Origin of the sequence: Rapidithrix thailandica, assembly GCF_039710355.1 — a bacterium.
GTDB lineage: Bacteria > Bacteroidota > Bacteroidia > Cytophagales > Flammeovirgaceae > Rapidithrix > Rapidithrix thailandica.
In genome coordinates, this window is sequence record NZ_JBDKWZ010000010.1 from 173,015 (window position 1) to 264,353 (window position 91,339).

Genomic DNA, 91,339 nt, shown 5'->3' on the forward strand with positions numbered 1-91,339 from the left:
GGAAAGAGGCTACTTACCAGTATTTAACCGATATTTTGAGAGAAGTGGCAGAGTTGTTCCCTTCTTCCTGGATTCATTTAGGAGGAGATGAGGTGCATTTTGGAAACAAACAATGGGCTTCAGACGTCCGTGTTCAGGCTTTGATGGAAAGAGAGGGGTACACGAGTTTGAGAGAAGTGGAGTTTTATTTTATTAACCGTATGGCTGACTCAGTGAAACAATTGGGGAAAAAAGTGATTGGCTGGGATGAGGTGATTGAGGCAAACCTGCCTACTCAAAATACCTTGGTGATGTGGTGGAGACATAACCTACCGGCACAGCTGGACCGGGCAATTCACCACAACTATCAGGTAGTTCTTTGCCCGAGAATCCCTTTGTATTTTGACTTTGTTCAACACGATTCTCATCAATACGGGAGGCGTTGGAACGGCTTTAGTGAATTGTCAGGAGCTTATGGTTATCCGGACAATACCCATCAACTGAACGATAAACAAATGGAGCAAGTGGTGGGTATACAGGCAAATGTGTGGTCGGAGCGGATTGCCGATCCGAAACGGTTGGATTTTATGACCTTCCCACGGATCTGTGCGGTGGCGGAGGCCGCCTGGACACCGGCTTCCCAAAAAAATTATGAAAGTTTTATTCTCCGCCTCAAAACCATGTTGCCACAGATGGACCAAGATAATGTGTATTATTTTAATCCCTTTGATATTAACGCTCATCCGGAGCCCAAAGGAGTAGAAAAAGCAAAGTAGAATACACAAGAAGGCCGTAGCAACTTGAGAGTACTTGCTACGGCCCTTTAGAATTTATTGGAGGGTTTTATAATCGAACCCTGTATTGAAGGGTAAAGTTCCTGGGTGCTTCCATTTTCGCAAAACGGATGACGTATTCATCGTTGAACAGGTTCCGGACGATAAGTGTAAACTTTCCGAGTTTTTTAAGATCTACTCCCGTTCGCAAGTGAAAAGTATGATTTCCCCTTGCATTTTCTTCACGGTATTCTTTTGCCCCCGGAATGGCTCCGATAATTGCATCATCCACCTTATCCACAAAACCGTAATATCGATAGTCAAGCCCTATAGAAAGGAACTTGTAAGAGGCGGTAATGTCTGCTTTGGCCAAACTTCTATGATGGTATTTTAACAACGGGGAGTGCACTTCTTCCGAATCATTGAACATACTTTTGAAAAACCTGCCGGTGTAAGTGCCTAGGTTTTTTAGCTCTTCATCCGAATTCAAATCAACGGGATAATTATAAGAATAACCGAGTGAAAGGCGTAAGGGAATCATTCCGACTTGTCCTTTGCCCAATACGGAAGCTTCAAATCCTCCGATACGGGCCCGGGTCACATTTCCGGTTTTAAAGCCGATATATTTGATAAGGTCTTCCGTAGGTACGGAGTCGAGCGTGTCCGGTGGATGGTAACCAAATTGAAATTCGATCATATCATGGTAATCAGTCAAAAAGAGGGCAAAATCCAAATAAGCATCCCACTGGTCGATTTGCACTTGTCGTTTGATCCCCAGTTCTGCATTCCATCCGTATTCGGGTTTTAGTTCGGGGTTAGGAAAAATAGGCACCAACTCTTTGGATTTGTCTACAAACATTTCTGCCAAGCTGGGCATCCGGAATCCTTGACTGAAAGAAGCCCGTAGGTGAGTGGCTGTGGCCAGTTGATAATTGATTCCTCCACGAAATACGGGGATAGTTTTTGAATCTTTTTGGGCAATTTTATAATGTTCAATGCGCATTCCGGCACTTGCATTTAAGCGTTGGCCGGAGTAATCCAATTGTCCGAAAAGACCTAGAGTGTTTCCGTGATTGTTGCCAAAACCATCGGGATCGTCTACCTGAAAATATTGAAAACTGGCGCCTGTAACCAGTGTAAAGGGTTCGGAAAGGCGGGTTTGAAATTGATAGTTTGTATTGAAAAAATCCGATTGTAGGTTATTGGTAAAGTTGAGAAACTCCACATGATACCACCGGGTTTTCAATTCATGTTCATCTCCTTTGGGAGTCAATACACTCAGGAAAGGGTCTATGTGGTATTGCCTTTGGTCAATACGGACCAATCCATTTTCCTGTTGAGGGTTGTTGCCGATAAAAGGGATATAAGCCCCTTCGTCTTTGTTTTCCCAAAAGATAAATTCCGCTTCTTCACTTTCCATAATACTTCCGTGAAAGCCCCAGGTAAGTCCATGTTTTTGTTTGGGACGGAGCCTGAATTTGGCGGATACTTTTTTTAGGGATTGATCCACATTTCTTAAATAGCCGGATGCTTTCATATAGTTTCCACCCACTACCAAATCCGCCCTTTTGAAAGGTTGTTTGTGGCTTATCAGTAGTCCCGCCTGATAAGGGGGTCGGTCCCACCAGGCTATTTCTTTGCGTTTGGGCTTACTATAGGCAGTATAAAAAGTAAGCAATTTGGTTTCAGGTTTTTTATCCGGCCAGCTAGTCCGTAAATGAATCACCCCATTCAAAGCACTGGAACCGTATAAGGTAGAGGCAGCTCCTTTGAGTACTTCAACTTTATCGGCAAACTCAATTGGTAAAAAATTCCAGGGGATGCTATTTCGGTCGCCAGTGAGTAGAGGTTGTCCGTCTACCACCATTTGCACCCGGCTGCCGATTCCATAAGAATAGTTACTTCCGCCCCGTATCGCTACTTGTCCGTCTACTACTTCTGTTCCCGGTAGTTTGTCAAGGGCATCTGTCAGCGTAATCGCATTAACGTCTTTGATCAGTTGTTCACTAAGTAAATCCACAGAAACCACTTCCTCCATAATTCTTTTGAGATAGCGGCTGGCCGTAATATTGACCGATTCCAATTGATACGTTTTCGGAGATAAGGCAACTTTTAAGGTATCGGAAGGGGCGTTAGGCACAATGCTTTTGGGTAAGTAATTCAAGTGTTGAAAAGTAAGAGGCGAATTGTCTTTATCCTCCAAATGAATTTGAAAAAAGCCCTGGGCATCGGTAACGGTGAGTAAGGAGTTATTTGAATGAATACTTACATCCGGGATGCCTGTTTGTGTTTGTTGGTTGATCACAGTGCCTTGGACCGTGAGGTTTTGTGCCATGGTGTGTGAAAAAAGCCCTGTGAGGCTGTTGAGTAGAAAAATCAGTTTAAAAAACTTCATTAGAATACAGAGGTTGAGTAGACAAGTTGTGATTTACCCGGAATCGCTAAATGGCCATCAAATTTTTGAACATGTTTAAAATTCGTTGTGGAGCGCTTCCTGGGAGGTACTCCTTTGGTGATAAAAAATTCTCAGTTTAGTCGAGCCCTTATAAAAAGAACTGTAGATCACAGTTGTAACTTGTGCAGGAATAATTAATTATAGAAGTAATCCAGGGTGTATTCGTTTTTTGTTGGTTTGAAAATGAGTCTTTTATTAAGGGTTCATCTCTTTTTTGAATGATTGAAGTGGTTTACACGTATCGTTTTTGACCGAAGATGGAATCAAAATCGGCTCATCAAGGCATTTTTTGAAAAGAATAGCCAACGCTATTGTTGAAAAAAGGAATACAGAGGAGGCGTTTTTAGAAAAAAGAAAAAGGTTAATTCACTTCATTGATAACTAGCTCTCTGTAATAAAGGTAAGTGAAGTTATGAAAAGATTACACAATAGACCGAATGGAAATAGTCAAAACATCCGGAAGAAAGAAGGTTGCTCAAATTAAGGATTGGATTTTTTTACGTTGAGAGAAGAAAGTTTACGAAAAAACACTAAAAAAATAACCTGTCTCTAATGACTTAAAATTATACAATTTACTATTTGTTTTATTTTATTACATTCCGGGAAATATTTTATGTTACCTTGATTTTATTTATTTTTTATTGAATTATTTTGATAGAAATGGATTCTAACTTTCTGTAAAGCAATTTTTTTGTAGCAATATTTTTTTAACTCGTTCAAAAGTGAAAGAACAAGGGCTGTTTTATCACTAAGATGAAAATGCGAAAAAATGCATAATAAGTATGGATTTCTAACATCGGGATAATTTATACAAGATAGTATTCACATAAGTTCTGCGTTTTACCCTCAAAGAAGATAAAATACATTTTTTAATCAATATTTGACTCTTGCTATGAAAAGGAAAATCGCGTTATCCTCTGTTGCTATCTTAACTTTTTGCCTCTTATTTGCTACTAGCTGTAAGCCACCAAGGTACCGTGCTTGGTACAAAGGGCAGAAGTCAAAATATGCAATGTTAGATCGTCATGTAGATTGCCCGGATTTTAATACCAAAAGGAAAAGAAAATAAGTTATCAGGATAAAATTCTTTCAACCAGTTATTAGGGACATACTGCTATCTGCAAAAGGTAGCAGTTTTTTTATGTCCTGTGCGAAAGTATTAGCTTGGGAATTCTAGGAGTTGCCCGCTCTTAGCACAATTCTTTATATCTTTAAGCCTCAAAAACAGAGTAACCATTATAGGTCGGTAAAAGGAAATCCCTGTGATCAAGGCAAAAATTAACATTGCCTAAACCTTGATATTGACCGGTACAGCACAAACAACAATACTTTTTTTAGGTTTAACCTTTCCTGATTGACGAATGAAAAAACTGATAGTAGCGATTGACGGCCATTCTGGCTGTGGAAAAAGTACAACAGCCAAGCTGTTGGCCGAGCAGCTAAATTATATGTATATTGACTCGGGAGCAATGTACCGGGCCGTCACTTTATATTTTTTGCGTCAAGGAATTGCCCCGGACGATGTCTTTCAAGTGAAACAATCATTAGAACAAATAGATATAACCTTTGAAGTAAATCCTGAAAGTGGAAAATCCGAAATCGTATTGAACGGAGAAAAAATTGAGGCGCAGATCCGTACCATGGAAGTGTCGGGCAAGGTGAGTGAAGTCAGTGCAATTCCTGTGGTCAGACGCTTTTTGGTAGAGCAACAACAGAAGTTGGGAGAAAACAAGGGCATCGTGATGGATGGAAGAGATATTGGCACGGTGGTATTTCCGGAAGCAGAAGTGAAAGTGTTTATGACGGCTGATATTATGCAAAGGGCTATGCGAAGACAAAAAGAGCTGGTCAAAAAAGGACAAAAAGTGGATTTAAGCTCTATTATTGACAACCTGAGTAGTCGTGATTTTCAGGATTCCAATAGGGATGATAGCCCTTTGAGAAAGGCGGATGATGCCGTGGTATTGGATACTTCCAACATCACCATTGCCCAACAAACGGAACGTATTCTGGAAGTGGTGCAACAAAAACTTACCAAGGAGGCTTGAAAAATACGAGAGGTTAGGGTACAAATACCCAATTAATTACCAACTTTGTATTCCATATTATTCACTTTTACTGGATCAACACGATGGAAGTAGTCATAGACGGGAAATCAGGGTATTGCTTTGGGGTGGAGTTTGCCATTCAAATGGCAGAAGAAGAGATGAATGACTCCGGACAATTGTATTGTTTGGGAGATATCGTTCATAACCGGATGGAAGTAGAACGCCTGAATGCCAAAGGCTTGCAAATTATTGACCGGGAGCAATTAGCATCCTTGAAAGATTGTAAAGTTCTGATACGGGCTCATGGCGAACCGCCGGAAACGTACCGGACTGCAATTGAAAATAATATTGAGCTGATTGACGCTTCATGTCCTGTCGTATTAAAATTACAAAACCGGGTGAAACATGCCCATGACCGTATGCAGTCCAACGAAGGGCAAATGGTTATCTACGGAAAACAAGGACACGCGGAGGTAATAGGCCTGAATGGACAAACCCAAAACTCGGCCATCATTGTCACTACAGTGGATGACTTGGAGAAAGTGGATTTTTCCAAACCGGTGACGCTTTTTAGCCAAACAACCAAAAGCACCAAGGGGTTTTACGAGTTAAAAGAGGAGATTGAACGCAGGCTGGACCAAGTGAACGGTGAAGGAGCTCATAAGGAAATGTTTAATGCCAATGACAGCATTTGCCGGCAAGTTTCTAACAGAGAGCCTCAAATGAATAAATTCTCTTTGGAGAACGATGTGATTATTTTCGTGAGTGGCAAGAAAAGTTCCAATGGAAGGTCCTTGTATAATGTGTGCTTACGAAATAACGAACGAAGCTATTTTGTGGAAAACGAAGAGGAAATCAACCCTGCTTGGTTTAAACCGGCCGATAAAGTGGGAATTTGCGGAGCTACTTCTACTCCCATGTGGTTGATGGAGCAAGTGGCTGATTTTATCCGTAAGTTGGAATCCGAATTAGTGAAATAGAAAATAACTACAGGTATAAGTAAAAAAGGCGTGAATCTTCATTCACGCCTTTTTTACTTTATTTTGACAAACGAAGAACGAAGTGATTGCCTAAATCTCGTCACTAGGATTGTGTGTTTGGGCTTTTTTAATCAGTTTTCCGATTTCTTGGTCGATCATCCATAAGCCATGTTCTGAATTCTCACCAATCAGGTCAAAGATTTCTAAGATGCGTCTTGCCAATTCTTCTTCTTCTCTTTGTTCTTCTACAAACCATTGTAGAAATTGGAAAGTCCCGTAATCTTTTTTCTGCATGCAGAAATCTACAATTTTATTAATGGAGCGGGTGACAGCCACTTCATGTTCCAAGAGTAATTCAAATACTTCGCGTACAGCGGCAAATTCTGTTTTGATGTTGCCGATCTCAGGAGCTAAAGCATGTCCGCCGGATTCATTCACATAGCGGAAAATTTTCATCATGTGCATACGCTCCTCTTCTGAGTGGTGATATAGAAATTCGGCAGCATTGACAAACCCCTCTTTTTCACACCAAGACCCGGCTGCTAAATAAAATTGGGAAGACTCGCCTTCCATTCGTATTTGTTTGTTCAGTTGCTCTTCTACTTCCGCGGTTAATGAAGTTTTCAGCCTTTTTAGAGTTTTCATAATCTTTTTGAATTCTTAAATGAGTGTGCAATTGATCTTGTAACAAAACTACAATTATTGTTGCGGTTTTGTTCAGGCGAAGCTTAATTTGAAATTATACTAAATTAGCGTAAGGGGTTCTATAAGGGCTGTTTTAAGTGAAAAAAGCCTCCAAGTACTAAGGCTGGTAAAACAGCACTTGAAGGCCAACGGATTTCAACCGTATTGTTACCTTAATCTCTTTCGAAGGGCTTCTCTGTGGGGGTGACTGATAACTCTTTGTTTTGTCTTACCTTTGCGAAGCAAAACGAATACATATGGATTACCTTCAGTCAATTGTAGATATAGCCATTATCAGTGCAAGGTTGCACGTCAGAAAGTTCGTCTTATCCCCCGGGTCGCGATGTGCTCCGCTAACCTTGAGCATAGTACGGCATCCGGATCTTACCACCTATGTCATTCCGGATGAGCGCTCTGCCGCTTATGTAGCGTTGGGAATGAGCCAACAGACGAGGGAAACGATAGGTTTGGTTTGTACTTCCGGTACCGCTGCCCTCAATTATGCTCCCGCAGTGGCCGAGGCTTTCTATCAACAAGTGCCTCTGTTAATCTTGACGGCAGACCGTCCGCCTGAGTGGATTGACCAACAAGACGGACAGGCCATTCGGCAGCAAGGTATTTATGGTAATCATCTAAAGGGCAGTTACCAATTGCCCGTATCTACAGAGCATAAGGATGCGGCCTGGCATGTACAACGAATGCTTTCGGAAGCCATTCAACTCGCTCAATCCTATCCACAAGGGCCGGTACAGGTAAATGTACCCATTCGGGAGCCGTTTTACCCACAGCCGGATGAGCGGTTTCATTTTGATCATAAATGTAAAGTCATAGAAGAGCAGAAGGGAGAATGCCGGCTTTCGGAAACTACTTGGCAAGAGTTGATTGAGAAAATCAGACAAACGCCTAGAGTTTTGTTGGTGCCAGGGCAGCAACTACCTTCCCCGGCTCTACTGGAGAGTCTGAACCACCTTCCTTTTCCTATTGTATCGGATATCATCTCCAACCATCACGGACTAAAGAATGCCGTGTATCACCAAGATGCCTTCTTAATCAGTCAGGAGGAACTCAAGCAGAGCTTGCAACCTGATTTGCTGATTACGTATGGAAACTCGGTGATTTCAAAAAATTTGAAACTCTTTTTACGAAAGTACCAAGCTAAAGAGCATTGGCATATTCAGGAGGCTGGAGCCGTAGCGGATACCTACCAAAGCCTTACCAAGGTGATCCGTACCTCTCCGGAGTATTTTATGGCCGGTTTAGCGGGAAGGTTAGAAGAAGAACGTCAATATAAAGCGTACCGGGAACAGTGGCTGAAAACGGACCGGGAAGTGGCCGAAACGCACAAGCGTTTGGCACAAGAGCATACATTTCATGAATTGGCAGTGGTTCAACAACTCTTGGAGGCCTTGGACGGGCCGGTGCATTTGCACCTGGCCAATAGTATGGTTGTTCGGTATGCCAACTTTGTCAATTTAAGAGGGAAAGAACATGTAAAGGTATTTGCAAACCGCGGAACGAGTGGTATTGATGGAAGTAGTAGCACTGCCGTAGGGCATGCCTTGGCAAATCCCGGTGTCACTAATATCTTGGTGACAGGAGATATGGCCTTTTTCTATGACCGGAATGCCTTCTGGCATCAGTACCCTCTTCCTAATGTTAAGGTGTTTCTCATGAATAACCAAGGAGGCGTGATTTTCCGGATGATCGATGGACCGGCTAGGCAGCCTGAGTTGGAGGAGTATTTTGAAACCAAACAAACCTTAGAAGCCCGGCATTTGGCAGAAGAGCATGAGTTTACGTATTATCAAGCCGGAAATCAGCTGGAGTTTCAAAAGCAATTACAGGAATTTTTGCAAAATCAAACGGCTCCTTCCATTTTTGAAGTCAAAACAGATAAAATAAAAAGCAAAGAAGCTTTTGTCTCATATAAGAAGCATATTGCTTCCATGGGTGAAACAGAAGCTTAGAGTAGTCACAGGGTTTATTTTTCGAGTGTAGCTTTAAACATTAATTTATTTTTATACATATTAAAATTCAAACAAATGGCAAGTCAATATAAATGGGAAACCATTAAAGAGTTTGAAGATATCAGATTTGAATATTGTGAGGGAGTAGGTAAAATCACGATCAACCGTCCTCGCTATCGAAATGCATTTACTCCTCAAACCGTACAGGAGATGATCGAAGCGATGGATCACTGCCGCTACGATGAGAATATCGGAGTGGTGATTCTGACAGGAGAGGGAGACAAAGCATTTTGTAGTGGAGGAGATCAAAACGTAAAAGGAGTAGGAGGATATGTGGGAAAAGACGGGGTGCCTCGCTTAAACGTGTTGGATTTACAAAAGAAAATCCGCTCATTGCCGAAGCCTGTAGTGGCCATGGTGAACGGATTTGCTATTGGAGGAGGACATGTGTTACACGTAGTATGTGACTTGTCCATTGCTTCGGAAAATGCGATTTTCGGGCAAACCGGACCCAAAGTGGGAAGCTTTGACGGTGGTTTCGGATCTTCGTATTTAGCCCGTCATGTGGGTCAGAAAAAAGCACGTGAAATCTGGTTCTTATGCAAGCAATACTCTGCGCAGGAAGCCTGCGAGATGGGAATGGTCAATAAAGTAGTGCCTTTCGAAGAGCTGGAAAACGAAACCATGGAATGGTGTAAAATCATGTTGGAGAGAAGTCCGTTGGCCTTGCGTATGGTGAAAGCCGGATTGAATGCGGAGCTGGATGGACAAGCAGGGATCCAGGAGTTAGCAGGGAACGCTACCTTGCTATACTACTTTACCGAAGAGGCACAAGAAGGGAAAAAAGCATTCTTGGAAAAGCGTAAACCGGATTTTTCAAAATATCCTAAATTCCCATAATCCGTACCTAATCCGGAAAATACAATCAAAAGGTTTGTTGGCTGAGGAAAAGTCAATAAACCTTTTTTGTTGAGAAAATACCTACCCTCCTGTGTTTTTATCCTTTTGAGGCGGCCTGAGTCCGGACTGCGATTCTTTCCAGTCCCTGATAACTGATGACTATACTACTTTGCAAAGAGCGCTTGAAATGTTAGCTTTGCCTAAATTGTGTAAAATTACATGTGTGCTGACTTTTCAAGGCTTGAAAAGTCAGCTTACCAGTTCAACCCAATTGTAAAATTATTACAGATGATTAAGATTAAATTGCCAGACGGTGCTGTCAAAGAGTACCAAGCCGGTGTATCTGGTTTGGACATAGCCCGGGACATTAGTGAAGGCCTGGCTCGCAATGTATTGGGAGCAAAGGTAAATGGGGAAGTATGGGATGCTACGCGTCCGATCACCACGGATGCAGATGTCACCTTGTTGACGTGGACGGATGAGGAAGGCAAGTCTACGTTCTGGCATTCTTCTGCTCACTTAATGGCAGAAGCCCTGGAAGCTTTGTATCCGGGAATCAAATTGGGAATCGGTCCTCCGATTGAAACCGGTTTTTACTACGATATCGATTTTGGCGAGCATACGATCTCATCGGATGACTTTGAGAAAATAGAGGCTAAGATGTTGGAACTGGCCCGCCAAAAGAACGAATATATCCGTAAGGAAATCGCCAAAAGCGATGCCATCGAATATTTTGAGGAAAAGGGAGACGAGTACAAATTGGACCTGATCGATGGCTTGAATGATGGGGAAATTACCTTTTACGAACAAGGTGACTTTGTCGATTTATGTCGCGGACCACACATTCCTCATACAGGCTTTATCAAAGCAGTGAAGTTGATGAACGTAGCCGGAGCCTATTGGAGAGGAGATGAGAAAAACAAAATGTTGACGCGGATTTACGGAGTCACTTTCCCGAAAGCCAAGGAGCTGAAGGAGTATCTCCATTTGCTGGAAGAGGCCAAAAAACGCGACCATCGTAAAGTCGGTAAAGAGCTAGAATTGTTTACTTTTTCTGAAAAAGTAGGACAAGGTTTGCCGCTTTGGTTGCCAAAGGGTACCGTATTGCGCGAGCGCTTGGAGCAATTCTTACGAAAAGCCCAGGTAAAAGCCGGTTACCAACCGGTGGTAACGCCTCATATCGGTGGAAAACAGTTGTACGTGACTTCGGGGCACTATGAAAAATATGGTTCGGATTCATTTCAACCGATCAAAACACCTCACGAAGACGAAGAGTTTTTGTTAAAACCCATGAACTGTCCGCATCACTGTGAAATCTATGCCTCAAGGCCACGCTCGTACAAAGAGCTGCCGGTGCGTTTTGCCGAATTCGGAACGGTTTACCGTTACGAACAGAGTGGTGAATTGCATGGTTTGACTCGTGTAAGAGGTTTTACACAAGATGATGCGCATATTTTCTGCCGCCCTGACCAAGTAAAAGAAGAGTTTGTCAAAGTGATTGACTTGGTGATGTATGTGTTCGAATCATTGGGATTTGATGATTATACGGCACAAGTTTCATTGCGAGACCCTGAAAACAAACAGAAGTATATAGGAGATGATGAATTGTGGGAAAGAGCAGAACGGGAAATCCAAGAAGCGGCCGCGGAAAAGGAACTGAAGACCGTGGTTGAATACGGAGAAGCGGCTTTCTATGGTCCTAAGCTGGATTTTATGGTGAAGGATGCTTTGGGTAGAAAATGGCAATTGGGAACCATTCAGGTGGACTATCAGCTTCCTCAGCGTTTTGAGTTGGAGTACATTGGAGCCGATAACCAAAGACACCGCCCGGTAATGATCCACCGTGCACCTTTCGGCTCTTTGGAGCGCTTTGTGGCGATTCTGATAGAGAATACCGGAGGAAACTTCCCCTTGTGGTTGGCTCCTGAGCAATTTGCCATTTTACCGATTTCAGAGAAATACCATGCTTTTGCCGATGAATTGGCCGGCAAGTTGGAAGTCAATGATATCCGGGGTAGTGTAGATCACCGGGATGAGAAAATTGGCCGGAAAATCCGGGATGCGGAAGTTCAGAAAGTACCTTACATGTTAATCGTAGGAGAAAAAGAGCAAGAAACCCAATCGGTGTCGGTGCGGAAGAAAGGCGAAGGCGATTTGGGAAGCATGCCGGTAGAAGAGTTTATTACCCACTTTAAAGAGCAAGTGAAAGCGTATGTATAACAAACTAAAAAAAGAGCCTTCCGGGGCTCTTTTTTTGTGCCGTGGTATTTTATATTGAAATGCATTCAATAAATATTCTTATTTTTTGTTTATAAATAAGAATATTTTTTTGTGTTACGGGTCTTTACCCAAATTTTTTCAAGATCAAATTGCCGTTCGATCAGCAACGTATCAACGCTTATTGTTTCTGGAGATGTAATTGCTGCTTTATGGAAGATTGGAGAGACAGGACAATGGAAAATCTATAGGATTTAAGCCATAACAAACTGTATAGAAAGCAGAAAGGCTGCCGGAAGCACAAACCTTATGGATAAGGGAAAAGTTAAATTTTTCCATGACATTACCAATGGGAAAAAACAACGTATCACTGATACGGCAATTGTATCGAATGCATTTCTAACCGATTAGTTTATTTTCAAAACACCATGGAAGTAAAAGGCTCTGTCGTAAAATCTATTTACAACTTTGTAGAAACCCAATTCCCTACTCAACACAAAGTGTGGCTCAATGCATTGCCAAGTACCTCTGCAGACATTTACAACGATGCGATTTTGGCTACCCAATGGTACCCTATCGAGGAGGCAGTCATCCGACCTACCGAATTATTATGTCAAATGTTTTATCAAGGCAGCCCTCGAGGGGCATGGGAAGCCGGGATGTACAGTGCTCAGGAAGCCCTCACCGGGGTATATAAGGTATTTGTCATGATCAGTACACCGGCTTTTTTAATGAATAGAGCCGAAAAAATCCTTTCTTCGTTTTATGCGCCTTCCAAAGTGGAAGTAGTAGAAAGTACGGCTCATACCATGTCCATTCATTTGACCGAGTGGCCTTATCACAATGAGTTGTTAGAGTACAGAATTGGCGGGTGGATGGAAAAAGCTTTGGAAATTTGTGGTTGCCGGAAGTTGAATGTCAATATCAGCAAATCACTGGTCAAAGGTGATGAGGTTACGGAATTTTCCCTGTCTTGGGAAAGTTAGTTTTTATCTGAACAGGCTTGTCAAAGGAGGGGAAAACCCCTTGTAAGTAGTGTGTTTACAAGGGATTTTTCTATACTACAAGTTGAGCAATGCCTGAATAAAATCCATGTTCTTTTCTTTGTTTTTGATAATATACAGTGGGATTTTATTGTCGTATTCTAATAACTTTTCTGCCGTACTGCCCAATAGCCAGGAGGCCAGCTTGGTCCTTCCTTTGGAACCGACTATGATGGCATCCACATTTTCCTGTTTGGCCACTTCATAAATAATTTCGGCCGGGTTGTGTTCTTTATCCAAGGAGTAGATGCAGCGGGGCTTTTGGGGAGAGTGGATGATTTTCAAAAAATCTTCGTAGTCTTCTTTTACATTCTTCAGCATAATTTCGGCAAACTCTTCATAACTTTTGCCTAGCTTACTATATCCTGTAGGTACCTCATATACATGGTGGCAAATTACTTCTCCTTCCTCTCCGGCTCTTACTAGGGCGGCTTCCATCGCCATTTGGCAGTTGTCGGAAAAGTCGACCGGAACCAAGAAGCGTTGACCATTCATCGGAAAGCGTTCGGGAATAAACCCTACGGAACAATGGGCTAGTTTTGCCAGCTTTTTGGAAAGGATACCGGTACCGGTCAACTGTTTTTTCCTTCCGAAAATTGCCAGGTCTATATCTTTTTGATCAATCCACTCCAACACTGTGGTGGTAGGATCTCCTTGCTGCACTTCATAACATAATTCCGTATTCTCACCTATATTCATCAGGTCCTTCACCTTTTGCTGCATATGTTGGAGAATTTCCTCGTTTTGCGGAGATGTTTCCAGGTCGGGGAATTGTTCTGCTACTCCTTTGGGAATTTGCGTCTTTTTGGCAACATGAATAAAGCAAATATATTCTACAGAATCATATTGAGAAGCCATAGAGGCATACTGGAGCAACACATCGTCCATGGGGGTCAAATCCATGGCAATCAGGAGTCTTTTAAAGGGATACATATTTTTAATGGTTGTTCTACTGCTAGATGATATAGGGAAAAGTTAATAGCCAATCCTCTTTTCTCAAAATAAACTTGTAAAATTCTTTTATGAAGGGGGAAGCTGTCAAGCCTTTCTCAGTTTGTCTGAAAGGTTTGAAAAACTCACCCCTTACTGTACTTTCGTCAGCCGAAATGCTTCTCCCACCATCCTTTTCCAGGATAATATCCCTGGAAAAGAAAGGCGGTTTCTTGAAAAAAATACCTATTTAATAGGTAAATAAATGATTTCCTTCAGTAAATTTCCCCCTCGTTAGGAGGAGATAAGTTTATTTTTAATATTTGACATTAAGACCCTTAGTACTATTGATTCACAGTGTTGATACCATAGAGGTAAGTAAATAACAAATTTATCAGTGGCTACATTTCTACTGTAAAAGAATATTGACATTGCTTCTTCTTTTTAACAATGTGAGTTGTGGATTAGATTTAACGTAGCAGTAAAGCACACGAATGACTACAGAAAACCCAAATAATGACTCTGAATTGTGGAATGCCTTTAAAAACGGACAGGAAGATGCCTACCTGAAAATATACGACTTGCATTATAAATACTTGTTTACTTACGGCTTTCGCTTATCCTCAAACAAAATGCTCACTGATGATTGTATTCAGGAGTTGTTTTTAGAGTTGTGGACCAACCGGAGCACGGTGAGTGATGTAAAGCGTATCCGGCCTTATCTTTTGACCTATTTGAAACGCAAGATTTTTTCGGAGTTAAAAAGAAGTCCGGAGTATGAGATAAAAGAGTTTGACCAACACCTGGTGGAAAAGTCTTTTGAAACCTCCCTGATCGCACAAGAAAATGAACAAATTATCAGCCAACAGTTGGAAAAAGCCATTTCCCAACTTACCAATCGACAGCGGGAAATACTACACCTCAAATATTTTCAGGAATTGAGTTACGAAGAGATTTCCGAGGTGGCTTCTATCAAGGTCAGCCGGGTGTACAACCTGATGTATGAGGCGATCAAAGCCTTGCGCAAGCAGTTAACCTCGGTGGTCGTTTGGTTAAGCCTTGTGTCAAGCGTTTGTGATTCTTTACGTTTGTAGCTGTGTATTACAAATTCTTGCAAAGTATCCTTTCCGGTCTCTTTCTTAAAAGTAAGGGGATTTCAATGTACATGCTTTCAACGCTTTTAGAATATGAAAAGAAAGACTTTTATATTGTAAGATTGCTGGCTATCAATAAGTTAATTTGAGATGAGATTTTTTTTGAAAAAAAACAGAAAAAAATCCGTGAAAAACAACTTCGGTTTGCCACTACTTTACAAAACAGATACAAATCATAGAGTCAAGATAAATGATGGATTTTGCGGATTATCAAATTGAAGATTATGTAATGGATGATTCATTCCAAGCCTATTGTTTGGGGCAGGATCCGCAGCACGTAGCTTTTTGGGAGAAGTGGATTGCCGAACATCCCTCCAAACAAAGAGAGGTGGAGGAAGCCAAAGCTTTGGTAAAAGAGATTTTGGTCTATGAAAGAGCAACTACCCTGGAAGGAAATTATTTATCCGTTCGAAATCAATTACAAGCTTATATAAAAGCACCTTCAAAAAAAACAACTTTTGTTCATCCTATCAAACAACCCGTCTGGTGGCAAAGTTGGGCAGCAGCTATTTTACTGGTGGTGGTGGCAAGTGCTATTTTTTTCTGGAATCAGAGTCAAAGAAACGATGTGGCCGAAGTGACTCCACCGCTAGAATACATCATTAAGGAGACGCCGACCGGTCAGCGCTCTACGATAAGTTTGAGTGACGGTACCGTGATCAAGCTGAATTCGGAAAGCCGCTTGCGTATTCCCAAAAACTATTCGGCCGATCAGCGGAAGGTGTATTTGGAAGGAGAAGCCTTTTTTGAAGTGGCCAAGGATTCTTTGCATCCTTTCCGCATTCTCAGTGGGAAAGTAGAAACCAAAGTGTTAGGAACCTCTTTTAATATCCGGGCCTATCCGGAAGCATCCCAGATTCAAGTGGCCGTTGTGACGGGGAAAGTGCAAGTGTCAACTACCAAAGATGCCAGTCAGGAAGCTTTGATGTTGACTCCTAATGAAATGGGAGTGTTTAACAAAGGAGACCATTTACTGTCGAAGACCGGATTTGACAGTCGCAAAATGATCTCCTGGAAAGATGATATTATATACTTCTACAAAGACGATTTATCGGAGGTGGTTACCAAGCTGGAGCGTTGGTATGGGGTGGATATAGAAGTGCATAACAACGCAAATACCAGGAATTTATTCAAAGGCAGTTTTCAAGATGAATCGCTGGAAAATGTGTTGATGGGCTTGAGTGAAATTGTCCCTTTCGACTATCAATTCCAGGAAGGAAAAGTCTTTATAAAGTTGCGGTAAAAGCAACAAATTATAGTTACAGCTAATGCATTTCAACCTGACAAACATTCGCAAGTTAACTAAACTAGTAGTTATGAAAAAAGGAAATAAAGCAAGATAACAAACAAAAAAACCGGCTACATACAGAAGGTGTAACCGGCAGCTTTTTCTAACTCCCCAACTTTACGCTGGTCGCCAAACTTACGTGGAAAGTTGAGTGGAGCCTCAATTCACATTTCTGATAAAAATCAAACATTTACCAAAAACATCTTAAAGATATGAATTTGAAGTTACTAACCCAAATCTGGAAGATGACAAAACTCTTATTTTATGGGATAGTGGTGCAGAGCTTCCTGTGTGGAATGCTGATGGCAGAGGTGGGCAAATCCCAGAGTATCAAAGAGGTAACGCTTTCGGTAAACCTGAAGGATGCCACTTTAGAAGAGACTTTTGCTAAGTTGGAACGCAAAACCGGATTCAGGTTTTTGTACGACCCAACACAACTTAGTGAGCAGCAGCGAATCAACACGCAAGTCAACCGTACTTCTTTGGCCGATTTGTTAATTTCTATAGCCCAGGATGCCAACCTTAGTTTTAAACGGATCAACCAAACCATCGTAGTGCGTGATCAGTCTTCGGCACAAAAGGAAGATTTGTTGCAGGAGGAACTCCGTTTGGAAAAGGAAATCAAAGGTAAAGTAACGTCTACGGAAGATGGAGAAGGATTGCCAGGGGTAACCATTGTGGTAAAAGGAACGACCATTGGTACCACTACCGATTTTGAGGGGAACTATATCATTAAGGCTCCTGATAATGCGGAAACATTGGTATTTTCTTCTATCGGGTATCAAACCAAAGAAGTGGCTATTGGCAGTCAGGCGGAAATTAATATAACCTTAAGTGTCGATACCAAGCAATTGGATGAAGTAGTCGTGACGGCTTTGGGTATAGAAAAGGATAAAAAAGGATTAACTTATACTACTCAGGAAGTGGGAGGAGAGCAACTTGCCGTAGCCAAAGATCCGAACCTGATGAATAGCTTGTCCGGTAAAATAGCCGGAGTAAACATTACCCGTAGCGGCTCCGGGGTAGGAGGTTCCGTAAAAGTAAACCTCCGGGGGAACCGTTCTGCAGCGGGGAATAACCAACCTCTTTATGTAATAGACGGGGTACCTATGACCAATTTTTCGGCCAGCCAGCCTAGTAGTGTGTTTGGTAACGGAGACGGTCTGTTAGGCGGACGCGATGGGGGTGACGGGATTTCCAACCTCAACCCGGACGATATTGAAAGCATTAACGTATTGAAAGGTGCTTCCGCTTCTGCGCTTTATGGTAGCCAAGCGGCCAATGGGGTGATTGTCATCACCACCAAAAAAGGAAAAGAAGGAGCCGCCAGAGTGAATTTTTCTTCCAACCTGACCTTTGAAAATCCCACCTTGATGCCGGAACTCCAAAAAAACTATGGGCAGACATCAGCTGGGGCTGAAGACAGCTGGGGAGCTGCTTTGAGCGGAGGGGCACCTGTAGTGGATCCTAAAGATTTTTTCCAAACCGGTAGAACCTGGATTAATTCTATTTCGGTGTCAGGGGGAACGAAGACCAGTCAGTCCTATATGTCCTATGCCAATACGGATGCCAGAGGGATTATGCCCACCAATGAATTAGAAAAACACAATTTGACTTACCGCCAATCCAATATCTTTTTCGATGAGAAACTGGAGGTGAATTTCAACGTGAACCTGATCAAACAAAAAGTGCAGAACCGGCCGTCTCCGGGCTTGTATTTTAATACCTTGACCGGTGTGTATATGTTTCCCCGTGGTTTGGATTTCGACCAATATAAAACGTTTGAAGTGTTTGATCCTGAAAGCAATTTATTGAGTCAAAACTGGTTTATGGCTCCTTCAAATATCATTCAAAACCCCTACTGGTTATTACACCGGACTACCTCGGAAGACAAACGTAATCGTTTTATGGCCTCTACTTCTTTAAAGTATAACTTCACGTCTTGGTTAAATATACAAGGCAGAGTGAATTTGGATCGTACCAATGATCGCTTTGAGCAAAAGATACATGCGGGTACCAATACTACGATATCGGCCGAAACCGGGCGGTATATCAAAGAAAACTGGGTGAATTCTCAAGTGTATGCCGATGTGTTGTTGAATGTTAACCAAAGTTTCGGTGATAATTGGGGGTTGACTGCCATGCTGGGATCCAGTATTACCGATTATCAACAGGAAGCAGAGCTTATGGACTCTCGCTTGATTGGCTTAAGCAAGGTGAACATCTTTTCGGTAGCGAATATGAATCCGGGCTCGAGTTTTTCCGATATTTATGAGAGAAGACAAATCCAGTCGGTATTTGCCAGTGCGAATATTTCTTTTCAGGACAAAGTATATTTGGACCTTACCGGACGGAATGATTGGACAACCACTTTGAATGATTCTTATTTCTATCCATCGGTCGGTTTGACGTTTGTCATGAATGAACTGATGACTTTGCCTAAGGCGATTGATTTATTGAAAGTGAGAGGTTCTTTCAGCCAGGTGGGTAATGATGTGCCTATATACGCTACGCGACCTACCCACAGTATTGCTAACAGCTATCTGAATTTCAATAATGCGGCTTCTTTTGAAGAGTTGAAGCCGGAAATCTCTTCTTCTATCGAATTTGGTGTGGACTTGAATATGTTGGATAATCGCATGACTTTCAACCTTACCTATTATAAAACCAACACGAAGAATCAATATTTTGAAATTGCAGAGGCCCCATCTTCCAAAAACACAACCTATTATGTGAATGCAGGAGATATTGAAAACCGTGGAGTGGAAATCTTTTTAGGGTATGATGTATTGAAAAACGAGCGCTTTACCTGGAACACGAGTTTTAACTTTTCTACCAATGAGAGTGAAGTAATCAAGCTTGATGACCGCTTAGCTAATGAAGAATTTCGACTGAATGACCTGGGTACCTCACCGTACTTAGGTGTATTAAGGGTAGGTGGTTCCTATGGGGACATTTATTCCAGAAAATTAGACAGGGCTGAGGACGGATCTATTTACGTAAGCCCTGACGGGACTCCTATCGTAAATACTGATTTCGTATTTGTAGGGAATCCTAATCCCGATTGGTTATTGGGTTTTAACAATAGCCTGAGTTATAAAAATGTTACCCTGAATTTCCTGATCGATACCCGAATGGGCGGAGAGGTATTGTCCGTAACCGAGTCTGAGTTAGACCAAAAAGGGGTGTCTGCCCGCTCCGGAGATGCACGTGACCAAGGTGGTTTGGATATTCCGGCTACGGTAAAAGAAACCGGACAAGCGTATACGGGTAGATTGGATGCGGAAAAGTATTACAAAACGCTAGGAGGGAGAGATGCCGCACTTGGAGAATATGTGTACGATGCAACCAATGTGCGCTTGAGAGAATTGTCTGTTGGATATAAGTTTCCGGTAAAAGGTTTTGTGAAAAATCTACACCTGTCAGTTGTCGGTAGGAACTTATTCTTTTTCTACAAAGATGCTCCTTACGATCCTGATATGTCCATGGCGACCGACAACAGTATGCAGGGAATCGATGTCTTTTCTGCGCCTAATACCCGTAGCTATGGGTTTAACTTGAAACTAGGTTTCTAAACATCTCCTGAACTTTTTAAGTGAAAATGAATTTAAATCTCACTCATATGAAACATAGATTCATCCTTTATATATTTTCGGCCTTTTTTCTCGGAATGGCGGCTTGTACGGACAATTTTGATGAATACAATACCAACCCGAAAGGCCTGACAGACGATGTGTTTATAGGGGAGTTTTTCCCACAGGTACAACAGTCTATCTATTACAACTTTAACAATTCCAATTGGGAGTTTCAATTGCATCAAAACCTGAACGGGGATGTCTTTTCAGGATATATGATGTCGCCTTCTGTCTTTGCCGGGAATAATAATAATATGACTTATAACTTGGTAGACGGTTGGAATACTTTTCCTTACGATTTGGCGTACGGAAAAGTAATGGCTCCGGTACGCCTGATCCAAAAAAGGACGCAAGAGGAAAACCTACTGGACTTTCATGGAGTGGCGCTGATCTTAAAAGTTGCGGCGATGCATCAGGTGACTGATTTGTATGGTCCGATTCCGTATACAGAGTATGGTGAGCATGAGACCTCCACTCCTTTTGACAATCAACAGGATGTATATTATGCATTCTTTGATGAGTTAAAGACCGCTGTCGATGACCTAACTGCTTTTGTGGATGAAAATGGCGATGTGAAACCTTTTACCAGATATGATTTGGTGTTCGGTGGGGATTACATGAAATGGATTAAGTATGGAAATACTTTGCGGTTGCGCTTAGCCATACGTATTGCCAATGCAGATCCGGATAAGGCCAAGCAAGAAGCCGAAGCGGCTGTGAATCATAAATATGGGGTGATGGACTCGGAAGATGACCTGGCGGCCGTAAGTGCCAGTAATATAATACACCCCTTGAACGTCATCAACGATAGTTGGAATGATATCCGTATGGGTGCTCCTATAGAGTCCATTATGAAGGGGTACGAGGACCCGCGTTTACCCGTATACTTCGAGCCTTCTGTTGAGGTACCCGGAGAATATAAGGGGATCCGGCAAGGGATAGAAATTACTGCAAAAGAAGTGTATGTCGGCTTTTCCAAAATATCAACCACATTGATCAAGAGGAATTCTCCCCTTCAATTGATGGCTCCGGAAGAAGCGTACTTCTTGCGGGCGGAAGGTGCCTTAAGAGGATGGAATATGGGAGGTAGCGCGAAAGATTTGTACGAAATGGGAATCAAAATTTCCTTTAGCCGTCATGGGGTATTGGATGCTTATGCGGATTATATCGAAGATGATGAGTCTACGGCTGCTCCTTACATAGACCCTCAAAATCCGGAAAATAATGTGGAAGCCGGTAGCGAATATTTGAGTAACGTGACGATCAAGTGGGAGGATGGAGATGATTTTGAAACCAAGTTGGAGCGAATCATCACCCAAAAGTGGTTGGCTGTATTTCCGGATGGGAAAGAAGCTTGGGCCGAATTCCGGAGAACAGGTTATCCCTCTTTGTTTCCTGTCGTCATTAACAATAGCCAAGGCAAAATCCCAGCATTTATCAAACGTTTGAGGTTTCCTCAATCGGAATACCAAGCCAATGGAGAGCAAGTACAACAAGCCATTCAAATGATTGGCGGGGAAGACAATGGAGGGGTATCGCTTTGGTGGGATGTAGATTAAATAATGAACTCATTGATTTAAAATATTTAAGAATAGTTGCATAGTTAGTTAATCGTAAAATGTGTGGCATTCATGTGCATATTGAAAGGGAGACCTTATGGGTCTCTTTTTTATTTTTAAAGCGTTGGTTTTTGGAAAGTATATAACATTATCTCGGTAATTTAATTTGCTTTTTGTTAAAATAATATAACCTGTAACTTATTGGTTTTTAGTTGGTTGTTAAAAAGTTTCAAGTTTGCTATTAAAAAATGTTAAAAATTTCCGTGAAAAAATACGAAAACTTGCCACTACCTTACAAACGCAATGATATACCAAATTAAATGACTGATTTCACAGATTACCAAGTGGAAGATTTTATCATGGATGATTCATTCCAAGATTATTGTTTGGAATTGAATCAACACCATACATCTTTTTGGGAACTGTGGATTACTGAAAACCCTTCTAAGCAAGAAGAGTTTGAAGAAGCCAAGGCTTTGTTGAAAGAAATTTTGATCCATGAAACAGCCAGCGCTCAGGAAGGAAATTATTTATTTATTCGAAATAAATTACAAGCATATATAAATTCATCTCTTTCACAAAAGATAAAATTTGTTCATCGTATTCATCAGCCTGTCTGGTGGCGGAATTGGGCTGCTGCTATAGTATTGGTATTGCTGGCAAGCATCATCTTTTTGTGGAACCGTGGCCAAACGGAAGTAATTGCCGAAGTGACTCCTCCGGTAGAATATATCGTGAAAGAGACGCTTACCGGCCAGCGTTCCACGATAAACTTGAGTGACGGTACGGTGATCAAGTTAAATTCGGAGAGCCGTTTACGTATTCCCAAAAATTATTCGGCCCATCAACGGGAGGTGTATTTGGAAGGAGAAGCCTTTTTTGAGGTGGCCAAGGATTCCTTGCATCCCTTCCGCATCTTGAGTGGAAAGGTAGAAACCAAAGTATTGGGAACCTCTTTTAATATCCGGGCTTATCCGGAAGCATCCCAGATACAAGTGGCGGTGGTCACGGGGAAAGTACAGGTATCGAACACGAAAGGTTCCGGTCAGGCAGCGTTGATGCTGACCCCCAATGAGATGGCAGTGTTCAGCAAAGGCGATCATTTATTCTCGAAAACCGGGTTTGACAATCGAAAGGTGACTTCCTGGAAGGACGACATCATTTATTTCTACAAAGATGATTTATCGAAGGTGGTGACCAAGCTGGAGCGTTGGTACGGAGTGGAAGTAGAGGTATATAACAATGCAAATACCAGGAATTTGTTCAAGGGTAGTTTTCAAGAGGAATCCCTGGAAAATGTGTTGATGGGTTTGAGTGAAATTGTTCCTTTTGACTACCAATTCAGGGAAGGGAAAGTGTTTATAAAGTTGCACTAAGTCAGTAGAAAAGTAAGGTTTTCTCTTCTATGTAGAGAAAGCGAAGGCATAGTACATTTCGCAAAGAATACAGCTTTTTGAGAAAAATGAGTAGGGGAGAGGTGTGTGCATATGCGGAAGCCGTTATTGACTTGATACAACTACTATTTTGATTCAAACTACCATTTCTTGTTACACTAAACTTGTATGTATGAAAAGAAAAAATACTAGCTAATCCACTTACCGGCTACAGCATGAGTATGTATCGTAGCATCTTCAAACTCTCCCAACTTTTGCTTGGTCGCCAAACTACGTGCAAAGTTGGGTTGGGACTCATTTTTCATTCCTAAAAATCATCTTTTACCTAAAAACTTTAACAATATGAATTTGAAGTTACTAACCCAAATCTGGAAGATGACAAAACTCTTATTTTATGGGATAGTGGTGCAGAGCTTCCTGTGTGGGATGCTGATGGCAGAGGTGGGCAAATCCCAGAGCATCAAAGAGGTAACGCTTTCAGTAACGCTGAAGGATGCCACTTTGGAAGAGGCGTTTGCTAAGTTGGAGCGCAAAACCGGGTTCAGGTTTTTGTACGATCCGACACAACTTAGCGGACAGCAACGAATTAACACGCAAGTCAGCCGTGCTTCTTTGGCCGATTTGTTAATTTCTATAGCCCAAGATGCCAACCTTAGTTTTAAACGGATCAACCAAACCATTGTAGTACGTGATCAGTCTTCGGCACAAAAGGAAGATTTATTGCAGGAGGAACTCCGTTTGGAAAAGGAAATCAAGGGGCAAGTAACTTCTTCGGAAGATGGCGCTCCGCTACCGGGTGTGACCATTGTCGTAAAAGGAACTACCATTGGTACTACCACCGACTTTGACGGTAATTATCATATCAATGCGCCGGATGATGCTGAGATTTTGGTATTTTCTTCTATCGGGTATCAAACCAAAGAAGTGACTATCGGCAATCAGTCGGAAATTAATATAGTATTGCCGATTGATACACAACAGTTGGAAGAAGTGGTGGTGACGGCATTGGGCATTGAGCGGGAAGCAAAAACCTTGGCTTATGGAGCCGCTCAATTAGGAGGTGAAGAAATGGCCATGGCCCGTGAAGGCAATATCCTGAACAATTTATCGGGAAAGGTTGCTGGGGTGAACATCTCTCAAGCCGGTACCGGATTGGGAGGTTCTACCCGGATCACTATTAGGGGTAACAGCTTTTTTCAAGGCAATAACCAACCGCTGATCGTCATTGACGGAGTGCCGATTGACAACCAGGGGACTTCTACCGATGATACCTATGGAAACCGTCAATTGGACTATGGAAATGGCTTGTCCGATATTAATATGGACGATGTGGAAAATATTTCAGTGCTGAAAGGACCTGCGGCTACGGCTCTTTACGGATCGAGAGCAGGCAATGGGGTAGTAATGATTACCACCAAGTCTGGAGGAAAAGAGCGTTTCGGTATGTCTTTTAATTCCAATACGGTCATTGAAATGCCCAGGGATTATTTGGAAATGCAGAATAGATACGGGCAAGGTTCCGAAGGAGTGTTCGATCCCTCTTCCGGGAATAGTTGGGGACCGGCCATGGATGGCTCGCAGGTGACGGACTGGACGGGCGAAACCAAAGCATATAGCCCAAACAACAATGATATCAAAGACTTTTTGGAAAATGGGGTTTCTACCACCAATACCTTGGAGTTATTTGCCAATGGCGAGAAATCCAGTGTGCGCGGATCGGTGGGACACAACTATGCCGAAGGGGTGTTTCCGGGTAGTGAAATTAAGAAAATCCTGGCCTCTATGAAGGTGAGTACCAAGATGACCGATAAAATTTCCAGTGAGGTAAGTTTTAATTATGCCAATACACAAGGTAAAAACCGGATCAAACTCACCCGTGACCCGGATAACCCCTATTATTCGTATGTAATTATGCCGAGAAGTGTGTCTTATTCGGATTTGAAAACACATGTCAGAAATCCGGAGACACTGGAGCCTTTGAGATGGACCTCAAACGGGGGCGTTATCTTAAATCCGTATTATACCGTGAAGTACAATACCAATGAAGATAGCAAAGACCGCTTGATTGGTTATGCGAAATTCAAATATGAGTTTAGCGAAAATGCGTATTTTCATGTTCGTTACGGACTTGACTTTTACTCTTTACGACAGCGAGACCAACTGGGTACCGGAGTTCCTTATTGGTTTAGTAGCGGAGATGTCCGGCAAACGCAAACCCAGGCAAAAGAGAGTAATATTGAGTTATTGATGCAAATCAACAAAATCGATTTGGTAAAAAATGCCTTGTCGGCCAACCTGAGTTTAGGAGGGAATTTTATGGCCGTCAACAATTACTCTCAATATGCGGCTGCGAATGGTTTGGAGGTCCCTGAATTTTATTCAATTCGAAACTCTTTAGATAGAGATGCTTCTGAGAACCGCTACCAAAAGCGGGTAAACTCTGCCTTTGGGATGGTACAGTTTTCATTCAAAGAGTTTCTCTTTTTAGATGTAACGGCTCGTCAGGATTGGTCTAGTACATTGAAGGATGACAATTGGAGCTATTTCTACCCGTCTGTCGGAATGAGCTGGGTGATTTCGGATACTTTTGAAGGAATGCCCTCATGGTTGAGTTTTGCCAAAGTACGCGCTTCCTACGCAGAGGTCGGAAATGATCCGGAACCTTATGGCTTGTATCTGACCAATACCATTACCAACTCGGGAGCCATCGCTCCGGATACGAAACCCAACCCGGATATTCAACCGGAGCGCCTGAAGTCTATTGAGTTAGGAATGGATTTGAATCTGTTCCAGGATCGAGTAGCCTTCGAAATGACGTATTATAAGAACAATGCCATCAATCAAATTATCAAATTACCGGTCAATCCTGCTCTGGAAGGTTTCAAGTATGAGTGGATAAATGCCGGGGAAATTGAAAACAAAGGTTTGGAGCTTTCCTTGAACGCCAAATTAGTTCAAACGGAGAAATTCGGGTTGAATTTGGGTGTAAACTGGTATAAGAATACCAACAAGATTATTTCATTGGATTCTGAAGTAGAAGAATATTTGTTAAGTGATGGGGATGTCTTAGTAAAAATTTGGGCCGTGGAAGGGGGAGCATTTGGCGATATTTACGGGACTACCATTAAAACCGATGAACAAGGACGTCCCATTTTGAATGCTGAAGGCAACTATCAGGAAAGTGATACGGAAGTAAAACTCGGAAATTATACACCGGATTGGAATGCCGGAGTGAACCTGGGTTTTACCTATGGATCCGCCACTACCGGACAATTTTCCTTCAATGTATTGTTTGATTATACCAAAGGAGGTGATATTTATTCCTTTACCAATGCACAAGCGGCAAGGTTTGGTACCAGTGCAATGACCTTGGAAAATAACCGGGAGGGTTACACCATTGAAGGGGTGGATGCGGAAGGAAATTCCGTTACTTCTACCATCAGTGCCCAGCAATACTGGACGAATAAAGCTAATATTGATTCTGAGTGGATTTATGATAAAAGTGAGTTGAACTTAAGAGAACTTACCTTGGGATACCGCTTTCCTACTTCCCTGTTTGACAACTTACCTGTCAAAGGCGCTTCGTTGAACATTGTGGCCCGGAACCTGGCCACCTTCGGAAGTAACCTGAACGGGGTACCTCCTTATGCCTATACCACCTCCAACCAACAAGGTGCCGAGGCGTATGCCGCTCCGAGAACTTCTACCCTCGGTTTTAATTTAAGAGTACAATTCTAAATGGGATGAAAAACATGACGAAATCGAAAATATATATCGCTGCTTTAGCCATGCTGTTTTGTTTGGGAGCATGTTCTAATTGGGAAGAATTAAATATGGATCCTAACAATCCTCCTGCGGAAAAGGTATCTCCTGCCTTAAAAGTCGGAGGGGTCTTTAAGGAGTCTTGTATGAATGCCGAATTACACCAGCGGGTACACAACTTGTATGTAGACATGTTTGCACAGTACTACCTGGGGTATTTTGGAACCTATGACTATGTGTCTAATGATCCATGGACGACTTTGTTTTGGGAGAATCATTATAAATGGTTTAACTCTCTGAACGTGCTTGTCATGGATTATGAGTCTAATGAAGATTTTACAAATATTGTCTCTATCATAAGGATCTGGAAAGTGTGGATTTCTCATAGAGGGGTGGATTTGCTGGGTGATATTCCTTATTTCGAAGTAGCTGATGGGGTATATGATGCTGAAGAGTTGATTTACAAAGATTTCTTAAAGGAACTGGAAGAGTCTGTCGCTAATTTTGATGCCTCCAAAGAATCAATGAATGACCCTATTTATCATGGCGACTTGGGGAAATGGACAAAATTTGCCAATTCCTTGCGCTTACGCTTGGCCATGCGCTTGACCAATGTAGAGCCGGAGTTGGCCAAACAACATGCGGAAGCGGCTGTTGCCGGGGGAGTGTTGGAAAGTTTTGATGAGATGCCCACCATGTTTTCCAATACAACTGCTTGGGGAGAAGGATACAGTTATAATTATTATTTCTGGTGGGGAGCCGGGAATGGCGTAGTGATGAGCCAGTCCTTTTATGATTTGACGGTGAATATCGGAGGAGTACCTTTTAAAACAACAGATGTAGGTGACCGCCTGGCAAATGGCGAATACCCTGAATTTGTGGATCCCAGAGCTACGGTTATTTTCGGTTCCAGTGATCAGAATGCCGAAAACTCTGAAATTGCCGGCTATCAAGGAAGGTGGAGTGGCATTGCCGCAGGCTTAGCTTCTCCGGACAGGGCAGAGGAAGCTAACAGAGTTCAAAATAATTCCAGAATCAATGTGACACTTCGTGGAAAATTCAACGGAGATAACGCCCGTGAATTTACCATCTTGCCAATTGCGGAAATCTGGTTTTTAAGAGCAGAGGGAGCCAGCTACGGCTGGAATATGGCTGTGCCTACCCAAGATGCCTATGAAAACGGAGTGAGAGCTTCTTTTGACTATTGGGGATTAAAATCGGCAGATACTTACCTGGCTTCAGAGGCGGTAAACAACCAAGGCATATCGGCAAAATGGGGTGATGGCAATGGTACGGAGTTAGAAAAAATCATCACCCAAAAATACATTGGCGGATATCCGGACAATGGCTGGGAAGCCTGGGCTGACCTCAGACGCCTGGAGTTACCGGAGTTGGAATTTGGTTTACAACTGAATACCAATGTACCTGAAGGAAAAATCATTCAACGGGTGAAATATCCTTTGAATCAAGCACAGGTAAATGGAGATAATTATAACCAAGTAAAAGATAAAGATACCGAAGGCCATAAACATTGGTGGTCGAAATAAGTGTTCGTCACTTAATAAAAGTATTTAAAAATAATTGCATAGTTAGTTAATCGTAAAATGTGTGGCATTCATGTGCATAGTAAAAGGGAGACCTCATGGGTCTCTTTTTTTATTCCGGACCGACAGACATGTGAAATCGATGAACCCTCTTTTTGAAAAACGATGTGTGTTGTTGAAGAATATCTGTTCACTGATAATTGAGAATGTCTATCTTTGAAGTATTGAACCTTTTAAACATCAAGACTAATGAAGAGATTTTTTCAGCACCTATTAATGCGTTACTTATTGATTGCATTGCCTTTGGTGGGCTTTTGGGCTTGCGAAGGGAAAGAACAAAAACAGAAATTAACAGAGGAAGAATTGAAAGTAAAGGCCAACGAACTGGCCCATAAATTTATCATCACAGACGGGCACGTAGATTTGCCTTACCGCCTACGGGTACATATGTTTCGTTTGCAAAAGGTGTATGTAGATGTATCGCAAAGTACGGAAGACGGTGACTTTGACTATAACCGGGCCAAAGAAGGTGGCTTGGATGCACCGTTTATGTCTATTTATGTGCCTTCTTCCTACCAGGAAAGCGGAGGGGCTAAGCTCGTAGCGGATTCCCTGATCGATATTGTGACCGGAATCGCTGAAAAGCATCCTGAAAAATTTGCCGTGGCGACTACCCCGGCGGAAGTACAACAGAATTTTGAAAAAGGCTTGATTTCCTTGCCAATGGGTATGGAAAATGGTGCCCCGATAGAGGACGACCTGGCCAATGTCAAGTATTTTTACGACAAAGGAGTGCGTTATATTACACTTACCCATGCAACCAATAACCAGATTTGTGATTCTTCTTACGATACGACTCGTTTGTGGAACGGCTTGAGTTCTTTTGGTGAAATGGTGGTGGAAGAAATGAACAAAGTGGGTATCATGGTGGATATTTCACACGTATCCGACAGCACCTTTTGGGATGTGATGAAGCTTACCAAAGCTCCGGTAATAGCTTCGCATTCTTCATGCCGTTATTATACACCGGATTTTGAAAGAAATATGAGCGATGAGATGATCAAAGCCTTGAAAGAAAACGGAGGAGTGATCCAGATTAATTTTGGTTCTACCTTTATCGATGAGAAATCCCGTACGTATGATGGCAAAGCACATGAGTATAAATTAAAATTCATGGAAGAGCAGAATTTGCAAGAAGGAGATTCTCTTTTAAAAGCAGAAATGAAGAAATACCGTCAAGAAAACTTCTTCTCTACCGTGCAAAAAGTAGCCGATCATATCGATCATGTAGTAAAAATTGCCGGGGTGGATTACGTAGGCCTGGGTTCCGATTTTGACGGGGTAGGTGATTCCCTGCCGATCGGATTAAAAGATGTTTCCGATTATCCCAATTTGATTTTTGAATTGTTGAAAAGGGGGTATTCCGATGAAGATATTGAAAAGATCTGCTATAAAAATGTCTTTAGGGTTTGGAATGAAGTAATCGCCACAGCTGAGAAACTTCAGAAAGAGGCATAGTAGTAAATAGGTACGAACATGAAATAAGAGGCAGGGGAGAGAGTTCCCTGCTTTTTTACCACTAATTGCGCTCGCTGGCCATCCAAAACTAAATAATGTTGAACTGGTAATTGGAAAGGACAAAATGTAATCAGCCAGCATATGGTTCATTGATCCTTAATTTTTAAAAACAGCGGTAGATATATCCAAACCGCCAATACTGAAAACAGTAAGCCTCCCATGGATCCTGAGGCGAAGGCAAACCAGAAGGATTCATGTTGCCCCGACCAAACGAAAGGAACCAGGCCCAAAACCGAAGAAAGAATGGTTAGCAACACCGGAATGATTTTGCTGTTATAGGCTTTTAGGTAATAGGCAAGTTTGTGTTGTCCGAATTTTTTACAATAACTGTTGAAATCGTTGATGATGTATAAGGCTGTGTTGACAACTATACCGCTAAGCAGGATGAACGAAGCATAACCTCCTTGGTCGAAGTTAAAATCAAAGAGGTAAAAAGTGAGAAAAACCCCAATAAACGAAATGGGAATCAGGGAAATGACCGCCAGCGGCTGTAGTAGGGATTCCAATACAATTGCACAGATAAAATAAATTACCAAAATCACGATAAAGAGCAAATAGTATTGGCTTTTACTATCTTTTTGCCATCCTCCCCAGCCACGTGCATTTGCTTGATAGCCTAAGGGCAAAATTTCTTTGATGCGTTCCAATTGGCGGTCCATTACGATTTTACTTAATTGGTTAGAGCCGATAAAATCATACGCCAAAGCTAATTGGTATTGTTGATTGTTTTTATGGATCTCGTTACCGGTTTTGCGTTTTTCCACACTTCCCAAACTAGCCAATTTGAAAGACTTCTCCTGAAAGTCCAGAAATTCATTGTTTAAGTTCCAGACATTGAATTTATCTGCCCGTTCAGAAACGAGTGAGACCGGATGCCATTCATTCTCTTGAAAAATAGGGGAGAGGGGCATTCGGTAGGTTTGATCCTTTAAATACGCATAAAATTGCTGTAAGGACACATCGTGCAAACCAAATTGCTCCAAGTGAAAATCCAAATAATACTCGTGTAGGGGGTTGGCATTCCATCCGAAAGAGCCTGTAATGTCTACTTCTTTGATCCGGGGGTTATTCAATAAGTCACTACGGAGTAATTCGGCATAGGCATACAGTTGTTCGTAGTTGTAGCCATTCAGGATGATTCCACTGTTTTTATACCCACTACTTAGGGCGTTGCTAAATCCCCTGCCCACTCCGTATACACCCCAGTCTACACCTCCAAGACTGATGGCTTTCGTTTCCAGTTGGGATTTGAGGAAATAGGGGAAAGAGCCGTTTTCAAACGCTTCTTTGAAGTGGATGTTAATGGATGAGTTACGGTAACTGTTAATCCGGGTTTGAAACATTTCAACTTCATCGAACTTGCTGATAAAGTTTTCCATCTTTTCAATGGCCTGATTGAGCTGTTGCACAGTACAGCCCTCCGGCATCTTTCCCGAAACATATAAAGTTGTTCGTTGCGGATCACTGTAAAAAGATTGGTTAAATACCTCTTCGGTAAATAAGCGAAAACTTCCTCCCAGTGATTTATTTACCCAACTACGGGCGTTTTCATTGTACCAGTCCGAGCCAAGGGTTTGATTGTAGAGAGCTGCCCAGAAGCTGTTTTCGTGTTCAAGCTTTTCAGGAAACCAATGTACGGGTAAGCCAAAGCCCAGAACCAGTAGCAGGATAAAAGCCCATCGGAAGCGCCTGCCCCAAAGAAGAAAGCGGCCGTACTGGCCGGTAAACCGTACAACCCTTTGCTTTCTTTTGAAATAGCTTTTGTTTCTTCTTTCTTTTAAACGGATTTTGTCAAAAAGTGCGGGGATAAAGAAATAAGCGATGAGTAAGGACACCCCCAGATTGACAATTAATACTTGGGCAAAATCGATCAGGTTGATTTGCTGTTGAGCTTTCAACAAAAAGACGATCAGTACAGAGCCGATAGTGGTCAAAGTAGCTGCCAAGATGGCCAGAAAGACTTTCCGGTTTTTATGATGGCGCAAGTGGTCGATCATTACGATGCTGTTGTCGATCATCAAGCCAAAGGAAACGGTAATGCCTGCTAAGGAATACAGGTGAATTTCCAAGTGAAAAAAGTAATAGAAAATAAAAGCAATAAGCAGGTTGGCAGCCAAGCTGAGGGTGATTATGATCAGGTATCGCCATTGCCGACTGGTGAGTAAGACAAAAGTCAATAAGATACCCATCGAAAACAAAGTCCGTAAAAGGATTTTGTGTAATTCTTTGCTCAAAAATTCTGTGCTGTCATAACTGGTCAATAAAGTATACCCGGTGGGCAATTGTTGTTTAATTTGATGAATTTCTTTCTTTATTGTTTCGGCCAGGTGAAGGGTATTGACTTCTTCCTCGGGATAAATTACCATGTTAACGGTGTTTAGCCCGTTGATGCGAAAGTAACTGCGGGGTGTCTGCTCCAAATACCGAATTTGTGCAATGTCGGTCAGGTAAATGATCCGCTCCTTATTTTTCTTCAACGGGATCTTTGACCAGTTCACTTCTTCAGAAATATCCATTTGCAATTGTACCCTGACTTGTTGAGGATACACCAGGCCGGCTATTTGTACCTTCCCCAAACCCAGAATGTCCTTTCGGAAGTAGTTGTGTATCCCTTGGGCGATCTCATCACCTGTGATGGACAATTGCCGAATGCGTTCCGCATCAAACCGGATTTCCCATTCAAAAGGTGTGGCTCCGTATACATTCACTTCGTTGATGCCTTCGAGCTGTGAAAGGTAAGGAACAAGTTGCTCTTTCGCATATTTTTGAATGTGAAAAGGACTGGCATTGGCATTTAAAGTATAGGTCAGAATGGGAGTGCTGTTTTTCCCGTTGATCCCTAACGAAAGTGTGGGATAGGAAACGCCCTCAGGTAATTCCCGGTAACTCTGACGGATCAGGGTAGAGAGTTCAAAACGTACGGCATCCAGATTGATGTGCTTTTTGAAATTGAGATGAATATTTCCTTGCCCTTTTTTAGATACTGAGTTGATATTTTGTACCCCCTTTACCGTACTGAACAATCCTTCTAGTTTTGAAGTGACTTCCTGTTCGATCACTTTGGCTGAGGCGTTGGGCCAGGTATAACTAACTGTAATACCCGCTTGTGTACGGGAAGGGACGAACTGAAGATTGAGCAAAGGAATAAGGCTTCCTCCAACCATCATAAATAAAACAAAAATAATAATGATGGAAAACGACTGGGGTTTATGGCTGCTCATTAATTTATTTGGTAACGATAACACTAAAATAGTAAGGGAGTTTAAAAGTAAGTATTTTTACTAAATAAAAAAGCACTTTATCTTGTCATTATTGAGCATCTTTTTGATCTGTAATTTTAAGTTGTACAGGAAGATTACTTTATATTCCAATTAAGTAAGATATTGAAAATTCGTTTCGGGGGCCGCCCTGCGGGAGATGTTCCATCGGGAGGTCGTCTCTTGGGTGGTAAAGGTTTTCCGTTTAGGGTTCTCAAAAGGCTGTGAATAGAGTTTTCCCCATAGAAGGAAATTTAAATATGTTCTAATTAGCCCTATTATGGGTATGTATATTTTTGTATTCAATAATATACATACCCACTTGATAAGTGGAGGATAACTTATTATTTTTTATACCTTATAATAGGTGTTTTTTATTGATACTGATCAAAAAGATTGTTAATTTTAACCTATTAACTAACATGAAAAATATTTTCTGAAAAAGTAGTTACAATGACCCTGAAAAAACTTTACACTACCCTTCAAACTAAGGCTCAATTTTACATTGAGTCCGCCATACTGACATTGGTCAGTTTAATGATTTTTAAAATTTGGTTGGATTATTCTTGGTATTATGTAGGCTTGGCCGCCTTTGGTATTGAAGTTAGTTTGATTTATGCCTATCTCAAATGGCCTAAGTTTTATGATGGATATACTTTTGGCATTTCGATCATCTATGCCTTGGGTGGCTTTTATTACGGGTACAGCTCTATGGATGCATCCGTACTGTTTGGTGTATTTATGGCTTGTTTTTTATTTTTATTGAGTTTGTTTGCCCATATTCATAAGTCTTCAGAGCAATAGAAAGTAAGCGAAAATCAAACTTTAAAATACTGATGAATTTGAAACACTTCTCTGAAATTATGGTTTCAGGCGAGGTGTATTTTTCGGAAGGTTAGGGAGAGTAAACAAAGGCCAAAACTTCTTGCCTGAATTTTATCTGAAGTGTACTTTCAAGTAAGAAATTGCTGCATTGAAGTGTTTGAAACTTCTCCTCAATTGCTGCAAATATGCCTGTAAAGATGATTCATACTTAATTTTTGTGATTTTAAATGAATTATGTAATAAAATATATAAAAAGTGGCTGCTTTTGCTTTTTAAAAGTTTGAACACCTGTTCAATATAATTTTCTTATAAGTGTTTTGGGAATAATTTGATAATAAGGGAGTTATAGGGGTGTTTGTGTTTTTGTTAATTACCTACTAATTGGCGTTTTTTGCTGAGTTTATCTTGGGTTAAAAGAAATAAGTTATGTAATTATTTGTAAATAATTAGCTTTTCCAAAGAATGTTTTGGTGAAAAATTTGGTAAAAGGCTTGTGGACATTTTTATAATTTCTAAACCAAATTTTTATTAAATGAAAAAGTTAATTTTTACTGTTTTAGCTCTGGTAGCATTTTATTCAGCTTCTACAGCACAAGAATTCAAAAAGTTTAGTGTGGGATTAGGTGCGCTTTATGCAATACCTAGTAGTGGCGACTCTTATAAAGGTGGTGCCGGATTTTACCTGGAGCCACACTATAAGTTAAATGACAATATTGCGGCCGGTTTACGTATGGAGTGGGCCGTGATTGGAGGTGCTGATAAAGATGGACAAGAGGTAAGTGTATCTGCTTTAGGATCCTACTTGTTAACTGGAGAGTATTATTTTTCTAGCACTAAAGTAAGACCTTTTGCCGGCGCGGGTTTAGGTCTTTATACTTTAGGTACTGCAGAAGTTGGTAGTGGTAACAACGAGGCAGAAATTGAAATGGGTACTAAATTCGGATTTGCTCCGAGAGTGGGCGTCTTGTTAAGTCACTTCCGCTTAGGATTGGAGTACAATGTAATCACCGGATTGGATGATAACATTGACTCAAGAAATTACCTGGCAATTAAAGCAGGGTTTGATATTGGAGGTGGTAAAAAATAATTTTATCATCCATTATTCTATAGAAGGCAGTCAGCAATGGCTGCCTTTTTTACGTTGTACTTGTCAGATTCTCAATCATGAACTTTTTGAATGATTACCATTAGTATTTGTCTTTGTTGTGAAAAATCCAATGCGCTTCCTGGAAAAAGTTGTCTTATTTTATTAATTTCCTAAAAGGAAGCTTGAATAGAGCATTCGAACAGGGTAAAATTACTCTGAAGAAGGCTTCAAATATTCACTTTACTTTTATTGACAGCTCTTCACTATTAACCCCTAAGCCCATGTTTCCTGGTAAGAAACCCATCCTGATTCCCAAGCATCATTTCAAATGCATGTTTAGTGTTGACATTGATACACATGCCAATGTTACTGTTTCCGGAATACGATTTCTGGAAGTGGCTTACGATGAAAACCTCTCTATGAATGCGAAATTTTGTAAGCATGAACACTTGCATATCGGTAATAAGTATATCAATATCAACAAGCTTTATCAGGACTTGTTAAACCACTTGAAAGATAAGCTAATAGAAGAAGCAAAGGAGGTGGAAGGGAAATTAAAAGTGGATTCTATACTAAAGTCCAGTCATATAAAGTTTCCTTAGGTTTTTTTTAAACCTACATTTATTCAATAGCATTCCTTTAAAGCTTGGGATGGATCAACCTTATAGGGTTTATCCTAAATTACATAAATGAATAAACGGGTGGAATTGACAGGGCAAGAATTATTCATACTTTTTCCTGTGCTGCTTTCTTCCTGCCATTAGGGTTTGGTTCACCCCGAATCACTATAACCACTTCAAAGTCTAGTCAATTAGTCTCCTTTTAAAATTAGTGTAAGGAGGGGTAAGAAAGTCTGTGGGGCTGAAAGGGAATACTTGTTTTAAAATGCCTCGCTCATTGGAAAATTCACGAAAACCAAAATAATCGTGTGACTTGCCTATACCACTATAGTTGGAGCCGCCAAAGGGCAGGTTGGTGTTATTATGATGTACCAAACTATGATTGATACAGGTATTGCCGGCCTGGGTGCTTTGCAACCAATAGCGTATATGCTTCTGGGTTTTAGAATAAATGTATAGAGCCAAGGGTTTTTCTTTGGCATTAATCAAAACTTCGAAGAAGCCTCTCCCACAACGTATTTTAGACATGCTCTCATGGACTTCATACGAACCGGTCTTTTGTGTTCTTCTTTTTCCCGCAAAATCAACGAACCATTTGCTTAAAATCAATTGATAAAGGTTGTTCCTTCCGAAAGTCGTACAGGGTCAGTTGTTGCACTTCATAATACAATTGCCAAAGGGTATAGACAGCCCGAATGAACCCTTCCTGGGCGTCTTGCCGGGTTTGTGAAGCCGAATTGAGTTGAAGTACGTCTGTTTTGCCCAAAACAAAGCGCTTTTTGGTGAGTTCATAGGCTTGTTCAGCGATATCCGCGGCCTGTAAGGCACTGTTTACCAGTTTGTGCTGTAGGTTAAAATCGATTACTTTTAGCGCTACTTTCTGCTCAAAGTCCAAGCGGGTCTGTTGTATTTCCAAGGTGGCTACTTCTTTTTGTTTTTCAGCCATCAGGCGTTGGCCTTTGCGCTGCCCCCAGTCTGCCAAGGGGATTTGCATACCTACCCGTACTTGTTGCCGGTTTGCCAAGTCCTGATAAGCTTGGTTCATTTCCGTTGCACTATTGTTCAGTCCGAAGCTGGCCATCAGGTTGGCATTTAAGCGGCTTTCTTTTCGGGCTTTGTCCAAATTGCGAGAGGCCTGAAGATTTTTTTCCTGTAAACCGATCATTTCCGGATTATGCTGAATGGCCCGGGCAATGGCTTGGTCCACGGCTATCTGTTGGGGGAAGGCTCCTTTGGGTAATTCGGGTTGTATGGCGGTATTTTCGTCATAACTCAAAAAAGAATTCAAATTAAACTGTGCTCGTTGGATGTGCTTTTCAGCTTGGGCCAGCGCAATATCGGCCTTAAACTTATTGAGCTCGAGGTTAAGTAGTTCTTCTTTAGGGATGGCGGCCAAGGCAAAGCGCTTCTTTCCGATTTGATAGAGTGTATCGGAGGTACTGCGGTTGTGTAGGGCAATTTCTTTTTGTGTATGGGCTAAAAGTACCTCAAAATAACGGGCGATGGCTTCCAAGTGAATTTGTTGGGAGTTTTCGATAAATTGTTGCCGGGCAAGTTGGTATTGCAGTGGTTGTAAGCGTTTTTGCCATTTAAACTCATTAAAACCCAACAAGGGTTGGTGATAGGTAAGTTGTACGGGGCTGGCGTTATAGGCTGAAAATTCCGGGCTGTTCAGGTTTTCCAAATGGCTTAATCCGGTGGAAAGTGACAAAGTTCCCCCGCTAAAGCCTAGGTTCTGACTGATATACACAGAGGAGTTTGCATAGTAAGTCTGTTGTTCCCGGAAGACATCTACATCGTTTTCCGGATCGTACCGCTGGATAAAGGAGCGGTTGTAATCCACAGGTGTAAGATCCAGTCCGATGTGTGGCAACAAGCTGGCTTTATAGGACCGGAATTGCCAATAGCCGGCTAGGTATTGATTATTGGCCCTCAATGCAATCAACGAATGGGTTTGGGCCCTTTCCAATACTTGATCCAAGGTTAAGGCACGGGTTTCTTGTTGGGAAAAGCAAGGCAAACTCAACATTAAGAGGGACAGTATGGTGTATGGTGTTTTGAAAAAATTTTCTTTTAAGGGTTTCATAAATTAGGACTTGTTTAAAATGGTAGTCAATGACTCTGTTATTGAAGTGAATTAACCTTTTTCTTTTTCCTGAAAAATGCTTCAAACACGCTTCTTCTGTATTCCTTTTTTCAACAATAGCTTTGGCTATTCTCTTCAAAAAGTGCCTTGATCAGCCGGTTTGCTTCCATCTTCGGTCAAAAGCTATACGTTTAAACCTCTTCATTCCTTTCTTTTTCCCTTATTCAAATAATAATAACACAATGGGATAAAATATAAACTTACTAGCGTGCCTATTGTCATTCCTCCGATGACAGCCAAAGCCAACGGTTTTTGCAAATCGACCCCCAAGCCTTGGCTGAACAGAAAGGGTAATAAAGCCAACACCGTTGTCAAGCTTGTCATCAATATGGGTTTTAGTCTGCGTTGTCCGGCGAGGGCCAAGGCTCGCAATAGTGAATAACCCTGACTACGGAGTTGGTTAATGGTGTCGATTTTTAAAATGGAATCGTTGATGATAATCCCAGTCATCACGATAATCCCGATCATAGACATCAGGTTGATACTGGCTCCGAAAAGTTTCAGCATCAAAAAGGCTCCGAAAATATCGATTGGTACTTCCAATAGGACAATAAAAGGTAAAGTCAGTGACTCGAACTGGGAAGCCAGAATAAAATACAAGAGCATTAAGGAGATACCGAGAATAATCAATAACTCACGGATCATTTCCCGGTTGGAAAAGAGACTTCCGGCAAAAGAAACTTCAAAGTGTTTGTCTTCTGTGACTACTTGTTGTATTTGCTTTATGATGCTTTCACTTTCTGCTTCCGACACATCCAGTTTTACTGGAAAAAATTCACCTTCCTGCCCGGCACGAAGGGTCTTTATATCTATTCCTTTGTCTTCGCGAAGCAAGTTACGCACCGGAATCATTTTACCTTTTTGATTTTCAATCTGCGTGTAGGATAGTACATCCCGGATCCTTTGGGGTTTTCCTCCCAGAATGACCGGGGTAAAGGCTTGATTTTCCGTAATCACCATGATTTTATTTTCGTTGAAAGCGCTTTTGATTTTTTGATGCAAAGCATCGAACGACACATCGTAGGCAAGTAGTTTTACCGGGTCAGCTTTCAGGATCATATGTTCTTGCCAGGCAATGGGTGGTACGGAGTGACCTTTTAAGGTTTGTTGTAATTTTCCATGCAAGTTTTCCAGAAATATGTTGTTTTGCGGGCCCTTTTGGACAGCCCGTAACCGGGCTACTAAGGGAGCTTCACTTTTCGAAAAAAGGAGATTGAATAAATTACCGACCTCTTTAAATTCAGCTTGGGCTTGTGGAAATGTGCCGGCCAGGTACGCATTCAGGTTTTGTCGAAGCGTTTTTAGATCTTGGGATTGAGGCACCTTGAAATACACTAAGGCTTCCGAAGGGCCCAGCTCATGGTTGCGGTCAAGTAAGTATTGTTGTTGGCCTACCCAACAGGTATTTTGGAGGGACAATTTCTTTGTCTGTTGCACCAACTTTTGGGTCCTCCGGTTATTTTCATCTAGGTGAATACGTTCGTTCCAGTCAATATGTAACAGTATTTCTTGTTGAGTGACGGGCGGAAGTTTTTCTTTATTTAATTGGGTATACAACCAAGTACAGCCAACCAACATGAGTAGAAAAATCCCCCATAACATATCCTGGTGGCGCATGGTCAGCCGGAAGCCTTTTTCGTAAAGACGTTCGTAATTGAGAAACCGAATCCTTTGTGATAAGGAAGTGCTTGTATGCGGTTTTTTCTGATAAAAAAACTTGAAATACACTGGCAATAACGTGACGGATACGGCTAGGGAAACTGACAAACCAATGGTAATGGAAATGGCTTGATCGTAAAACATGGCTCCGGAAATTCCACTGAGAAAGATCAAGGGGATAAATACTGCACAGGTAGTCAATACGGAGCTCAATAAAGGGCGGAAAACTTCATTGGTTCCTTGTACACAAGCGTTGAGTAATTTGCCGTTTCGTTGGTATTGTTGGTTGATGTTATCGATTACGATAATGGAATTATCAATCATCATTCCAACCCCCAGTACCAGACCCGATAAGGAAATGATATTGATGGACAATCCGACCAAGTGAAAGAAGAGTAACGAGACGATCAGGGAAGCCGGAACGGATATACCGATAAGAATGGGGGATTTAAAATCTTTTAAAAAGAAGAACATAATAACAAAAGCAAAAAGAGCCCCCCATACCAAGCTTTGCGTCAAGTTGTCGATGGAATAGTCCAAAAGAAGGGTTTGATCACGAGTGATTTCGAAAGCTATATTTGGATAATCCCGTTCAAAATATCCGACTAATATGTGTAAGTTTTCTTTTAAAGAAGCCATTTGGGCATCCGATTGTTTAATCACGGCTAGGGACAGGGCATTTTTTCCATTGGCCGTCACCAGGCCTTTTCTTTTTTGCGGGTGTTCAATAACCTGTGCCAGATCTTTGAGTTGCAGCAAACGGCCTTCGAGTTTCAGATAGATTGCTTCAATATCTTGTTTGTTTTGTAGGGAAGAGGCAAAACGGATATTGTATTGGTATTGTCCGTCCCGGATCAGGAGATTACCCAATTGTAAATTCATGCGTTTGATGCTTTGTTCCAGTTGGGAAAGGGTGAGGCCCAGCCCTTCTAGCTTGGATAGGTCAGGGAGGATTAACAACTCCGGAAATACCTGCCCGCTCATATCTACCAAGGCCACTTCGTTAAGCTGTTCGATGCGTTTTCGGATTACTTGACCGGCAAAATTACTCAGCTCTGCAAATTTTTGAGGAACGGGAAAACGCTCATTGTGAGTACGTATGTGAGCTGTTTCCTCTTTTAAGGTTAGGTTTAGGTAGAAGACGGGAATATCGCTTGCACTGGCTTTGACCACACGGGGGCGGTCCATATCCCGGGGAAGGTTATTCATTGAACGGTCGACCTTTTCATTGACTTCGATAAACGCAAAATCAATATCGGTTCCATAATCAAACCGCAATTGAATGATGCCGTGTCCATCGCGGGTTTCGCTATGGATATCGTCCAGATGAGCGACTTGCATCAAGTTTTGCCGTAAGGGCCTGACTACCGAGCTTTCCAGCTCTCGGGCCGACAAGCCTTCTTTGCTGATCTGTACTGTGATTTCCGGAATATCAATATCTGGCATCAATGACACAGGTAGTCGCATCACCGCTACCACTCCTAACACCAGAAGTGCTATATAGGTCATCGTTACGGCAATCGGGCGGGAAATTAAAAAGTGTACCATTTTTTCAGCGCTCAGGATACAAGTTTTGGATTTGGTCAACTATATAAAAGGCAAATTGACAGGCCTTTTGAGATACGGTACTATTATGAATCATTGAGGTAGCGGAGTTAAATGAACATTTTATCCTCAAGAACAATTTTTACAAACCTTTCATGAATGTTAACCGATTACTGATGACTGTTCCCCGTTTCACTGATTTTTACCTGCGATTCATGGGCCAGGTTTAGGTTTCCGGAAATGATTACGGTATCTCCGGCTTGGAGGGGGGAATTTTTTTCGGGGTGGGGAATGATGGCGTAGGAATGGCTGTTTTCAAAAACGGTTTGTACATAATTCCAATAGGCTTTTCCTTCTTTAATACTAAAAATAACCTCCTGGTTTTGCCGGAGAACTACGGCTGATTTGGGGACTACCAGTTGCTTGTTGACTTGGTTTTCAATCATCACTTTTACATTCATTCCTTCGAGTAGCCCTCCCGTATTGCGTACCCGGGCTTTTACACTGACGAGGCCGTTTTCGTCTACTACCGGGTTGATTTCCGTTACCTGACCCTTGAAGGTTTGATCCAGGGAAAAGGGCTGGATCTTTACGTGTTGCTTCAGGCGAATGTCCTTGATTTCCGCTTCGATAATCTGGAATTCCACTTCGAATTCCGAATCATCGATCAGGGTGCAAAAGGCCGGGGTTTCCCCTGAATTAGGACGCTCGTACAGCTTGGCTTGAAGGTTGGCAATTTTTCCGGCAAAAGGTGCTGTGAGTACTGTGCCTTGATAAGCTTCCCGGGCATCGTTAAGGCTTTGTTGGGCTTCGGCATATCCCGAGCGGATACGGGCAATCTCCATTAGTTCCATGGGGACGTTACTACTGTCTTTTAAATCGTACCCCTGGCCGATTAGAAAATCGGCCAACTCCAAGCGGGCTTTTTGGAGGTTCATTTGAGCCCTTTCCAAATCTTGTTTTTGCTTTGTTTGACGCAACTGAACGATGATACTTCCTTTCCGCACTTGCATTCCGTTTTTTACCGGAAGGAGTTCAATCGGTTCGTTTAGGGCAAAGTTCAAATCACTTTTGCGTAAGGCTCTTAACTTTCCATTACTGACTAGTTCTTTCTGAAAATCCTGTTCTTTCAGCATTTGAATGACCACCAGGTTTTGTTCTTTCAGATAGGTTTTTTTATTGGGATCGTCTTTAAGCTCTTCTGCTTGATGGGTACATCCCCATAGAACAAGGAATAAAAGACTATGGCAATAGTAGTTCATAGGTTTGTTGTGTTTGTTTGAAGATAGGAGAAGTGTTTGTTTCACATAGTGTTGATTGAGTAAAACTCCCCCTTGGGGTAATTCATTATTGACTCCTTAATGTAAAGCTTGAGTTAGCTAACAATCGGTATAAATATTCAATATATAATTTTCAAAAATCTTTTCCAACGAATTCCCTGGGAACCGGTAGAAAAAATAACCATAGCGGCTTTGCCTACGATGTAGGACTCCGGTACAAAGCCCCAAAAGCGACTGTCCATAGAAGAGGGGCGGTTGTCGCCCATAGTGAAGTAATAATTTTGTCGGAAGGTGTAGGTAGTGACCTCCTGTTCATCCTGATAGTATTTTCCTTCCCGCTGCTCAATACCTGCTTTTTCGAAATAATCCAGAGCTTTTTTGTACAAGGCAAAAGTGGAAGGGTTGAGAGGGATTTTCATGTCCTTTTGAGGAATGATCAAAGGCCCTAGGTTGTCCGGACTCCATAAAAATTGCTTGTTCCAGGGGTAGGTTTTGGCCACGGTATCCGCTGGAGCGACTTCCCTGGTAATCGTATCCACACAAGCTGCCCGGGCCAGTTGTCTTTTTTGCGCTGTCGTTAAGGTGAGCGAAACCGTGTTTTTCTCTTTTCTGCTTCGGTAGCCAAAATAGGGGATCGCCAGGCTATCCAATTGCCGGTGAAAAGCTGTTGCCTGATGGTAAGAGACATCGTATATGGCCTTCATACCTTCAGGAGCAGCTATTGTTTGCCGGTTGGTGAGTATTTCTCCGTTGACAATCTGCAAAGTGTCTCCCGGTAAGGCCGTACAACGTTTGACAAAAAAGGACTTTTCGTCATCGGGATAATTGAAGACCATCACGTCCCCCTGGGCCACTCGGGCAATGCCGTTGAGGCGATGGTAATCCCAGTGCGTTTCAGCCCGGGCTTCGGGCGGCATTACTAGGAAAAAAGCCACGTTTAACCAGGGGATTTCCAAAGGAGATTGAGGCAGGCGCGGCCCGTAATTCAACTTGCTGACCACAACCCGGTCGCCTGGCAACAAGGTATTTTCCATCGAACCGCTGGGAATATGATATACCTCCACCAAAAACACCCTGGCAGCAATGCTGGCACAAAACACCAAGGCAAACATCCCCAAAGCGTACAGTTTCGGGTGCCTTCTCAACCACCGTACCGACCGCCAATTGGCGGTAAACAACAGGTAAGCCCCGGCAAAAAACAAGGCCAGTAAGAAAAGCCAGAATAGGCCCAAGGTGAGAAAGAGGAGAGCAATGGCCAGTAAGCCCATTCCCAGGCGGGGTAATTGCAGCGTTCTTTTGATGAAGGTTGATAGGTTTTTTTGAGTGTTTTTGGCTGGCATGGCGGTGTATGTTTTGATGATTACTTGTAACCCTTTTGGCGAACAGAAACGAAAATTCTTCCTGTTTTTATTGATAAGCCCGGTTGCTTAATGCCAGATCATATGCGTTTGCTCTCCTTCTACCTTATGGATGATAAATATTCTTCCTGTGGGATCTCCGTCACATTGCAAGCGAAAGTATCCGTTGCGGGGAGCATTTGCAAAAGCGATTTCGGAGGAGGTCGCTTTTTGACGGCCTAAACTTTCCCATTGGTTGTTTTTCCAGTAAAACAGTTCGTAGTCCTTTCCCGGATGGACTGCATTACTGTCGTCTGCTCCACTAAGCCAAGGTCCCCAGCGATCGGCCCGAAGGCTGACGGTGGAGTCTGAAGAAGGCTCCAGAGAAGTCATTCGTCCGTCAGGTAACAAGTGGAAAGGAGGACCGGCCGGGGAATATGTACCATTGTAAAACATCGGGCGATAAATGATATTGGCTCCCATCTCCGAAAAACGGGTTCGTCCGTCTTGTTCTATGGGACTCCAATGCACAGCTTTCCAGGTGCCCGAATTAAACACACATAGGTAGACAAAGCGGCTTTCGGGAGTAGGGTTTTCTTCCAGGCGTAAGGTGAGGTCATAGGTTTGGGTGTATTCAGCTGTGACATCCGTAAAGGTGCCGGAGTTCAAAAATGGCGGTATCGTTTCTTCTGCTGTTTTGATATGGGCCAGGCTGTTTGCATTAAATTGAAAGGTGGAGCGGTATACCTTGGCCAGTCCCTTATACCCCATATAACTGTGCTTAGGTTCATCGGCTTGGGAATACTCCGGAGAAGCTTCTGTGCCCATAAATGGCAGAAAGGTGTTGTCTTTTGCAAGTACCACGTTCCAATTGTGACCACTGTTCCAGCGCCCCCAATAGGGAACAAAATCACTGCCTATGGGGATTCCCATGGCCCGCATGGCATACATAGCCATAGTACTCATGTCCTCACAATTGCCCCGTTGCTGCTCCAGTAATTTCTCCAATGACAGGCGGGCCGGGTATTCGTAGAACAAGCTGTTGAATGAAAACCAGCTTTTTAACTTTTCATTGATCTGCGTACAGGCTTCCACCGGGTCCTCGGGTACTTTTAGGGAATCCCCGAGCCAACGGTATTGCTCAAACATTTTTTGTCGCCAATGCAGAGTGGGAGGCTCTGTCTTACAGCGGTAGGGCAAAATGAATTCACAAAACTGCTCAAAGGTTACATGCGCTGCCCAGGGTTGTTGCCAGGCCTGAAAAGCCCCATCGATATTGCGGATTAAAAACTCGGAAGAAAGGCTGGTGAGGTCATTCGAAAAGTGGGTTACAGGCTGTACCGAACCGTACAGGCTTTCCAAAGAGTCCCTTGCTTGCCGCATTCCTTTGCGGTCCTCATAGGCCAGCATATCAAAGTTTGCTCTGGTATTGTTCCATATAACCTCCACGGTACCGTGGTATGCCATGTTTTCCAATAAGAAATAAGCCGCTTTCAGTTTCAGGCTGTCCTCCGGGTTTTGGTAATGTTCGATCACCTTCTGCAGTTCGTCACGGTGGGCCTCAGTCGCTGCTAACATTGTGCGGACCTTTTCGGGCACCGGATGAAAGTAATTGGCGATGGCGCTGCGATAACGGTACACAAAGGAACTGAGGCAAAGGAAGAGAAGTAGGGTTAGTAAGTAAGTGGGTTTTTTCATGGAAATAGTTTGAACTTAACTGAATTTCGGGAAATACCTTAAGTAAAAGTGTCTAAATAATCAATAAATATGAGTGGAAATTTTAGCTGTCTTTAGAGATGAAAGGTATCTATGTTCATTTATGGAAAATAATAGAGATTATTACGAATGATTGATTAAAGGGGTATTTTTTCTAAGCTTGTGCAAGGCACAGCCTATCAAAAAAACGCCCTGCCTTTTATCGGTTCCCCTTATAATATTTGATTTGTAATAACCTCTAATTAATAATTATTTTTTCAACTTTTCAATAGCTTTTTCTTAATTCCTAAATAGTATTCCTTTGAAAGGAAGGGCAGTTCTTTCGTAGGGACAAAAACAGAATGCATAATTAGGTTAGTTTCAGCAATAAATATATAAGGCAAAAAATGTTGCTCGAGAGGAAGAAAACTTAATTGTTTTTCTGTCAAGGTATAAACAGGAAATGGTATTTGATATTCTTTTAATAAAAAATGTAATGTCCTCTCTTCATAAGAGGTAGCAATTATACAAATATTTTGAATTCCTGTTGAATCCGAAAGGCTTTTTAAGTTTAACAATTCCTGTTTGATGCAAATATCACAGTGTTTATTAGATATTCTAAAAAAGAGTTTTTTTTCGTGTAACACCTCTTTTATATTGAGCGTTTTTTTACTTTTAAAATGGGTAAGATTTAAATTGCTGTCCAGCTTTATACCTTCATTTTCAAGTTGATTTTTTAAATTATACCTGATGATTTCCACCTCTGTCTTTTTTTGCTGGAGCATTGATGAAGTTGCTATAAGTTTATTTTCAAGTTGTTTTATTTTAGCATATGTAGTAAACACTGCGAGAACGGAAAAACAAAACAATAAGAACAAGAACAGTTTTTTTAATATTTCTTTGTAATTATTTGATACTTGAAAGTTCGTTTTAGTACTCATTTTTTAGTATTACTTTTTGGGTATGGAAATAGCAAGAATGGGATTGCCGTAGGGCGATAGTGTATCAGCAAAACTTTGCAGGTATTTGGAAGAGGAATTTTTTGCTTTACTTATTATATCATCAGGGTATACGATGGAAATCAGCCGTTCATTCTCAGTGATGGCGGTGAAAGGTGTTATAGGGATTGCATTGATATCATTGTGGAATGTTTCAGAGCCTTTATAAGTACAGTTAATGACCTTTGATTGGTCTTTGTTGTAAGTTGAAACAATAGGCTTATTTTCGAATTGTGAGTAAATGATGAGGTGTCGATCCGTTTCAATTACTTCACTTAATAAGGCATATTCATGTATTTTTACCATGTATGCAGAAACTTTATCAGTTTCCAGGATATCTCCAGGCAATTTGTGTTTCCCATAATCGATGAAATACTTACATTGCAATCCATTTTTTGTGAGGGCAAATACGGTATCGGAAAGCATTCTATTAAATAATACTTCTTGTTTGTAACTAAAAAACTGTTCATTTTTCCAATAAATGTTGATTTGTGGCCTGAGAAGCTTGGAATAAGGGAGGTGTTTTTGGGTAGGCGTACCGTTTCTATCAGTTAGAATTATAGAAAATAAGTTGTCATTTTCAAGAAAAGCATCATGTGTATTGAAGGAAGCATCAAGTAAATATTGTCCATTACTCAGGCATTCCATTTTATATGCAGGAGTTGGTGCCGAAGTTTCCTTGGTATAGGTGCCATTTTCTAAATTGTAGTACCGCCATTTGAAATCATCTGAAATGACTAAGGATTGATTGACCTTATCGATGGTAAAATCAACTAGCTTTAAATACTCTCCGGGTCCTTTGCCGACTTTGTTTAGTTTGTATTTCAAAACCCCATCCTTACGAAAACAAAAAAGGTTATCATTAAAATCAGAAATATAATAATGGTTTTTCCAATCAACTATTTTGCGAATTTCTCCCACGATATCATCCTTAGGGCTATGTAGATGTATATAATAGACCGAATCAACGATATCTGATAAGTTAATATTTTTATCCTGTTTTTCAAGGTTTAGTGATATGGTAGATATGTTGTGACAGGTGGTATTAATTACTTGATTTTCTTGCTTACAAGAAGTCAAAAGCCATAAAGTCAGGATAAGAATGATTTTAGCTATTATATTCCTATTCCGGTTTGCAAAGCTTGATTTTTGAGTCATTGTTTTTTTATTCTAACTATGATGATAATTTCAGACAGATAGGAGATTTATAGATTTGGATAAGGACTATAGTATAGCTTTTTTACCTAATTCATATTTTTGTGATGTACATAAAATTCAATCCCTTGTAAAGGGTAATTAGGGGCAAAGTTCTGATTGCCCCTACCTTTTTATTAAGCTTAACATTCTTGTCCAATCCTTTCTTTTAGGCAACAATTATCTTGTGAGCTTTTGCAGTCGATTTTTCTGTTAAAAAGACCACGGCAGTCTTCCACATAATTAATTGAATACTTAGTGGCATCACAATTGGGGTTTTCTGAAAAAGCAAAGGCTGATTTACTAAGGCTTTTTAAAGTCAATGAAAAACTTTCACTGGTTGAGGATTCAAGGGCATTATATCCTGAAACTGCACTCATAAATACAAATAATCCTAAATAAATTAGTTTTTTCATAAAAATTCACCTTTAAAAGATTTAAAAACATATAAATAAACTAGCTCGAGCTCATTCCAAAATGCTGCAACAGCTTTTCCATCTCTCTTCTTATCTCTTTGATAGCCGTTGATTCTACTTTCACCTCTTTCTCCAATAATTCCTTGGCTACTTCCATGGTTTTTGCTTTGTCTCTGTGTATCTTTCGGCTAAGAGATATTTAGGATAAAACTGGCAGGGAATATACCGTAAATGGCCTGTCCGGCGAAAGCTCGGAATAGTTGAAATGCCTTTTGTTATAAATTCCAATTTTTTTGTATAAAAAAGTATGTGGTATACATTTAAATAAATCAAGTCCAAAATGTCAATTTAACTTCCATCATACTTTTTGAAACATAATTTAAAAGAGGAGTACTTTTTTATAAAGCTTTTCCAAGTCTGAGTTCAGTACAGGGTTACCTATTATAACTACTTCATTGTTTTTGTTTAATAATACTGTTTGGAGTCGTTTGTCATATAGTCGGTTTCGTGATATAAATTCATCGTTAGGGTCATGCACCCAAGTATGTGTAAAGCCATGTGTGGTAGCCATGTTTTTTTGAAATTCCTCTTTATCAAAAGTATTGATGTAGAAAATAAAAGCACAATGATCCCTTTTTATGGGGGTTTCTTTCATGAATTTTTTCCAAAAGATTAAATCCTCTATACATACCCCACAATTAGCATCAATATAACTTACTATCTTGAACTGGTGATTTTTTATACTTTTAAAATAATCAGGGGTACCTCCTACAGGCTCTAAGTTATCAGGTAACAAAACCTTTTGACCCTTCATCTTTGTGACAATCGTTTCAGCTGTTTTTGTCCAAATAGGGCCTTTTTTATTTTCAGTATCCACACATGAGTAAGTTGTAAATACTAGTACCAAGATGATCAGCTTATTATTGGTCATAATCAAGTATTATACTTTTCATGTATTTGGGTTAAAGGTTCTCGAATTTTACAATTTCAGGTTCACCGTATTCGTTGATGGACGTGCCATATATTACTTTGTCTGCATCTACCGTCAATCGATTTATATTTTTATCCAAATGGTATTCAAAAGTTTTACGGCCGTCCCAACTGACAACATGAATGATATTTCCAAAAGAATAATCTTTTTCTCCGATTTTCTTTCCGGAAAATAAAGCATACACAAAATTTTCTGAGGTGGCAATATCTAAATATCCTGTTTGGGCCTTGTTAGTAAAGGCTATTTGAGATTGGCCTCCAATTTGAATTCTTTTGTACCCATTTGGGGGAAATCTTTCATAGGACCAAATAGAGTCAATGCCGGTTTGAGTGACTTCATATAAATCAATTCTACAAGCATTATTTGTTACAAATGCCAGTTTTTTTCGGTCTGGGCTCAATACTAGTTCTCCCTCATATAATTTGGCATTTTCAATAGCAGATAAACTTTTGTCTGTTTTCTCTGGGAAATTTACCATATATTTTATTAGAGACCCATTGGGTTTCAATAATGCGAATCGTCCTTGAGGGGAGATGCTTTCTCCTATTAAATAGTCATTGCCTACTAAGGTGCTTGAAAAGTAGGCAGAGGATTCTTTTTCATTTGAAAAGGTTACTAATGTTTCCGGAACATACTTTTCCTTTTTTAGAAGCTCTTTTAAAGAGAATTTTAACAGTTTTTTCCCAAACAGATCATATACCCAAAAGTTATTGTTGTTTTGGGAAACTTGTATATTGCCAATTACTAAAATTTCTCCGGGGCCTTTTCCTTTTGCAGTAGTTTGTTTAATGGGTTTTCCAAACAGGTCATATAATTCAAGAAGAGGTTCGCCTTTATAATTACCAATAATAAGGGTTGAGTCAATTAGAGCAATGTCCCATGGGTCCTGAAGTTGTGGGCCCTTTATTAGGGTTTTTGCTTTTAAATCTGTTTTTACAGTAAATAATGTTGGTAAGTGGCCACTTTCTTTTTCCGGTGTGTTTCCACAACTGATAAGAAAATGCACTAATAACAAAGCAAAAAAGATATGTATCTGGTTGAGTATGGTTTTCTTGATCATCATATAATAACTTTGAGGAAAGTAAGAGGAAGTATTCAAACTTCCCCTAAATTAAATAGCATCTTTTAGTTTGATATTAATCTTCCGGTTCCTTCTCCTACTCCGTTGATTACACATTTATTTTGGTTTGAGGCATCACACTCTGCCCCGAATGCGGAAGCTTGTAGAGCCTTTACATTCTGCAATGTAAGACTAGTCATACCTTCCTTAGAACTGTCCTTTTCTACTGATACCCCAAAGAAACCGGCTCCCATAATAAATGCGCCTAAAAAGAATTTGCTAAAGGTTTTCATCGATACTTAATTTTAAGTGTGAAGAATATATAAGAATTAGTTTGAACTCATTTGTTGAATTTTATCAGGATGGCTTCCATTTCATTTTTAATTTCATTAATAGCCCTTGATTCCACTTTCACCTCTTTCTCCAATAATTCCTTGGCTACTTCCCTTGCTTTTTGCTTTTGATTTGTCTCTTCATACAATTTTGCCAAGAGGTATTTGGGGTAAAAACGGCTGGGAATCATCTGCCAGGCTTGTAGATAAGCCTTCTCGGCCAAGGCGTGCTTTCCCAAGGCTTTGTAACTGTCCCCCAGGGCCGTATAGGTAATGGTATTGCTTAAGTAATTTTGGGCTTGGGTCAGTACTTCAATGGCTTTTTTATGCTCCCCGGCCATAGAGAGGGCCTTGCCGTAGTTGTTCAGGAAGCCTCCGTTGTGTTGCAAGTAGGGCCAGGCCTTTTCGTAATCTTCCAGGCAAGCTTCGTAAGCGCCCGTTTGATAGGTTTGAAAGGCATGTTTCCAGGTGGTATAAGCGTCTTTTTGTTGGAGTACCCGCTGTCCGGCCCAAGGCAGACAGCATAGAAGGGCTAAACCTGCCGCTATGCGGATTCCTTGGAGGCCTTTGTTCGGAACATTGATGGAGGGAGTAGTCCATGTGGCCAGGGCCGCCAGATACACTAGTCCGTTAGCCACAATTGGCCAAATCTCCAGGGGGTATGAAAAACAGCTGAACACCAACAGGGCCAATAAGCCGGCCCGGCAAAGGGCTACCCAAATTTGCTTATCTCCCTGCCGGGTTTTTCCAAAAAAAGCAAACGTCAATATCCCCAGTACCAAGAGCAATCCTACCAAACCCAGCTCTACGGCCATATGTAAAAATTCATTAAAGACATAAGTCACATTATCGGCTACCATGGCTTCTGTACTGTCCGGGCGGGCCTTGAAATAGGCCGCCTGATAATCCATGTACCGGGCCTTGAATTGCTCCACACCATGTCCCCATAAGGGTTGGTCTGCGATCATTGCTGCCGTTACTTTCCAGATCAAAACCCTTCCGTTAGCCGAGCCTTCTTTAAAGGTATACAGACCGTATCCGGCCAAGCCGATGAATAGTATAAGCCCCGGCAAACTGAGCATCCTTAGGCGCCAGGAGGGCAGTCGGTTTTTCAGTTTGCCAATCCATGGATACTTTATCATAGCTAAATAGCCCAAAGAAGCCAAAGCCCCTAACCAGGCGGCCCTGGATTGACTGGCGGGGAGTACCAGCAGGATTGTAATCGTACACAGTATGGCTATATACGTAAACAGCGTCTGCTGCCAGGATTTTGGAAATAAGCGTTCTTTGAACCAGTAAACTCCTACGGCCACAGGGAAGACAGTCACCAAGTACCCCGCGTAAGGCCCTGGGTTAAAGAAACTGCCGGTCATTTTAAAACCGGTATGGTAGGAGGGGAATATACCGTACAATTGCAGGTTGCCGTAAATGGCCTGTCCGGCTCCGGCTGTTATAATGGCGAGTAGTATATAGGGAAGGTACTTTTTATCCAATAGCCGAAGGGCCGGATAGAGTACTACCAAAGCCAATAAACCCCAATAACGCTCCGGTGCAGTTGTATTCCAAAGTATCAATGTATGTATTGTTATATACCCGGCTAATACCAGGCCTATGCCATCCGACCACGTGAAGTTTCCATCTCTTTTGCGGGAATCTACTAACAGAGAGGCCCCCATGGTTCCGGCCAAAGCGATTCCTCCGAAAAGCAAAAAGAAGAACTGACCGCTTTGGGTGGGGAAGAGTATACCTGTATCCATTGCAAAGGGCCCTCCCGATAGCAGGACACATGCAAGCGCACAGATAAGTACAGACAGTATTTGCCGGAGTGATTGTAGCATACGATTCAGCGCATAAGGTTACTTCCGGTTTTTGAGAAAACCAGAAACAAATATTATCTCTTCCTATTCCAAAGAAGTATATTTTACAAGGATGAGTTGTTGTTTACCGGGTTGCTTAGTATAAGGTATTTAAAGTTAGTTGAGGTTGGTTTGTGGTTTTTATGTTTTCGATAACACAATAGTAAAAAATACTAGTTTAAGATGCAAGTTGTTTTTTTATTTTTTTACCGTTTAGTACTTAGTGATGAATATGGATTGCTACAGATGCTTAGGTAGGAGTATTGCCGTGTTATTTTCCATGAATATGATACACCTCTACAAAGTACCAAGGCAAAATTCCCAAAGCGTAGTGTTGGGGGCCTTCTCAACCACCGGACCGGATGTCAGTTGGAGGTAAACAGCAGGTATGTCCCGGTAAAAAATAAGAACAGTACAAAGAGCTAAAACAGGCTCAGGGTGAGAATGAGAAGAGAGTTAAGCGGAGTAATTGCTGGTATTGTGTTGAGAAATTCAATACATAAGTTGTTTGCCTTCTTGGTACAAAAAGATTCTTGCTTCTGATTGATCTTCCGGTACGACCCGGTATACCGCATTGGATGGTACATTCTCAAAAGTAATGCTTGTCCCTTTTGCTTGCTTTTTGGCTACTTTTATCCAATCGTAATCCCAGTAGTATAAAGCATAGTTTTTCCCTTTTTCGATTGCATTGCCATTTCTCAAATGTGGATAGTGCTCAACCTGAATGGTTTGTCGCTTTGTTATATCCGGAGTCAGGCTTTTTACAGTACCGTTTTGGGTGAATAAGACAGGGGAGGTGAGGGGTAACGTTCTTCCATGCTGGTAGCCTACCGGCAAGTATACGACATTTTTTCCCATGTCTGTAAAGGTTACTTTTTTGTTTTCCACCTTACCCCAGTGAATAGGCTTCCAGGTGTTTACATTGAATACTGCCGCATAGGCTATATGATGGCCGTCCGGTAAAGTTCGTTCAAGTGAGACGGTAAAATCGCGTACTTCCGTATACAGTGCTGTTACATCGCGGTAATTTTGTAGATTCATAAAACCCGGTACTTCTTCCTCTTGTCCTCTGAGTTGATGCAATTTATTGGCTTGGGCAGCATAGGTATACCGATAGGCTTTGGCAACCACTCGAGAAGTTTTATCCGGTTTCGGGTGGTTGTACGTTCCGTCAAACCATTGGTTGGTGCCTTTATCAGATAGTAGTGCCAGCCATTGATGGCCGTAATTTGTTCGGGGCCAGAAAGGAGTAAAATCTACAGCTACCGGTACTCCGTTTGCCCGCATCGCATAGGTGGTCACATTGGTTAAATCTTCGCACATTCCACCTCCCAAACGCCTGGCTTCACTAAGGGAGAGTTCCCTGGGCACATAAAACCGGGCCAATTTATAACCATAGTCCTTCTGCAAATCCTGATTGATTACTTTACAAATTGCAAACAAGTCATTTGAAAGGCTCAAGGTATCTATGGCAGGAAGGTACTTTTGTCGAAAGTACTTTCTCCAACCGGCTTCCAGGGGTTCCTGATGGGCCCGGTAAGGTAAAATAAATTCGCAGAATTGTTGAAAATTTAATTGCCGGGCCCAGGGAAGTTGCCAGGCAGTAAAAGCCTGCTCGATATTGTCAATCAACAAACCGGCATTTACTGAATGGTGATCTACAGTAGGTTTTCCTCTTTGAAAATATATTTGACCTAATCGTTTCAAAGAATCTAATTCCCGGATTACTTCGTCTTTAGGCTTTTCTTTATATGCAAAGATGTCGATGGAGGCATTTTCATTTAAAGAAACGTTGGGGTTCCCATGCAGGTACATATGCTCGATCAGGAAATAAGCCGCTTTTAGCTTCAGGCTATCCTCCGGGTTTTGGTAATGCTCGATTACCTTCTGTAGTTCCTCACGGTTGGCCTCAGCCGCTGCTAACACTGTGCGGACTTTTTCAGGCACCGGATGAAAGTAATTGGTGATGGCGCTGCGGTATCGGTACACAAAGGAACTGAGGCAAAGGAAGAAAAGTAGGGTTAGTAAGTAAGTGGGTTTGTTCATCGATGACAGACAAGATTATGTAAGGTCAGAGGATTGGATATGTTTAAAAATTGATCTCTAATAGTAGATAGTAACTTGATAGAACTAAAAATAAATATTTTAGGAAGAGGTCTTATCTATCTGGATAAAGCTCTGAAGTGGTTTACACGTATAGTTTTTGACCGAACATGGAATCAAAACCGGCTCATCAAGGCACTTTTTGAAAACGCTATTGTTGCAAAAAGTAACACAGAGGAGGCGCTTTTGAAACATTTCAAAAAAAAGAAAAAATTGAATTCACTTCTCTTCCTAAAACATGCTTATTGTACATTATTAAGTTTTATTTTATACCTGATAAGTACCGGGTTACTATTCTCATTTAAATTTAAATCTGTGAAAATGGATTTGCCTTTATTCGTGTTGCTGATCTCTCCGGCTTCAAGGTAGCCAATAAAATATTCATTAGCGATATTCAATGGGCCTTTTATGGAGGTTCCTGCAATCCAGTTTTTATTTTGGGATATATTCAATACCTGAGCACCTTTTTTTATAAAATAGGTTGTAAAACTGCCCTCCCCTGTTTTTTCAAAGCCCTCATCGCTTTTTACCCATTGAAAGGATATAAAATCCTTATTTTCAGTGATTTGCCCGGTATGAAAAACATACCTGTTTTTTAGGAAAAAGTTTCCCATTTTGGGTAAATCCATTGTCTTTATCTTTTGAGTTATTTTTCCTTTACCAAAATCAATTGTATAGGCAGGTTGGATTTCTGATTTAGAAATATGGTAAATGGTATCTGTCCAAGCATGTACAAACGAAATATGATCATTATACTTTGCAAACTCATTGAAGATTTTATAGGTATCTGTGTTGCCTATGTCGTATACACCTTCGTTGATAAACGTATTCTGAGTTTTATTATAAACTTTTATGAAATTAGTAAGGCCTTGTCCATAGTCTCTGCCATCTTTATGAAAAGCGTAGTGATGTTTATCGATTATGCAAAAAGACATTAACTGTGTGGATGATGGTAATTTTTCTTCATTGACAAAAGTACCATCCAGGCTGAAGTTGATCATTTTACCTTGGTTAATATCAATCACCTTAAGGAGTTTTTCTTCAGGAGCAATATCAAAATCAAAGGGCATAATGAACTCTCCAACGCCATTGCCCACCCTGTTGATTTTGAAGAGTAACTTGCCTTCACTGTCAAAACAAAATACTGCTTTTGTTTTTCTGGTATCCAAAATAAAGTATTTGTTATTATAATGGATTAATTTGTCAATAGTCCCAATAATACTATTCTCCGAAGTTTCCAATGGGATTAGTTCAGGAGTCCCAGAGATTATTTCCTTATAATTTTTTATACTATCTTCAGTATTAACCTTAATCACCGGAAGAGCAGGTTCCCCGTTTCTTGTATTATGCTCCTGTCCGGTACATGCAATTAGGTTAATGAAAAATACAGCTAAAACAAGGTAGTGTGTCATTATTTTATAGTTTCTCATCGTTAATTTCTTTCTGTCATTGAAGTGGTTTACGCTTATAGTTTTTGACCGAAGATGGAATCAAAACCGGCTCATCAAGGCATTTTTTGAAGAGAATAGCCAAAGGCTATTGTTGAAAAAAGTAACACAGAGGAGGCGTTTTTGAAACATTTCAAAAAAAAGAAAAAGGTTAATTCACTTCATTTGTAGTAAACTTACTTTGTGATTGAAAAGTGAAAAAACTTAAAAAGCATAGCGTTGTAGGAAAGCCATTGTAAAAAGTCTTTTCAGTAGTAAATACTAGAAACCAATGAGTAGCTAGCTACCCATTGGTAAAAGATTTATCAGGAAAAACAACAAGTTTGTTCTGTTGAACTATCACATCCAAGCTTCCAGCGATCATACCAATATTGCTTGCCTTTGCCTTCATGCCCCTCATTACAATCCAGAGCTTTAGCCTGTAATGAATGTAGATCAACATTTGCGGATCCCGAAGCACTTTTTCCAAATTCAATACTTGAACTTACATTAATGTATGTAAATGCAATTAATGTCATACAGACAATTCCTTGTAAAAGAAACTTCTTTTTACTTTTCATTTTTCTTATTTTACTTTTAAGTTAAACATAGATGAAACATCCCTCTTTATTATTTGGGACCTATCCGATAAGGGAGGGAATATCTTGTTTGGCAAAAAATTATTATCATACTGTTCTTTTGAAGAGTTTTGTCGCCTCAAAATATTTTTAATCGATCCTTACCCCGGCACAGTCCGTTTCGTCAATATACCATGCCTCTACCGGGTAGTGACTAACCATGAGGTTCCAACCGTTTCCGGCTAAAGCAAAACCTCCAATTATCAGTAGGTAGTGTCGTATAGGCAGTATTTTCCCGTGATGATTGTTACATACGATTTAGTAACTCATTTACAAGTTTGCCCCGTTTTTTTGGAAAGCCCAGAAGTAAGTATTACCTCTTATTCATAAGAAGTTCTTTTACAAGGATAAGTTGTTGTTTATTAATTTGCTTAAGAGCATGTTTGAATTTCACCCTTTGGGCCAAAACGAAGCTCTAAAAGGTGTTTTTAAGATAGCTAAGGATGGATTATAATATTTTTGTGAACGATAACGTAATGATAAAAAAAAGCCGTTTAAGATACAAGTTATTTTTTTTGTTTTTTACCGTTTACTACTTAATTGTTTAAAGGTGATTAGGTAGGGGTGTTGCCGTGTTATTTCCCATCCAGTTACTGGATATATGATACAATTCCACCGATTTATTTACACTCCCATCTTTATTCTAGAAGGTTACCTACAGAAGGGTAGGAAATATTTTCGCCTTACTTATGTATATAAACTAACTTGTTGTTTATGGATGTTTTCTATAAAAGTTGATATGTTTTTTGTTATGGTTTACTTGAATTTCAGGTACCTGTATTTCTTCTTAAAGAAGTGGTGAAGGGTATTGGTAATTCTATCCAAGAAGGAAAAAAGAGCGAGCAAAGCCTTTAATTCTTACTATTTATTGATTTTTTATAACCACTTCAAAGTCCAGTCAATCAGTCTCCTTTTAAAATTAGTGTAAGGAGGGGTAAGAAAGTCTGTGGGGCTGAAAGGGAGCACTTGTTTTAAAATGCCTCGTTCATTGGAAAATTCACGAAAACCAAAATAACCGTGTGACTTGCCTATACCGCTATAGTTGGAGCCGCCAAAGGGCAGGTTGGTGTTATTATGATGTACCAAACTATGATTGATACAGGTATTGCCGGCCCGGGTGCTTTGCAACCAATAGCGTATATGCTTCTGGGTTTTAGAATAAATGTATAGAGCCAAGGGTTTTTCTTTGGCATTAATCAAAGCACTGACTTCTTCTTTGTTCTTGAATGTCAGGAGGGGTAATACCGGGCCGAAGATCTCTTCTTGCATGAGACGGGAGTCCATTGGTAAATCACTCACCAGGGTTGGGGAGACATATTGTCCTTCTTTGATTTGGTTGCCCGAATGGATCGTAGCTCCTTTTCGAATAGCATCTTCCAATAATTCCCGAATGCGATTGTGATGCCGTTTATTAACGATCCGGCAATAATCCGCTGAGGCATGCGGATCTTCTCCGTAATAGCTTCGGATCTTTTCTTTGAATAGGGAAATTAATTGATCTTTTACCGATTCATGTACTAAGACATAGTCCGGGGCAATACAAATTTGTCCGTTGTTTAAAAACTTCGCCCAGGCAATTTTGCCTGCGGCATCCTGTAAGTTGGCTGAGGCGTCTACAATGGTGGGTGATTTACCGCCCAGTTCTAAGGTTACCGAACTCAGGTGTTCGGAAGCGGCTTTCATTACTACTTTGCCGATTTCCGGACTTCCGGTAAAAAAGATATGATTGAAAGGAAGTTTCAATAATGCTTCGGCAACTTCTTTCCCCCCTTCGAGCAAGCTTACTTGATGAGGCTCAAATAACTCCTCTACCATTTGCTTCATTACAGCAGAAGTGTGGGGAGTCATCTCAGAGGGCTTGATCACCACAGCGTTTCCTGCGGCAAGGGCTTGCACCAAAGGACCAAAAGTAAGGTTAAAAGGAAAGTTCCAAGGGGCAACGATTAACACAACCCCTTTGGGTTCCATTTGTATATAAGAACGTGACCCCATCAAAGTCAGGGGCGTGGCAACTTTACGGGGGCGCATCCATTTTCCCAATTGGCTGAGTGTATGTTTGATTTCACCGGTAACGTGGTAAATTTCGGTCAAATCCACTTCCGCAGGGCTTTTCTTAAAATCCGCATAAATGGCCTCCTGAATAGCCGTCCGGTACTTCAAAACTCCCGCATGCAACTTTCGCAAGAGTTGTTTCCGCTGTTTTACAGTAGTTGACGCCATTTCTTGCTGCCGGGATTTTTGCAAGTCAAATACCCGTTGGATTTCAGCCAAAGTCGGATGCGCAGTTTTCATATGCTGTATTATATTTACCTGTATAAACGATAGTTCTATGGAGAATAAAGCAAGGGTTTATTCATTCCCTCAACCCTTCATTCCTTCGGTTCCTCAATCCCTAAATAAATCCCTCAATCCTTCAATCCCTCAACCTTATTTTAACACCTCCCATCCACCAGCGACCGGGCATCGTAGCTCCCAAAATATCACTATACTCTTCATCAAAAAGGTTTACCACTTGAAAAGTTAGGGAAATATTTTGTAAAATGAAATAGCTCATCTGGGAATTCCATACCATATAATCAGGATTTAATTGGCTGTTGAGGGCTTGAGCATTTTCTTTATCACGCAGTTTATACATACCGTTGAGTCCCCATTCGAATTTGGGATGGTATAGCATCAGTTGCCAATTGGCCAGATGCCGGGCATGATTGGAGACATATTTAGAGACTTTGTCCAAGTCTCCTTGCGTACTCATCAAAATAAATCCGGCATTCAATTGTACATTCCATTGGTTACTCAGACGTTTGTAAACCCCTAGCTCCCATTCCAAGCCTTTGGTTTGAACTTCTTCCAGGTTGTTTGCAAATAAGTACTCCGCTTCTTCTTGCAGATGATCATGCATGGGAATTTCCTTGCCTGGAGTAAGCTGATAATCAATCAGGTTTTTACCGAATCGCCAAAAACCGGTCATTTTCAGGCTGATGCCTGAAGCCGGAAAGAAGTCCACGCCTGCTTCGGTTGACCAGGCCCGTTCCGCATGCAAATTAGGATTACCGATATTTCTTCCGGCAGGTAAGGGGCCGGGTAAATTAGTAGAGATATAGCGTTCTGTATAATCGGCAGCACGAAGGCTTTTCCCTGCACCACCGCGAAACTGCCATTGTTTGTTGAGCTGGTATGAAAGGTTGAGTTGAGGAGATAGCTCCCAGCCGTAATTTTGATCATGGTCAGCACGCAAGCTGGTATTTACATGCAAGTTTTGAACGGGTTGAAACAAAAGGATGCTGTAAACTCCACCGTGCCAATCGTGATGATCGCCCCGGTCATTGCTTTCTATGTTCCGGAAGTCTGCTTGTACCCCTGTGGCCAACTTGATATTTGCACCTAATTTACGGATATGATGAACTTGGTAGGTTAGATACCGGGTGGTATGCTCATTGGCCGGTGGGAAATCCGGGTTAAACAAGTACCAATCCGTATTGGATTTATAAGTAAAATCAATATCCGTACTATGTGTTTTATTTTGATGGCGAAGCTTCAAATGGTTCCACCAGGCAGTAGTCTCTTCCTGTGCTTCGTCAAATGTGCTGCGGGTATAAAAGTACTTGGCATTGAAATTCCGGCGGTCATAGGCGGTCCGGAACATCAAGTCCCAATGATCTGAAAGCGTCCATCCAATAGAACCGGAAACGGTTTTTACATCAAAATTACGACTGTCTCCTTCCGGCAAGGATTGACCGTTTGAGGTATTGAGCATGGCTCCGGCTCCTACTTTTATTTTTCCGTTACTCCAATAGCCACCTAAGTCCGCACTGAACAAGTTTTCTTCCCCGTACAACCCGCTTCCTTGTACGGTGTAGGTTTTTCCGGAGGGTTGTTTGGAAAATGTTTTGGTAATAATATGGATAATACCGCCTACGGCATCCGAACCAAATAAGGATGACCCGGGGCCTTTGAGTACTTCTATGCGCTCAATTTCGGCCGGAGAGATAGGGATATTGCTATTCATATGTCCGGTTAAGGGGTCGTTTAACCGGACTCCATCGATCAATACCAATACTTGGGAAAAAGTACTGCCTCGTATACTCAGGTCAGACTGCACTCCAAAGCCTCCTCTTGATTGTACTTCCACCCCGGGCAAATATCTGAACAGTTCGTCCAGTGAACGAACAGGTAGTTTTGCGATTTCTTCTGCGTCTATAATACTGAGGTGTTTTCCGCTTTCAATGGCAGTTTGACCGATCCGGGACGTGGCCACTTCAATGGAATCCAAAACCATCACCGGGCTTTCTTGTGCCCAAAGGGAAATGGTAGATACCGAAAGAAAAAGAGTAAATAGTAAGTGTTTGATTCTCATGTTGATCAGTGGATAATGAATATTCTTCCGGGCAAAGGTACAACAGGAAGGGCAGTAAACAGTAGTCGGAAGACAGACATCCACAGAGAAAAGAGGATTCCGGAATAGGTCATTTGGTCGTGAGAAAACAACTTACAAAGTCAGGTTTTCGAACATTGGTTCATATTCTATCTCTTCGAACAATCATGTATATGTGCAAGGGGGCTGGGAATATCCCTGAAATACAAGTTGATGGAGAAAAAGTCCCTTTTCGGTAAATACTACCAGGGAAATTACAAAACCGTATTCCGAACAATACTCTGGTAAGTTTCACTACTTTTCTTTGACGAAAGAAGCCGGTACTGGTCTTTTTTATGGTGAGAGTGTGGTATGAAGTATTTGCTTTTCATCATTTCACTAATTGGTCAATTACTATTTGCTACCTATTTGCAAGCACAACAAATGCCTGTGAGTGCAGGGGCAGAAAGCAGGGCTTTAGGGCATGTCCGTGTAAGTGTTGACAATGTTAATAATGTGCTCAATAATCCCTCATTACTAGGCCAGGCTAAGAAAATTCAATTTTCAGCCAATTATCAAAACCTCTTTTCTTCTTCATTTTTACACGCCATCAGTGCTACGGCCCAAGGAGTTTTTTTTAAGGGAGGATGGGGAGTTGCCTGGCAGCGTTTTGGTTCGGCTTTGTATAGTGAACATCGTTTGTCATGGGGGTATGGACATCAATTAGAAGGGGTTTCTTTGGGCGTTTCCGGGCAGTATTTGCAAATGCAAGCGCAGGGGGAACGCTCTTTCGGGGCTTTCTTGGCAAATGCCGGGGTAATGACCCGGCTTTACCCTAAACTGGCTTTAGGGGCAGTGTTTCACAATATCTTTCAGGCAAAAGCCGGAGAAAACCTCTCTCAGCAAATTCCTTCTTTTATCGCCATCGGTTTGCTGTATCAGCCCTATGATAAAGTGCGAATTCATACGGAAATAGAAAAAGAACTGCTTTCAAAGGTTGCTCTTAAAGCCGGATTGGCTTGGGAGGTATTACCTGCATTGGACCTACGGGCAGGTTTTGTGACAGAGCCTTTTTTGACAAGCCTGGGTTTAGGGCTCCGTTCCGGAGCGTTTCTCATCGACTATGGGGTTAGTTTGCATCCCATGCTTCCACTTTCTCATGCACTTTCGCTTTCCTTTTCTCCTCAAAAAAATAAAAAGACCCATGCTCAATAAACTGTGCTTGATCGTTGTGCTGTGGGTGTTTTTTTACCCTAACTCCTGGGGGCAATCTACGCAAAACCCTTTTGAGCAAATATTGGAAGAACTTTCCGTAAGCCAAGAGGAAGGGGCATACCAGGAGTTGTATGATTTTTATGAAAGATACTACCGGCAACCGATTGACTTGAACCGCACTGACCGGAATGAATTGGAAAGTTTGCATCTGTTGTCCGTAGAGCAGCTCAATCAATTTTTCTTGCACCGGCAAAGGTTAGGACCTTTATTGTCTATTTATGAATTGCAGGTCATTGAGAGCTTTGATTTGCCTACCATTCGAAAGTTATTGCCCTTTGTACAAGTTCCTCATGCATCCCTTGAAAAAGACAACCGTTCGCTTTTTTTTCGGATGAAAGAAGCTAAAAATCACTTTTTACTGATGCGATGGGGGAGGGTGTTGGAAACTCAAAAGGGCTTTAAAGAAGATTCATTGGGGCAAACCAAGTACCAGGGAAGTCCCGGTCGTTTGTATTTGCGCTACCGGCTTAGCCGGCCAAGGGATTTTAGCTTTGGGTTGAGTCTGGAAAAAGATGCCGGTGAGCCACTGTGGCGTTGGGGTGGCTCCCAAAAAACGTATGGGATGGACTTTATGTCCTTTCATATTTCTTTGATGAACAAAGGAAACCTTAAAAATCTGACTTTGGGAGATTATAAGTTACAAATCGGGCAGGGTTTGTTGCTTTCCGGGGGCTTTAGTTTGGGAAAATCTTCGGAAAGCACGATAGGAACCAAACGAAGCACCTTATTGGCCTTGCCGTATACGTCCAAAGTGGAAACCGGGTACTTCAGAGGGGTGGCCGGAACGTATCAATGGGGGCAATGTTCGTTGACCGGTTTTGTTTCTGGCAAAAGAATGGATGCTTCGTTGGAGCAGGATTCTTTGGAAAGACAAATGATTGTATCTTTTCCGGTGACCGGGTATCATCGTACAGAAAGTGAATGGGAAAAGAAGAATGCATCCCGGGAAATGGTGTTGGGGCATCACGCCCGTTATGCCAATTCGACCAACTCGTTTTCCGTAGGCCTGACCTCGGTATGGACTCGATACCGGCATTCGGTGAATAAGCCGGATAGAATATATACACAATGGGATTTTGAAGGAAGAAGTAATTGGGTGGTGGGCGTAGATTGGCAGTACCAATGGCATAACTTGAGTTTCTTCGGAGAAGGGGGGCGCTCTGTGAGTGGCGGTTTGGCTTGGCTGTCCGGAATATTGGCCAGCTTGTCCAAGCAAGTGGAGGTTTCGTTACTGTACCGGAATTATGACCGCGATTTTCATTCTTTTTATGGGAATGCTTTTGGTGAAAACTCGCAGAACAAAAATGAAAGAGGGATTTATTTGGGTTGGAAAATTATCTGGTCAAGGAAATGGCAACTGGCGGGTTATGTCGATCAGTTTACTTTCCCCTGGTTGAAATATCAAGTAGATGCCCCTTCTTCGGGGTATGAAGTGTTCAGTCGCTTGACCCATTCACCCAAAAGACATTCGAAAATATACTTCCAATACAGGTATGAAAAGAAAGAAAAAAACTTGACAGGCTCTTCGTCAAAAGCTTCCGGTGTCAGCCCGGTGGTAAAACAAAATTATTTAGTAAATGCAGAACATAAAGTGAGTGACTTTTTTAGTCTTCGCACTCGCTTGCAAGGGACATTTTACCGCCAGGAAGCTTTACACCATGGATTGGCCATGATGCAAGATGTGTACTTTACGTATCGTAAATTCCGTTTGTCTTTGCGTTTTGCAGCTTTCCAAACTCCTCATTACGAAACCCGGCAATATGCTTATGAGCGCGATGTGTTGTATTCCTTTTATATTCCGGTTTATTATGGAGAAGGTAGTCGCCATTATGCCTTATTGAAATACAAATTGTCAAGGAGTATCTCATTAGATCTCAAATATGCAGTTACGTTACAGACAACCGCACAAAGTACCGGTTCCGGTTGGGATGAAATTGCAGGGCCACGCAAATCAGAAATAAAGTGCCAGATACGGGTGAAGTTATGAAGGAAATAGGAGGGCTCATAAAACAAAAAAACCTCCATTTATGAAATAGAGGTTTTCCATCGATTATTCCTAAAAAAGTACATTATATTCTTACTACCTACCGACACGGGTTGGTGTCAAAGGGTTGGAATCTTTTTTAGGAAATAGCTGGTTGAAGTTGTTCCACCGGACATAATTCCAGCTTAAAAAACTGGTATTCAAATATGATTTTTTAAATGTTTCCAGGCGTTTATCCAGGTAAATAGCTTGATTTTCTGTGAGATAGAGCTTTTCCCGGTTCTCTTCTAATAGCAGCAAGGCTTCGTCCGATAACCCTAATAAATAATTTGCATCTACCTGACCGATATAGTTATCCGTATTGAGATTATACCGGGTGATGACAATATCCCAGTTGAGGCTGCAAACCAACAGCAAGGTGAAGTAGATATTCCAACTATTCACATTCCACAAATAGAAGCTGGATTTTTTATAATGGATTTTGATAAATACGGTGATAATTCCCAAAAGAGTCATGAACAGAAACACCCATACGCCAATGCGTTTGTGAGAGAGGCCGTAGTACTGTGTATAGTGAAAATTGCGGACCGCTACCGAGATGGCAAGAATAGCATTCTGGAACAGCCAACCATAAGTAAGTAATTTGAAGGTTTTGTTTTTCGGGAAAAAATTAAGCATCCCTTTAAAGAAGAACAGAATAATTCCCACAGAAAGCAAAATGCTGAAAATAAGCAGGTAGGTGCCTTCATGCACAAATTGTGAAAGGCTGTTTACATCGGAGTAGTCAAAGCCAATCCATACCCAAAAAATATCAATCATATTTACCGAAAGGAGTAATACGTTCATCGCCAACGCAAGAATCACCCCTGACCGCAACAAGTTCCGGTAGTTGATCACTTGTGTGTACCCCTCTACATCTATGGAAGCATTTTCGGCATTGGAAGCATAATAATGTTTGGGTACTAGCAAATCCTGATAATCTTTGTCGCTGCCTACGAGGGCTATATGCCGGTATTTGTGAAGCATACCATAGACGATGAAAGCGCCACAGGCAAAGAAAAATACATTTCCTATCGAAAAGTGATCCGTAAACATGGATATGCGATCTCCTAGCCAAGTTTCTACCAAATTGACTTTTGTCTTAAAAATAGGATTTGCAGCTTTGAACAAGGTATAGAAGAAGGGGACAATTATCAGGGGAATGACCGTGATTCTTGCAATGGATTTTATTTGGAGAAAAGTTGACTGGGAGATGGGGATTTTTTTTATCAGTTTTTTCAAGTAATAAGGCAGGCTGATATAGGTCTCCCAGGCTTTGAGCAGCGCATAAAAAAGGGAGCGAAGGTCTGGTGCTTTGTAATAGCCGATGGCCAGAGCCGTAGATGTCAGTGCCATAAAGATGGCCAATTCGGAGTGATGAACCAATATCATGACAATGGAAAATATCCAGCCTCCAAAAGCCATTTTAAACCCCTTGTTCAGAGAGTGCCAGGCTTCATTTTTGAGCCAGTAAAATGAAATATAAACGCAGAAAACCAGGAGGTTGAGGCCCAGTACTTCTTTCCAAAACAATAGGTAAAAGAGGACGCTGCCAAAAGCGCTATAGGTATTTTGATACTTTTTCATGATTGTATGTTTAAAAGTCCAAAGAACTTTGAAATTCAAAGTAAAGGTGTAAAAAAAATTAGTTCTTAATTTGCTGTTGAATGAGTTGTTCTAAAGCAGTAATATGTTCGGCAAAAGCCCCTTTGCCTTCTTCGGTCACCCGGTAAGAGGTATTGGGCTTTTTCCCGACAAACTGTTTTCTGATTTCTATGAGTTTTAACTTCTCCAAAGAGTTCAAATGGCTGGCAAGGTTGCCATCGGTAGCTTCCAGGGTTTCCTTCAAGGTATTGAATTCCACCCAATCATTCACTACCAGAATAGACATAATGCCCAATCGTAGTCGGTTTTCGAAGGCTTTATTGAGTTTGGAGATATAATTTTTCACTTCTCGTATTTAAAATACATAATCGTCCCGTAAAGAATATGCATGAGGCCGAAGCCTATGCTCCAGAATAGCAGGCCGTATCCCAGGAAAAAACTGGCCAATAGGCCTAAGCTAATCTCGATGATGCCAAGATAGCGAATATCGCTTAAGGTGTATTTACTCGCATTGATCAAAGCCAATCCATAGAAAATCAAAGTAGCAGGGGCCACCAATACAATAAATTGTTGAAAGATAAGGATCAAACAAAAGAGGCCTCCGGTTGCCAAGGGTAGTAATAGATTGCTGAGCACTCTTTTGGTCGTGTGGTCCCAGGTTTTCAAGCCTTTCTTTTTGGCATTCCGGGTAGTGAAATAAATGCCCGTTGCCACCGCCAGTACAATGATCCCCAAGGCATCAAGCAGTAACCATTGGATGAGGTCCGGAGAGATGTTTTGATCTTGATACAGGCTGGCCGATCCATATTCCTTTTTGAGTAATAAATAGGCAATGGCCGCACCTCCAAGGGCAAAAATTCCTGCAAATATACCGGACAATCCACTCAGTGAGATAAACCGAGAGGAGCGCTCCATCAGCGAACGTATTTCGGAAATTTCCTGATGAATGTCTTTGGGTGGATGCATAGTGAGAATTTATTGTAAAGTACTTTGAAATACAAAGCTAATGGCTTTACTAAAATTAACCAAAATAATAGCCGGATTATTTTACCGGAAAGCAAATAATTTAAGGTAACTGTTTCCTCTAAGTAAATCATCGCTTGATTACTCCACAGGGGTGCTTGGTTGTATTTAATACAGTTTTAAAGAAATTAAATTGGGGTTTGCTGCGGTTTTCCCTGATCTTTGTAGTGTACTACCTTTTTTGAATTTGTTCTGTTTCTACTGATTACGTATAGTTTATCCACTTATGAAAAACCAAAATGTCCTTTTACCTTTTATTGCTGCCATTCTCCTTTTCGGGTTGGGAATCTATTATTTTCTTTTTGAAAGAAGCCAAGGGAATCTATGGATGATTTTACTGGGTGGTTCGGTGTTTAACCTGTTCTTGGCTTATCATTTCAAATCACAAAAAAAGCATTAAATCCTTGATAGGAAATAAGGGGGGTAACTGTTAAATCGTAATCCGGGGTATTCAAAATTTGAAAACTGCTATAACCTGCTGAATCATAATGTTTTGTGCTTGCATCGGCTTTCCGGAAGGTGAAGAGGTTTTTATTTTGTTTACAAAAAATTTCCATCAAATATTTGCGTAAGTCCTCTTTCTTTGCTCTCTTCGAGGTATGATTCAACCATTACGTTGTCCATATCATCATTCCTCCCATCACCATCATCATTGCCACTAATGATGCAAGGGCGTTTCCGCCTGCCAATTAATCAATCCATAAATACACATACTGCTTAAACATTTACAATCTGTCCGTTTGGACATAAACCTTTTGCATATTTTCAAAACCTATATTTTATGATACGGCTAGCAATACAAAAGTCCGGTAGATTAAGCGAAGCATCTTCCCAGTTGATCAAAGATTGTGGGATAAACATTGTAAACGGAAAAGGCAAACTGAAAGCTACCGCCAGCAACTTCCCATTGGAAATCCTCTTTTTACGCGATGACGACATCCCGGGGTATGTTGCGGATGGCGTTGCGGATTTAGGAATTGTCGGGGAAAATGTGGTGGCCGAGAAAGCCAAAGATATCCATATTGTACACCGTTTGGGATTTAGTAAATGCCGTTTGTCGTTGGCCATTCCCAAAGCCGATACGTACAATTCCATTGCCGACTTAGAAGGTAAACACATTGCTACTTCTTATCCGAATATTCTTGGAGATTACCTGAAAGAACAAAAGGTGAATGCCAATATTCATGAAATCAGCGGGTCGGTAGAGGTTGCACCTAGCATCGGGCTGGCCAATGCCGTATGCGATATTGTAAGTTCGGGAAGTACTCTTTTTACCAATGGCTTGAAAGAGGTGGAGGTGATTTTCCGTTCGGAAGCCGTTATGATCGGCAGCCCGGAAGTCAATGCCGAGCAGCAGAAAATCATTGAAAAGTTGTTGTTTAGAATTCAATCCTTGCAAAGAGCGAAAAATAACAAGTATATTTTGTTGAATGCCCCTAAGGATCAATTAGATGCCATCATTGAGCTGTTGCCGGGGATGCGTAGCCCTACCATTCTTCCATTGGCAGAAGACGGTTGGTATTCGGTACATTCTGTGATCAACGAAAACGACTTTTGGGATAAAATCGAAAGCATTAAAGAGGCCGGTGCGCAGGGGATATTGGTAGTACCGATTGAGAAAATGATTTTGTAAACGTTTCGTCTTGAAATGAAGGAAGTTCATCTATCATTAAAGCTATGCAAGTAATTAACTATCCTACACCAGAGCAGTATGCAACCATTATTCAGCGTCCGGTGATGGACTTTGAAGAAATTGAACAGCGAGTGCGGCCTATTATGGAGGCGGTAAAGACAAGGGGAGATGAAGCCCTGCGGGAGTATTCTTTGCAATTTGATAAGGTTGCGATCCGTGATATACGGGTGACCCCGGAGGAATTAGAGCAAGCCGAAAGCCAACTGACCCCCGAGCTGAAAGAAGCAATACAAGTGGCCTATCAAAATATAGAAACCTTTCACCGTGTGCAAAAGGAAGCCGTACAGAAAGTGGAGACGATGGAGGGGGTGACCTGTTGGCGCAAAAGTGTGGCAATTCAAAAGGTAGGTTTGTACATTCCGGGAGGAACTGCCCCTTTGTTTTCTACGGTGTTGATGTTGGGGATTCCGGCCAAACTTGCCGGATGCGAAGAATTGGTGTTGTGTACCCCTCCGAATGCTCAGGGACAAATTCATCCGGCCATTCTTTTTACCGCTAATTTGATTGGTATACAAAAGGTGTATAAAGTAGGTGGAGCCCAGGCTATTGCCGCCATGACCTTTGGTACTGAAAGTATTTCAAAAGTGTATAAAATATTTGGTCCCGGAAACCAATATGTGACTGCGGCCAAGCAATTGGCAACCAAAGAGGGAGTGGCCATTGATATGCCGGCCGGACCTTCCGAAGTGGCTGTACTTGCTGACCGTTCGGCCCGGCCGGCTTTTATTGCCGCAGACTTGCTTTCACAAGCAGAGCATGGAGTAGATAGCCAAGTGCTGTTGATAACGGATCACCCTCCTTTGGTAGAGGATGTGCAAAAGGAAGTAGAAAGCCAACTGGCTCAATTACCCAGAAAAGAAATTGCTGTAAAAGCTTTGGAAAATAGCCGGATGGTTTTGACCAAAACCATGGATAAGGCCCTGGAGTTGGTCAATGAATATGCTGCCGAACACTTGATTATAGCCACTGACAATGCCGACGAGTTGGCAGACAGTATTTATAATGCAGGCTCGGTATTTCTTGGACACTACACTCCTGAATCGGCTGGAGATTATGCTTCCGGCACCAACCATACTTTGCCTACTTATGGTTTTGCCCGCAATTACAGCGGGGTATCCTTAGACAGCTTTATTAAAAAAGTCACTTTTCAGAAAATCACTAAAGCCGGTATTGAAAAGCTCGGGCCGTATGTAGAAGAAATGGCCGCGGCAGAGCAGTTGGATGCACATAAAAATGCGGTTACGGTACGTATCAAAGAATAAAAAATAGTGAACAACCATAAATGAAACCCCTCCAAGAGAAGCTGTTCAGCCCCTGGAGGGGTTTTTTGTTATATACCCTCCAATCCTCCAATCCTCCAATCCTCCAATCCTTCATTCCCTCAACCCTTCATTAATCATTAGGCAGGGGACTGTGAATGGTCCAGCCTCCGTCTACCATAATCGTTTCTCCGGTGATATGACGGGCTTCTTCGGAGGCCAGAAACATTACCGTGTGTGCAATGTCCTCCACTGTAGCCGTACGTCCGATAGGAGTTACCCCGTTCCATTTTTCTTCGTATTCAGGGTCTAGTTCGAGTGTGCGTTCCGTTAAGGTCGCTCCGGCACCTACCGCGTTGACGTTGATGCCGTATTCACCGAGCTCCAAGGCCAGCGATTTGGTCATCATACGGATCCCTGCTTTGGTTAAACCGTACACCGTGAGGTTTTTATGTGCTTGAAGGCCTGTTACGGAAGACATAAAGATAATTTTTCCGGGATTTGGCTGGCGAATCATGATTTTGGCAGCCGCTTGCGCGGTAAAGAAACTTCCTCGCAAATTGACAGATACGATTTTATCAAAATCATCCGGATTGCTACTTAAAAAGCTTTCATAAGAAGTAATGCCTGCATTTGCTACAAATACATCAATTCCGCCTCGCAAGCTGTAAAACTCTTGAAAAGCTTGTTGCATTTCCGGGACATTGGATACGTCAAAGCCCAGTGGGTACACAGCCAGCCGTTGTAGTTGGTCATTGATTTTAGTCGCGGCTTCTTCGGCCAGTTTAGCATGGATATCATTCAGGCCTACGGTGGCTCCGGCTTCGGCAAAAGCTTTGCAAATTCCAAAACCAATTCCGGCCGCAGCACCAGTGACCAATACCCGTTTTCTTTCGAAGTTTTTCATAGTTGAGGAGTAATCGTTTGAGCCAGTTATTTCTTTTGTTTTTAATCAAAAAACTTGGTTTCTTTTGAAAAGAAATGATTATAGCTATTTGGTTGTAAGTAGTAAATTAGTTTGGGTTTGAAATTCAGTTGTTACTACAAAATGAAGTTACCCCAATCCCTCTTCTTTCAATTTAAAGATTATTCGGATATCAGTCAACAGAAGCGATGCAGGACCTGTCTTTCTGTATTTTAAAGGTAAAATTGGGCTAGGGTGATTCAGAATCATTTTCCTGGTAAATTGTTTGTTCAAGTGTAATGCTTAGGGTATTTTACGCTTCAATAGGGCCTTGCCGTAAGAGGTGTTTAACCGGGTGGGCAAAGGCCATTAACAGAAAACGAAGATTATGAAAAGCCTTCTTTATTCATTCCTTTTTTGGGTAGGGTTGTCTTGTGCACCGCCTACTTCTTCTGATTATGGCAAGGTGCCGGAGTTTAATGAGTATTGGTACCAAGGAAAGGCTGAACTCACCAGTTATCAATTGGAACAAGCCCGCTATGGGGCTATTCATCAAGGACATGCGGTTTTGATTTTTGTAACCGAACCTTTTTCTCTTTCCAAACATGTAAAACCGGATCGTCCCCAACAAACGCACGGGGAGGAGGTGAGTGTATTGAAATTAAATTTTACCAAAAAATTTACGACCGGTTTGTACCCTTATTCCATGATGGCTTCAATGTTTACCCCCGTGGAAATAGACCGGTATCCCAATACATTGAAAGTGAGTAGTAGCTCACAAGAATGGTGTGGCCATACATTTACACAACTCAATTTGGAAAAGAACCGATACCGGGGGCAATTGTATTCTTATTTCGAGTCGGAAGGCGACCAAGAGATCAAGCTTACAAAAGTGGTTTTGGAAGATGAAATCTGGAACCGTATCCGTATCAACCCACAGTCCTTGCCTACGGGTACTGTGCAAATGATTCCCGGGACATTCTATACCCGTTTGAGGCATCAATCACTGGCACCTCAAACGGTAGAAGCTTCTTTAAGCGTTGGTCAGGAAGGAGCGGTTTCCACTTATGTGCTAAAATACCCTGCATTTGAAAGAACTCTTCAAATTCACTTTCAGAGCGCCTTTCCGTATGAAATAGTCGGTTGGGAAGAATCGTACCCAAGTGGTTTTGGATCCAATGCAAAATTGCTTACCACAAAAGCTAGGAAAAAGAAACAACTTGTTATTGATTATTGGAACAAAAACCAACCTTTGGATGCAAGGCTCCGGAAAGAACTCGATCTGCCGGAATGATTTCCTGTTTTCACTAATCGTATTTATAAAACTTTCCCAAGCGTTTGGACAAGCCGAAGCGCAAGGCCAAGGCTTCTTCCGCAAAAAAGTAATCAGCCATCACTTCTATTGCCCATCCTTTGTGCAAGTCGAAAGCATATCCGGAGCCAATGGCGAAGTCTGCTTCTCCTAACAATATACCCCTTGCCCTGAAAAACAAAGGATGTTGCTTCAGGTAATACCGGCTTCCTACGGTGAGTTTCCAGTGAGGTTCGCCCGACCAGTATTCGGTGCCTATTTGTGCGGAAAGTCGTTCTTTAAGGAAATAATGTACTTCTAATCCTGCCTGAAAGGAGCTTTGTAACTCTCCCTGGCTGATTTTAAACACATCAAACCCACCTGCAATCATCAGTGAGTCCGCGTCAAAACGCTGTGCCTTCAGTTGGCTGCCCAACAGTACGAAGGTCAAACATATAAGCCATTGCTTCATGGATCTTGTCGTTTAGTTTTTAGGAATTTTGCGTACAAAAAAAGAGAAGAAAAGGCATAAAAAAAATACAGACGCTTTCTTTAAAGGTCTGTATTAGCACACATTATGAGGTTAGAAGGTGAATAGATAATCTCCGAAAGTTCAAAAGCTCAGGCTGTCAATCATACAATACAATGTTATTGCTTTGTAACTGTTGGCCATTAAGGTATACGTATAAAAATTCATACTCTCTCCTACACTCCCCTTGAATGGCTTTGTACCGGATCACAATTTCTTCTTTGATATTTTCTCCGATGCTTAATAAATACTTTTTCTCTACATCTTGATTATACACGTCCACCGAGGGATTGTCGAGAAAGTGCAACTGAATATATTCTACCTGCACATCGAAGTTTGCTTTAGCGCCATTCTCCTGCAAAATACTGATACTATCTTCTGTGTAAGTACTGACTAATTTGCTCTGTTTGGAGCCGGGGTCTTGTACCCGGATGAGAAGAACACTGTTTTCTTGTGTGGACTGGCAATCAAGCTTTTCGGATGGGAGTAGTTCGCATGCATGGAATAAAGGAATAAAGAGGGTGATGATCAGATGGGTTGGAAGTAGTTTCATGGTAATGGGATTTGTTGCGGTTAAACAGTTGATTGGTTGATGAAGTATAGCTTGCTGTTTTCTTAAATAAATCAAAAAGTCCGGTTATGGTTTCAAGATTTTTCATTCTTTAGGGAAGGTTTGTTTGTTGGTGGAGATGTGAAATAAAACTTACGTAAGTGGTTTTTGTATTTTAAAGAGGAGGAATGTAAAGAGGTGCTTCAATAAGTTTCCTCGTTTTGCCGATAAGTTGCAAATAAGATAAAGGGCAATAAATAGTTAATATTTCAAAATTTGAAGGGTTCTACACCTCCGGTTAACGGATAAAATCCTATTTTCGTACTGTTGTTATAATTCTGAATGAAAACCTCAGATAACCTAATAAATCTTAATTATTATTGCAATTTCCCGATAAAAATTTTTATCACTTTACCATTTTAATTAAATTATTATATAAATATTACTTTATATAAACAGGATAGAAACTATGAAAAAGTTTTTACTCATACTCATCAATCTTCTGGCTTTTACCAGTGTACATGCACAACTTAATGACTTACAACGCGATTTTGTAAAATGGGATAAGGGAGATGGTTCTTTTAAAACGTATTATGATAATGGCAATGTCCAGGATGAATTTACCATTCGCTTTGGAAAGTTGGACGGCCTTTATAAAAACTACTATGAAACTGGTGAATTGAGAAATACCGCGGAGATGAAAGACGGGATGTATCATGGAAAAAGGAAGATTTTTGACAAAGAAGGGAAACCTGTACGGGTGTATACCTTTTCCAGGGATTCTTTGATTGCAGAGGAAATTCTCTATTACCATAACAATGGCAACAAAGCGGCTCAATATAAGTGGTCTTTGTACCAGGATGGGCTGGAGAACCTGGAAGGAGATTATAAACAACGCGTTCGTAATGTATGGTTTTCGGAAACGGATATGGTTCCCTATGCAATGGCGTATGGATATCACAAATTGTATCATACCAACGGGCAGCTGAAAATGGAAGGGAAAATGTTTGACAACCAGAAAGTAGGCGTGTGGAAAAAATACGACCGGAATGGAGAGTTGGTCAAAACGGATGTGATGGAATCGGCTGACGAAATTAAAAATAAACAATAAAAAACTGTTCGGTATAGCATTGTATCGAACAGATATAATTGGCCTGTATACGTCAATTATTTACATCAGATCAATAGTTACCAAAGCAAAACGGCCGGATAGTTTACTCCGGCCGTTTTGCTTTGGTTTATAAAAGTTTTTTCTTTAAAAAAGCCAAGGTATGCTTGTAAGCATCTTGAGCGGCTTGCTCATGGTAACGGGGGCTACTGGGGTTGGCAAAAGCATGATCGGCCTGATAGGATTTGACGGTCAGTTTCTTGCCGGCTCTTTTCATGTTTTGTTCAAACTCCGCAACGACTTCGGGCGTAATCCACTGCTCTTGGGCGGCAAAGATTCCCAGCACTTCCGTTTGCAATTTTTTCAATTGCTCAACATCTTTCTCGGGCATTCCATAATACATAACACACCCCACAGCTTGCTTTTCTAATCGTAGAGAGGCTTGCAAAGACCAGGCCCCGCCAAAGCACCAACCAATCGTAGCAATTTTCGCTTTGTTACCTGCAAAGGTTTGAGCACCCTCAATAATATTAATTGCCCGTTCGGAGGATACGTTTTGCATATATTTTCCGGCCTCTTCCCGGGTTGTAGCAACGTTGCCATCGTACATATCCAAAGCCAGAATATTCACTTCTTCTTCCAGATCTTTAAACAATTTATCGGCTTCTTCTTTGATATGGCCGTTCAGTCCCCACCACTCGTGAATCACCAATAAATACCGGTCGGAATTGCCTTTGGCTTTTACAAAATAGGCATTGGCTTCTTTATCGTCAGGGGTAGGGTAAGTCATCATTTTCCCCAATGGTTGATCGAATAGAAAAGCCCTGGGAAGCTCATGACTGTTCCGGAATCCCGGGTCCTGAGTAAAGGCGGTAAATTCGTCAATGGCGGCAATCCCACAAACCGGAATGTTTTGGTCCAAAGGGGCTTGGGAACGTGGAATTTCAAAGGTAGTAAATAGATAAGCTACCAAAGAAAAAAAGAATGCGGGAGCAAATTTAAGGAGCAGCATAGATGAAAATTTTTGAATGAAACGATATCAAAAGTTAACTGTTTATTTCAATATATCCATTACTCTTTACATCCGAAATAAAAATCCTCTGTTGTCTTTGAGCAAGAACAAAGCACGATTCACCTCATTAAAAGTAGATCTATACTGTAAAGTGCTCAATACAATTATCTTACATAACTAATTTAATACATCATGAGTCTCAAAAATCAAGTTGTGATTATTACCGGTGCTTCCAGTGGAATAGGGGAAGCTACCGCGATACTTTTGGCAAAACAAGGGGCGAAACTTGTCCTTGTAGCACGTAGAACAGAGCGCTTGAAAGAACTGACCAACCAGGTGACAGGATTGGGGGCCGAAGCAATTCATCTCAGCACGGATATTACTCAAAACCATGAAGTACAAAAGATGGTAAGCACTACCATAGAGCATTTTGGAAAAGTAGATGTATTGATTAACAATGCGGGTATTATGCCTTTATCCATGGTCGACAAAATTCATTTGGACGAATGGGTGCGCATGGTGAATGTCAATATTACCGGATTAATGTACGGTGTAGCGGCTGTGCTGCCATCTATGATTCAACAACAAAACGGGCATATTGTCAATGTTTCTTCCGTTGCCGGACGCAAACTTTTCCCGGGAGGAGCGGTGTATTGCGGTACGAAATTTTTTGTAAGTGCCTTTTCGGAAGGTTTACGAATGGAGTTGTCTCCCCGTCATAACATCCGCATTACCTGTATTGAACCCGGTGCTGTCACTACCGAACTGCTCAATACCATTACAGATGAGGATGTATTGAACATGTTAGCCGGAATGAAAGAAAACTTTGACTTTTTAGAAGCCGAAGATATAGCCGAATCCATCTTGTATGCACTCAGCCAACCGAACCGGGTCAATATCAGTGAACTGCTCATCACGCCCCGTACCCAAGGAATTTAAGAGAAAAAGCGTAGCGTCTTCACGATGTAAATAAACATTATAGCTTCAGGCACAAAAAATACCAATGCCTGACTTTTCTTGCTTTTCAATAAGAGATACCTGGTAGTATTTATATTAGGTATCTTCTTTTTACTCTTCCTCTTTTTGATAAAAATCCTTACCTTGTATAGAGGAACAGGCCTTTTGGGGCGTTTGTAAGCATCTTATTTACCCTGTACTACGCTCTGACTTTTTTCAATCCTGTTTGATTTTTACTTGTCAAAGTATTGTATCCGGCTTTCGGCTTTAAAAAAAGCCCCCGCAAATTTCTATAAAACTCAAAAACCATGTCTACCCAAGAACTCATCGAAAAAATTTACAATGGCGATCCGGACTTGGATGCCGAAAGGCAGTTTGATGAAACTTGCCTGCAAAATCCCCAGGAAATAGAAGCTTCCTTGCGTGCAATCTCCCATCAGGAATTGTTGAGCGAGGCCCCGGAGACCGAAGAATTCAGAAAGCATCAACGCAAAAAACTGAAAGGGAAGAAAGGGCGGAAATGGCAAAACGTGACCCAAAACCAAGAAGTCACCCCTCTGCGCTATTTTAGAGCAAAATCCTTGAAAGATCTTCAAACAATCGTGCAAAAAGCGGAGGCTCAGGCGCTGCGGATAAGGGCAGTAGGCTCAGGGCATTCTTATTCGGATGTGGCTGTGTGCTCGGATTATTTATTGGACATAGATAAACTCAATAAACTCCTGGCGCTTGATGAAGCCGGTTTGAAAATGCATAAGCGACATTTGAAATATGTGAATGTTGAAGCGGGCATTACCATTCAACGTCTCAACCGGAAATTAGACAAGCAAAGAAAAGCTTTGTTTAATATGGGAGCAATTGATGAACAAACCTTAGCCGGGGCCCTTGCTACCGGGACGCACGGAACGGGTATTGACCTGACGGCTTTTCCCGGCATGTTGCGCTCCTTAGTATTGGTGGCCAGCGGTGGAAAAGTGTACCGGATAGAACCGGAAGACGGCATTACCGATCCGGCCTTACACCGTGAGGAAGGGGTGGAGTTAGTCCAAAACGATCATTGGTTTTATAGCGTAGGGCAAGCCATGGGATGCATGGGCATCATCTATTCTGTGGTGTTGGAAGTGCGTGACCGGTATTGGTTAGACGAATCAAAAACATTGCATACTTGGGATGAAGTAAAACCCCAAATCCTGGACAGAAGTGTTTTTCAAGGGTTCAGACATGTGACTATTCAGATCAACCCCTATGAAATTGACGGGCAGCATTCCTGCATTTTGGTCAGGCAAAAATACCTGATGAATAAACCCCGGCACCTGTCTTTAGAAGACACTACCCGGAATTTTACCAATAACTTACTGGCGAATATTCCACTGGCCGATGAGTTTGCCGTAGCCTATTTGAATTTGTTTCCTGCCAAAACCCCGCGTACCATTGACGGAGCACTCAGGCGCTCCCGCGATCAACGCTTTGTGCAAAAAAGCTATCACGTTCAACATCAAGGGCATGAAAAGGTGAAATCAGAAGGAATGTCGGCTGAATTTGCTTTTGCTTTTGAAAATAACTCTTTTATAGAGGCTACTGAAAAAGTGTTTGAACTTGCTCACAAGATTCAACAAGAGGGCAATTTATACCTGACTTCCGCTGTTACCCTGCGTTTTGTAAAAAATTCTGCTATGTACCTGGCTCCGGAATACGGGCGGGATACCTGTTTTATCGATTTACCTTCCTTGGTCAGGGCCAAAGGAGCCGCCTCTGTAATTGATAAGTTTCAGGATGCTATGATTGCTTTAGGAGGGAAACCTCATTGGGGAAAGTTGCACAACCGGTTTACAATTGGACAGCATGAACCACTCCGGGATAATTATCCGATGTTTGACCGTTGGCTGGAGGTGTTTAAAACCTTAAACCATCAAGGAACTTTCAATAACCGTTTTACCGACCGGCTGGGGATCTCCGTGGGTGATGCTGATCCGGGACCTTTAATCATCTAAAAGCTCTGAATCAAAACGTCAGACAATTGGCTGTCTCTCTTCGAACATGAAGGAGGGATAGCCAGTTGTTCTTTATCCCCCTTCCAAGTACTCACTTGGTTATTTTCCGGTTTGTCGACATCCTGTATTGGTAATTTTGTTTAATTATTTTTATAAATATTAAAACAATTTACATGTTTTTGTTGTAATGTATTTATTGTGTTTAATAATAATTGTTTTTTTATAAACAAAAAAAAATAAATGACTCGTGTAGCGATAATAGGTTCCGGTTTTTCCGGATTGGCGGCTTCCTCTTGTCTGGCACAAGCGGGGTTTGAAGTTACGGTTTTTGAAAAGAACAGTTCGGCTGGTGGGCGGGCACGAAAGCTGGAAGCGCAAGGATTTACATTTGATATGGGACCCAGCTGGTATTGGATGCCGGATGTGTTCGATACGTTTTTTAAGTCTTTTGGAAAAACAAGTGCTGACTATTATGATTTGGTCCGTTTGGATCCATCGTACCGTATCTTTTTTTCCAAAGAGGAAGTGTTGGATGTCCCGGCCGGGATGCCGGCGCTTTGTCAATTATTTGATGAATTGGAACCGGGCAGTAGTAAGTTTTTGAAAAGATTCCTGGAGGAAGGGAAGTATAAGTACGAAACCGGAATGCATAACCTGGTATACAAACCCGGGCTTTCCTTGTCGGAGCTACTGGATGCCAGACTGATGAAAGGAGTTTTGCGTTTACATGTATTTCAATCGGTGTCGGCTTATATCAAAAAATACTTTCAAGACAGACGTTTGGTGCAGTTGCTTGAATTTCCGGTTTTGTTTCTGGGTGCTCCCCCTCGGCAAACGCCTGCACTGTATACCTTGATGAATTATGCGGACATGGCTTTAGGCACTTGGTATCCAATGGGAGGGATGCATCAAGTAGTAAAGGGCATGGGCGACTTAGCGGAATCGTTGGGTGTGCAGTTCCGGTTCAACAGTACTGTCCGGCAAATTTGTATGAATGGCGAAAGAGCGGAAGGATTGCTGGTGGACGATACGATGCAGGAGTTTGATTACATCGTATCTGGGGCAGATTACCACCATGTAGAGCAGAAACTTTTACCGGCCCCCTACCGGAGGTATTCGGAAAAATACTGGCAGTCGCGTACCATGGCTCCTTCCTGTTTGATTTTCTATTTGGGAATTCGCAAAAAGCTCAAGAACTTATTGCATCACAACCTGTTCTTTGATCAGGACTTTGCCACGCATATTGACGATATTTACCAGCATCCTGCCTGGCCAGCCAACCCATTGTTTTACGTATGTTGTCCGTCTCAAACCGATCCGTCAGTAGCTCCCGAAGAGCATGAAAATCTATTTCTGTTGATTCCCGTTGCTCCCGGCTTGCAAGACTCTCCTGAAGTTCGGGAGAAGTATCTGAATTTGTTGATAGAGCGGATGGAAGTTCTGACCGGACAAGAGATCCGGTCAGATATTGTGTTTCAGAAAAGTTATGCTCATCAGGATTTTACGGCCGATTATAATGCCTTTAAGGGAAATGCCTATGGCTTAGCCAACACACTGCGGCAAACAGCTCATTTCAAGCCGTCCATGCTGAATCCCAAAGTCAAAAACCTGTATTATACGGGGCAATTGACGGTGCCCGGACCCGGTGTGCCTCCGGCAATCATCAGCGGGCAGGTAGTCGCAAGAGAACTACTCAAACGGAGTGGAAAACAAAAATAAGTTTGATCACCTGTCTTTAAAGCCTTCAGTCTATGAAAGAGTTATTTGATCATGTATCCATTAAGTGCAGCCGTTTCACCACCCGTACATACAGCACTTCCTTTTCCCTGGGCATTCTTTGTCTCCACAAAGAGTTGCGCGACCCGGTTTATTCCATTTATGGATTTGTCCGTTTTGCGGATGAAATTGTAGATTCTTTTCACAATTATGACAAGCCGAAGTTACTTCAACATTTTAAAGAAGAAACTCACAAAGCCATTGAAGATAAAATCAGCCTCAACCCGATTCTGAACAGTTTTCAATTTGTGGTGCACCGTTTTGGGATAGATTTGGACCTGATCGATTGTTTTCTGAAAAGTATGGAGATGGATTTAAATAAAAAACATCACGATTTGAATAGCTTTGAGGAATATATTCTCGGATCAGCCGAAGTAGTGGGTTTGATGTGCCTGAGGGTCTTTTGTAAGGGGAATTCAGCAATGTTTGAAACGTTGAAACCCTATGCCATGAGCCTGGGCTCGGCTTTCCAAAAAGTGAATTTTTTACGCGATCTCAGTGCAGACTTTGAGGGTATGGGCAGAAGTTATTTTCCGGAGGTGGATCCCAAGGCTTTTGACGATACACACAAGAGAAAAATAGAAGAAAGTATAAAACAAGATTTTGAAAAAGCATTGATAGGCATCCGTCAACTGCCCCGGTCGGCCCGTTTTGGCGTATATGTCGCCTATGTTTATTACCTTGCTCTTTTTAGGAAAATTAAAAATACGCCTTCTCGGTTAGTATTGAAAAGCCGGGTACGCATCAACAATAGCCATAAAATCCGTTTATTGGCACATTCTTACGTAAAACATCAACTAAATCTAATTGAATGGAACAAGTGATTTTGGTCGACCAGCAGGACAATGCCATTGGCAACATGGAAAAAATGGAAGCACATAGAAAAGGTTTGCTCCACCGGGCATTTTCCGTATTGATTTTTAATACAAAAGGAGAAATGCTGATTCATCAAAGAGCCCGTGGCAAATACCATAGCGGAGGCTTATGGACAAATGCCTGTTGCAGTCATCCTTGGCCGGGAGAAAAGATGGAAGATGCGGTGAAAAGGCGTTTGAAGTTTGAGATGGGTTTTGAAACCGAAATGCAATTTGTTTACAAATTTACCTATCAAACAAGCTTTTCTTCTGACTTACACGAACACGAGGTTGACCATGTATTTATAGGAACATATGACGATGCCCCGGAGCCCAACCCTGCGGAGGTGGAAGCCTGGAAGTATATCTCCTTGAAAGAAGTGCAGAAGGATATTTTAAAAAAACCGGAATTGTATACCTCTTGGTTTAAATTGATTATGGACCATGATTTTATCCGAGAAAGAATGACAAAAGCGTAAATTGTAAGGGTTGCGTTTGTCTTTCAGTCATTGGGACCGGTTGCCAGCTTTGCCCATCCCAGTGACTCATAAGAATGCTTTCTTCGATAACAAGACCGGTAAGCCCTATTGGGCGTGATCATAACTTCTTACACCTCTTTTGAGTTAAGTAATTGTAGCAAATGTATTTTACTTTATTTGTAATGTGACTTTGCTTGAAACATAAAAAGTACGCGGTCGGAAAATATCGTTTTTATTTGAGTTGATTGATTGTACATTTATGAAAATCTATTGTTTGAAAAGATGTCAGTTCTTGCCCATCAGCCAAGAGGAAGCATGGGATTTCTTTTCCTCCCCCCGGAACCTTTCCAAAATTACCCCCGGCTACATGGAGTTTGAGATCAAATCAATTTCAGGGAGAGAACAGATGTATGCCGGGCAAATGATTCATTACAAACTCAATGTATTGCCCGGAATCCCTACCCGGTGGGTAACTGAAATTACCCATGTGCGGGAGTTGGAATATTTTGTGGACGAACAACGTATAGGGCCTTATGCATTATGGAATCATCAGCATTTTTTCAAAGCGGTTGAAGGAGGGGTGGAAATGCGCGATGAAGTGCATTATGCCCTTCCGCTGGGTGCCCTTGGCCAAGTGGCGCATTGGCTTTTTGTACAAAGAGAAATCAATGCCATTTTTAATTACCGGTTTGAAATGCTCGAATCGCTTTTTTCAAAACATAACCGTTTGAGTAAAACTGCCTGATATGGATTGGCTAATGATTATTAGTTGCGGATTGATTGTGCTGGGTACTTTTTTATTCTGGGAGTTAGTTGCCTGGTTTACTCATAAGTACGTGATGCACGGTTTTTTATGGGTTTGGCACAAATCCCACCATACCGTACACGGGCATACATGGGAAAAAAACGATTGGTTTGCCGTGGTATTCAGTTTGCCGTCCATCGGCCTTTTCTACTATGCCACCTTAGTGATATACAATCCCTATTTGATTGCAATCGGCTTGGGGATTTTCTGTTACGGGCTTTTTTATTTTGTCTTTCATGATATCCTGGTTCATCAGCGTATCAAATGGAGACCCCGGAAAAGGAGCCGCTACTTACAACGCATGATACATGCTCATTACATTCATCACAGCAAACACAGCAAAGATGGTTGTGAAGCCTTCGGTTTTCTTTATGCCCCTAAAAAATACGATCCACAAAACTTCTCCTTCCGGAAAAACCGCCAGAAAACTCAGTAAAGGGAGTTTTAAGCGGGATATGCTACAATGCCCATAAGGTAGGGTATAATATGATTATATTTAATAGGGAGTTTATTTTTATTGATTGTCAGATGGTTAATAGAAAATAGAATAGGCAAAAACAAGCAATTACTCATAACCACTGTCAGTTGTATTTTTTCTTTTCAATGATTTCGTTGGGTATCCACCCTTCATCATTGTCGTCTGTTTTTCTCACCCAAGTCCAACCATTTATAGACTTTAATTTTGTAATTAATTCTCCTTTATTAATATTCAGTTCTTTAGCACTATAATCTTCCAGAATAATCCCTTGTTGTTGGTTTTCCGAAAAATCGACTATTTGAATAGGCACCCAACCTCCTTCTTTTTTGTTATTTTCAGCCCAAATCCAATCTTTCCAATTTTTTTCAGGGGCTCTTTCCCCAAGTTTTACATTTTCTCCTTTATTTAATCTTATCGGATTTTCATATTCTGTCTTGTGTGATTCAATGGTTTTAAATACACCTTTGTTTTCTTTACTGGTATACATTTTTATAGTGATGTAATTTAAACTTTTTTAAGGTAAAGAAAGAGTTACAGAATTTTGAGTTGCGAAACCAAAGCAAATCCTCAACAACCCTTTATGTACAATGTACTCGACAAAGATACTATAGAGATGGAAATTGAGCCCTATCTCCCAAGAGCCAAACAGCAGTTTAGAGGTATTTTACCTCTGAAAATGGACAGGATAAAAACATGTTCAGTATTTTCAATCAAAAAAAGGCCCCGGAAGCCGGAACCTCATTTAGTAATCCTTGAACCATATTCTATTCATGACATGAGCTGCCACAGCGCCCTGACCGGTAATTGTATGAAACCCACCGGATCAAGATGCTTGTAAGGGGTCGAATGCCGGTCAAAGCGAAACCAATCCTCACCTCCCCTTAACAATCCCCCTACCCAAAGTTTCTTACTAAAAAAACACCCTAATCAGTTGCATTATTCGAAGATGTAACTATATTTGGGGAGATAGAATACAAGTCTTTGGGATACCTTCCAAGACTTATTTATCCGAAATGTATTAAACCAACGAAAGCTACAGGGCCATCTTTTTTTGTCCCGAAGGGCTGTTTTGTATAATCCCTGATTTTAACCACTATGTTACTAGCCAGCAACCACTTTACCCCTATCATCGGGTTGGATATCCATTTTACGGCTACTCCGCCCAACAATCCTTTTCAACCTTTTATCGGCATCCTGATGGACCCCATGGATTACATCCCCTTTCTGGGTTCCAACGTTCAGATCAACGGTCTCAAACGGGGCAATACGGACACCATGGGCCTACTGGTCACTTTTCAGCATATCCCTTTGTTCAACCCGCCTTTTGTCATGGAGCCGGCCATCGGCCACGAAAGCCTCAACTTTTTCGGCAGCCAGACGGTCTTTGCCGAAGGCTCCCGGCTCAGTCCCAAAGGCCATATGGTGATGAGTTGCAACGACATCGGCATTCCCTTTTCGGTGACCCCCGGCAAGGACAAATTCCGGAAGCTGGTGCCTACCCGGTATGCTCCCACGTCCTTCTCTTTGCCCATTCCCACCGGGCCTCCGGTCATCGTGGGCGGCCCCTATGTGCCGGACATCGAGGGCTTGATCACCGGGCTGATCACCAGTTTTGGTCTGGGCGCTTTGATGAAAGGCGCCAAAAATGGAATGACCCGGCTCAACGGCCTGTTGAAAAATAAAAAAGCGCCCAAGAAACTCACCGATGCCCTCTGTTGGTTGGGTTTTGAACCGATCAACCTGATCACCGGAGCGGTGGTTTACGAAGGCAAGGATTTTGAATTGCCCGGGCCGGTGCCCTTGTCCTGGGACCGGGCCTGGTATTCGGATACCGGGTACGAAGGCTGGCTGGGCCATGGGGTGCATCATGCTCTGGACCGTTGTGTAGAGCTTTACCCGGAGGAGGGAAATTTAGGCTTGCGGATGGAGGATGGCCGTTTGGTAGGCTTTCCGCTGCTGGACTACGGGGAGGAATTCTATTCCCGCCAGGAAAAATTGACTCTGAAGCGCCTGGGCAACGGCTACTTCCAACTGGTAGACCACAGTAGCTCGCTGACCTATCTCTTTGACCATTACAACGGCTACGACCGCTACCGGTTGAGCCGGATCGAAACCCCGGCGGGCAAAGCGCTGTGTTTGCATTTGAACGGGGACCGCTTGACGGGGATCACCGACAGCGCGGGCCGGGAATTGGAAGTGGACAGCGATGCGAAGGGGCGAATCACCGAAATCCGGTTGAATGAATCCACCTTGGTGGGCTACCGTTACGATGCGGAAGGGAATATGGCAGGTATTCTCGACTCCTTGGGACAGGAAACCGTCATGGAATACCAAGAGCATTTGCTGGTGAAAAAGACCGACCGGAACGGCCAGGCCTTTTACTGGGAATACGATAACGAATCCCGCTGTGTACACACCTGGGGAGACGGAGGCTATCAAGAAGGTTGGTTTGACTACCATACCGAAGAGGGCTATAACCTGATCACCGATGCCAATGGGGCTACCACCACCTATCACTACACCCCGGAAGGGCTGGTGACCCAGGTAAAAGACCCCTTGGGTAACAGCCGCTTTTTGCAGTATACGGAGTTTATGGAGCTGTACCGGGAGATTGACGAGGCGGGTAATTTGACGGGCTACACCTATGACGAACGGGGCAACCGTACGGGCATTGTTTATCCGGACGGCACCGAAGAGGGCTTTGTCTACGATGAGGAAGACCGTTTGATCCTGGCCAGTGATGCCGAAGGACAATGTCGTACCTACAGCTATGTGGACGGAAAACCGCATTTGCTCAGCAGTGTAGTGGAGCCGGACAACAGCTATACGATGTTTGAATACGATGAAGAGGACTTGTTGGTAGAAGTGCGGCAGAACGGACAAAAGAGCCTCCTGGCCTATGATGAACAACAGAACCTGGTACGCTTTACCGATGCGATGGGGCACTCTACCCGTTGGGTGTACGATGCCCAGGGCCGTGTGCGGGCGGTACAGGCCGAAGGGCAGAGCCAACAGCAGTTCAACTACGATGCTTTGGGCCGGGTGGTAGGCATCCGGGGAGCGGACCACAACCAGACCCAACTGCGGTACAATGCCTATGACGAGGTGATCGAAGCCCTGGACAAACACCATCATGTACGCTTTGAATACACGCCTATGGGCAGCTTGAAGATGCGGGAGGAGAACGGCAAGAAGGTGTTTTTCGACTACGATAAGATGGAGCAATTGCTCAGGATCGAGAACGAACGGCAAGAGCGGTACCGCTTTACCCGGAACCTGAAAGGGGACATTATCCAGGAAGAAGGCTTTGACGGCTTGACGAGACGGTATGACCGTGACGGAGCGGGCAAGGTGTTAAAAGTACAGCGGCCGGGCAAACGCTTTTCGGAATACGAATACGATGCCTTGGGCCGGATCAGCCGGGTGGACCACCAGGACGGCAGCTGGGAGACCTATGGCTACAACAAAAACGGGCAGCTGGTAGAGGCGCGCACGGAGAAGAACGCGATCTTGATCGAACGGGATGCCTTGGGCCGGGTGATCCGGGAGGTACAGACTTCGGGCTTGCCGGGGGAAGAGGGCTACGAAGTGCTCAGTACCTACAACCGGGACGGACAGCGCACGCAGATCACCTCCTCTTTAGGAGCGGATATTCAAAACAACTACGATGCTCTGGGCAGGCGGGTTGCTACAAAAGCCCAAGTCCAAACAAAGGAAGAAGGCGAGACAAAAACCTGGGAGGCGAAGTTACAACACAATGCCTTGGGGCAGGAAATAGAGCGGGAGCTGACCGGAGGAATCACTTCCACCTTTACCTATGACGAAGCCGGAAGACCGACCTCCCAACGGGTGAAACGGGGTTTTCACGACAACCGGCACTACCGCTACCATTGGGATGCTAACCACCGTTTGAAAGAGACGTTGAACGCTTTGACCCAGGGCAAGATCCAATACGCCTACGATGCCTTTGGCAACCTGGCTTCAGCAAAGTATCAGGACGGCAGTTACGATTACAAGTTGCCTGATGAGGTGGGTAACCTCTACAAAGACCCGAAAAAGCAAGAGGTTTACGGCAAGGGTGGCAAGCTGCTCAAAGACCGGGACTGGTACTACCAATACGATGAGGAGGGCAACCTGATCCGCAAGACCAAAGAGGAAGTGCCTTTGGAATCCCAAGATCCGGCTTCACAAAAAGAAGCGCCTCAGCCGAAATTCAGTTTGTTTTTGGACGAAAAGGAATGGGGAGCGCCCGAAGAGACGCGGAAGAAACGCTATACCCGGGAGGAAAAAGAGGCGTACCGCAACCGTAAAAACCCACCGGCCTTGACGCCTCGCTGGAAACACGGAGACTGGTACTATACCTGGCAGGCCAACGGGATGTTGCAAAGTGTAAAGCGTCCGGACGGCACGGAGATCTCTTTCGAATACGATGCCTTGGGTAGAAGAACGGCCAAACTCAACCATGCCACCGAAGAGATCACTAGGTTTGTATGGGACGGGAACGTACCTTTGCACGAGTGGCGTTATGCCTTAAAAGACCGGCCGCAGACGGTGGCCGATGAGCTGGGAATGCTCAGCTTGGACAAAGCCGAACCTCTAGAGAATCTGATCACCTGGGTCTTTGACGAAGGCAGTTTTGTGCCGAGTGCGAAGATCGTAGAAGGAGAAACCTATTCCATCGTTTCAGACTATTTGGGTACACCATGCCTGATGTACAACCACATAGGTAATCTGGTCTGGCAAGCCGAACTGGACATCTATGGTAAGATCCGAACCCTGGAAAGAGGTTCTCTTCAAGATTGTCCCTTCCGTTACCAAGGGCAATACGAGGATGTAGAGACGGGCTTGTATTACAACCGCTTCCGGTACTATTCGCCTGAATCAGGGACGTATATTTCACAGGATCCGATTGGCTTGGCGGGTGAAATGCCAAATATTTATGCCTATACTCATGACAGCAATAGTTGGATAGATCCTTTGGGGTTAAGTTCAAAGACACCATTAATTAGGGCATCAGATTTATCTGGTGGACCTCATGCTCCTGATGCAGATCTTAACACTGCACTTTCACGAGCAGCTCGTAAGTCTCAACAAGGAGATCCAACTCCCCAAGGACAATGGAGAACCACTGAGGCAGTTAAGAATGCTGCTAGAAAATATGATTTTGAAAAGGGAGGGGTGCAAGTTGTGGATATAAACCCTGGAGATGGAAGGGTTATACATAATCCTGTAGGGTACTATCCAGAGGTTGTTGGCAGAAAAACATATTTAATAGCTTCAGCAGATAGAGCTATTATTATTCCTGCAAAAGACGGATTGCACCTGTTTCCAATTGATGAAACTCATCAACAATATAATAGCCATTATATAGGTTGTCGCTAAATATTAAAATGTATGAAAGATGTATATAACCCTGACAGGGAGGATATATTAGAATGGATTGATAGTAAAACTGATGGTTGGCCAGACTCTGATTGGGATCTTTATGTTTTAAGTGAAGAGAATGATCTGCTAATATTTGAATTAGCGAATAAATTAACTTCTTCAAAAAGAGACTTTTTTATTCATGTTCTTTACTATATGGTAGGTGAATACATGAGTGATAATAGAAATGTAAAGAAAAGAAGTCGAATTGATAGGCTTTTAGGTTTGGTAGATGAAAAAGCCACAAAAGAAGTTCAAGAATGGAAAGGAAAAACGATAGAATTGTTTCAAGGTAAATTAAAATATGAATCGGCTTTTTGGTTTAATTACATGTTTTACGAGGATATGAAAAAATATAAAGATGTTGATGAGGATGACTGGGGATTATAAGGGTGGGAGAACTAACTTTGCTACATTACAATTTCGGTACAATCATTATAATGATCTACAAAAATAGGAGAGTAATTTAACTAAAAATATCTTATTCTAAAGTTTATCAAAAAAGCCCATGAATAATGACTTATGGGCTTTTTTATATCTCCTCCCTCCACCAAAATCACCCAAGAGGATGTGTACAGCACTGTCACCGATTACATCGGCAAACCCATTGCCGCCTACAACGGAGTCGGAAACCTTGTCTGGGAGGTGGAATACGATATTTACGGCAATATCCGCAGCCAAACCAAAGGAGAGCAACACTTCATTCCTTTCCGGAACCAGGGACAGTACGAAGATGTAGAGCTGGATGGCTTAATGTACAATCGTTTCCGCTATTACGATGGAAACAGTGGGACGTATATTTCACAGGATCCGATTGGGTTAGCGGGGAATAATCCGAATATTTATGCTTATACCCGTGATACAAACACTTGGAATGACCCATGGGGTTTAGAATGTTCTAAATTTGGTTATAAAGGAAAAGTAAGCATGTATGCTTCAAAGATGGATACTGTATTACCAGGCAAAAACTATAATTCAAAGCAATGGCAATCAGCAGTTAAGAAAGCTAAAGAAGCGCTGTCCGAAAAAGTTAAATATCAAGTAAAAGTCCCTACGAGTACTGATGCTAAAAGATTTTTGAAAGATGTTCATGGAAATATGGACAGAAGAAGTGCTCATACACAAAGCAAGAGAGCTGATGGAGTACCAAAATACCCAAAGGGGTATGAACAACATCAACGACCAGAAGGAAGCTTTATGGATATACAACATATCAAATGGTACAATAATAATACAGATGGTCATATTTTTTATGAAATACCAAATTAAAATATGGAAGGTGAATTAGTATTTAAAAATATAATTAATACCTATTATAAGGCTTTTTCCCATAAAAAAGTTATTTCAAACGATTTCAAAGTTGTCTTTGAAAAAAATGAAATTACTAATTATATTAAGTGTAATTACTATTATTTGGTTGAAAATAAAGTATTCTGGAAAGGGAAAAACTATTTCTTTAAAGGGGAAGTAACAAAAATGGATAAACAAGACACCCTTGCTTTTATAGAAAGAGAAGTAAATGATTATTGGGCAAGGGAGTATTTATTACTGTCGATTCAACCCAATGAAGATTTAATATTGATTAATGAAGAAGGTAGTTTTTTCATTATTCCACCTATTAAGAGTGATAGAAAAATAGAATGAATTGTAACCTTCTGTACTTATGTTTGTGAAAGTAACCAAGCCAATAAAAGAATGTAATACTACATCTAATTACTTGGTAATAAACCTTGATAGGAGCTCCTAAGTGGGGCTTTTTTTGTTAACAAACAAGAAAAAACTTAATCACTTTGGTTAAAACCAGTATCCTAATCCAATAAACATAATAAAACGTCATCACCTGGTATAGTAATCCCCTAAATTAGGTTAACAATTTACTAAAAATGATTTTCTCTAAAGCTTTTTCATGACCTGACCACCTACCAAAAATAACTGGATAGAATCACTGCATTATCGTTTTAAACCCATTGCCGCCTACAACGGAGTGGGGAACCTTGTATGGGAGGTAGAATACGATATTTACGGCAATATTCGCAGCCAAACCAAAGGAGAGCAACACTTCATTCCTTTCCGGAACCAAGGACAGTACGAAGATATAGAGACAGGCTTGTACTACAACCGTTTTAGGTATTACGATGGAAACAGTGGGATGTATATTTCCCAGGATCCGATTGGACTACTCGGAAACTCTTCAAATTTTTATGCTTATGCACTTGATATAAATTATGAGGTTGATGTTTTTGGGTTGAAATGTGATCTAAAGGCGAAAATGCAACCTTATCGCTCCGATGTTTTGACAAAAGGGCCTCATGCTGATATTATCAAAAAAAGTGGAGGGAAAGTTACAGAGGCTCTATTAGAAAATATAGGGGGGTAAATTAGAGTGGAAACGATTTGGTGATCTCGTAACCAATAAGAAATTACTCAAACAGGCTGACAAATTAATTGAAGGTTTGAAAAATGATAAAACTGTTATGAATGCAGCTAAAAATCAAGTAAAACAGGCAATTCATGAAATGAAAGATTATTTAAGGCATGGTACTAAAAAGCAAAAAGAGTTTGCGAATAGAAACATACCTGAATTTGAACAAATGTTGGAATTATTTAATCCTAAATAAATTTACATTATGATCTTGGAGTTGGAAAAATTACTGGACATTGATTATGAGGAGTTTTCCAAAAATAGAAATAAGAAATTTGAAAAACATTTTTATTCCGAACCCAATGAAAAAAGCTTTTCTGTTTTTTTGAAAGGAGATGAATACCAGTTTATTGATGAAAAGATAGCATCAATTGAGTTTCGAAACTTTAAAAACCTCAAAAGAAAATATAATTTTAAAATAAAGAAATCTTTAGAAGGAAATCTTGCTTACTTAACAAAAAACAAAATAGAATGGACTATTTTTCAGAAATACAGCTATGATCAATACCTTGTTATAAAGGTTAGTAATACTATTTATTACGAATATGAATATGAGGAAAACAAGTTCAATTTAAACTTAATACGAGTATCTAATTCAGAGTAATTTGGTATTTTATATCAATTATAGCTTCAAAAAATGTAATGTCCCAGAACTAGAATGAATTGTTCTAAAGTTCTTCAAAAAGCGGCTATCCAAAAAGCACGGATAGCCGCTTTTGATTCAAGCAGCTTTATCTCCCCCAACTAAAATCGTGGAAGGGGAAACCTATTCCATCGTCTCGGATTATTTGGGAACTCCATGTCTGATGTACAATTCCATAGGCAATCTGGTCTGGCAAGCCGAACTGGACATTTACGGAAAGATCCGAACCCTGGAAAGAGGCTCCCCTCAAGATTGCCCCTTCCGTTACCAAGGGCAGTACGAGGATGTAGAGACGGGCTTGTACTACAACCGTTTTCGGTACTATTCGCCTGAATCAGGGACGTATATTTCCCAGGATCCGATTGGCTTGGCGGGGAACAATCCGAATATTTATGCTTATGTGCATGATAGTAATGTGTGGATTGACCCTTGGGGGTTAAGTGGTAAAATAGGTAATCCATTACCTGGTGGGGAAAAAATATTTAGAATTGGCTCCAGTGTTGATTTAAAGCCAGCCGAGGCTGCATTAAAGCC

Annotated in this window: 69 protein-coding genes (1 of these 69 only partly in view); 39 read left to right on the plus strand and 30 right to left on the minus strand. The window is 41.7% G+C overall.

Going from position 1 to position 91,339, the window contains the following annotated elements:
• Window positions 1-755, plus strand: the 3' portion of a protein-coding gene (locus AAG747_RS17880) for a beta-N-acetylhexosaminidase (protein WP_346822577.1). 832 nt of this gene lie to the left of the window's left edge; 755 of the gene's 1,587 nt are visible here — the last part of the coding sequence; its start codon lies beyond the left edge, outside the window; its stop codon occupies window positions 753-755.
• Window positions 756-822: 67 nt separating this feature from the next.
• Here AAG747_RS17880 and AAG747_RS17885 read toward each other — a convergent pair whose 3' ends face one another.
• Window positions 823-3,147, minus strand: coding sequence for a TonB-dependent receptor (locus tag AAG747_RS17885; RefSeq protein ID WP_346822578.1), 2,325 nt, complete (start codon window positions 3,145-3,147; stop codon window positions 823-825).
• 1,421 nt (window positions 3,148-4,568) lie between these two features.
• Here AAG747_RS17885 and cmk point away from each other — a divergent pair.
• Window positions 4,569-5,255, plus strand: a complete 687-nt coding sequence (cmk, locus tag AAG747_RS17890) for a (d)CMP kinase (RefSeq protein WP_346822579.1) — start codon at window positions 4,569-4,571, stop codon at window positions 5,253-5,255.
• Between the two features lie 83 nt (window positions 5,256-5,338).
• A complete protein-coding gene (locus tag AAG747_RS17895; protein WP_346822580.1) occupies window positions 5,339-6,235 on the plus strand; it encodes a 4-hydroxy-3-methylbut-2-enyl diphosphate reductase in 897 nt (298 codons plus the stop codon).
• Window positions 6,236-6,325: 90 nt separating this feature from the next.
• Here the strand turns inward: AAG747_RS17895 and AAG747_RS17900 are convergent, their stop codons facing one another.
• The gene (locus AAG747_RS17900; RefSeq protein WP_346822581.1) at window positions 6,326-6,880 is read right to left on the minus strand and encodes a ferritin; all 555 of its coding nucleotides are present in this window, start codon (window positions 6,878-6,880) and stop codon (window positions 6,326-6,328) included.
• A gap of 296 nt (window positions 6,881-7,176) precedes the next feature.
• Here AAG747_RS17900 and menD point away from each other — a divergent pair, with 296 nt between their 5' ends.
• The 4 genes from menD (at window position 7,177) to AAG747_RS17920 (ending at window position 12,989) form a co-directional block, all read left to right on the plus strand.
• Window positions 7,177-8,886, plus strand: coding sequence for a 2-succinyl-5-enolpyruvyl-6-hydroxy-3-cyclohexene-1-carboxylic-acid synthase (gene menD, locus AAG747_RS17905; protein ID WP_346822582.1), 1,710 nt, complete (start codon window positions 7,177-7,179; stop codon window positions 8,884-8,886).
• Window positions 8,887-8,961: 75 nt separating this feature from the next.
• Window positions 8,962-9,786, plus strand: coding sequence for a 1,4-dihydroxy-2-naphthoyl-CoA synthase (gene menB / locus AAG747_RS17910; RefSeq protein ID WP_346822583.1), 825 nt, complete (start codon window positions 8,962-8,964; stop codon window positions 9,784-9,786).
• Between the two features lie 288 nt (window positions 9,787-10,074).
• Window positions 10,075-12,006 carry a threonine--tRNA ligase gene (gene thrS / locus AAG747_RS17915; RefSeq protein WP_346822584.1) on the plus strand — a complete coding sequence of 644 codons (1,932 nt, stop codon included), beginning with the start codon at window positions 10,075-10,077 and terminating at the stop codon, window positions 12,004-12,006.
• 425 nt (window positions 12,007-12,431) lie between these two features.
• Entirely contained in the window at window positions 12,432-12,989 is a 558-nt protein-coding gene (locus AAG747_RS17920) for a hypothetical protein (RefSeq protein ID WP_346822585.1), read from the plus strand.
• A gap of 75 nt (window positions 12,990-13,064) precedes the next feature.
• Here AAG747_RS17920 and AAG747_RS17925 read toward each other — a convergent pair whose 3' ends face one another.
• Window positions 13,065-13,979: a universal stress protein gene (locus AAG747_RS17925; RefSeq protein ID WP_346822586.1), complete on the minus strand. Its 915-nt coding sequence runs from the start codon at window positions 13,977-13,979 to the stop codon at window positions 13,065-13,067.
• A 491-nt stretch (window positions 13,980-14,470) separates the two neighbouring features.
• Here AAG747_RS17925 and AAG747_RS17930 point away from each other — a divergent pair, with 491 nt between their 5' ends.
• The 8 genes from AAG747_RS17930 to AAG747_RS17965 all read left to right on the plus strand — a co-directional run bounded on the left by AAG747_RS17930 (window position 14,471) and on the right by AAG747_RS17965 (window position 29,830).
• Window positions 14,471-15,070 (plus strand): RNA polymerase sigma factor, encoded by a 600-nt coding sequence (locus AAG747_RS17930; RefSeq protein ID WP_346822587.1) that lies wholly within the window; start codon window positions 14,471-14,473, stop codon window positions 15,068-15,070.
• A 250-nt stretch (window positions 15,071-15,320) separates the two neighbouring features.
• Window positions 15,321-16,373: a FecR family protein gene (locus tag AAG747_RS17935; protein ID WP_346822588.1), complete on the plus strand. Its 1,053-nt coding sequence runs from the start codon at window positions 15,321-15,323 to the stop codon at window positions 16,371-16,373.
• Window positions 16,374-16,630: 257 nt separating this feature from the next.
• The gene (locus AAG747_RS17940; protein WP_346822589.1) at window positions 16,631-19,993 is read left to right on the plus strand and encodes a SusC/RagA family TonB-linked outer membrane protein; all 3,363 of its coding nucleotides are present in this window, start codon (window positions 16,631-16,633) and stop codon (window positions 19,991-19,993) included.
• A gap of 47 nt (window positions 19,994-20,040) precedes the next feature.
• Window positions 20,041-21,612 carry a RagB/SusD family nutrient uptake outer membrane protein gene (locus AAG747_RS17945; protein ID WP_346822590.1) on the plus strand — a complete coding sequence of 524 codons (1,572 nt, stop codon included), beginning with the start codon at window positions 20,041-20,043 and terminating at the stop codon, window positions 21,610-21,612.
• A 320-nt stretch (window positions 21,613-21,932) separates the two neighbouring features.
• Complete coding sequence (locus tag AAG747_RS17950) at window positions 21,933-22,988, plus strand: FecR family protein (RefSeq protein ID WP_346822591.1); 1,056 nt, start codon at window positions 21,933-21,935, stop codon at window positions 22,986-22,988.
• A gap of 360 nt (window positions 22,989-23,348) precedes the next feature.
• On the plus strand, window positions 23,349-26,744 hold the full coding sequence (locus AAG747_RS17955) for a SusC/RagA family TonB-linked outer membrane protein (RefSeq protein ID WP_346822592.1): 3,396 nt from the start codon (window positions 23,349-23,351) through the stop codon (window positions 26,742-26,744).
• A gap of 14 nt (window positions 26,745-26,758) precedes the next feature.
• Window positions 26,759-28,315, plus strand: a complete 1,557-nt coding sequence (locus AAG747_RS17960; protein WP_346822593.1) for a SusD/RagB family nutrient-binding outer membrane lipoprotein — start codon at window positions 26,759-26,761, stop codon at window positions 28,313-28,315.
• Window positions 28,316-28,561: 246 nt separating this feature from the next.
• On the plus strand, window positions 28,562-29,830 hold the full coding sequence (locus tag AAG747_RS17965) for a dipeptidase (RefSeq protein WP_346822594.1): 1,269 nt from the start codon (window positions 28,562-28,564) through the stop codon (window positions 29,828-29,830).
• Between the two features lie 146 nt (window positions 29,831-29,976).
• Here the strand turns inward: AAG747_RS17965 and AAG747_RS17970 are convergent, their stop codons facing one another.
• Window positions 29,977-33,111: an efflux RND transporter permease subunit gene (locus tag AAG747_RS17970; protein ID WP_346822595.1), complete on the minus strand. Its 3,135-nt coding sequence runs from the start codon at window positions 33,109-33,111 to the stop codon at window positions 29,977-29,979.
• Window positions 33,112-33,600: 489 nt separating this feature from the next.
• Between AAG747_RS17970 and AAG747_RS17975 the strand changes: the two genes are divergently transcribed.
• From AAG747_RS17975 to AAG747_RS17985, 3 genes are all read left to right on the plus strand, one after another.
• On the plus strand, window positions 33,601-33,951 hold the full coding sequence (locus tag AAG747_RS17975) for a hypothetical protein (protein WP_346822596.1): 351 nt from the start codon (window positions 33,601-33,603) through the stop codon (window positions 33,949-33,951).
• A 553-nt stretch (window positions 33,952-34,504) separates the two neighbouring features.
• Window positions 34,505-35,059, plus strand: a complete 555-nt coding sequence (locus AAG747_RS17980; protein WP_346822597.1) for an outer membrane beta-barrel protein — start codon at window positions 34,505-34,507, stop codon at window positions 35,057-35,059.
• 281 nt (window positions 35,060-35,340) lie between these two features.
• On the plus strand, window positions 35,341-35,661 hold the full coding sequence (locus AAG747_RS17985; RefSeq protein WP_346822598.1) for a hypothetical protein: 321 nt from the start codon (window positions 35,341-35,343) through the stop codon (window positions 35,659-35,661).
• Window positions 35,662-35,862: 201 nt separating this feature from the next.
• Here AAG747_RS17985 and AAG747_RS17990 read toward each other — a convergent pair whose 3' ends face one another.
• The 18 genes from AAG747_RS17990 to AAG747_RS18075 all read right to left on the minus strand — a co-directional run bounded on the left by AAG747_RS17990 (window position 35,863) and on the right by AAG747_RS18075 (window position 60,710).
• Entirely contained in the window at window positions 35,863-36,207 is a 345-nt protein-coding gene (locus AAG747_RS17990) for an aldehyde dehydrogenase family protein (RefSeq protein WP_346822599.1), read from the minus strand.
• A 55-nt stretch (window positions 36,208-36,262) separates the two neighbouring features.
• Window positions 36,263-37,765 (minus strand): TolC family protein, encoded by a 1,503-nt coding sequence (locus AAG747_RS17995; RefSeq protein ID WP_346822600.1) that lies wholly within the window; start codon window positions 37,763-37,765, stop codon window positions 36,263-36,265.
• A 201-nt stretch (window positions 37,766-37,966) separates the two neighbouring features.
• Entirely contained in the window at window positions 37,967-41,032 is a 3,066-nt protein-coding gene (locus AAG747_RS18000) for an efflux RND transporter permease subunit (protein WP_346822601.1), read from the minus strand.
• A gap of 167 nt (window positions 41,033-41,199) precedes the next feature.
• Window positions 41,200-42,291, minus strand: a complete 1,092-nt coding sequence (locus AAG747_RS18005; RefSeq protein ID WP_346822602.1) for an efflux RND transporter periplasmic adaptor subunit — start codon at window positions 42,289-42,291, stop codon at window positions 41,200-41,202.
• A 137-nt stretch (window positions 42,292-42,428) separates the two neighbouring features.
• A complete protein-coding gene (gene lepB, locus AAG747_RS18010) occupies window positions 42,429-43,649 on the minus strand; it encodes a signal peptidase I (RefSeq protein WP_346822603.1) in 1,221 nt (406 codons plus the stop codon).
• 87 nt (window positions 43,650-43,736) lie between these two features.
• On the minus strand, window positions 43,737-45,344 hold the full coding sequence (locus tag AAG747_RS18015) for a transglutaminase-like domain-containing protein (RefSeq protein ID WP_346822604.1): 1,608 nt from the start codon (window positions 45,342-45,344) through the stop codon (window positions 43,737-43,739).
• A gap of 275 nt (window positions 45,345-45,619) precedes the next feature.
• On the minus strand, window positions 45,620-46,282 hold the full coding sequence (locus AAG747_RS18020) for a hypothetical protein (RefSeq protein WP_346822605.1): 663 nt from the start codon (window positions 46,280-46,282) through the stop codon (window positions 45,620-45,622).
• Window positions 46,283-46,291: 9 nt separating this feature from the next.
• Window positions 46,292-47,497, minus strand: coding sequence for a DUF4934 domain-containing protein (locus AAG747_RS18025; protein WP_346822606.1), 1,206 nt, complete (start codon window positions 47,495-47,497; stop codon window positions 46,292-46,294).
• Window positions 47,498-47,676: 179 nt separating this feature from the next.
• Window positions 47,677-47,949 (minus strand): hypothetical protein, encoded by a 273-nt coding sequence (locus tag AAG747_RS18030; protein WP_346822607.1) that lies wholly within the window; start codon window positions 47,947-47,949, stop codon window positions 47,677-47,679.
• A 379-nt stretch (window positions 47,950-48,328) separates the two neighbouring features.
• On the minus strand, window positions 48,329-48,826 hold the full coding sequence (locus tag AAG747_RS18035) for a thioredoxin domain-containing protein (RefSeq protein ID WP_346822608.1): 498 nt from the start codon (window positions 48,824-48,826) through the stop codon (window positions 48,329-48,331).
• Window positions 48,827-48,911: 85 nt separating this feature from the next.
• Window positions 48,912-50,003, minus strand: coding sequence for a BF3164 family lipoprotein (locus AAG747_RS18040; protein ID WP_346822609.1), 1,092 nt, complete (start codon window positions 50,001-50,003; stop codon window positions 48,912-48,914).
• A 62-nt stretch (window positions 50,004-50,065) separates the two neighbouring features.
• Window positions 50,066-50,293 (minus strand): hypothetical protein, encoded by a 228-nt coding sequence (locus AAG747_RS18045; RefSeq protein ID WP_346822610.1) that lies wholly within the window; start codon window positions 50,291-50,293, stop codon window positions 50,066-50,068.
• Between the two features lie 47 nt (window positions 50,294-50,340).
• Entirely contained in the window at window positions 50,341-52,170 is a 1,830-nt protein-coding gene (locus AAG747_RS18050; protein ID WP_346822611.1) for an O-antigen ligase family protein, read from the minus strand.
• Window positions 52,171-52,680: 510 nt separating this feature from the next.
• Window positions 52,681-54,177 carry a transglutaminase-like domain-containing protein gene (locus AAG747_RS18055; protein ID WP_346822612.1) on the minus strand — a complete coding sequence of 499 codons (1,497 nt, stop codon included), beginning with the start codon at window positions 54,175-54,177 and terminating at the stop codon, window positions 52,681-52,683.
• A 356-nt stretch (window positions 54,178-54,533) separates the two neighbouring features.
• The gene (locus AAG747_RS18060) at window positions 54,534-55,721 is read right to left on the minus strand and encodes a DUF4934 domain-containing protein (RefSeq protein WP_346822613.1); all 1,188 of its coding nucleotides are present in this window, start codon (window positions 55,719-55,721) and stop codon (window positions 54,534-54,536) included.
• 323 nt (window positions 55,722-56,044) lie between these two features.
• Window positions 56,045-56,299, minus strand: a complete 255-nt coding sequence (locus AAG747_RS18065; RefSeq protein ID WP_346822614.1) for a hypothetical protein — start codon at window positions 56,297-56,299, stop codon at window positions 56,045-56,047.
• Window positions 56,300-57,232: 933 nt separating this feature from the next.
• A complete protein-coding gene (locus AAG747_RS18070) occupies window positions 57,233-58,648 on the minus strand; it encodes an aldehyde dehydrogenase family protein (RefSeq protein WP_346822615.1) in 1,416 nt (471 codons plus the stop codon).
• Window positions 58,649-58,769: 121 nt separating this feature from the next.
• Window positions 58,770-60,710, minus strand: a complete 1,941-nt coding sequence (locus AAG747_RS18075) for a TonB-dependent receptor plug domain-containing protein (RefSeq protein WP_346822616.1) — start codon at window positions 60,708-60,710, stop codon at window positions 58,770-58,772.
• Window positions 60,711-61,079: 369 nt separating this feature from the next.
• Between AAG747_RS18075 and AAG747_RS18080 the strand changes: the two genes are divergently transcribed.
• Together AAG747_RS18080 and AAG747_RS18085 are read left to right on the plus strand one after the other, a co-directional pair.
• Window positions 61,080-61,922 carry a hypothetical protein gene (locus tag AAG747_RS18080; RefSeq protein WP_346822617.1) on the plus strand — a complete coding sequence of 281 codons (843 nt, stop codon included), beginning with the start codon at window positions 61,080-61,082 and terminating at the stop codon, window positions 61,920-61,922.
• A complete protein-coding gene (locus tag AAG747_RS18085; RefSeq protein ID WP_346822618.1) occupies window positions 61,912-63,969 on the plus strand; it encodes a ComEA family DNA-binding protein in 2,058 nt (685 codons plus the stop codon). The genes AAG747_RS18080 and AAG747_RS18085 overlap by 11 nt, the downstream gene beginning before the upstream one ends.
• Window positions 63,970-64,062: 93 nt before the next feature.
• Here AAG747_RS18085 and AAG747_RS18090 read toward each other — a convergent pair whose 3' ends face one another.
• The 3 genes from AAG747_RS18090 to AAG747_RS18100 are packed head-to-tail and all read right to left on the minus strand — an operon-like array spanning window position 64,063 to window position 66,576.
• A complete protein-coding gene (locus tag AAG747_RS18090) occupies window positions 64,063-65,592 on the minus strand; it encodes a DUF4153 domain-containing protein (RefSeq protein WP_346822619.1) in 1,530 nt (509 codons plus the stop codon).
• A gap of 58 nt (window positions 65,593-65,650) precedes the next feature.
• Window positions 65,651-65,956, minus strand: a complete 306-nt coding sequence (locus tag AAG747_RS18095) for a winged helix-turn-helix domain-containing protein (protein ID WP_346822620.1) — start codon at window positions 65,954-65,956, stop codon at window positions 65,651-65,653.
• Window positions 65,953-66,576, minus strand: coding sequence for a hypothetical protein (locus AAG747_RS18100; protein ID WP_346822621.1), 624 nt, complete (start codon window positions 66,574-66,576; stop codon window positions 65,953-65,955). Before AAG747_RS18100 ends, AAG747_RS18095 begins: the two co-directional genes overlap by 4 nt.
• Window positions 66,577-67,414: 838 nt before the next feature.
• Between AAG747_RS18100 and hisG the strand changes: the two genes are divergently transcribed.
• Window positions 67,415-68,266 (plus strand): ATP phosphoribosyltransferase, encoded by an 852-nt coding sequence (gene hisG, locus AAG747_RS18105; protein WP_346822622.1) that lies wholly within the window; start codon window positions 67,415-67,417, stop codon window positions 68,264-68,266.
• Window positions 68,267-68,310: 44 nt separating this feature from the next.
• Window positions 68,311-69,588, plus strand: coding sequence for a histidinol dehydrogenase (hisD, locus tag AAG747_RS18110; protein ID WP_346822623.1), 1,278 nt, complete (start codon window positions 68,311-68,313; stop codon window positions 69,586-69,588).
• Window positions 69,589-69,718: 130 nt separating this feature from the next.
• Here the strand turns inward: hisD and AAG747_RS18115 are convergent, their stop codons facing one another.
• The gene (locus tag AAG747_RS18115) at window positions 69,719-70,492 is read right to left on the minus strand and encodes an SDR family NAD(P)-dependent oxidoreductase (protein WP_346822624.1); all 774 of its coding nucleotides are present in this window, start codon (window positions 70,490-70,492) and stop codon (window positions 69,719-69,721) included.
• A 385-nt stretch (window positions 70,493-70,877) separates the two neighbouring features.
• Here AAG747_RS18115 and AAG747_RS18120 point away from each other — a divergent pair, with 385 nt between their 5' ends.
• Complete coding sequence (locus tag AAG747_RS18120) at window positions 70,878-71,783, plus strand: hypothetical protein (protein ID WP_346822625.1); 906 nt, start codon at window positions 70,878-70,880, stop codon at window positions 71,781-71,783.
• Between the two features lie 13 nt (window positions 71,784-71,796).
• On the opposite strand, the gene AAG747_RS18125 is transcribed toward AAG747_RS18120, so the two are convergent.
• Together AAG747_RS18125 and AAG747_RS18130 are read right to left on the minus strand one after the other, a co-directional pair.
• Window positions 71,797-72,252, minus strand: coding sequence for a hypothetical protein (locus tag AAG747_RS18125; protein ID WP_346822626.1), 456 nt, complete (start codon window positions 72,250-72,252; stop codon window positions 71,797-71,799).
• A gap of 157 nt (window positions 72,253-72,409) precedes the next feature.
• On the minus strand, window positions 72,410-72,862 hold the full coding sequence (locus AAG747_RS18130; RefSeq protein WP_346822627.1) for a hypothetical protein: 453 nt from the start codon (window positions 72,860-72,862) through the stop codon (window positions 72,410-72,412).
• Between the two features lie 466 nt (window positions 72,863-73,328).
• On the opposite strand from AAG747_RS18130, the gene AAG747_RS18135 reads away from it, so the two are divergent.
• Window positions 73,329-73,970 carry a toxin-antitoxin system YwqK family antitoxin gene (locus tag AAG747_RS18135; protein WP_346822628.1) on the plus strand — a complete coding sequence of 214 codons (642 nt, stop codon included), beginning with the start codon at window positions 73,329-73,331 and terminating at the stop codon, window positions 73,968-73,970.
• Between the two features lie 127 nt (window positions 73,971-74,097).
• Here AAG747_RS18135 and AAG747_RS18140 read toward each other — a convergent pair whose 3' ends face one another.
• Window positions 74,098-74,979 carry a dienelactone hydrolase family protein gene (locus AAG747_RS18140; RefSeq protein ID WP_346822629.1) on the minus strand — a complete coding sequence of 294 codons (882 nt, stop codon included), beginning with the start codon at window positions 74,977-74,979 and terminating at the stop codon, window positions 74,098-74,100.
• A 192-nt stretch (window positions 74,980-75,171) separates the two neighbouring features.
• On the opposite strand from AAG747_RS18140, the gene AAG747_RS18145 reads away from it, so the two are divergent.
• From AAG747_RS18145 to AAG747_RS18175, 7 genes are all read left to right on the plus strand, one after another.
• Window positions 75,172-75,918, plus strand: a complete 747-nt coding sequence (locus AAG747_RS18145; RefSeq protein ID WP_346822630.1) for an SDR family oxidoreductase — start codon at window positions 75,172-75,174, stop codon at window positions 75,916-75,918.
• Window positions 75,919-76,244: 326 nt separating this feature from the next.
• Complete coding sequence (locus tag AAG747_RS18150; protein WP_346822631.1) at window positions 76,245-77,924, plus strand: FAD-binding protein; 1,680 nt, start codon at window positions 76,245-76,247, stop codon at window positions 77,922-77,924.
• 240 nt (window positions 77,925-78,164) lie between these two features.
• Window positions 78,165-79,643, plus strand: a complete 1,479-nt coding sequence (locus tag AAG747_RS18155; protein WP_346822632.1) for a phytoene desaturase family protein — start codon at window positions 78,165-78,167, stop codon at window positions 79,641-79,643.
• A 32-nt stretch (window positions 79,644-79,675) separates the two neighbouring features.
• Window positions 79,676-80,524, plus strand: coding sequence for a phytoene/squalene synthase family protein (locus AAG747_RS18160; RefSeq protein WP_346822633.1), 849 nt, complete (start codon window positions 79,676-79,678; stop codon window positions 80,522-80,524).
• On the plus strand, window positions 80,512-81,033 hold the full coding sequence (idi, locus tag AAG747_RS18165) for an isopentenyl-diphosphate Delta-isomerase (protein WP_346822634.1): 522 nt from the start codon (window positions 80,512-80,514) through the stop codon (window positions 81,031-81,033). The genes AAG747_RS18160 and idi overlap by 13 nt, the downstream gene beginning before the upstream one ends.
• A 259-nt stretch (window positions 81,034-81,292) precedes the next feature.
• Complete coding sequence (locus AAG747_RS18170) at window positions 81,293-81,778, plus strand: SRPBCC family protein (RefSeq protein ID WP_346822635.1); 486 nt, start codon at window positions 81,293-81,295, stop codon at window positions 81,776-81,778.
• 1 nt (window position 81,779) lies between these two features.
• Complete coding sequence (locus tag AAG747_RS18175) at window positions 81,780-82,274, plus strand: sterol desaturase family protein (protein WP_346822636.1); 495 nt, start codon at window positions 81,780-81,782, stop codon at window positions 82,272-82,274.
• A 145-nt stretch (window positions 82,275-82,419) separates the two neighbouring features.
• Here AAG747_RS18175 and AAG747_RS18180 read toward each other — a convergent pair whose 3' ends face one another.
• Window positions 82,420-82,803 carry an SH3 domain-containing protein gene (locus tag AAG747_RS18180; RefSeq protein WP_346822637.1) on the minus strand — a complete coding sequence of 128 codons (384 nt, stop codon included), beginning with the start codon at window positions 82,801-82,803 and terminating at the stop codon, window positions 82,420-82,422.
• 608 nt (window positions 82,804-83,411) lie between these two features.
• Here AAG747_RS18180 and AAG747_RS18185 point away from each other — a divergent pair.
• The 8 genes from AAG747_RS18185 to AAG747_RS18220 form a co-directional block, all read left to right on the plus strand.
• Window positions 83,412-87,698: an RHS repeat-associated core domain-containing protein gene (locus tag AAG747_RS18185; protein WP_346822638.1), complete on the plus strand. Its 4,287-nt coding sequence runs from the start codon at window positions 83,412-83,414 to the stop codon at window positions 87,696-87,698.
• Window positions 87,699-87,710: 12 nt separating this feature from the next.
• Complete coding sequence (locus AAG747_RS18190; protein WP_346822639.1) at window positions 87,711-88,130, plus strand: hypothetical protein; 420 nt, start codon at window positions 87,711-87,713, stop codon at window positions 88,128-88,130.
• Window positions 88,131-88,262: 132 nt separating this feature from the next.
• Window positions 88,263-89,009, plus strand: a complete 747-nt coding sequence (locus AAG747_RS18195) for an RHS repeat domain-containing protein (RefSeq protein ID WP_346822640.1) — start codon at window positions 88,263-88,265, stop codon at window positions 89,007-89,009.
• A 3-nt stretch (window positions 89,010-89,012) separates the two neighbouring features.
• Window positions 89,013-89,384: a hypothetical protein gene (locus AAG747_RS18200; RefSeq protein WP_346822641.1), complete on the plus strand. Its 372-nt coding sequence runs from the start codon at window positions 89,013-89,015 to the stop codon at window positions 89,382-89,384.
• 340 nt (window positions 89,385-89,724) lie between these two features.
• On the plus strand, window positions 89,725-90,117 hold the full coding sequence (locus AAG747_RS18205; RefSeq protein ID WP_346822642.1) for an RHS repeat domain-containing protein: 393 nt from the start codon (window positions 89,725-89,727) through the stop codon (window positions 90,115-90,117).
• Between the two features lie 76 nt (window positions 90,118-90,193).
• Window positions 90,194-90,358, plus strand: coding sequence for a hypothetical protein (locus tag AAG747_RS18210; RefSeq protein ID WP_346822643.1), 165 nt, complete (start codon window positions 90,194-90,196; stop codon window positions 90,356-90,358).
• A 9-nt stretch (window positions 90,359-90,367) separates the two neighbouring features.
• Entirely contained in the window at window positions 90,368-90,766 is a 399-nt protein-coding gene (locus AAG747_RS18215; RefSeq protein ID WP_346822644.1) for a hypothetical protein, read from the plus strand.
• 148 nt (window positions 90,767-90,914) lie between these two features.
• Window positions 90,915-91,339: RHS repeat domain-containing protein (locus AAG747_RS18220; protein WP_346822645.1), on the plus strand; the 425-nt coding region annotated here is incomplete at its 3' end.

Coding starts and splice junctions, on each gene's coding strand:
- AAG747_RS17885 (WP_346822578.1), bottom strand. CDS start 3,147: ATGAAGTTTTTTAAACTGATTTTTCTACTCAACAGCCTCACAGGGCTT.
- AAG747_RS18065 (WP_346822614.1), bottom strand. CDS start 56,299: ATGAAAAGTAAAAAGAAGTTTCTTTTACAAGGAATTGTCTGTATGACA.
- AAG747_RS18160 (WP_346822633.1), top strand. CDS start 79,676: ATGAAAGAGTTATTTGATCATGTATCCATTAAGTGCAGCCGTTTCACC.
- AAG747_RS17995 (WP_346822600.1), bottom strand. CDS start 37,765: ATGAAACCCTTAAAAGAAAATTTTTTCAAAACACCATACACCATACTG.
- AAG747_RS18100 (WP_346822621.1), bottom strand. CDS start 66,576: ATGCATCCACCCAAAGACATTCATCAGGAAATTTCCGAAATACGTTCG.
- AAG747_RS17970 (WP_346822595.1), bottom strand. CDS start 33,111: ATGAGCAGCCATAAACCCCAGTCGTTTTCCATCATTATTATTTTTGTT.
- AAG747_RS17935 (WP_346822588.1), top strand. CDS start 15,321: ATGATGGATTTTGCGGATTATCAAATTGAAGATTATGTAATGGATGAT.
- AAG747_RS18090 (WP_346822619.1), bottom strand. CDS start 65,592: ATGAAAAAGTATCAAAATACCTATAGCGCTTTTGGCAGCGTCCTCTTT.
- AAG747_RS17950 (WP_346822591.1), top strand. CDS start 21,933: ATGACTGATTTCACAGATTACCAAGTGGAAGATTTTATCATGGATGAT.
- AAG747_RS18040 (WP_346822609.1), bottom strand. CDS start 50,003: ATGATGATCAAGAAAACCATACTCAACCAGATACATATCTTTTTTGCT.
- cmk (WP_346822579.1), top strand. CDS start 4,569: ATGAAAAAACTGATAGTAGCGATTGACGGCCATTCTGGCTGTGGAAAA.
- AAG747_RS17895 (WP_346822580.1), top strand. CDS start 5,339: ATGGAAGTAGTCATAGACGGGAAATCAGGGTATTGCTTTGGGGTGGAG.
- AAG747_RS18145 (WP_346822630.1), top strand. CDS start 75,172: ATGAGTCTCAAAAATCAAGTTGTGATTATTACCGGTGCTTCCAGTGGA.
- AAG747_RS18215 (WP_346822644.1), top strand. CDS start 90,368: ATGATCTTGGAGTTGGAAAAATTACTGGACATTGATTATGAGGAGTTT.
- AAG747_RS18195 (WP_346822640.1), top strand. CDS start 88,263: ATGGGCTTTTTTATATCTCCTCCCTCCACCAAAATCACCCAAGAGGAT.
- AAG747_RS18150 (WP_346822631.1), top strand. CDS start 76,245: ATGTCTACCCAAGAACTCATCGAAAAAATTTACAATGGCGATCCGGAC.
- AAG747_RS17960 (WP_346822593.1), top strand. CDS start 26,759: ATGACGAAATCGAAAATATATATCGCTGCTTTAGCCATGCTGTTTTGT.
- AAG747_RS17985 (WP_346822598.1), top strand. CDS start 35,341: ATGTTTCCTGGTAAGAAACCCATCCTGATTCCCAAGCATCATTTCAAA.
- AAG747_RS17930 (WP_346822587.1), top strand. CDS start 14,471: ATGACTACAGAAAACCCAAATAATGACTCTGAATTGTGGAATGCCTTT.
- AAG747_RS18115 (WP_346822624.1), bottom strand. CDS start 70,492: ATGAAAAACTTCGAAAGAAAACGGGTATTGGTCACTGGTGCTGCGGCC.
- AAG747_RS18130 (WP_346822627.1), bottom strand. CDS start 72,862: ATGAAACTACTTCCAACCCATCTGATCATCACCCTCTTTATTCCTTTA.
- AAG747_RS18120 (WP_346822625.1), top strand. CDS start 70,878: ATGAAAAGCCTTCTTTATTCATTCCTTTTTTGGGTAGGGTTGTCTTGT.
- AAG747_RS17925 (WP_346822586.1), bottom strand. CDS start 13,979: ATGTATCCCTTTAAAAGACTCCTGATTGCCATGGATTTGACCCCCATG.
- AAG747_RS17900 (WP_346822581.1), bottom strand. CDS start 6,880: ATGAAAACTCTAAAAAGGCTGAAAACTTCATTAACCGCGGAAGTAGAA.
- AAG747_RS18155 (WP_346822632.1), top strand. CDS start 78,165: ATGACTCGTGTAGCGATAATAGGTTCCGGTTTTTCCGGATTGGCGGCT.
- AAG747_RS18185 (WP_346822638.1), top strand. CDS start 83,412: ATGTTACTAGCCAGCAACCACTTTACCCCTATCATCGGGTTGGATATC.
- thrS (WP_346822584.1), top strand. CDS start 10,075: ATGATTAAGATTAAATTGCCAGACGGTGCTGTCAAAGAGTACCAAGCC.
- AAG747_RS18180 (WP_346822637.1), bottom strand. CDS start 82,803: ATGTATACCAGTAAAGAAAACAAAGGTGTATTTAAAACCATTGAATCA.
- AAG747_RS18125 (WP_346822626.1), bottom strand. CDS start 72,252: ATGAAGCAATGGCTTATATGTTTGACCTTCGTACTGTTGGGCAGCCAA.
- hisD (WP_346822623.1), top strand. CDS start 68,311: ATGCAAGTAATTAACTATCCTACACCAGAGCAGTATGCAACCATTATT.
- AAG747_RS17940 (WP_346822589.1), top strand. CDS start 16,631: ATGAATTTGAAGTTACTAACCCAAATCTGGAAGATGACAAAACTCTTA.
- AAG747_RS18045 (WP_346822610.1), bottom strand. CDS start 50,293: ATGAAAACCTTTAGCAAATTCTTTTTAGGCGCATTTATTATGGGAGCC.
- AAG747_RS18080 (WP_346822617.1), top strand. CDS start 61,080: ATGAAGTATTTGCTTTTCATCATTTCACTAATTGGTCAATTACTATTT.
- AAG747_RS18025 (WP_346822606.1), bottom strand. CDS start 47,497: ATGACTCAAAAATCAAGCTTTGCAAACCGGAATAGGAATATAATAGCT.
- AAG747_RS18135 (WP_346822628.1), top strand. CDS start 73,329: ATGAAAAAGTTTTTACTCATACTCATCAATCTTCTGGCTTTTACCAGT.
- idi (WP_346822634.1), top strand. CDS start 80,512: ATGGAACAAGTGATTTTGGTCGACCAGCAGGACAATGCCATTGGCAAC.
- AAG747_RS17945 (WP_346822590.1), top strand. CDS start 20,041: ATGAAACATAGATTCATCCTTTATATATTTTCGGCCTTTTTTCTCGGA.
- lepB (WP_346822603.1), bottom strand. CDS start 43,649: ATGCCAGCCAAAAACACTCAAAAAAACCTATCAACCTTCATCAAAAGA.
- AAG747_RS18075 (WP_346822616.1), bottom strand. CDS start 60,710: ATGAGAATCAAACACTTACTATTTACTCTTTTTCTTTCGGTATCTACC.
- AAG747_RS18200 (WP_346822641.1), top strand. CDS start 89,013: ATGGAAGGTGAATTAGTATTTAAAAATATAATTAATACCTATTATAAG.
- AAG747_RS18000 (WP_346822601.1), bottom strand. CDS start 41,032: ATGGTACACTTTTTAATTTCCCGCCCGATTGCCGTAACGATGACCTAT.
- AAG747_RS18170 (WP_346822635.1), top strand. CDS start 81,293: ATGAAAATCTATTGTTTGAAAAGATGTCAGTTCTTGCCCATCAGCCAA.
- AAG747_RS18175 (WP_346822636.1), top strand. CDS start 81,780: ATGGATTGGCTAATGATTATTAGTTGCGGATTGATTGTGCTGGGTACT.
- AAG747_RS17920 (WP_346822585.1), top strand. CDS start 12,432: ATGGAAGTAAAAGGCTCTGTCGTAAAATCTATTTACAACTTTGTAGAA.
- hisG (WP_346822622.1), top strand. CDS start 67,415: ATGATACGGCTAGCAATACAAAAGTCCGGTAGATTAAGCGAAGCATCT.
- AAG747_RS18050 (WP_346822611.1), bottom strand. CDS start 52,170: ATGCTACAATCACTCCGGCAAATACTGTCTGTACTTATCTGTGCGCTT.
- AAG747_RS18085 (WP_346822618.1), top strand. CDS start 61,912: ATGCTCAATAAACTGTGCTTGATCGTTGTGCTGTGGGTGTTTTTTTAC.
- AAG747_RS18190 (WP_346822639.1), top strand. CDS start 87,711: ATGAAAGATGTATATAACCCTGACAGGGAGGATATATTAGAATGGATT.
- AAG747_RS18070 (WP_346822615.1), bottom strand. CDS start 58,648: ATGAAAACTGCGCATCCGACTTTGGCTGAAATCCAACGGGTATTTGAC.
- AAG747_RS18005 (WP_346822602.1), bottom strand. CDS start 42,291: ATGAACTACTATTGCCATAGTCTTTTATTCCTTGTTCTATGGGGATGT.
- AAG747_RS17955 (WP_346822592.1), top strand. CDS start 23,349: ATGAATTTGAAGTTACTAACCCAAATCTGGAAGATGACAAAACTCTTA.
- menD (WP_346822582.1), top strand. CDS start 7,177: ATGGATTACCTTCAGTCAATTGTAGATATAGCCATTATCAGTGCAAGG.
- AAG747_RS18020 (WP_346822605.1), bottom strand. CDS start 46,282: ATGAGTACTAAAACGAACTTTCAAGTATCAAATAATTACAAAGAAATA.
- AAG747_RS18030 (WP_346822607.1), bottom strand. CDS start 47,949: ATGAAAAAACTAATTTATTTAGGATTATTTGTATTTATGAGTGCAGTT.
- menB (WP_346822583.1), top strand. CDS start 8,962: ATGGCAAGTCAATATAAATGGGAAACCATTAAAGAGTTTGAAGATATC.
- AAG747_RS18140 (WP_346822629.1), bottom strand. CDS start 74,979: ATGCTGCTCCTTAAATTTGCTCCCGCATTCTTTTTTTCTTTGGTAGCT.
- AAG747_RS17980 (WP_346822597.1), top strand. CDS start 34,505: ATGAAAAAGTTAATTTTTACTGTTTTAGCTCTGGTAGCATTTTATTCA.
- AAG747_RS18015 (WP_346822604.1), bottom strand. CDS start 45,344: ATGAAAAAACCCACTTACTTACTAACCCTACTTCTCTTCCTTTGCCTC.
- AAG747_RS17965 (WP_346822594.1), top strand. CDS start 28,562: ATGAAGAGATTTTTTCAGCACCTATTAATGCGTTACTTATTGATTGCA.
- AAG747_RS17975 (WP_346822596.1), top strand. CDS start 33,601: ATGACCCTGAAAAAACTTTACACTACCCTTCAAACTAAGGCTCAATTT.
- AAG747_RS17990 (WP_346822599.1), bottom strand. CDS start 36,207: ATGTCTAAAATACGTTGTGGGAGAGGCTTCTTCGAAGTTTTGATTAAT.
- AAG747_RS18060 (WP_346822613.1), bottom strand. CDS start 55,721: ATGAGAAACTATAAAATAATGACACACTACCTTGTTTTAGCTGTATTT.